General features: G+C 64.4%; 100 protein-coding genes and 2 pseudogenes (1 of these 102 cut by a window edge). 64 read left to right on the plus strand and 38 right to left on the minus strand.

The window, feature by feature from the left end; translation table 11 throughout:
* A partial coding sequence (locus N7650_RS13230; protein WP_279898575.1) for a PAS domain-containing protein occupies positions 1-598 on the minus strand: 598 nt, incomplete at its 3' end.
* Positions 599-746: 148 nt separating this feature from the next.
* Between N7650_RS13230 and N7650_RS13235 the strand changes: the two are divergent.
* Positions 747-1,250 (plus strand): annotated as a pseudogene (locus tag N7650_RS13235) (DUF4142 domain-containing protein); the annotation flags it as partial.
* Positions 1,251-1,401: 151 nt separating this feature from the next.
* A complete protein-coding gene (locus tag N7650_RS13240) occupies positions 1,402-1,569 on the plus strand; it encodes a hypothetical protein (RefSeq protein WP_158467808.1) in 168 nt (55 codons plus the stop codon).
* 4 nt (positions 1,570-1,573) lie between these two features.
* Here the strand turns inward: N7650_RS13240 and N7650_RS13245 are convergent, their stop codons facing one another.
* Both N7650_RS13245 and N7650_RS13250 read right to left on the minus strand, forming a co-directional pair.
* Entirely contained in the window at positions 1,574-5,695 is a 4,122-nt protein-coding gene (locus tag N7650_RS13245; RefSeq protein ID WP_009402188.1) for a CheR family methyltransferase, read from the minus strand.
* Between the two features lie 112 nt (positions 5,696-5,807).
* A complete protein-coding gene (locus tag N7650_RS13250) occupies positions 5,808-6,023 on the minus strand; it encodes a hypothetical protein (protein ID WP_009402186.1) in 216 nt (71 codons plus the stop codon).
* Positions 6,024-6,236: 213 nt separating this feature from the next.
* On the opposite strand from N7650_RS13250, the gene N7650_RS13255 reads away from it, so the two are divergent.
* Genes N7650_RS13255 through N7650_RS13270 form a run of 4 tightly spaced genes read left to right on the plus strand, consistent with a single transcriptional unit; the run spans position 6,237 to position 12,208 of the window.
* Positions 6,237-8,225: a protease modulator HflK gene (locus N7650_RS13255; RefSeq protein WP_279898576.1), complete on the plus strand. Its 1,989-nt coding sequence runs from the start codon at positions 6,237-6,239 to the stop codon at positions 8,223-8,225.
* Complete coding sequence (locus N7650_RS13260) at positions 8,222-9,220, plus strand: protease modulator HflC (protein ID WP_009402182.1); 999 nt, start codon at positions 8,222-8,224, stop codon at positions 9,218-9,220. The genes N7650_RS13255 and N7650_RS13260 overlap by 4 nt, the downstream gene beginning before the upstream one ends.
* A complete protein-coding gene (locus N7650_RS13265) occupies positions 9,217-10,245 on the plus strand; it encodes a protease modulator HflK (protein WP_279898578.1) in 1,029 nt (342 codons plus the stop codon). Before N7650_RS13260 ends, N7650_RS13265 begins: the two co-directional genes overlap by 4 nt.
* A gap of 13 nt (positions 10,246-10,258) precedes the next feature.
* Positions 10,259-12,208, plus strand: coding sequence for a heavy metal translocating P-type ATPase (locus N7650_RS13270; RefSeq protein WP_279898579.1), 1,950 nt, complete (start codon positions 10,259-10,261; stop codon positions 12,206-12,208).
* A gap of 62 nt (positions 12,209-12,270) precedes the next feature.
* Here N7650_RS13270 and N7650_RS13275 read toward each other — a convergent pair whose 3' ends face one another.
* The 6 genes from N7650_RS13275 to glnH form a co-directional block, all read right to left on the minus strand.
* A complete protein-coding gene (locus N7650_RS13275; RefSeq protein ID WP_279898580.1) occupies positions 12,271-12,885 on the minus strand; it encodes a class I SAM-dependent methyltransferase in 615 nt (204 codons plus the stop codon).
* A 165-nt stretch (positions 12,886-13,050) separates the two neighbouring features.
* Complete coding sequence (locus tag N7650_RS13280; RefSeq protein WP_279898582.1) at positions 13,051-13,956, minus strand: MurR/RpiR family transcriptional regulator; 906 nt, start codon at positions 13,954-13,956, stop codon at positions 13,051-13,053.
* 12 nt (positions 13,957-13,968) lie between these two features.
* Entirely contained in the window at positions 13,969-15,009 is a 1,041-nt protein-coding gene (locus tag N7650_RS13285) for a C45 family autoproteolytic acyltransferase/hydolase (RefSeq protein WP_279898583.1), read from the minus strand.
* 11 nt (positions 15,010-15,020) lie between these two features.
* Positions 15,021-15,743, minus strand: coding sequence for a glutamine ABC transporter ATP-binding protein GlnQ (gene glnQ / locus N7650_RS13290; RefSeq protein ID WP_009405393.1), 723 nt, complete (start codon positions 15,741-15,743; stop codon positions 15,021-15,023).
* Positions 15,740-16,396, minus strand: coding sequence for a glutamine ABC transporter permease GlnP (gene glnP, locus N7650_RS13295; RefSeq protein ID WP_279898585.1), 657 nt, complete (start codon positions 16,394-16,396; stop codon positions 15,740-15,742). The genes glnQ and glnP overlap by 4 nt, the downstream gene beginning before the upstream one ends.
* A 31-nt stretch (positions 16,397-16,427) precedes the next feature.
* Positions 16,428-17,171 (minus strand): glutamine ABC transporter substrate-binding protein GlnH, encoded by a 744-nt coding sequence (glnH, locus tag N7650_RS13300; protein ID WP_037061913.1) that lies wholly within the window; start codon positions 17,169-17,171, stop codon positions 16,428-16,430.
* 224 nt (positions 17,172-17,395) lie between these two features.
* Between glnH and N7650_RS13305 the strand changes: the two genes are divergently transcribed.
* The gene (locus N7650_RS13305) at positions 17,396-18,724 is read left to right on the plus strand and encodes an aspartate aminotransferase family protein (RefSeq protein WP_279898586.1); all 1,329 of its coding nucleotides are present in this window, start codon (positions 17,396-17,398) and stop codon (positions 18,722-18,724) included.
* 10 nt (positions 18,725-18,734) lie between these two features.
* Positions 18,735-19,298 (plus strand): carboxymuconolactone decarboxylase family protein, encoded by a 564-nt coding sequence (locus N7650_RS13310; RefSeq protein ID WP_279898588.1) that lies wholly within the window; start codon positions 18,735-18,737, stop codon positions 19,296-19,298.
* 93 nt (positions 19,299-19,391) lie between these two features.
* Here N7650_RS13310 and nfsA read toward each other — a convergent pair whose 3' ends face one another.
* Entirely contained in the window at positions 19,392-20,213 is an 822-nt protein-coding gene (gene nfsA / locus N7650_RS13315) for an oxygen-insensitive NADPH nitroreductase (protein ID WP_279898590.1), read from the minus strand.
* A gap of 750 nt (positions 20,214-20,963) precedes the next feature.
* Between nfsA and dapA the strand changes: the two genes are divergently transcribed.
* Positions 20,964-21,827: a 4-hydroxy-tetrahydrodipicolinate synthase gene (dapA, locus tag N7650_RS13320; RefSeq protein WP_279898592.1), complete on the plus strand. Its 864-nt coding sequence runs from the start codon at positions 20,964-20,966 to the stop codon at positions 21,825-21,827.
* On the opposite strand, the gene N7650_RS13325 is transcribed toward dapA, so the two are convergent.
* A complete protein-coding gene (locus N7650_RS13325; protein ID WP_279898593.1) occupies positions 21,824-22,468 on the minus strand; it encodes a dTMP kinase in 645 nt (214 codons plus the stop codon). The two genes, dapA and N7650_RS13325, sit on opposite strands and share 4 nt — an antisense overlap.
* Before the next feature lie 141 nt (positions 22,469-22,609).
* Between N7650_RS13325 and N7650_RS13330 the strand changes: the two genes are divergently transcribed.
* The gene (locus tag N7650_RS13330; RefSeq protein WP_009405383.1) at positions 22,610-23,812 is read left to right on the plus strand and encodes a zinc-dependent alcohol dehydrogenase; all 1,203 of its coding nucleotides are present in this window, start codon (positions 22,610-22,612) and stop codon (positions 23,810-23,812) included.
* Positions 23,813-23,826: 14 nt separating this feature from the next.
* Positions 23,827-24,108 (plus strand): annotated as a pseudogene (locus N7650_RS13335) (short chain dehydrogenase); the annotation flags it as partial.
* A 187-nt stretch (positions 24,109-24,295) separates the two neighbouring features.
* Here the strand turns inward: N7650_RS13335 and N7650_RS13340 are convergent.
* On the minus strand, positions 24,296-24,820 hold the full coding sequence (locus N7650_RS13340) for a hypothetical protein (RefSeq protein ID WP_279898594.1): 525 nt from the start codon (positions 24,818-24,820) through the stop codon (positions 24,296-24,298).
* A gap of 171 nt (positions 24,821-24,991) precedes the next feature.
* Between N7650_RS13340 and N7650_RS13345 the strand changes: the two genes are divergently transcribed.
* A complete protein-coding gene (locus N7650_RS13345) occupies positions 24,992-25,849 on the plus strand; it encodes an SDR family oxidoreductase (protein WP_279898595.1) in 858 nt (285 codons plus the stop codon).
* Here the strand turns inward: N7650_RS13345 and N7650_RS13350 are convergent, their stop codons facing one another.
* Entirely contained in the window at positions 25,850-26,905 is a 1,056-nt protein-coding gene (locus N7650_RS13350; protein WP_279898596.1) for a M28 family peptidase, read from the minus strand.
* A 197-nt stretch (positions 26,906-27,102) separates the two neighbouring features.
* Here N7650_RS13350 and N7650_RS13355 point away from each other — a divergent pair, with 197 nt between their 5' ends.
* Together N7650_RS13355 and N7650_RS13360 are read left to right on the plus strand one after the other, a co-directional pair.
* Positions 27,103-28,857, plus strand: coding sequence for a glycoside hydrolase family 15 protein (locus tag N7650_RS13355; protein WP_279898684.1), 1,755 nt, complete (start codon positions 27,103-27,105; stop codon positions 28,855-28,857).
* Positions 28,858-28,953: 96 nt separating this feature from the next.
* Positions 28,954-29,418 (plus strand): hemerythrin domain-containing protein, encoded by a 465-nt coding sequence (locus N7650_RS13360; RefSeq protein WP_009405377.1) that lies wholly within the window; start codon positions 28,954-28,956, stop codon positions 29,416-29,418.
* 42 nt (positions 29,419-29,460) lie between these two features.
* On the opposite strand, the gene N7650_RS13365 is transcribed toward N7650_RS13360, so the two are convergent.
* A complete protein-coding gene (locus N7650_RS13365; RefSeq protein ID WP_279898599.1) occupies positions 29,461-30,567 on the minus strand; it encodes a Gfo/Idh/MocA family oxidoreductase in 1,107 nt (368 codons plus the stop codon).
* A 134-nt stretch (positions 30,568-30,701) separates the two neighbouring features.
* On the opposite strand from N7650_RS13365, the gene N7650_RS13370 reads away from it, so the two are divergent.
* The 16 genes from N7650_RS13370 to N7650_RS13445 all read left to right on the plus strand — a co-directional run bounded on the left by N7650_RS13370 (position 30,702) and on the right by N7650_RS13445 (position 50,634).
* On the plus strand, positions 30,702-30,974 hold the full coding sequence (locus N7650_RS13370) for a hypothetical protein (RefSeq protein WP_009405375.1): 273 nt from the start codon (positions 30,702-30,704) through the stop codon (positions 30,972-30,974).
* Positions 30,975-31,160: 186 nt separating this feature from the next.
* Entirely contained in the window at positions 31,161-33,047 is a 1,887-nt protein-coding gene (locus N7650_RS13375; protein WP_279898600.1) for a 3-dehydroquinate synthase, read from the plus strand.
* Positions 33,044-33,931 carry a UbiA family prenyltransferase gene (locus N7650_RS13380; RefSeq protein WP_279898602.1) on the plus strand — a complete coding sequence of 296 codons (888 nt, stop codon included), beginning with the start codon at positions 33,044-33,046 and terminating at the stop codon, positions 33,929-33,931. Before N7650_RS13375 ends, N7650_RS13380 begins: the two co-directional genes overlap by 4 nt.
* Positions 33,928-34,668 carry an EboA domain-containing protein gene (locus tag N7650_RS13385; RefSeq protein WP_279898603.1) on the plus strand — a complete coding sequence of 247 codons (741 nt, stop codon included), beginning with the start codon at positions 33,928-33,930 and terminating at the stop codon, positions 34,666-34,668. Before N7650_RS13380 ends, N7650_RS13385 begins: the two co-directional genes overlap by 4 nt.
* Positions 34,669-34,724: 56 nt before the next feature.
* Positions 34,725-35,609 carry a TatD family hydrolase gene (locus N7650_RS13390; RefSeq protein WP_279898605.1) on the plus strand — a complete coding sequence of 295 codons (885 nt, stop codon included), beginning with the start codon at positions 34,725-34,727 and terminating at the stop codon, positions 35,607-35,609.
* Positions 35,606-36,841 (plus strand): metabolite traffic protein EboE, encoded by a 1,236-nt coding sequence (gene eboE, locus N7650_RS13395; RefSeq protein ID WP_279898607.1) that lies wholly within the window; start codon positions 35,606-35,608, stop codon positions 36,839-36,841. The genes N7650_RS13390 and eboE overlap by 4 nt, the downstream gene beginning before the upstream one ends.
* On the plus strand, positions 36,828-38,264 hold the full coding sequence (locus N7650_RS13400) for an alkaline phosphatase family protein (protein ID WP_279898608.1): 1,437 nt from the start codon (positions 36,828-36,830) through the stop codon (positions 38,262-38,264). Before eboE ends, N7650_RS13400 begins: the two co-directional genes overlap by 14 nt.
* On the plus strand, positions 38,243-39,397 hold the full coding sequence (locus N7650_RS13405; protein ID WP_279898610.1) for a hypothetical protein: 1,155 nt from the start codon (positions 38,243-38,245) through the stop codon (positions 39,395-39,397). The genes N7650_RS13400 and N7650_RS13405 overlap by 22 nt, the downstream gene beginning before the upstream one ends.
* Before the next feature lie 10 nt (positions 39,398-39,407).
* Positions 39,408-41,807 carry a hypothetical protein gene (locus N7650_RS13410; protein ID WP_279898611.1) on the plus strand — a complete coding sequence of 800 codons (2,400 nt, stop codon included), beginning with the start codon at positions 39,408-39,410 and terminating at the stop codon, positions 41,805-41,807.
* 72 nt (positions 41,808-41,879) lie between these two features.
* Positions 41,880-42,935: a hypothetical protein gene (locus tag N7650_RS13415; RefSeq protein WP_279898612.1), complete on the plus strand. Its 1,056-nt coding sequence runs from the start codon at positions 41,880-41,882 to the stop codon at positions 42,933-42,935.
* Positions 42,936-43,073: 138 nt separating this feature from the next.
* Positions 43,074-44,168 (plus strand): NAD(P)-dependent alcohol dehydrogenase, encoded by a 1,095-nt coding sequence (locus N7650_RS13420; RefSeq protein WP_279898614.1) that lies wholly within the window; start codon positions 43,074-43,076, stop codon positions 44,166-44,168.
* 284 nt (positions 44,169-44,452) lie between these two features.
* Positions 44,453-45,679 carry a capsule biosynthesis protein gene (locus tag N7650_RS13425; RefSeq protein WP_279898615.1) on the plus strand — a complete coding sequence of 409 codons (1,227 nt, stop codon included), beginning with the start codon at positions 44,453-44,455 and terminating at the stop codon, positions 45,677-45,679.
* A gap of 30 nt (positions 45,680-45,709) precedes the next feature.
* Complete coding sequence (locus N7650_RS13430) at positions 45,710-46,459, plus strand: glycosyltransferase (RefSeq protein ID WP_279898616.1); 750 nt, start codon at positions 45,710-45,712, stop codon at positions 46,457-46,459.
* The gene (locus N7650_RS13435) at positions 46,459-47,427 is read left to right on the plus strand and encodes a polysaccharide pyruvyl transferase family protein (RefSeq protein WP_279898618.1); all 969 of its coding nucleotides are present in this window, start codon (positions 46,459-46,461) and stop codon (positions 47,425-47,427) included. The genes N7650_RS13430 and N7650_RS13435 overlap by 1 nt, the downstream gene beginning before the upstream one ends.
* Positions 47,428-47,525: 98 nt before the next feature.
* Positions 47,526-49,277, plus strand: coding sequence for a phosphoethanolamine transferase CptA (locus N7650_RS13440; RefSeq protein ID WP_279898619.1), 1,752 nt, complete (start codon positions 47,526-47,528; stop codon positions 49,275-49,277).
* Positions 49,278-49,401: 124 nt separating this feature from the next.
* Entirely contained in the window at positions 49,402-50,634 is a 1,233-nt protein-coding gene (locus tag N7650_RS13445; RefSeq protein ID WP_279898621.1) for a hypothetical protein, read from the plus strand.
* Positions 50,635-50,671: 37 nt separating this feature from the next.
* Here N7650_RS13445 and N7650_RS13450 read toward each other — a convergent pair whose 3' ends face one another.
* The 3 genes from N7650_RS13450 to N7650_RS13460 all read right to left on the minus strand — a co-directional run bounded on the left by N7650_RS13450 (position 50,672) and on the right by N7650_RS13460 (position 52,960).
* Positions 50,672-50,896 (minus strand): hypothetical protein, encoded by a 225-nt coding sequence (locus N7650_RS13450; protein ID WP_279898623.1) that lies wholly within the window; start codon positions 50,894-50,896, stop codon positions 50,672-50,674.
* A 316-nt stretch (positions 50,897-51,212) separates the two neighbouring features.
* The gene (gene dksA, locus N7650_RS13455; RefSeq protein ID WP_279898625.1) at positions 51,213-51,620 is read right to left on the minus strand and encodes an RNA polymerase-binding protein DksA; all 408 of its coding nucleotides are present in this window, start codon (positions 51,618-51,620) and stop codon (positions 51,213-51,215) included.
* A 2-nt stretch (positions 51,621-51,622) separates the two neighbouring features.
* A complete protein-coding gene (locus N7650_RS13460; protein ID WP_279898626.1) occupies positions 51,623-52,960 on the minus strand; it encodes a dihydroorotase in 1,338 nt (445 codons plus the stop codon).
* A 173-nt stretch (positions 52,961-53,133) separates the two neighbouring features.
* Here N7650_RS13460 and N7650_RS13465 point away from each other — a divergent pair, with 173 nt between their 5' ends.
* Positions 53,134-54,927: an ABC transporter ATP-binding protein/permease gene (locus tag N7650_RS13465; protein ID WP_279898627.1), complete on the plus strand. Its 1,794-nt coding sequence runs from the start codon at positions 53,134-53,136 to the stop codon at positions 54,925-54,927.
* Between the two features lie 45 nt (positions 54,928-54,972).
* On the opposite strand, the gene N7650_RS13470 is transcribed toward N7650_RS13465, so the two are convergent.
* Entirely contained in the window at positions 54,973-55,953 is a 981-nt protein-coding gene (locus N7650_RS13470) for a hypothetical protein (protein ID WP_279898628.1), read from the minus strand.
* Between the two features lie 350 nt (positions 55,954-56,303).
* Between N7650_RS13470 and cprA the strand changes: the two genes are divergently transcribed.
* From cprA to N7650_RS13495, 5 genes are all read left to right on the plus strand, one after another.
* Positions 56,304-57,440, plus strand: a complete 1,137-nt coding sequence (gene cprA, locus N7650_RS13475; protein ID WP_279898629.1) for a cationic peptide resistance protein CprA — start codon at positions 56,304-56,306, stop codon at positions 57,438-57,440.
* Between the two features lie 93 nt (positions 57,441-57,533).
* Positions 57,534-57,848 carry a hypothetical protein gene (locus N7650_RS13480; RefSeq protein WP_279898630.1) on the plus strand — a complete coding sequence of 105 codons (315 nt, stop codon included), beginning with the start codon at positions 57,534-57,536 and terminating at the stop codon, positions 57,846-57,848.
* Between the two features lie 168 nt (positions 57,849-58,016).
* Positions 58,017-58,706: a histidine phosphatase family protein gene (locus N7650_RS13485; RefSeq protein WP_279898631.1), complete on the plus strand. Its 690-nt coding sequence runs from the start codon at positions 58,017-58,019 to the stop codon at positions 58,704-58,706.
* A gap of 2 nt (positions 58,707-58,708) precedes the next feature.
* Positions 58,709-59,635: a phosphatase PAP2 family protein gene (locus tag N7650_RS13490; protein ID WP_279898632.1), complete on the plus strand. Its 927-nt coding sequence runs from the start codon at positions 58,709-58,711 to the stop codon at positions 59,633-59,635.
* Complete coding sequence (locus N7650_RS13495) at positions 59,550-60,269, plus strand: TorF family putative porin (RefSeq protein ID WP_279898633.1); 720 nt, start codon at positions 59,550-59,552, stop codon at positions 60,267-60,269. The genes N7650_RS13490 and N7650_RS13495 overlap by 86 nt, the downstream gene beginning before the upstream one ends.
* A 1-nt stretch (position 60,270) precedes the next feature.
* Here the strand turns inward: N7650_RS13495 and N7650_RS13500 are convergent, their stop codons facing one another.
* Positions 60,271-61,611 (minus strand): diguanylate cyclase, encoded by a 1,341-nt coding sequence (locus N7650_RS13500; protein WP_279898634.1) that lies wholly within the window; start codon positions 61,609-61,611, stop codon positions 60,271-60,273.
* 177 nt (positions 61,612-61,788) lie between these two features.
* On the minus strand, positions 61,789-62,799 hold the full coding sequence (locus N7650_RS13505) for an MBL fold metallo-hydrolase (protein ID WP_279898685.1): 1,011 nt from the start codon (positions 62,797-62,799) through the stop codon (positions 61,789-61,791).
* Positions 62,800-63,149: 350 nt separating this feature from the next.
* Between N7650_RS13505 and N7650_RS13510 the strand changes: the two genes are divergently transcribed.
* On the plus strand, positions 63,150-64,799 hold the full coding sequence (locus tag N7650_RS13510) for an MFS transporter (RefSeq protein WP_279898635.1): 1,650 nt from the start codon (positions 63,150-63,152) through the stop codon (positions 64,797-64,799).
* On the plus strand, positions 64,796-65,923 hold the full coding sequence (locus N7650_RS13515; RefSeq protein WP_279898637.1) for an HlyD family secretion protein: 1,128 nt from the start codon (positions 64,796-64,798) through the stop codon (positions 65,921-65,923). The genes N7650_RS13510 and N7650_RS13515 overlap by 4 nt, the downstream gene beginning before the upstream one ends.
* 8 nt (positions 65,924-65,931) lie before the next feature.
* Here the strand turns inward: N7650_RS13515 and N7650_RS13520 are convergent, their stop codons facing one another.
* Positions 65,932-66,858, minus strand: coding sequence for a carbon-nitrogen hydrolase family protein (locus tag N7650_RS13520; protein ID WP_279898638.1), 927 nt, complete (start codon positions 66,856-66,858; stop codon positions 65,932-65,934).
* Between the two features lie 85 nt (positions 66,859-66,943).
* Between N7650_RS13520 and N7650_RS13525 the strand changes: the two genes are divergently transcribed.
* Positions 66,944-67,843, plus strand: coding sequence for a LysR family transcriptional regulator (locus N7650_RS13525; RefSeq protein WP_279898639.1), 900 nt, complete (start codon positions 66,944-66,946; stop codon positions 67,841-67,843).
* A gap of 180 nt (positions 67,844-68,023) precedes the next feature.
* Here N7650_RS13525 and N7650_RS13530 read toward each other — a convergent pair whose 3' ends face one another.
* Genes N7650_RS13530 through pedF form a run of 3 tightly spaced genes read right to left on the minus strand, consistent with a single transcriptional unit; the run spans position 68,024 to position 70,156 of the window.
* On the minus strand, positions 68,024-68,950 hold the full coding sequence (locus N7650_RS13530; RefSeq protein ID WP_279898640.1) for a quinoprotein relay system zinc metallohydrolase 1: 927 nt from the start codon (positions 68,948-68,950) through the stop codon (positions 68,024-68,026).
* Between the two features lie 8 nt (positions 68,951-68,958).
* Positions 68,959-69,714 (minus strand): quinoprotein dehydrogenase-associated SoxYZ-like carrier, encoded by a 756-nt coding sequence (locus N7650_RS13535; RefSeq protein ID WP_009398459.1) that lies wholly within the window; start codon positions 69,712-69,714, stop codon positions 68,959-68,961.
* A 4-nt stretch (positions 69,715-69,718) separates the two neighbouring features.
* On the minus strand, positions 69,719-70,156 hold the full coding sequence (gene pedF, locus N7650_RS13540) for a cytochrome c-550 PedF (protein WP_064301253.1): 438 nt from the start codon (positions 70,154-70,156) through the stop codon (positions 69,719-69,721).
* A 369-nt stretch (positions 70,157-70,525) separates the two neighbouring features.
* On the opposite strand from pedF, the gene exaA reads away from it, so the two are divergent.
* Both exaA and N7650_RS13550 read left to right on the plus strand, forming a co-directional pair.
* A complete protein-coding gene (gene exaA, locus N7650_RS13545) occupies positions 70,526-72,313 on the plus strand; it encodes a quinoprotein ethanol dehydrogenase (protein ID WP_279898686.1) in 1,788 nt (595 codons plus the stop codon).
* 104 nt (positions 72,314-72,417) lie between these two features.
* Positions 72,418-73,071, plus strand: a complete 654-nt coding sequence (locus N7650_RS13550; protein WP_279898641.1) for a pentapeptide repeat-containing protein — start codon at positions 72,418-72,420, stop codon at positions 73,069-73,071.
* A gap of 92 nt (positions 73,072-73,163) precedes the next feature.
* Here the strand turns inward: N7650_RS13550 and N7650_RS13555 are convergent, their stop codons facing one another.
* The gene (locus N7650_RS13555; RefSeq protein WP_009398448.1) at positions 73,164-73,796 is read right to left on the minus strand and encodes a response regulator transcription factor; all 633 of its coding nucleotides are present in this window, start codon (positions 73,794-73,796) and stop codon (positions 73,164-73,166) included.
* 170 nt (positions 73,797-73,966) lie between these two features.
* On the opposite strand from N7650_RS13555, the gene N7650_RS13560 reads away from it, so the two are divergent.
* The 3 genes from N7650_RS13560 (at position 73,967) to N7650_RS13570 (ending at position 76,831) form a co-directional block, all read left to right on the plus strand.
* Positions 73,967-74,515 carry a PQQ-dependent catabolism-associated CXXCW motif protein gene (locus N7650_RS13560; RefSeq protein WP_279898644.1) on the plus strand — a complete coding sequence of 183 codons (549 nt, stop codon included), beginning with the start codon at positions 73,967-73,969 and terminating at the stop codon, positions 74,513-74,515.
* A gap of 48 nt (positions 74,516-74,563) precedes the next feature.
* Positions 74,564-75,229, plus strand: a complete 666-nt coding sequence (locus N7650_RS13565) for a response regulator transcription factor (RefSeq protein ID WP_009398444.1) — start codon at positions 74,564-74,566, stop codon at positions 75,227-75,229.
* 537 nt (positions 75,230-75,766) lie between these two features.
* Positions 75,767-76,831, plus strand: a complete 1,065-nt coding sequence (locus tag N7650_RS13570) for a 3-deoxy-7-phosphoheptulonate synthase (protein WP_009398442.1) — start codon at positions 75,767-75,769, stop codon at positions 76,829-76,831.
* A gap of 60 nt (positions 76,832-76,891) precedes the next feature.
* Here the strand turns inward: N7650_RS13570 and N7650_RS13575 are convergent, their stop codons facing one another.
* Together N7650_RS13575 and N7650_RS13580 are read right to left on the minus strand one after the other, a co-directional pair.
* The gene (locus N7650_RS13575) at positions 76,892-77,485 is read right to left on the minus strand and encodes a 2-hydroxychromene-2-carboxylate isomerase (protein ID WP_009398436.1); all 594 of its coding nucleotides are present in this window, start codon (positions 77,483-77,485) and stop codon (positions 76,892-76,894) included.
* Between the two features lie 27 nt (positions 77,486-77,512).
* Positions 77,513-78,244, minus strand: coding sequence for an SDR family oxidoreductase (locus N7650_RS13580; RefSeq protein WP_009398418.1), 732 nt, complete (start codon positions 78,242-78,244; stop codon positions 77,513-77,515).
* 92 nt (positions 78,245-78,336) lie between these two features.
* Here N7650_RS13580 and N7650_RS13585 point away from each other — a divergent pair, with 92 nt between their 5' ends.
* The gene (locus N7650_RS13585) at positions 78,337-78,894 is read left to right on the plus strand and encodes a TetR/AcrR family transcriptional regulator (protein WP_009398416.1); all 558 of its coding nucleotides are present in this window, start codon (positions 78,337-78,339) and stop codon (positions 78,892-78,894) included.
* Between the two features lie 2 nt (positions 78,895-78,896).
* Here N7650_RS13585 and N7650_RS13590 read toward each other — a convergent pair whose 3' ends face one another.
* The gene (locus N7650_RS13590) at positions 78,897-79,526 is read right to left on the minus strand and encodes a LysE family translocator (protein ID WP_279898647.1); all 630 of its coding nucleotides are present in this window, start codon (positions 79,524-79,526) and stop codon (positions 78,897-78,899) included.
* A 197-nt stretch (positions 79,527-79,723) separates the two neighbouring features.
* Between N7650_RS13590 and N7650_RS13595 the strand changes: the two genes are divergently transcribed.
* The 3 genes from N7650_RS13595 (at position 79,724) to N7650_RS13605 (ending at position 84,390) form a co-directional block, all read left to right on the plus strand.
* On the plus strand, positions 79,724-80,242 hold the full coding sequence (locus N7650_RS13595; RefSeq protein WP_279898688.1) for a DUF4157 domain-containing protein: 519 nt from the start codon (positions 79,724-79,726) through the stop codon (positions 80,240-80,242).
* Positions 80,243-80,528: 286 nt separating this feature from the next.
* Complete coding sequence (locus N7650_RS13600; protein ID WP_279898648.1) at positions 80,529-81,143, plus strand: response regulator transcription factor; 615 nt, start codon at positions 80,529-80,531, stop codon at positions 81,141-81,143.
* Between the two features lie 7 nt (positions 81,144-81,150).
* Positions 81,151-84,390, plus strand: a complete 3,240-nt coding sequence (locus N7650_RS13605) for a transporter substrate-binding domain-containing protein (RefSeq protein ID WP_279898649.1) — start codon at positions 81,151-81,153, stop codon at positions 84,388-84,390.
* A 30-nt stretch (positions 84,391-84,420) separates the two neighbouring features.
* Here the strand turns inward: N7650_RS13605 and N7650_RS13610 are convergent, their stop codons facing one another.
* Both N7650_RS13610 and N7650_RS13615 read right to left on the minus strand, forming a co-directional pair.
* Entirely contained in the window at positions 84,421-85,161 is a 741-nt protein-coding gene (locus N7650_RS13610) for a cache domain-containing protein (protein ID WP_009398405.1), read from the minus strand.
* Between the two features lie 54 nt (positions 85,162-85,215).
* Positions 85,216-85,965 carry an FCD domain-containing protein gene (locus N7650_RS13615; RefSeq protein ID WP_009398404.1) on the minus strand — a complete coding sequence of 250 codons (750 nt, stop codon included), beginning with the start codon at positions 85,963-85,965 and terminating at the stop codon, positions 85,216-85,218.
* Positions 85,966-86,193: 228 nt separating this feature from the next.
* Between N7650_RS13615 and N7650_RS13620 the strand changes: the two genes are divergently transcribed.
* The 5 genes from N7650_RS13620 (at position 86,194) to N7650_RS13640 (ending at position 91,591) form a co-directional block, all read left to right on the plus strand.
* On the plus strand, positions 86,194-87,618 hold the full coding sequence (locus N7650_RS13620; protein WP_279898652.1) for a gamma-aminobutyraldehyde dehydrogenase: 1,425 nt from the start codon (positions 86,194-86,196) through the stop codon (positions 87,616-87,618).
* Between the two features lie 79 nt (positions 87,619-87,697).
* The gene (locus tag N7650_RS13625) at positions 87,698-88,303 is read left to right on the plus strand and encodes a dimethylamine monooxygenase subunit DmmA family protein (protein ID WP_009398401.1); all 606 of its coding nucleotides are present in this window, start codon (positions 87,698-87,700) and stop codon (positions 88,301-88,303) included.
* Positions 88,300-89,268: a PDR/VanB family oxidoreductase gene (locus tag N7650_RS13630; RefSeq protein ID WP_279898655.1), complete on the plus strand. Its 969-nt coding sequence runs from the start codon at positions 88,300-88,302 to the stop codon at positions 89,266-89,268. The genes N7650_RS13625 and N7650_RS13630 overlap by 4 nt, the downstream gene beginning before the upstream one ends.
* Positions 89,269-89,283: 15 nt before the next feature.
* Positions 89,284-90,333, plus strand: coding sequence for a DUF3445 domain-containing protein (locus tag N7650_RS13635; RefSeq protein WP_279898656.1), 1,050 nt, complete (start codon positions 89,284-89,286; stop codon positions 90,331-90,333).
* Between the two features lie 61 nt (positions 90,334-90,394).
* A complete protein-coding gene (locus N7650_RS13640; RefSeq protein ID WP_279898657.1) occupies positions 90,395-91,591 on the plus strand; it encodes an MFS transporter in 1,197 nt (398 codons plus the stop codon).
* 95 nt (positions 91,592-91,686) lie between these two features.
* Here N7650_RS13640 and N7650_RS13645 read toward each other — a convergent pair whose 3' ends face one another.
* The 4 genes from N7650_RS13645 to ilvA form a co-directional block, all read right to left on the minus strand.
* The gene (locus N7650_RS13645; RefSeq protein WP_064301270.1) at positions 91,687-93,006 is read right to left on the minus strand and encodes a PAS domain-containing methyl-accepting chemotaxis protein; all 1,320 of its coding nucleotides are present in this window, start codon (positions 93,004-93,006) and stop codon (positions 91,687-91,689) included.
* A gap of 92 nt (positions 93,007-93,098) precedes the next feature.
* The gene (locus tag N7650_RS13650) at positions 93,099-94,118 is read right to left on the minus strand and encodes a LacI family DNA-binding transcriptional regulator (RefSeq protein WP_279898658.1); all 1,020 of its coding nucleotides are present in this window, start codon (positions 94,116-94,118) and stop codon (positions 93,099-93,101) included.
* A gap of 180 nt (positions 94,119-94,298) precedes the next feature.
* Positions 94,299-95,447, minus strand: a complete 1,149-nt coding sequence (gene yiaY / locus N7650_RS13655; protein WP_279898659.1) for an L-threonine dehydrogenase — start codon at positions 95,445-95,447, stop codon at positions 94,299-94,301.
* 79 nt (positions 95,448-95,526) lie between these two features.
* Positions 95,527-97,086 (minus strand): threonine ammonia-lyase, biosynthetic, encoded by a 1,560-nt coding sequence (ilvA, locus tag N7650_RS13660; protein WP_279898660.1) that lies wholly within the window; start codon positions 97,084-97,086, stop codon positions 95,527-95,529.
* 319 nt (positions 97,087-97,405) lie between these two features.
* On the opposite strand from ilvA, the gene wecB reads away from it, so the two are divergent.
* The 5 genes from wecB to N7650_RS13685 all read left to right on the plus strand — a co-directional run bounded on the left by wecB (position 97,406) and on the right by N7650_RS13685 (position 105,927).
* The gene (wecB, locus tag N7650_RS13665) at positions 97,406-98,572 is read left to right on the plus strand and encodes a UDP-N-acetylglucosamine 2-epimerase (non-hydrolyzing) (protein ID WP_279898661.1); all 1,167 of its coding nucleotides are present in this window, start codon (positions 97,406-97,408) and stop codon (positions 98,570-98,572) included.
* Positions 98,569-100,743, plus strand: coding sequence for a cyclic di-3',5'-guanylate-activated glycosyltransferase NrfB (nrfB, locus tag N7650_RS13670; protein ID WP_279898662.1), 2,175 nt, complete (start codon positions 98,569-98,571; stop codon positions 100,741-100,743). Before wecB ends, nrfB begins: the two co-directional genes overlap by 4 nt.
* A complete protein-coding gene (locus tag N7650_RS13675) occupies positions 100,740-103,877 on the plus strand; it encodes a phage receptor (protein WP_279898663.1) in 3,138 nt (1,045 codons plus the stop codon). Before nrfB ends, N7650_RS13675 begins: the two co-directional genes overlap by 4 nt.
* A complete protein-coding gene (locus N7650_RS13680; RefSeq protein ID WP_279898664.1) occupies positions 103,877-104,710 on the plus strand; it encodes a DUF4434 domain-containing protein in 834 nt (277 codons plus the stop codon). Before N7650_RS13675 ends, N7650_RS13680 begins: the two co-directional genes overlap by 1 nt.
* A gap of 125 nt (positions 104,711-104,835) precedes the next feature.
* A complete protein-coding gene (locus N7650_RS13685) occupies positions 104,836-105,927 on the plus strand; it encodes a GGDEF domain-containing protein (RefSeq protein WP_279898665.1) in 1,092 nt (363 codons plus the stop codon).
* A 12-nt stretch (positions 105,928-105,939) separates the two neighbouring features.
* On the opposite strand, the gene paaX is transcribed toward N7650_RS13685, so the two are convergent.
* Positions 105,940-106,863, minus strand: coding sequence for a phenylacetic acid degradation operon negative regulatory protein PaaX (gene paaX, locus N7650_RS13690; RefSeq protein WP_009398383.1), 924 nt, complete (start codon positions 106,861-106,863; stop codon positions 105,940-105,942).
* Positions 106,864-106,939: 76 nt separating this feature from the next.
* The gene (gene paaY, locus N7650_RS13695) at positions 106,940-107,539 is read right to left on the minus strand and encodes a phenylacetic acid degradation protein PaaY (RefSeq protein WP_009398382.1); all 600 of its coding nucleotides are present in this window, start codon (positions 107,537-107,539) and stop codon (positions 106,940-106,942) included.
* A gap of 238 nt (positions 107,540-107,777) precedes the next feature.
* Here paaY and paaF point away from each other — a divergent pair, with 238 nt between their 5' ends.
* The 6 genes from paaF to paaK all read left to right on the plus strand — a co-directional run bounded on the left by paaF (position 107,778) and on the right by paaK (position 113,923).
* Entirely contained in the window at positions 107,778-108,548 is a 771-nt protein-coding gene (paaF, locus tag N7650_RS13700) for a 2,3-dehydroadipyl-CoA hydratase PaaF (protein ID WP_009398380.1), read from the plus strand.
* 27 nt (positions 108,549-108,575) lie between these two features.
* Entirely contained in the window at positions 108,576-109,367 is a 792-nt protein-coding gene (gene paaG, locus N7650_RS13705) for a 2-(1,2-epoxy-1,2-dihydrophenyl)acetyl-CoA isomerase PaaG (protein ID WP_009398378.1), read from the plus strand.
* Positions 109,368-109,371: 4 nt separating this feature from the next.
* On the plus strand, positions 109,372-110,889 hold the full coding sequence (gene paaH / locus N7650_RS13710) for a 3-hydroxyacyl-CoA dehydrogenase PaaH (RefSeq protein ID WP_279898667.1): 1,518 nt from the start codon (positions 109,372-109,374) through the stop codon (positions 110,887-110,889).
* On the plus strand, positions 110,882-111,322 hold the full coding sequence (gene paaI / locus N7650_RS13715; RefSeq protein WP_009398376.1) for a hydroxyphenylacetyl-CoA thioesterase PaaI: 441 nt from the start codon (positions 110,882-110,884) through the stop codon (positions 111,320-111,322). The genes paaH and paaI overlap by 8 nt, the downstream gene beginning before the upstream one ends.
* Positions 111,319-112,530: a 3-oxoadipyl-CoA thiolase gene (pcaF, locus tag N7650_RS13720; RefSeq protein ID WP_279898668.1), complete on the plus strand. Its 1,212-nt coding sequence runs from the start codon at positions 111,319-111,321 to the stop codon at positions 112,528-112,530. The genes paaI and pcaF overlap by 4 nt, the downstream gene beginning before the upstream one ends.
* 73 nt (positions 112,531-112,603) lie before the next feature.
* Positions 112,604-113,923 carry a phenylacetate--CoA ligase PaaK gene (gene paaK, locus N7650_RS13725; RefSeq protein ID WP_009398374.1) on the plus strand — a complete coding sequence of 440 codons (1,320 nt, stop codon included), beginning with the start codon at positions 112,604-112,606 and terminating at the stop codon, positions 113,921-113,923.
* A 101-nt stretch (positions 113,924-114,024) separates the two neighbouring features.
* Here paaK and N7650_RS13730 read toward each other — a convergent pair whose 3' ends face one another.
* Both N7650_RS13730 and N7650_RS13735 read right to left on the minus strand, forming a co-directional pair.
* Positions 114,025-114,600, minus strand: coding sequence for a TetR/AcrR family transcriptional regulator (locus tag N7650_RS13730; RefSeq protein ID WP_279898669.1), 576 nt, complete (start codon positions 114,598-114,600; stop codon positions 114,025-114,027).
* A 3-nt stretch (positions 114,601-114,603) separates the two neighbouring features.
* Positions 114,604-114,619: the 3' end of an NAD(P)H-dependent oxidoreductase gene (locus N7650_RS13735; RefSeq protein WP_279898670.1), read on the minus strand. The gene runs 560 nt beyond the window's last position; only the last 16 of its 576 coding nucleotides appear in the window; its start codon lies off the right edge, out of view — the gene reads right to left on this strand; it ends in the stop codon at positions 114,604-114,606.

Genomic DNA, 114,619 nt, shown 5'->3' on the forward strand with positions numbered 1-114,619 from the left:
GAAGCTTGACCCATTTGAACACCGTCGCCCGACCCAGGCCCAGAACGCTGGCCACGTAGTCGGCAGCGCTGCGCCCCTCGAAAGCCCCTTCGGCATATAGGGCTTCGACCAGCGCGCGCTTGTCCTTCATCCCCAGGAGGCTCAGCGATAGCTGGCGCTCGGCGAGCCAGGCGTGGAGAAAGGTGTTGATGCGCTCCTGCCAGTCGTCGCGGAACAGCGCTTCCGGCTGGGGCAGCAGGCGACTGACCTGGAAAAAGGCGTTCAGCGCCTCGCGGGCCTGGTCCAGCACCGAGAAATTCAGGTTGATGCACAACAAGGCCTCGGCCTTGCCTGCCTCATCGCGCAACACGCTGGTGATGGAGCGGATTTTCTGGCCGTTCCAGTTGAGCTTTTCATAGGGGCCGAGACTGGACGCCTGGTCGAAGTCACCGGGCAGTTCGTCCAGCGCCGAATCGTCGCCAAGCTGGCGCTTGGAGAAGTTGTTGGCGATATGCACGACCGTCTGGCTGGCCAGGTCGTGAACGATCACCTCTGCATGGGGGAAGAGCAGGGTGGCGATGCAGTCGGCGATGGTCTTGTAGTTGTCCAGTTTCTTCATGGTGGGACGGTGGCGTGTGCAAAAAGGGCAACCATCATAGCCCCCAGGCAAAAAAGATGAACCTCGGGCCAAGCCTTCGGCTCAGAACAGTTAGCGACACCTAAACAGGTTGCAACACCAGAACCGGAACTGAAGCGAGGATTCAACGATGAATACACTGTTGCGTAGCGCGGGCTTTGCCCTGGCCTTCACCCTGGCGGGCGCGGTGCATGCCGCCCAGGATGCCGATGACTTCGTCGAGGACGCCTCGGCCAAGGGCGTCGCCGAGGTGGAAGCGGCCAAACTGGCCCAGGAAAAAGGCACCGCAGCGGATGTGAAGTCCTTTGCGGCGATGATGCTCAAGGACCACGGCGCGGCCAACGAGAAGCTGAAATCCCTGGCAGCGAGCAAGAAGCTTGAAGTGTCGAGCGATGCCGACCTGATCGACAAGGCCAAGGCCATGATCCTGGAACTGCGCGGCGCCAAGTCGTTCGACCAGGCCTATGCCAACAACCAGGTCAACGCCCATGAAGCGACCATCAAGCTGTTCGATGACTACGCGAAGGATGGCAAGGACGCGGAATTGAAGGCATTCGCCGCCGAGACCTTGCCAACCCTGAAGGCCCACCTGGAAAAAGCCCGCCAGCTGGCCGCAGCCCATGGCGGCAGTTCGGTAGGTTCGGGGGCGACTACCCGCGATGCGACCGATCCGGTGGTACCTGGCCCAGGCGGCGTTCCGACCACGCCTAAAGACCATTCGGAAACGACCAAGCCTTAAGCTACCAAGGGCCGCTTTGCGGCCCTTTTTTTTCAGGAGAACCCGCATGCCCGATCACGACATGCCACCCGGCCAGTTGGAACCGTCAAGACCGCAGGTCGAGATTCCCGACGAGCACGACAAGGCACCAGACCCGGACGCCGATCCCTCGCTTGGCGACGAGCAGGAGGAACCCAGGGGCGTGCCGGCCAGTGACCCCGAGTCCGGAGCCTAGCGCCCTAGCGCCCCAGCACCGCCCGCACCGTCTCCTGCAACACCTCGAACGCCACCGGCTTGTCGACGTGGGCATTGAACCCTGCCGTCAGCGCCTCGGCCTTGTCTTGGCTGGCGCCGAAGCCGGTCAGCGCAACCACGGGCAGCGCGTTGAAGCGTGAGTCGGCGCGTATCCGGCCTATCAGCTCCAGCCCGTTCATCACCGGCATGCCGAGGTCGGACAACACCAGGTCGAAGACGCTATCGCCGTCCAGCCGCTCCAGCGCCTCGAGCCCGTTGCTTGCCAGGGTCACCTCGGCGCCTTCCAGCTCCATCAGCGCCTTCATGATTTCGAGGATGTCCTCGGAGTCATCGACGATCAGTACCTTGAGCCCGCTGAAATCGCCCGGTGTCAGGTCGAGCTCGCCGACCATTGGCTGTTCGTCGCGGCTGTAGTGCGGCAGCCAGACGCTGAAGGTCGCACCCAGTCCCAGCCCGGCAGACCTGGCCTCGACCCGGCCGTGATGAGCCTCCACCAGCTCGCGCACCAGCGCCAGGCCGATGCCCAGGCCGCCACGGTTCTGCCCGTGGCGGTGCTCCGGCACCTGGCCGAAGAGGTCGAAGATCAGCGGCAACGATTCGGCGGCGATACCCTGGCCGGTGTCCTGCACGTCGAATCGCACATGGCTGCCTTCATCTACCAGGCGCAGGCAGATGCGACCGCCGGCATCGGTGAATTTCAGGGCGTTGTTCAGCAGGTTCCAGATGATCTGTTCGATACGCACCGGGTCGGCGTCGATCACCAGGGGTTCCTGGGCATCTTCGGGCAATTGCAGTTCGATAAGGATACGTTCCTCGGCCGCGTCGTCCTTGGCCACCGCGGCGATATCGCTGAGCAATTGCTGGAGCAGCACCGGCCCGCGGTTGAGCTTGAGCTTGCCGGTATTGATCCGGGACAGGTCGAGCAGGTCATCGATGATCCGCGCCTGGCTGCGTACCGCGCCCAGGATGGTATCCAGTGCCCGCCCGGCCACGGCATTGCCGCGCACCAGGGGCAGGCGGGTCATCAGTTCGCCGTTGAGCTGGATCAGGTTGAGCGGGTGCTTGAGCTCATGGGACATGACCGCGAAAAACTCGTCCTTGAGCTTGCTGGTGTTACGGCTCTGCTGCAGTTGCCAGACCTGCTCGGACTCCTGGCGCTTCTTGTCGGTGACATCCCGACCGATCTTGGCGAAGCCGTGCTGGCCGTTGTGCAGGGCGGTGGTCACGCCGCTGCAGAAGAAGCGACTGCCGTCCTTGCGCTGCAACCAGCGCTCGTCGTCGGCACGGCCATCCCTGCGGGCCAGGCGCAGTTCTTCCTGGAGCACGCCGTTTTCCCGGTCTTCGGGCAGGAAGATCAACTCGGCGCTGCGGCCCAGTACGTCTTCCTCGCTGTAGCCGAAGGTGCGTTCGGCGCCGCGGTTCCAGGTGGTGATCAGGCCCTGGGCATCCATGGTCAGGATGATGAAGTCCTGGGTGCTTTCGGCCGCCAGGCGCAGGCGCTCCTCGCCTTCGCGCACGCGCTCCTCCGCCTGGCGCCGCTCGGTGATATCGATGAAGGTCAGTACGGCGCCGTCGATCAGGTCCTCGGTGGTGCGGTAGGGCAGCAGCCGGGCGATATACCAGCGACCATCGGTGCTTGGCACCTCGCATTCGATGATGCGCAGCGACTCGAAGGCGGCCACCGCGTCATCGGCCATGCCCGGGTAGTCGAGGCGATGGGTGATGTCGAGCAGCGAGCGGCCGGTGTCCGAGGGAATGATGCTGAAGATCTCGGTGGCCCGCGGCGTGTAGGACTTGATGCGCATGCGCCGATCGACGAACACCGTGGCGATATCGGTGGAGGCGATCAGGTTCTGCAGGTCGTCGTTGATCTTGCCGGTTTCCTCGACCTTGCTCTTGAGTTCCTGGTTGACCGTGATCAGCTCTTCGTTGATCGACTGCAGCTCTTCCTTGCTGGTTTCCAGCTCCTCGGTGGTGGAGCGCAGTTCCTCGTTGATGGCCTGGAGTTCTTCATTGGAAGCCTTCAGCTCTTCGGTGGAGGTCTCGGATTGCTCCACGGTGGCCTGCAATTGCTCCTTGGTCCGGTGCAGTTCGCCTTCAAGCTGGGAGAGCACGCTGTCCTTGCCGTCGTCGCGGATACTCTTGACTTCGGCACTCATGGTTTCCTCGACCTCGTCGAACAATACCAGGACGAAGTCGGCATCCAGGTCGCGGAATGGCCGGGCCACCATGTTCACGTAGTAACTGCGCCCCTCGCGCTCGAGCTGTACGCGCCGCGCCTCGATACTCTTGCCGGTCTGGAAGGCCTGGAACAGCGCAGTACGCAACTCCAGGCGCAGTTCAGGCAGCACCTGCACCAGAAGATTGTGCGACGGCTCGCCGCCGACATAGCGCAGGAAGCGCCCGGCGCGATCGGACATGTGCACGATGTCCGAGTCCTGGTTGACCACCACGCTGGGCGGGCCGTACTGCTCCAGCACCCGCTGGTGGACCTCGGCGAAGGACACCTTGCGCCGCTCCAGGTTGCGCTCGACATTGGGCAAGGAAAACCCGGTGAAGGCGTTGAGGGGCAGGGCAGGGGTCGGCCTCCCCAGGCTGGAACTGGCCTTGGCCCGGTAGATCCGGTTCTTCTTGTCCACGGGGGTGAACAGATCGAGGCAGACGTCTGCCGATTCCGAACTGCCGAGGAACAGGTAGCCACCCGGAGCCAGGGCGAAGTGGAACATCTGCAGTATGTCCGCCTGGACCTGCCGGTCGAGGTAGATGAGCAGGTTGCGGCAACTGATCAGGTGCAGCTTGGAGAAAGGTGGGTCGCGCAGCAGGTTGTGCAGGGCGAACAGCACGCGCTCGCGGATTTCCTTCTTGACCCTGAAGTGGGTCTGCTCCTTGGCGAAATGCTGGCGCAGGCGTGCCGGCGGTATATCGGTGACCACCGCCTCGGGATAGACCCCGGCCCGGCCGACGCCGATGGCATGTTCATCGATATCGGTGGCGAACACCTGGAACTTGTGGCTGGCATGGCTGAAGTCGAGATGATCGGCCAGCAGCATGGCGATCGAGTAGGCCTCCTCGCCGGAAGAACAGCCTGCCGACCAGGCCCGCACCGTGGGGTCGGTTTCGCCGGTGAGCTCGAACAGGCGCGGAATGATTTCACGCTCCAGCGCTTCGAAAGCCTCGCGGTCGCGGAAGAAGTTGGTCACGCCGATCAGCATGTCGTCGAGCAGGGCGCGGGCTTCCTCGGTATTGACGTTGAGGAAGTCGCGATAGGCCGGCAGGTCGCTCAGGCGGTTGACCTGCATGCGCCGCTCGATCCGGCGCAGTACGGTGGCCCGCTTGTAATGCTTGAAGTCATGGCCGGTGCGGGCGCGCAGGATGATGATGATGTCGCGCAGGGCGGCATCGGCGGCGCGCTCGTCCTCGGCGGTTTCGGGATTGTGCAGCGGCGCCTCGATCTCTTCGCCCAGCGGCAACTCGATGCTGCGCATGTTTTCCCACAGTTCCACCAGCTTTTGCGGCATGTCCACCACCGGCAGGACGAAGTCCACCTGGCCAGTGGCGATGGCGTTGTGCGGCATGCTTTCGTATTCGGCATCGTCCAGGGACTGGGCCAGGGTCACCCCACCCTGTTCCTTGACCCTCACCAGCCCGGCGCTGCCGTCGTTGCCGGCACCGGACAGGACGATGCCGATGCTGCGATGACGATGGGCGTCGGCCATGGTGCGGAAGAACACATCGATGGCGATATGTCGCGGCTGGCCACTGGGCCGCTCGGTAACGCGCAGGTAGCCGTCGAGCATTTCCAGCTGCATGGCAGGGGAGATCAGGTAGACGTGGTTGGGCTCGATCGGGGTGGGCTTGGTCACCTGCTGCACGGGCATGCGCGTGACCTTCTGCAGGATGCGGTCGGCGCTGCTCTCGTGTTCAGCCGAAAGGTGCATCACCACCACGAAGGCCATGCCGCTTTCATTGGGCATTTCTTCGAAGAAATGCAGCAGCGCGGCCAGCCCGCCTGCGGAAGCCCCCAGGCCAACGATGGGGAATGGCAGGAAACTGGGCAGGGAAGTGTAGGGCGTCTCGGCCTGTAGCGTCTCGTCGGGTTTGTTCATTCCTAATGCTCTGCTGACGCGTGATGACCTGCCATTGAAGGATTGGACAGCCACGGTGCTGCCGTCCTGGCGCAAGCGCCGAACTTTACCGCATAAAACCTGCGCGCAGGGCTCAAGTGCGGGGTGTTTCGCCAAGCTGCGCACGCACCTGTTCGAGATCGTTCTCGATCGTGCTCAGTTGCATGTCCACTTGTTCTGCTGCCCTGGCCATATAACTGACCTGGGCTTGCAGGCGCTTGAGGCCTTCAAGGTGGGCAGCGATTGCGTCGCCCAATCGTGCGCCTTGCAGTAATTGCCTTGTCCGTAGGGGTTCGTTGGGCAAACTCATCGGAGATTTCCTTGGCAGATTTAGGTTCGGTTTATTTTTTGACCCTTGGCATGGGCGGATGGTTGCTTGCCGTTTGCAATCTCTGAACTGAAGATGAAACTTGAATCATTTAGTTACATTAACACGACTTTTTCACAAGCTCCGCTATAACATAACCCGCACACCCAACCCCAAGAACCGGTCGATAAGCCTTCCCGGAGTTCCCGTATTCACATGAGCGCCAAACCAGCCAGCACGGACGGGCAGTTCGAGGAAACACCGCGCTTTCAACAAGCTTCCTTGCATACGCTTCGCCTGGCCCGCCTGGTCCAGGGCTCGACATTGACTGCGGCGCTGCTGTGGCTCGGCGCACTGTTTATAGGCGTGTTCGATCCGGCAAGCCAATGGGTAGTGGTACTGGCCATGAATGCGGCGGCCCTGGTGCTGTTGGCAGCAGCAGGACGTTCAGCCTGGGCCGTGGCCAGATGGCGCGCCGAAGCCATCGGTCACCAGGCCGTGCGCCTGGCCCTGTGGAGCGCTTCGGACAATCCCGACGATCCGCCCCTCAGTGCACTGGAACGTGGCCTGTTGCGCATTGGCCTTGCAGGTCGGCGCCAGTTGCAGCGTCTGGGCAGCGAAGCGCTGTGGCTTGCAGGCTTGGCGGTACTGGCGCTGGTAATGGTCGCCAGCGCCTGGCGCCTCGACCTGCCGGCACCGGCAGCGGCGGGGCAACTGCACTGGCTCGCGGGCGGTGTGCTGGCCCTGGCGGCGTTTGCCTTGGTGGTGGCGGAGCGTCATCTGGCCAGCGAGAACCCGGTCGTGTGGCCGGAAGCCGCGGACCTGGCGGCACAGATCCGCTGGTTGGTGGCCGTGCAGGTGCTATCGATCGCCTGCCTGCTGTTTACAGGCGGCGAGCGGCTGTGGCCGGTACGCCTGGCGGTGCTGACCGGCCTGTTGCCGGCCACCCTGGCCATGGAACTGATCCTGCGCGCGCTGTTTTCCGTGTTCAGCCCCAGGCGCGCCGGGCAGGAACCACGCCTGCTGGCCCGCAGCCTGGTCTGCGGCCTGTTGCAATGGCCGCCACGCCCGCTGGCGTTCCTGCGTCATGAGCTGCATCAGCGTTTCGGCATCGACCTGCGTCAGGTCTGGGCCTTCGACTTCATGCGCCGTGCCGCGTTGCCAGTGCTGGCCCTGGTCGCCATGGTGGGCTGGCTGTTGACCGGGGTGACGCAGATCGCGATGGACAATCGCGGCATCTACGAGCGCTTCGGCAACCCGGTCGAGGTTTGGCAACCCGGGCTGCATCTCGGTTTGCCCTGGCCGCTGGGCAGGGTCCTGGTGGTCGACAATGGCCAGGTCCACGAACTGGCGACCAGCGGCGACGCTGCACTGGCCGACCCGCTGGCCGATGCGGAAGGCCCGGCGCCAGCCGCGGCGAACCGCCTGTGGGATGCCAGCCATATCAGCGAGAATGCCCAGGTTATCGCGGGCGACGGGGGCGGCCGGCAGAACTTCCAGATCGTCAACATGGACGTGCGCTTCATCTATCGCATCGGCCTGGACGACCGCGCCGCACTGGCCGCGACCTATCACAGCACCGACGTCGCCATGCTCCTGCGCACACTCGCCAACCGTGTGCTGGTCCGCGATTTTGCCAGCCGTAGCCTCGATGGCGTGCTCGGCACCGAGCGGCAGGCGCTTGGCCAGGACATAGGCGCGGCCGTCCAGGCGGATCTGGATCGCCTGGACAGCGGCGTGCAGGTCCTCGTCACCTCGGTGGAGGCGATCCATCCGCCGGCAGGCGCGGCCAATGCCTACCACGGCGTCCAGGCCGCACAGATCACCGCGCAGGCCCTGATCGCCCGTGACCGTGGCAAAGCCGCCGAACAAAACAGCCAGGCATGGACCAAGGCTACCGGCCTTGACCACCAGGCCATCTCCAGCGCCCATGAAACCGAAGCCAGGGCGCGAATCGCCGAGCTGCGCTTCAGCGCCGAACGCAGCGCCTGGCAGCAGGCGGGACAGGCCTTTGTCCTCGAACAGTACCTGGACCATCTGGCCAAGGGCCTGGGCAAGGCCAGCAGCCTGATCATCGACCACCGCCTCGGAGCTGCGCAGGCCCCGACCCTGGACCTGCGCAGCTATGCATTCCCCCTGGACCCCGCTGCGGGCCCGGGCACAGGCAAACCCGCAACCCGACCTGACCAGGAGCGTGCCCATTGAGTCACGATCATGCCGATCACTCCCATGCTCATGGCTGCCGCCAGGATCATGCCCATGACCACGAGCATGAACAAGCCGCCACCGGGCCGACCTGGCGCCGCCTGCTGGTGGCAGCGGCGCTGGCCCTGGTCATGCTCGCCGCCGCTTGCCTGGTGCAGGTACGCACCGGCGAGGCCACGGTAGTGACTCGTTTCGGCAACCCCGCACGCGTTCTGCTCGAGCCCGGCCTGGCCTGGCGCTGGCCGCTGCCGTTGGAGAACACCGTGCCGGTGGACCTGCGCCTGCGTACCACCTCAAGCGGCTTGCAGGACGTCGGCACCCGGGACGGCCTGCGCATCATTGTCCAGGCCTATATCGCCTGGCAGGTGGAGGCCACGCCGCAAAGCATCAAGCGCTTCATGCGTGCGGTGCAGAACCAGCCCGACGAAGCCGCGCGGCAGATCCGCACCCTGGTCGGCTCGGCCCTGGAAACCAGCGCCAGCGGCTTCGAACTGGCCGACCTGGTCAACGTCGATGCGAGCAAGGTGCGCCTCGACGCCTTCGAGCATCGCCTGGGCGAACAGATCACTGGCCAGTTGCGCGAAACCTATGGGGTCAAGGTGGTGCAGGTGGGCATCGAGCGCCTGACCCTGCCCAAGGTCACGCTGGAAGCGACGGTTGACCGGATGCGTGCCGAGCGCGAAACCATCGCCACCGAACGCACCGCCGTAGGCAAGCGCAAGGCCGCCGAGATCCGCTCCGCCGCTGAACGCGATGCGCGCATCATCGAAGCTGACGCCAGCGTCAAGGCTGCGGACATCCAGGCCCGCGCCCAGGTCCAGGCCGCACAGGTCTATGGCAAGGCCTACGCCGGTGCGCCCGAGCTGTACAACCTGCTGCGCTCGCTGGATACCCTGGACAACCTGGTCAATCCGGGCACGCGCGTGGTCCTGCGCACCGACGCCGCGCCGTTCCGCGTGCTGGTGGACGGCCCGCCAACAGGGGCGAAGCCATGAGCAAGCGAGGGCAGGGCAGCGCCGCGCCCTGGCTGCAGGCTGGACGCATCGGTTTCGTCGCGGTGTACGGGGTCACCTTGCTGGCGGCGCTGGGCTGGCTGTTTGGCAATGTCCGCGAGATCGGCCCGGAAAGCCGTGCGGTGGTCCTGCGTCTGGGCGCCGAGCAACGCATCCAGAATGCCGGGCTGCTGCTAGCCTGGCCGCGGCCGTTCGAGCAGGTACTGATGTTGCCATCGGCTGGACGCGTCACCGAGCGCCGAGTCGAATTGCTGCTGCGCTCGGAAGCGGCGGTCAAGGCCGATCACGATGTGAAACTGGCCGGCGATGCCACGGCCGGCTCCGGCTATCTGCTGACCGGTGACGCCGGCATCGTGCAACTGGATGTGCGGGTGTTCTATCAGGTCAACGAACCCTATGCCTTTACCCGGCAGGGCACTCATGTCGAGATGGCCCTTGATCGCCTGGTGGAGCGCAACGCCGTGCAGATCTGCGCCTCGCGAGACATGGACACCATCCTGGTCGCCCGCCCCGAACTGGTCGGCACCGACAGCCAGCTTGCCGAACGCCGCGAGCGTTTGCGCGGCGACCTGCAGCACGGCATCAACCGCAGCCTGGCGGCGCTCAAGGCCGCCGGCACCGACCTGGGCATCGAGGTGGTCCGAGTCGATGTGCAATCGGCCTTGCCCCAGCCAGCCGTCAATGCCTTCAACTCGGTATTGACGGCCAGCCAGCTGGCCGAACAGGAAGTGGCCGCTGCCCGCACCGACGCTGCCCGGAGGCTGCAAGAGGCCACGCAGAACGCCGACCGCACCGTGCAGGTGGCCGAAGCCGAAGCACGGGAACGCCTGTCCCGCGCACAGGCCGCGACTGCGACCATCGTCGGTCTCGGTCAGCAGGACGACCCGGGCCTGATGCTGCGCCTCTATCGCGAGCGGGTTCCGGCGATTCTCTCCCGAGCGGGCTCGGTGACCCTGGTCGATCCGCACGATAGCGGTCGCCTGATCCTCGACGGTCCCAAACCTTGATCAAAGGACTCCAATGAGTGCCCATCACCACCATCACGGCCATGACCATCACCACCATGGCCATCTTCATCTGGGCACCGGCCTGCTGTCCGGGGACGAGCGCCGCCAGGCCGCGCGGCAACTGAGCCTGGCCATGATCGCCCTGGGCCTGCTTGGCCTGGGCCTGCTCTGGCGCTGGTTGGCCCCCGGGCAGAACAGCGTGGCCGAGGTACTGCTCGGCATAGCCTCGCTGCTGGTGGCAGTGCCGGTGTTGCGCTCGGCCTGGCATAGCCTGCTGCACCCGAGCCTGCACGGGATCACCGACCAATTGATCGCCTTGGCCATGCTTGGCGCCTGGGCCACCGGTGACCTGGCCACTGCGGCGCTGTTGCCGATCATCATGATCCTCGGCCACGTGCTCGAAGAGCGCAGCATGCTGGGCTCGCAGGAGGCCATCGAAGCCCTGGGGCGCCTGACACGCAGCCAGGCGCGCCTGCTCGATGCCAGTGGCCAGGTGCGCGAAGTCGACAACGCCAGCCTGGTACCGGGAGACCTGGTGGAAGTGCGCGCCGGTGACCGGGTGCCTGCCGACGGTCAGGTACTGGAAGGCCAGGCCAGCCTCGATAACTCGCCGATCACCGGTGAGGCATTACCTCTGGAAGTCGGGCCAGGAACGGACATCCACGGTGGCGCGATCAACCTCGACGGGTTCCTCAAAGTGCGCATCAGCCGGGTCGGCAGCGACTCGACCCTGGGCAAGGTGATCGCCCTGATGCAGCGCGCCGAGCAGGCCAAGCCGCCGATCACCCGGTTGCTTGAGCGATATGCCGGTCGCTACCTGCTGCTGGTGTTGCTGATCGCTGCGGCTACCTGGTTCATCACCAGCGACGCCCAGGCCATGCTGGCGGTGTTGATAGCGGCCTGTCCCTGCGCGCTGGTGCTGTCGGCTCCGGCCACGGCGATTGCCGGCATCGCCGTGGCGGCACGGCACGGCATCCTGATCCGCGGCTCGGCGTTCCTCGAAGAACTGGCGGACCTGTCGTCCCTGGTGATCGACAAGACCGGCACCCTGACCCATGGCTCGCTGCACCTGCAGCGCATCATCCCGGCGGGCAGCGAACACCCGGACAGTGAAATCATCGAGCTGGCCGCCGGCCTCGGGGCAGCGAGCAGTCATCCGGTGAGTCGCGCATTGGCGCGCCTGGTGCCTCACCAGCAATTGCCGACGCTGAGCGACGTGCATGAACGCCAGGGCTTCGGCGTGGTTGCCAGGACGAAGCGGGGAGAGGCCGCACTGGGTCGCCCGGAACTGTTCGCGCAACTGGGCATCGCCATTCCGCCGATTCCGGAACACGACGGCCCGATCGCCGGCCTCGCCCTGGAGCGCCGCTTCATCGCCTGGCTGCTGCTCGCCGACACGCTACGGCAGGAGGCCCCGCAAGCACTGGCGCAACTGCGTGAGCTGGGCCTGCACCGGCAACTGCTGCTGACCGGCGACCGGCAAAGCGTTGCCGAAGCGGTTGCGCAGCAGGCCGGTATTACCCAGGTAGTCGCCCAGGCGCTGCCCGAGGACAAGCTGCATCACGTCAACCGCGAATTGCAGGCCGGCTTCCGGCCCATGGTGGTGGGTGACGGCATCAACGACTCGCTGGCACTGAAGGCTGGTGCAGTGGGCGTGGCAATGGGGGCGGGCGGGGCGGATATTGCCCTGGCAGCGGCGGATATCGTACTGATCAACGGCGATCTGCGCCGGCTGGGCACCTGCGTGCGCTTGAGCAGGGAATGTCGGCGCACATTGCAGTGGAACGTGGTGATCGGCCTCGGCTGGACCCTGGCGATAGTGGTGGCAGCGGCCTTTGGCCTGCTCGGCGCAGCAGGCGCGATGATCGCGGCGTTGCTGCACAACCTGAGTACCTTGCTGGTGCTGGGGAATGCCGGGCGGTTGTTGCGGTTCGACGAGACAGGCGTGGAGAGTGGGTCTTGAGGGTCAGCCTTTATATAACTCAATTAAATATTCATTTAGTTTAGTTATAAATAGGATGAATATCAGTCCAGCAGGGCACGAACCAGCCAGACGGTCAGGCCGCCGCTTTCCGGATCCTCGGCAACATGATCCAGCACCACGAAACCATGGCTTTTCAACAATGCCCGGTACTCCTGCGGATCAAGGCTGGCGTGATACAGCGTCTCGCCCTCGAGTTCGCCAAGGGCCTCGCCATGGCTGGGGCCACTGGTGAACATCAGCAATGCACCGGGCGCCGCGTGGCGTTTGAACACCTGGAACATCCGGCGCTGATCCTCGTGCGCCAGATGAAAAAAGCTGTTCCAGGCCAGGATGCCGGCAAACTGGCGGTTCAAAGCCACGCTGCGCATATCCCCGTGGATCCATCGATGCCCGGCAAAACGCTCGCTGCACAAGGCGATCATTTGCCTCGAAGAATCCACGCCGGTCAACCCATGGCCGGCTTCGATCAGATAGCGCGCCACGGGCTGGCCGGAACCGCAGCCAAGGTCGAGGATGGCCGAGCACGGAGGCAGCAGTGAATGAAAACGTTCGATCCATTTGCGTTCGATCAATCGATCGCCACGCAGGCGACTCCAGGTTCGGGCATGGCGCTCGTAAAGATCGATGACGCGCTCGGCGGATGGGTGGTGCGGCATGGATGACGTTCTGCATCGATTTAGGGTTTTGGAATGTAGTGCAGGTGTGGGCTGATTGGAAGGCATATAGATTCGCATAATGTATATTATGTTAAACGACAGGTCATGTCATAAATGTTCATGAGCCTTGTAAGGTACTGATTCGACGAACTTACACCTGAAGCTCTACAGCGAAGCATTCAACTCGGATATCAGCTCTTCACGATACTTGAGCGCTGCGACCGCGGCCTCGCCCAGGGAGCCGGCGACCGCACTGAGCAGTCCCTGCGCCAGGAGCATGAACGCGCACATGCTGTTGCTGTAGAACAGGCTGTGGTTGGGGACGTAGAAGCTGTGCAGCGCGGTCTTGGCCAAGGGCGAACTGGCGGAGTCGGTCAAGGCCACCACCTTTATCCCGTGCCGTGTGGCCACCTCGGCGGTCGCCAGCACGCTCGGGGTGTACGGGAAGCAGCTGGCGACGACCAGCACGTCGCCGGCATCCAGCTGGGCAAGCGCATCGGCAACACCTTGTCGACTGGAGTCCAGTGCGCTGACATCAGGCCGAAGCATCCCAAGCCCGTAGGACATGAACAGCGCCAGCGAGTTGAATTGCCTCATGCCATGGATGCGCACGCGCCTGGCGCTGCAAAGCAGGCCCACGACCTCGTCGAACGCGGCCGGGTCGATCTGCTCCACCATACTGGCGATGTTGGCGCTTTCCTGGCGACCCAGTCGCGCCAGTTGGCTGATAGCCCCAGCGCCTTCGGTATTGACCACCAGGCGTGACGCCTGGTCGCTGTAGAAGCTCTTGCCCTCTGTCAGCTCCCGACGGAAGACGTCCTGCAGTTTGCTGAACCCCGAGTACCCAAGACGCCGGGCGAGCCTGGATAGCGTCGAGGCGTTGACGCCGAACTGCGCGGCCAGCTCCGTGATCGAAGACACCGCCGCGTGTTGCGGCGATTCGATCATCTGGGTCAGCACCCGCGTCGAGCTGCCGCCCAGAGCGATATCCACTTCCTGCCTATCGATGGCAGCCAGCAGCTGTTTCAGCTCAGCCACTGTTTCTGGGAGGGATTCATTGAACTGCGTCATCGGCGCTATCCGCTATTGGACTAACACAACGTCGCCTTGGGCGTCAGGGTGATCTGTCGCTCGGCGCGCATAAACCCGCCATTCTACAGCGCTGGACGTCAGCGTGAAGATCGCCGTGGCCAGGGTGTTTTCGTCATCGGGATCATCTTGCGCACAGCGGTAGACTGGCAACGTTGTTCCCTCCTCCTCGTCGCGCAGGATCCGCAGGGCGAGCGTCGGATCGAGCTTGGGCCTGGAGCCGGCCAGCAAGTGATCGATCCGGTGCTGGCGCGCTCCGGAACTACCGGTCACGATCTGCCTGAAATCGGCAAACGACGAATCAACCAGATGGTTCGAGTGCCCAGCCGCTGCTTCGACCTCACGAACGGCAACGCCATGCGAGGTTGCTTCGACGCTGACGACACGAGCGCTGCCCGCTTGCCCGAAGGCGTGGTGGAACGCCCCGGCGCGAGGCGTTTGGGACACCGCCGCGATTGCCTCATCCACCGTTCGGGCATCCAGCGATGCGCGGCCCAGAATCATCCGCGGCACGCCGGCCGGGATATCCCTGGGGCGGATGTTGTTGACCGTTGCAACGACGCCGAACTCGTTGACCGCAAAGGTATGGCCCGGAATCGAGCCGGGATAGACGAAGCTAATGAAGGCCGCACCCTCCTCCTGCCTGGCGTGGACAATCGCGCAATCGCCGCGCAATTGCGGCAAGCCGTCTTCGTTGTGGGCGATCAGCGTCCCCTGCTCTGCCTGACCGAACACCGTGGTGCAGCCATCCACACTGGCCAGCCCTGGAAAATCACCCCGGCAGTTCCACATGAAGACTTCGTCGACGGGCAACTCGAGCCCGGCGGCGAGGCCTTCGATCTCCTGCCAGTAACGTGGATACCGTTCACGCACCAGCGTTTTCATTTGCTGCGCCTTGGCCGTGTCGGCCAGTGATGCGAGGTGCTGCCAGAGCGGCAATGTGCGCAGTTTTTCGTGTACCGATCGACGACCGAATTCGCCCAGGCGCCGTCCTGTTTCGAACGCGTTTGCGGCGATGTGAAGTTGAGCGAGCATCGCGTTGCCCCTTATGAAACGTGCTGGAGAAATTCGCGCAAGCGCGGGCTGGGTGGATTGGCGATCAGCTCTTGTGGCTTGCCATCTTCGGCGATGCGCCCCTTGTCGATGAAGATCAGGCGGCTGGCGACCTTGCGTGCGAAGTCCACTTCGTGGGTGACGATGACCATGGTCATGCCCTCCTCCGCCAGCGCCTTCATCACGGTCAGCACTTCATGACGCAGTTCCGGATCCAGCGCAGAAGTAGGTTCGTCGAACAGCATCATCTTGGGCTTGACCGCCAGCGCCCGGGCGATGGCGACCCGTTGTTGCTGGCCACCGGACAGTTGCGACGGATAATGCTCGGCGCGTTCGGCCAGGCCGACCTTGGCCAGCAGTTCACGACCGAGTGCATGGGCTTCGGCCTTGCTTGCCCCGCGCACCCGGATCGGCCCGAAGGCCACGTTTTCCAGGGCCGTCATCTGCGGGAACAGATGAAACTGCTGGAACACCATGCCGGCTTCCTGGCGAATGAGGCGCTCGTCGACCTTGGGGTCATTGACCTTCAAGCCGTCGACGATCAGCTCGCCTTCGGTGACTTCTTCCAGCTTGTTGATGCAGCGCAGCAAGGTGGATTTGCCGGAGCCCGAGGGCCCGATGATGACCACGACCTCACCGGCGGCAATGCTCAGGTCGATGTTGTGCAGCACCTGGGTGCTGCCGAAGTGCTTGGAAACGTTCTTGAATTCGATCACAGGATTTTCAACCTCGCTTCCATACGGCGCAGGATGTAGCTGAGCACCAGGGTAATGATCAGGTAGATCACGGCCACGGCAGACCAGACCTCCATCGCACGGAAATTGCCGGCGATCACTTCCTGGCCCTGGCGGGTCAGTTCGGCCACGCCGATGACGATGAACAACGACGTATCCTTGATACTGACGATCCACTGGTTGCCCAGCGCCGGAATCATCCGGCGAAACGCCAGGGGCGTGATCACATAGCGCAGGGTGTCGCGGCGCGAGAGTCCCAGCGCCAGCCCGGCTTCACGGAAGCCGTTGTTGATCGACAGTACGGCTCCCCGGGTGATCTCGCCGATGTAGGCGCCCGAGTTGATCATGATGGTGAACACGGCGGCCCCGAACGGATCGATGCGCACCGGAATCATCAGGGGCAAGGCGAAGTAGATGAACATCACCTGCACCATGATGGGCGTGCCACGAATCAGCTCGATGAATACCAGCGCTACCCGGCTGCTGAAGAAACCGCCGTAAGCGCGGGCAAAGCCCGCGATCACGCCGATGATTGCGCCGCCGATCAGGCCCAGGATCGAGATCCAGAGCGTGAGTTTGGCGCCGTCCAGCAGAACCGGGAGCGCATCCCAGACAGCGCTCCATTGAAATTGCATAACGGTGAACTCTTAGAAAACTGGGGAGGGTTTACTGTGGCTGAGTGCCAAACCACTTCTCATAGATCTTGGCGTAGGTGCCATCCTCCCGAAGCTTCTTCAGGGCCGCGTTGACCGGCTCACGCAATTCGCTGCCTTTGGGGAAGCCGATACCGTATTGCTGGGCCATCATCTGTGCGCCCACGGCCTTGACCTGGCCTTCGCCGGCGGTCTTGATGTAATACAGCACGTTCGGCGTGTCGTGCATGGCGGCATCGACGCGCCCCGTGCGCAGCTCAAGGTAGGCGTTGTCGATGTTGGGGAACTGACGCAGATCCTTGGCCTTGAGGTTTGCCTTGGCATAGTCGGCTGCCGACGTGCCGCTTTTCACCGCCAGGCTTTTGCCGGCAATGTCTGCCTCACCCTTGATGCTGTCGTTGTCGCTCTTGACCATCAGCAGGAAGCCGCTGTCGTAGTAGCCGTCGGAGAAATCGATGGCCTGCTTGCGCTCTTCCTTGATCGTGATACCCGCTAGCGCCGCGTCCACGTTATGGGTTTGCAGCGCAGGAATGATGCCGTTGAAGTCCATCGGCTTGAGCTTGTAGGTCACCCCCAGCTCTTTGGCGATTGCCGCCCACAGATCGATATCGAAGCCCACATACTCATTGCCCTGCTTGAACTCGAAAGGCACGAACGCCGTGTCTGTTGCGATCAGCAGCTCTTTTCCGGCGGCCATGGAAGTGCCTGAAATGGCAAGAGCAACAGCTGCAAGCGATACCTTAAGAAATTTTTTCATCGTCTTTCCTCTTTAAGGGTGAGGCTCGGTTGCCGTTGTCGGCCCGAGGGAAAGCGGCAGTAGCAAGATTTGGGGCAGGCCCCTGATTGTTATTGGCGGCAGTTCCATGCCGGTTGTGCGCGCCAAACCGCGCGGTGCGAGCGGCGCTTCCGATGGCGTGATGCAAATATCCGTTGCTTATGATTTATATGCAAGTAATATTTGCGCAAACCCCGGAGGTGATCATGAGCCACGTGTTGCATCGAAGCTTCAACCATACCTACCCCACAGCCGTAGCAGGCGACGGGCCCTATCTGATCGACAGCACCGGGAAACGCTATCTGGATGCCAGTGGCGGCGCAGCGGTGTCCTGCCTTGGCCACAGCGACCCCGAGGTCATCGAGGCGGTACGTCGGCAGGTTGGCCAACTGGCCTACGCCCACAGCTCCTTCTTCACCACCGAGGTCATGGAAGAGCTGGCGGATTTTCTCGTCGCCCGCGCCCCGAAAGGCCTGGAGTCGGTCTATTTCGTGTCGGGCGGTTCGGAAGCGGTGGAAACTGCACTCAAACTGGCCAGGCAGTACTTCGTTGAAATTGGCCAGCCCGGTCGCAAGCATGTGATTGCGCGCCGCCAGAGCTATCACGGCAACACGCTGGGCGCCCTGGCGGCGGGTGGTAACGAATGGCGACGCCGGCAGTTCGAGCCACTGCTGATTGACGTCAGCCATGTCAGCCCGAGCTATGCCTACCGTGATCAGGCCCCCGGTGAGACCGTCGAGCAGTATGTCCAGCGGCTGAGCGAGGAACTGGAAGCGAAAATCCACCGCCTGGGCCCGGACAACGTCATGGCGTTCATCGCCGAGCCTGTGGTAGGCGCGACCTTGGGTGCCGTTCCGGCTGCAGCGGGCTATTTCAAACGGGTCCGTGACATCTGCGATCGCCACGGCGTGCTGCTGATTCTCGACGAAGTCATGTGTGGCATGGGCCGCACCGGCTCGCTGTTCGCCGCCGAACAGGAAGGCATCACGGCCGACCTGATCACCATCGCCAAAGGGTTGGGCGCCGGTTACCAGCCGATTGGTGCCACCCTGGTCAGCGCGAAGATCCGTGATGCTATCGCCAACGGTTCCGGCTTCTTCCAGCACGGCCACACCTATATAGGCCACGCCACCGCCTGTGCCGCTGCCCTGGCTGTGCAGAAAACCATCGAGAAACGCGGGCTTCTGAACCAGGTCGTCACGCTGGGGGACACCCTGCGAGCCCGCCTGGCCGAGCGCTTCAGCGAGCACCCTCATGTGGGTGACGTGCGAGGACGCGGGCTATTTCGCGGTATTGAACTGGTCAATGAGCGCGCCACGAAAACGCCTTTCGATCCCTCGATCAAACTGCATGCGCGGGTGAAGAAAGCCGCCATGGCACAGGGCCTGATGTGCTACCCCATGGGCGGAACCATAGATGGACAACGAGGGGACCACATTCTGCTGGCACCGCCCTACATCATCGATTCACGTCATATCGACGAAATCGTGGATAAGCTCGCACTGGCGATAGACAGCGCAATCGCAGGAGTTTGAGAAAGCGCTTATGAACATTCAATCCCGATTGACCTCACTCCATGAAGACGAGATGAGCCCGGATCAGCGCAAGGTGCTGAGTGACATCCTCCAGGGGCCACGGGGAAACCTGGATGGTCCCTTCCTCGCCTGGATCCATAGCCCGGCACTGGCTGATCATGCACAACGCCTCGGGGCCTTCTGCAGGTACCACACCCGGCTGGACCTGCGTTTGAGCGAGCTGGCGATTCTGCTCACCGCAGCGTGGTGGCAGTCCCAGGCCGAGTGGCAGATTCATGAGCCCATTGCGCGCGGCAGCGGGCTGAGTGACGAAGTCATCGATGCCCTGCGAGCACAGCGTACGCCGGCTTTCGTCCAGAAAGACGAGGCCATCGTCTACCACCTGGGCGAAGAGCTCTACCGTACGCGTCGCGTTAGTGATGAACGCTACCAGGAAGCGGTGAATGCGTTCGGCGAGCCCGCGGTAGTCGAGCTGGTGGCGATCTTCGGGTACTACGCCCTGGTGGCCATGACCCTTAACGTGTTCGCCGTGCGGCGCCCTACGACCGCACCTTTGCCGTTCCCCGAACCCTGAGGGTGATGACCGTTTTCAGATATGCCCCCGACGCGGTTGCCCGGCAAATACCATGAAAGCCGGGCAGCCGCCGATAATCCCAACACGTTCTCGCTAGCGCAGCCCGAACCCCATCCGCGCCAGCTCACCCAGAAGCGCTTCACGCCCGTGCAGGCTCGAAACATTGCGCAGCCTGCTGACCACCTGCTCCGACCAGCCCGACGCCTTCATGCCCTCGCGTTGATAGAAGGCCCCCAGGCGCGCATCGTATTCCGAGAGCACCTGTTCCTCGCCGGCGGTCGTATAGGTTTCGTGATGCAGCACCGCCTGCTGTGGCAAGCGCGGCTTTACCTTGGCCGGGCGCTCAGTGGAGGGATAGCCCACGCACAGGCCGAACACCGGATAAACCTGGGCAGGCAGCCCCAGCTCCCTGGCGACGCCTTCGATGTCATTGCGGATGCCGCCGATATAGACACTCCCGAGCCCAAGCGACTCCAGGGCAACCACGGCGTTCTGCGCAGCCAGCGCTGCGTCGATGGTGCCCAACAGCAGGCTTTCCAGGTACGGCAATGCCTCCAGTTCAACCCCTTGCTGCTCCGCGATACGCGAGACACGGGACAGGTCTGCAAGCCAGACCAGGAACAGCGGCGCCTGGTGAATATAGGCCTGGTTGCCGGCGAGTTCGGACAGACGCTTTTTGCGGCCGGCATCCTGCACCGCCACAACGCTCCAGACCTGGAGATTGGATGACGTGGAGGCGGACTGCGCCGCGGCGACCAACGTCTCGAGGGTGCCTTCAGGCAGAGGTTGATCGGTGAAAGAGCGGACGCTGCGATGATCAAGCAACTGGTCGAGGGTTTCGTTCCAGGCATCGAGCGGTGCGATGTCGTGCGCGCCGTAGCGTGCTGCGAGCTTTGACTGGGCGTTGGTTGTCATGGGAATCCTCCGAAATGATAGGAGGCTATCAAATATTTGCGCGCAGGACACGGGCTGGGCTGGAATGTTTCATCTGAGGACGTGATCAGGAGCGTGGCTTGCCTGCGATGGACCGCGTTATGGCCACTGAGCGCATGCCGGGAGATCTTCAGCGTTCTCCAGACCGAGCGCCGCCCGCGCGGCGCATCGCTGGCAAGCCAGCTCCCACATTTGTTGCAACGCACCATGGCCTGTGAGATCTCCGTTGCCAGCCTTTGGATGTTCGGCGATGTACCGCGTGGATGCAGTTGGGCTCGGCGCGGTATCGCGTCGTACGAACAAGGCGGTCAACCATGGCCTGACAGACATAGGCACGTTGCAACAAGTGTGGGAGCTGCGGTTCGGCGGTCCGACTTGCCAGCGATGCGCCGCGCGGGCGGCGCTCGATCTCAAGGGCGCTGAACATCTCCCGGCATGCGCCTGCGCTCGGGTGTTGACTAAGCGCCCGGACCTTGCGCATCATCCGGATACATTTCCTTAAGCACAGAACCACCATGATCTTGAGCAACGACGACATGCCAACTGCCCCGGGCCTTCACGCCCCGGCCAGCGCATGCCTGTCCGTTGCCAAGAAATCCAAGAAACAGCCGCTCATTTGACCGGGGCGCTGTCCCGTCAGATGAGCTGACAGGACAGATAGCGCAAGGTCTCCCCCGCTTGATTCCCCTTCTCTCCTCTGGCGCCCAGTTCGGTCTACCCGAGGAGTAATGCATGTCTGATTTGCGCGGTATCTGGGTTGCACTGGCCACACCCTTTCGTTCCGGCGAGGTCGATTTCGAGGCGCTTCAAGGCCTGGCGAAGAAGCTGCTCGCCGAAGGCACACGGGGCCTGGTGGTGTGCGGCACCACTGGCGAAGCCGCCGCCCTGGACAAGGGCGAACAGCTTGCGGTGCTGGATGCAGTGCTGCAGGTCGCCCAGCCGCATCAGGTGATCATGGGCCTGTCGGGCTACAACCTGCAGGAGGTCCTGGCCTTCCAGGAGAAAATCCAGCAGCGCCAGATCGCCGGGCTGCTGGTCCCGGCGCCGTGCTATATCCGGCCGTCGCAGCAGGGTATTGAGTCGTTCTTCCAGACCGTGGCCGATGCCGCGTCCGTTGCCCTGGTGGTCTATGACATTCCCTATCGCACCGGCGTGCGCATCGAGCGGGAGACACTGCGCCGGATCGTGCGTCACCCGAATATCGTGGCGGTGAAGGATTGTGGTGGCGACATCGAAACCACCCTGGCCCTGATCAGCGATGGCCATGCCCAGGTGCTGGCCGGCGAAGACCTGCAGATCTTCACCCATCTCGCCTTGGGCGGTGCCGGCGCCATCTCCGCTTCGGCGCATGTCCGGGCAGACCTCTACGTGCAGATGATGCGGCATATGGACGAAGGTGATATCAGCGCGGCCCGGGCAGTGTTCTATCGCCTGTTGCCGTGGATCCAGACCGCCTTCTGCGAAGCCAATCCCGCCGTGGTCAAGGCTGCGCTCAGCGTGCAGGGTCTGATCGCCAACGAGCTGCGCGAACCCATGCAGCCCAGCGGTGCCCAAACCCTCGGACGCCTGCAAACGGTGCTTGCGGCGCTGCTCTAATCAGGGTGGTCTTGCAGCCTTGGCGGTGCTGCTATCCGGCGTATCGCAGCCACCACCGCCAGGGTCGCTTCCTCCACCGTCCCTTCGTTGCGGCACAGGAACCACCCCTGCTGCAGCGCCGCCTGCTCGAAGGCCCGGGTAGCGGCGACATGCTCCTCCAACCTGAGGATGACGGTGCTCCCCAGCCCTCGTGTGCGTGACGCCGCCCTTGCCCAGGACACCTGCGGATCGGTCAGCACGCCCACCGCCAGGTCCGGCACCTGTACGCCGCGCTCCAGGTTGATCCGCAACACCTCGGCAAACGGCACCCTGCGCCGGAATGCCGCCTCGGACGGGTACCAGCGGTCCATCAGGATGATGCTGCCTGCGGGTTGCCCGGGCAGGACCTGCCGGGAAATCCAGGCACGGCTGTCTGCAAGGCGTTCGCATACCTCCAGCTCCAGGTCCGCGTCGGGGTGCCGGGCGAGCCGATTGACCAGCGCCATGGTTTCGGCCCGGTGGGGATCGTTGTTTCGCTCGCTAAGGCGGATCACCTTTCGGCCGTCGCACCTCAGCACCCGGGTGACGGCTTCCAGTAGCGTGGTCTTGCCAGTTCCCTTGGGGCCATCCAGGGACACCAGCATTGGACGAATAAAGGACATGCTGAATCTCGCAGCGTACAGACGCTGGATTCTACAGGCAGCGGCCCGCTGCGGCGCACCTCCGATCAATCCGTGTGAACTTTGCCCCGCCTGCCGGCTTCCCCTGAATAGACCGTACCACCACCAAGGGAGTGACAGCGCATGAGAGCATTGACCTATCACGGCGCCAACGACGTCAGAGTGGATACCGTGCCGGACCCGCAACTACACGAGCCCGACGACATTATCCTGCGGGTTACCGCCACCGCCATCTGCGGCTCGGACCTGCACCTTTACCACGGCAAAATCCCCGAAACCGAGCATGGCGACATCTTCGGCCATGAGTTCATGGGCATCGTCGAGGACACCGGCAGCGCGGTGACCAACCTGCAGGTCGGCGACCGGGTGGTGATCCCGTTCGTGATCGCCTGCGGCAGTTGCTTCTTCTGCAACCAGGACCTGTTCGCGGCCTGCGAGACCACGAACACCGGGCGTGGCGCCATCATCAACAAGAAAGCCATTCCACCAGGGGCAGCGCTGTTCGGCTACAGCCACCTGTATGGCGGGGTTCCAGGCGGGCAGGCCGATTACGTGCGGGTGCCCAAGGCCAACGTCGGGCCGTTCAAGGTGCCGACCAGCCTGGCCGACGACAAGGTCCTGTTCCTCTCCGATATCCTGCCCACCGCGTGGCAGGCCGTGATCAACGGCGGGGTCGGCCAGGGTTCGTCGGTGGCCATCTATGGTGCAGGCCCGGTTGGCCTGCTCAGCGCAGCCTGCGCACGCATGCTCGGCGCCCAGACCATTTTCATCGTCGACGACAACGACTATCGCCTGGCCTACGCCCGTGAAGCCTACGGGGCGATCCCGATCAACTTCGAGCAGGACGACGACCCGGCCGACAGCATCATTCGCCAGACCCCGGGCATGCGCGGGGTGGACGCGGTGATCGATGCGGTCGGTTTCGAAGCCAAGGGCAGCACCACCGAAACGGTGCTCACCGCGCTGAAGATCGAAACCAGCAGCGGCAAGGCGCTGCGCCAGTGCATCGCTGCGGTGCGCCGCGGCGGCGTGGTCAGCGTGCCCGGGGTCTACTCGGGCTTTATCCACGGCTTCATGTTCGGTGACGCGTTCGACAAGGGCCTGACCTTCAAGATGGGCCAGACCCACGTGCAAAAGTACCTGCCGGAGCTGCTCGAACATATCGAGGCCGGGCGGCTGCAACCGGAAATGATCGTCACCCACCGCCTGGCCCTGGAAGAAGCGGCGCTGGGCTACAAGATGTTCGACCAGAAGGAGGATGACTGCCGCAAGGTCATCCTGGTGCCGGGTGCGGCGGCCGGAACCCTGGGCACGGATTACGTATGAAGGAGAACGCAACCATGATCGATCCAGCAACAGGCATGAAGGCCGGCGAGCGCTACCAGGTGGAAAGCATCGAGCGCGCCCACCAGTTCCCGGGGTTTTTCCTCGATGGCAAGTACTACCTCGGCCCTGAACTGCTCACGGCAGTGGGCTGGCTGGAGGGCACCCGCTTCATCTACGACAGCCTCGATCCCGAGGGTGAGCCGGTGTTTCCGGACCGGGTCGCCGGGGAGATCCGCGACCTTGCCCTGACCCTGGTAGACGGTGCCGTGCTGCCGGTGACGCTGGTGGAGGCTTCGGCCTTCGTCGAACCGGAGGACGGCTGGGAGCCCGTCGAACAGGCTTCACCGAAGTTGCACAAGGCGCCGGGCCTGCTGCTGGCCGGGGCGATGGTGCTGCTGGGCGGCTTTGCCCTGGCAACGCTGAGGCGTCGCAGGTACTGAAGCCGCATCGATCGATACGGGGCCGGCAAGGCCCCGTATTCCTTCAGGCCATCTGGATATACACCGAGTAGCTGCCCAGCACGATCCAGAACAGCAGGAAGATCCACGGCGTGCGCAGGGAAAACAGCAGCGACTTGCGATGCCCGACCCGCGAGGTTTCCGCCTCGCTGAACAGCGGCGACTCGTCATAGGCCAGGCCCATCATCGGCTCGCTGCGCAGCAGATGACTTTGCTTGAGCTGCCAATGCTCGATGATCTTGAACGCCGCATGGATGCCCGGCCAGGCATTGAGCGAACTCAACACCCCGAGCAATGCCAGGAACGGCGCGACCATGAGCGTGAAGCTCGGGCCCCAGCCGGGATTCAGGTTGCCCATGCACGACACGAAGGCGATCACCAGGAACGACTGTGCGGTGAGGTAGGCGTCGGTGCGGTTGGCCAGGATGCTGGTTTCGTACTGAATCTCGCGGCGGTAGAAATCCAGGCGTTCCTTGGGCGAACCGAACATCCTGGCATTGCGTTCGTTGATCTCGTGTTCGGGGGTGGACGGGGTGATGATGCGCGGCACTCGATGCTCCCGGTTGCGTTTGAACGTCTGCGGTAGAACCAGGCACGGCATAAAGATTCAGTGGAATCGCGGCACAGGACCGCTCGTCGCACCGACCCGGGATCCACCTCAACCCTGCACGGCCCTGTCTTTCGAATTCATATCAGCCTCATCGAACGAAGGAGAATCGCCATGCACGACTACCCTACCCCGCCTTTCCCCACCCAACCCCAGGACGTCCCCGGCTCGCAGCGCAAGATGGAGCCATACCCCGACTGCGGCGAACAAAGCTATACCGGCAGCGGTCGCCTGCAGGACAAGATCGCCCTGATCACCGGCGGCGACAGCGGCATTGGCCGCGCCGTGGCGATCGCTTACGCACGCGAAGGTGCGGATGTGGCCATCGCCTATCTTGATGAGCATGAAGACGCCCAGGAAACCGCACGCTGGGTAGAGGCTGCCGGGCGCCAGTGCCTGTTGCTGCCTGGCGACCTGGCGAGCAAGGCGCACTGCCAGGATATCGTCGAGAAGACCGTGGGCCGGTTCGGCCGCATCGACATCCTGGTCAACAATGCCGCGTTCCAGATGACCCGGGAAAGCCTGGACGACATCGACGACGAGGAATGGGTGCGCACCTTCGATGTGAACATCACCGCTATGTTCCGCATTTGCAAGGCTGCGTTGCCGTCCATGCCTGCCGACAGCTCGATCATCAATACCAGCTCGGTCAATTCCGACGACCCGACCCCGACCCTGCTGGCCTACGCCACCACCAAGGGCGCCATCGCCAACTTCACCGCAGGCCTTGCGCAGTTGCTCGGCAGCAAGGGCATCCGCGTCAACAGCGTCGCGCCGGGCCCGATCTGGACGCCGCTGATCCCGGCGACCATGCCTGAAGACGCGGTGAAGAACTTCGGTTCGCAGACACCGCTTGGTCGTCCGGGCCAGCCCGTCGAGGTGGCGCCGATCTATGTGCTGCTCGGCTCGGACGAAGGCAGCTATATCTCGGGCTCGCGCTATGCGGTGACGGGCGGCAAGCCGATTCTCTGATCAACCGGCCTGCGGCCGGATCAGGTATTCCACCAGACTGGCCGCACAGGCTGTTATGCCGTCCAACACGACCATCTCGAAACCGTGGGTATTTTCCGTAGGAATGGCGATGCAGCCCGCGCGGGCATCAATGCCGCTGCTGAGCACCGCGCTGGCATCCGAGGCAAAATCCACCAGTAGCGCCGCCTGTGGGTCATACCCTGCCCGCGTGCAGGCCGCGAGCAAGCCCTGTACCACGCTGCGGCTGTAATAGCCTTTTTGGTCACCCGTATTGACGATCGGGTCGGCGCACAGGCGCGTGCCGTACTCGTCGAGTACAGGCCCGACCTCGACGGCGAGGGTAGTGTTGCCCGGCAGCCATGAAGCGGCGTACATGGCACCGGCATTGGATTCCTCCTCCATCGTGGTCAACACGAACCAGACATCCTGCTGCAGTTGCTCGCGCCGCTCGACCAGGCGCCTGGCGCATTCGATAACCGCGACCAACGGCGCGCGGTCATCGAGAAAGTGCGCTGCAATACAGTCCCCTACGCGGAAAGGCTTGCGCCAGTGCTGGCTGAAAACCACACGGGTGCCAGGGCGAACCCCGGCGCTTTCGAGCTGCGCCCTGGTCTGGCGGGTGACGACATGCACATCCTTCCACTGCACCGCCCCCTTGAGCACGTCACGCCCGTTGGCACTGTTTCCGCTGTTATGCATGGACCCGTAGGACAGCACTCCGGGACACACCAGGCGGTCGCCAAGGATATCCACCGGGCAGACCCCGAAGCTGATCGGTTGCGCGCCGCCCAGCGCCAGCACTTGCAGGGTGCCGTCGGGCATGACGTTCTTGACGATCATGGCGATCTCGTCCAGATGCGCCATGACCCTGATCGATGAGGCAGGGTCGGCGTCGCCCCCGGCACGGATCACTGCGACCAGGTTGCCGGCCTCGTCGATGCGGGTTTCATCGCAAAGCGGCTCCAGCATCCGCTGACAGATCACCCGCACCTCGTCCTCCTGGCCACCGGGCCCACGAGCGGCCAGCAGTTCTTCCAATAGCGTTGCGATATCCACCCTTGCAGCTCCCTTGTGCGTCGATGCTGCGGTTGACCGCCGCGCGCGGCAGCGCGTTCAGCCTGATTCCGGACGAACTCCCGCCTTCACCGGCCTGTCCCAGAAACAGACCCCACCGCTCAAGAGGCCGCACCGTGACCACAGACTCGACCCCTGACACCCAACACGGCGAACCTCGACGCGACCAGGGCGGCTGGCTGCTGCTGGAGGAATATGCGGCGCTGGGCGATGGCCGCTCGGTGGCGCTGATCGGACTGGATGGCTCCATCGACTGGTGGTGCGTGCCGCACATGGACTCGCCGCCCTTGTTCGACCGCCTGCTGTCGCCCAGGACTGGCGGCTATTTCGCGATCACCCCCTGCGAAGCCTTTCGCACCGAGCGGCGCTACCTGCCCGACAGCAACGTGCTGGAAACCCTGTTCATCACCGCCAGTGGCCGCGCGCGCCTGGTCGAATCCTTGAACAGTGGCCCCGCCGGGCGCCTGCCCTGGGCCGAACTGGCGCGGCGCATCGAAGGCCTGGAGGGCAGCCTCGAGTTCGATGTCGCCATCGATTTCGGCACCCAGGCCGACACCGTCAGCCCCTACCTGGCGTCGAACGATAATGGCTGCGTGTTCTATGCCGGCGACATTCTTGGGCTGTTCCTGCATGACGAGCGGCTGGCCATCCAGCGCAAGGACGATCTCGGCGTCAGGGCCCGCGCCCGGGTCTCGAAGGGCGAGAAAACCGTGCTCGCGCTGATCGCCGGGCACAACGAGCCGTTGGTGGTACCGCCATTGGAACTGATCGACCAGCGTATCGACGGCTCCGACCGCGAATGGCGGCAATGGGCAACGACCCTGCACTACGACGGACCGTACAGGTCCACGGTGGTACGCAATGCCCTGGCGTTGAAACTGCTGCTGTCCTCGCCCAGCGGTTCGATCATGGCGGCGGCGACCACCTCGTTGCCCGAGCGCATCGGTGGCCTGAAGAACTACGACTACCGCTTCGCCTGGATCAGGGACGCCAGCTACACCATCGAAGCCTTTATCGGCATCGGTGCGCAACCGGAGGCCAAGGCGGCCTTCACCTGGTTGTTGCGCCGCCTCGGCGAGCACGGGCCGCGGGTGTTCTACACACTCGATGGTGCCTTGGGCGAGTGCGTGCGGCCCGTTGACCTGCCGGGCTACAAGAATTCTCCGCCAGTGGTCGGCAACGACGCACGCGACCAGCTCCAGCACGGGGTGTACGGCGATATCTTCGAGACCGCGCGCTGCTTCATCGATAGCGGCAACATTCTCGACACCTCCAGCGCCATGATCCTCTCGCGCCTGGCCGACCAATGCGCGGACCGCTGGCGTCAGCCGGACGCCGGGATCTGGGAGCTGCAGCAAAGCCGCCACTACACCACCTCGAAGATCAGTTGCTGGCAGGCCCTCAGCCGGGCCATCGAACTGGCTGATGGCGGGCACCTGCCGACCACCTGCCGCGAACGCTGGCAGCGCGAACGCGAGCGGGTCCGGGAGTGGATCGAGAAGCACTGCTGGAGCGAGGCGCGCCAGGCGTATCTGTTCTACCCGGACAGTGATCGTCTGGATGCATCCGTGGCCCTGGCCGTGCGCTTCGGCTACCCGTCGGTGGAGCGCTTGCGCAGCACCCTGGACGCGGTCCATGAAGAGCTCGGCGCCGGGGCTTTCCACTATCGCTACAGCCAGGCCGCGCAGGAGGAAGGGTGCTTCCTGGCCTGCACCTTCTGGCTGATCGAGGCCTGGGCCCTGCTCGGCCAGGACGAGCGCGCCCGGGCTGCCTACGGCGACGCGCTGGCTGGCCTTGCCCACGGCGTGGGCATCTACTCGGAAATGATCGATCCCGTGCAAGGCCATTTCCTCGGCAACCTGCCCCAGGGCCTGACCCACCTGGCCGCCTTGCGCGCCGCCTTGGCCATCGGCGGCCAGGGGCCGCAACGTTGATCGTGCCGGCCATCATCGGCATTGAACCCTTTCGCTTGAACCCGGCTCCATCCCTGTGCAAGACCGTGTTTATCCAGCCCATGAAGAGGTGAATCCATGAACGCTATCGAGCTGCTGACCAAGGACCATGAACTGGTGAAAAAACTGCTGGAGGAGCTGTCCTCCACTACCGAGCGCGCCGTCAAGAAACGCGCCGAGCTGCTGCACCGCATCGAGCAGGAACTGCAGATCCACACCCAGCTGGAGGAAGAAATCCTCTATCCGGCCATCAAGCAGGCCGGCGGCAAGGAAGAGGCGAAGATGTACTACGAAGCCAAGGAAGAACACCGTACCGTCGATTCCCTGGTGATTCCCGACCTGCTGGAAACCGAGCCGGGAACGGTGGAGTTCGCCGGGCGGGTCAAGGTGATGAAGGAGTTGCTCGAGCACCATATCGAGGAAGAGGAAAGCGAGCTGTTCCCGACCGCGAAGAAGTTGCTGGGCAAGGCGAAGCTCGATGAACTGGGCCAGGCCATGGAGATGCAAAAGAAGCTGCTCAAGGGCGAACAGCGCGCGGCCTGATGCAACCGGCCTGCGCGCCCGCAAGGCGCGCAGGCTTAGTTCTTACTGCGTAGGCGATTCGGTATCGATGAAGGGCGGAACCTGCGCCAGCGGGAATTCCCGACGCTGCTCACGCTGCGCAGTGCGCCTCGACTCCAGCGGTTCCAGGCGCTGCGGCTGCCCGCTTTGCAATGCCCTCTCGATCGCCATCACCACCCGCACGTCCCGCCATCCTTCCTCGCCATCGGGCTCCGGCTGCCGGTCCTGCAGGATGCAATCGGAGAAATACGCGGTTTCGCCGGCGAATTGATCGACCACCGGGTGCACCTGCTCTCGGGGCTCGCCATCCACGGTGGCACGGTAACTGATCGCTACACCCTCCCCATAACCGAAGCAAGGCGACCCTTCGATCTCACCCTTGGTGCCGAGCAACTGGAAACGCTCGCTGTCGGGCAGACAGTAACTCAGGGTGAACTGCGCCAGGCGCTCCCCCGGAAACCGCAGGCTGACCGTGACCGTATCCCAGGTGTCCACGGCGCTGCCGGGTGAATGGACACCGATGGCCGACACCTCGATCGGCTCGGCGTTGAACAACTGGCGAACCATGTTCAACGGATAGGGGCCCATGTCCGGCACCGGGCCGGCGCCGAAGCCGCTGTGCGCCCGGTGATTGGTGGGCTTGACCGTCTGGGTGAAGGTCGAGGTGAACAGTCGCGGGTCGCCGAAATCACCGGCGCGGACCCGACCGATGATGTCCAGGGTGCCCGGCTCGCAATGCAAGCGATAGGCAATCATCAACTTCGCCCCGGAGCGTTTGGCGGCGGCGATCATCGCCTGGCAGTCCTCTTCGCTGGTAGCCATCGGCTTTTCCAGCAGTACGTGGATCCCCGCCTCCAGGGCCGGTACCACGAACTCGCGATGGCGGAAGTTCGGGGTGGCGATGTACAGCGCATCGACCTCGCCTGAGGCCAGCAACGCGGCGTAGTCTTCGTAGGCGTACGCCTTGAGGCCGTATCGGTCGGCCAGCTTCGTGGCCTTCTGTGGATCGCCGGTCACCAGCGCAGTCATTACCGAGTTGTCGGTCTGCCCGACGCCGGGCATGAACGCACCCTGGGAAATCGAGCCGCCCGCCACCACGCCATATCGAATCTTGCCTTCTGCATTGGGCATGTTGCCCTCCTTGTAGTCTTTGACACGCAGAAGTGTTGGCAAGGCGCCGCCCAGAGCGGTTCCATAAATTTGCTTGAACCGCGCTCCGGGCCATTCAGTCACACATCGAAAGGTACCGCAGAGGGGTTTATCGGATGGAACACTGGATCGGATTGCTGGACTGGCCGGCCATGGCACTGACCGTACTGGCTGCCTGGTGCATCGGCTCGCGCCGCCCGGGACGCCGCAAGATCGGCTTTTGCTGCTTTATCGCCAGCAACCTGCTGTGGGCCATATGGGGCTGGCAGGCACAGGCCTGGGCGTTGATCGCGCTGCAGGTGTGTCTGTGCGCCATGAACCTGCGCGGCTGGAAGAAAAACACCCTTATGGATGCCGAGGCAACCATTGGGAAAGCCACCGACACCTAAGTCGGCAATTCGTTCAGCCGGCGCCTTGCAAAAGCGCGGCGACCGTCTAAGTTTGTGACAACCGTCAAATTAGCCATCAAAACAATATCACCCGCCCCCGGAGACCTTTTTTCTTCCGAGCATTGACGCTCAGCCTCAAAACACTGAAACGGACATCAGTTACAACACTATCAAGAGGGATGCTTGATGAAGCGCGCTCCTTGGCGTCGTGCACCCGCAAAACGGGTGTATGCCGCCCCCTTCTGGGTCTCGGTGATTTGCTTTTCGGGGCTGGTGATCGCCAGCTTCCTCGCATTCGAACAGCAGATCCTGGATTTCCTCACCCACCTCGAGACGTACCTCCCCGAGACGCCCGCGCAAAAAGCCAACCTGGCCCTGCTGCTGGTCGCCCTGCTGGCGCTCGACGTGGTGCTGCCGGTGCCGTCGAGCGTGGTGGCGTTGCTGGCCGTGGCCGCACTGGGCGGAGCCGGCGGTTACCTGGTGATTTTCCTCGGCCTGTGTCTCGGCGCCTGGCTGGGGTATGCCCTCGGCGCCGGATATTTCCGCATGCTCGCGGGTCGCCTGGGGCTGCATCGTCGTCAGCCGGGGCAGCTTGGCCGCACACTCGGCACCCTGTCGTTGATCTGCCTGCGCGGCGTCCCCGTCCTGGCGGAAACCTCGGTAGTGGCTGCCGGCATGCAGCGCTACCCGATGCGCCGCTTCGTCCTGGTCACCACCCTGGCCAATGCCGGCCTGGCCCTGGCGTATGCCTTGGTATATAGCGCCGTGGGCAGCTTCCTGGCAGAGCAAAATGCGCTGCTGGTCACCCTGTGCGCGGGCATGGTCCTGCCCGGGCTGTTCATGGCCGGTCATGGCCTGGCGAAGAAACTGCGCGGGCAAGCCCAGGAGCACGCGCTGCGCGGGCGTTTCACCGTCAGCTACGACTACCCGGTGCTGTTCACCGATCACCTGTTCGCCCCGGGCAATGATTGCCTGCGCCAGCAACTGACCGCCGGGCAGCATGGCCGGGTGACCGTGCTGATCTTTGCCGACCAACGACTGCTGCAATGCAACCCGCAGCTTGCGGGGCAGATCTCGAGCTGGTTCAGCGCCCGCAGCGCCGACCTGCACCTGAAGGCCGCACCGATCAGCGTGGCCGCCGGCGAGCTGAGCAAGACCGACGAGGTATTGCAACAGCTGTACGCCGACATGCTGCACCACGGCCTGGACCGCCATTGCTATGTGCTCGCCATGGGCGGTGGCGCCCTGCTGGATTCGGTGGGTTATGCCTGTGCGACCTTCCACCGCGGCGTTCGCCTGATCCGCATCCCGACCACGGTACTGGCGCAGAACGACGCCGGTATCGGGGTAAAGAACGGCATCAATGCCTTCGGCCAGAAAAACCTGCTCGGCGCCTTCTACCCGGCCAATGCGGTGATCAACGACTTCCAGTTGCTCACCAGCCTCGGCCGCCGCGACCAGCTCGCCGGTCTGGCCGAAGCGGTAAAGGTGGCGTTGATCAAGGACGGGACGTTTTTCCAGTGGATGGAGCAACAGGTAGACGAGCTCGCCCGCTTCGAGCCTGCCGCCAGCCGCCATGCCATTCGCCGCTGCGCCGAACTGCACCTGGCGCATATCACCGGTGCCGGCGATCCCTTCGAACGTGGCAATGGCCGCCCGCTCGACTACGGCCACTGGGCCGCGCACAAACTGGAAAAACTCGGCCAGCACCGCCTGCGCCATGGCGAAGCGGTAGCCGTGGGCATGGCCCTCGATGCGCTGTACGCCAATGCCCTTGGCCTGCTCGGCGATGCCGATAGCGAACGGATCATCAACCTGTTGCAACGGCTGGGTTTCGACCTGTGCCCGCCGGAACTGGGTTTGAAGGATGCGCAGGGGCGCTCCCTGGTGCTGCTGGGGCTGGAAGAGTTCCGCCAGCATCTGGGGGGGCGCCTGTCGATCCCCATGCTCGACCGCATCGGTGGCTGCATCGACCTGCATGAAATCGACGATCGCATCATGGAGCAGGCCTTGCTTCGGCTATCCGCCCTTGGTGCATCGCCCTTCCACCTGCACGAGGGCTATGCGCAATGAGCCAGGCACCGAACCTCAAGGCCTGGATGACCCTCGGCAGGGTCTCCAACCTGCCCACGGTGTGGACCAATTGCCTGGCCGCTGCGCTCCTGGCCAGCAGCGCCGGCGCCCTGGCGCCACCGTCGGCGCTGGTGTGGATCCTGCTACTGGTGACCCTGTCGCTGTTGTACCTGGCCGGCATGCTATTGAACGACCTGCTGGATGCCGATTGGGATCGACAGCACAACAACCCGCGGCCGATCACCCTTGGCCTGGTCAGCCGCCAGCAGGTGCGTGTTGCCTCGTGGCTGCTGCTGGCCCTGGCCGGCACCTCGGCACTGGGCCTGAGCCGGTTGATCGAACAGCCTGGATGGTTGCTAGGCAGCGTCACCCTGCTGGTCGGCTGCATCCTCGGCTACAACCTATTGCACAAGAAATACGTGCACAGCGTCTGGCTGATGGGTGCCTGCCGCTCGGCACTGTACCTGTGCGCCGCAGCCAGCCTGGCGGTGCCGCCCGAGCCTATCTGGCTCTGCGCGATCCTGCTTGGCGTCTACATCAGCGGACTCACCTACCTGGCCAGCCAGGAGCACCGCAACCGATTGGTCAGCCGCCTGCCCCTGTTGCTGATGCTCAGCCCGCTGGCCCTGGCGGTGTATGCCGAAACCCTGTGGTTCTGGCCCGTGTTGCTGCTCTGGCTCGGCTGGCTGGGCCGGCATTACTGGCTGCACCTGGCCAACCCTCGGCACCTCAAGGTCCGCGCCTTCATCGGTGCAGGCCTGGCAGCACTGCCGCTGTTCGACGCGCTGGTGATGGCGGTGGCCAACCAGCCCGTGGGCAGCCTGCTGTGCGTGCTGGTGTTCTTCCTGCTTCCTCGCCTGCAACGCTGGATCAAACCGACATGAGTATGGACGTGACCCTGCGCGACACCGGCCTGGCCGAATGGAACCAGGCCCTGACAGCACTGCTCGACAGCAGTGAGCAGCAATGGTGGCTGCAAGCGCGCAACCGCCTCGGGCAAACTGCGGACGCCAACGGCGCGGCGATGCTGAGCAGCCAGTGCAAGCGGCATCTGCGCCGCCAGGCAGTGCCCGGCGTCGAGGACCGGGACTCGATCGAGCTGGCCCGTGCGCTGCTGCTGGCCCAGGTCAGCGAGGCCCATCCCGCGCACGCCCGGCCAGCCTTGCTGCAGCAGTTGTTCCTGTGGGGCGACGACGAGGAAAAGATCGCCCTGCTCAAGGCCTTGGACTGGCTTGATAGCCAGGGCGCCTGCGTGGACCTGGCCCTGCTGGCCGGACGCACCAGCAATTCGCGGGTATTCGCGGCTCTCGCCCTCGACAACCCCTACCCGTCCCGCCATTACCCCGAGCGCGCGTTCCAGCAGTTGCTGCTCAAGGCCCTGGGCATGGGACTCGACGCTGGCCGGGTGATCGGCATCGAGCAACGCCGCAACGCCGAACTCAACCAGCTCGCCCTCGACCTGATGGACGAGCAACTGGCCGCCAACCGTGCCGTGCCGGCCAGCCTGCCGCGGCTGATTGCCTTCGAATTGCTTGAACCGGCCCAGCGCCAGCGCCTGGCGGACCTGCACCGGGAAGGCTGCTTGCCGGCGGAGTGGCAGGCGCACTGCGCCGGGCCCTGAACAGCATTCACGCCATCGAACACCCGATCATTCCCCGCAGCAGATGAGGATTCAGCATGCCCAAGTATTTCGATCCACACATCCACATGGTCAGCCGTACCACCGACGACTACCAGAACATGGCGGCCGCCGGCATCACCGGAGTGATCGAACCGGCCTTCTGGCAGGGCCAGGCCCGGACCAGCGTCGGAAGCTTCGCCGACTACTTCGATACCCTGGTGGGCTGGGAGCGCTTCCGCGCCAGCATGTTCGGCATCCACCACTTCTGCACCATCGGCATCAACCCCAAGGAAGCCAACAACCTGCAGCTGGCCCAGGAGGTGGTGGACATCCTGCCGCGCTACCTGGTGAAGGACGGGGTGGTGGCGGTTGGCGAGATCGGCTACGACGACATCACCCCCGAGGAGGACCGTTTCCTCGCCCTTCAGCTGGACCTGGCCAGGCAGTTCAAGCTGCCGGTGCTGGTGCATACCCCGCACCGCGACAAGATCGGCGGCACCAAGCGTACCCTGGCGGTGATCCGCGAAGTGGGCATCCCGGAGCACCTGGTGGTGATCGACCACCTGAACGAACTGACCCTGCCCCTGGTGCTGGACAGCGACTGCTGGCGTGGCCATTCGGTCTATCCCAACACCAAGATGTCCGAACAGCGCATGGTCGCGCTGCTCCAGCAATACGGGACCGACAAGATGATCGTCAACAGCGCCGCCGACTGGGGCGTGAGCGATCCGCTGAAGGTGCCGAAAACCGGCCAGGCCATGCGCGAAGCGGGCTTCAGCGAGGCCCAGGTGGAACAGGTGCTGTTCCATAACCCGGTGGATTTCTTCGCCCAGAGCGGCCAGCTGGACAAGACGCTGGTCAGCACGCCGCTGCCCATCGACCAGCGCAAGACCTGGCAGGACAACTCCGCCCTGCGCGGCCAGGACCCGGTGGTCAAATGAGCGCCGCCACGGGCTGGACGCCCAGCCAGGTCGGCTATTGCAGCAACGTGCACGCGACCAGGGACCTGGCCGGGCTGCGCGCTTCCATCGACCGGCACTTCCAGGCGGTACGCCGCCTGCGCGGACTGGGCCATCAGGACAGCGGCCTGTGGATCTGCGCCCACGCCGCCGACCAGTTGCAGGAACTGGCGGCACGCCGCCAGTTCCTCGACCTGCTGGAGGAAACGGGCCTGCGCCTGACCTCGCTCAGTGGCTTTCCCTACGGTGAATTCCATGAGGGCGCGGTAAAGGCCGCCGTCTACCTTCCCGACTGGTCCATGCCCGAACGCCTTGCCTACAGCCTGAACCTGGCGCGCATCCTGGCGCACGCCCTGCCGGCCGGGTGTGCCGAGGGGGTGATTTCCACCGTCCCCCTCGGCTACGCCGCCGGCTGGAGCCCGTCGTTGCAGCAACGTGCCGAAAACCAGCTGCGCCAGCTCACCGCCGGCCTGGCCCGCTTGCATGAGGAGACGGGAAAAAAGGTGGTGTTCTGCCTGGAAATGGAACCCGACTGCGTGCTGGAGAACACCGACCAGGCCATCGCCTTCTTCCGCCACTGGCAGTCCAGCGATCCGCACCATGGCTATCTGGCGCTGTGCTTCGACGTCTGCCACCAGGCCGTGATGTTCGAAGATTGCTACCGCTCGTTGCAACGGCTGCAAGCGGCCGGCGTGCCGATCGGCAAGATCCAGCTGTCCAGCGCCATGATCTGCCGCCTGCCGGGCCAGGACGCCCCGCGCTTCAGGCAGGTGCTCGACGTCCTTGCCGGGTTTTCCGAGGCCACCTACCTGCATCAGGTCAAGGCCCGCGGCCACGACGGCCGGCTGGTGGCCTGGACGGACCTGCCCGCCGCGCTAGACGAGTGCGCCAGCCACCCAGGGCGCTATCGGGAATTGCGCATTCACTTTCACGTCCCGCTGTTCAGCGAGCAGTTGCTGCTGCCCGAGCTTCGCGGCAGCCAGCACGCTCTGGGGCAGACCTTCGACTACCTGGCGGCCCACCCCGGCCTGCGTCCGGTACTCGAAGTGGAAACCTACAGCTGGGGTGTCCTGCCCGCACAACTGCGGCCCACGGACGAACAGGCCCAACTGCGCGGTATCGGCGCCGAGCTGGACTGGGTTCAAGCCCAACTGCACCAGCGCCGCCTGCTGCAACAACCGCTGCATGAAGGACTTGCCGATGCCTGCCCGTAAACCCCTGCTGCTGATCAATGTGGTCGGTCTGACGCCCTCGTTGCTAGGGGCCAACACGCCATGTATCAACGCCCTGCTGAAAACCGCACGGATGGCCAGCCTGCAACCCTCGTTCCCGGCGGTGACCTCCACCGTGCAGGCCTCGATCCTGACCGGCGCGCCGCCGTCACAGCACGGCATCGTCGGTAACGGCTGGTATTTTCGCGAGCAGGCCGAGGTGCGCTTCTGGCTGCAGCCCAATGCGCTGATCCAGGGCGAGAAAGTCTGGGAAACCCTCAGGCGCGAGCTGCCCGGGTTCCGCTGCAGCCAGTTGTTCTGGTGGTACAACATGTACGCCGATGTCGATGCCTCGATCACTCCGCGTCCGCACTACCCGGCCGACGGGCGCAAGATCTTCGGCCTGTACTCGTCGCCGGCGGGGCTGCACGAACGCATCGAAGCGCAGATCGGCGAGTTCCCCTTCCCCGGTTTCTGGGGCCCGGCGGCGGGCATTGCATCGAGTCGCTGGATCGTCGATTGCGCCCTGCTGGAGTTCCAGCTCAACCGGCCCGACCTGCAACTGATCTACCTGCCGCACCTCGACTACAGCCTGCAGAGGCTCGGCCCCGAGCACCCGTCGATCGGCGCCGAAGTGCGGGCCATCGATCATGAAGTCGGGCGCTTGCTGGAATTCGCCCGCGACCAGGGCGCGGCGGTGATGCTGTTGTCCGAGTACGGCATCGAAGCGGTCGAGCGGTCGGTATCGATCAACCGCGTACTGCGCGAGGAAGGCCTGCTGCAGGTGCGCCAGTCGCTGACCTGGGAATTGCTTGATCCGGGCGCCAGCGCCGCCTTTGCCGTGGCCGATCACCAGATCGCCCATGTGTATGTCAGGCGGGCTGCGGACATTGCCCGGGTCAAGGCCCTGCTGGAGCGCCAACCCGGCATCGAGCAGGTGCTGGACAAACATGAGCAGCGCACCTGGCAACTGGATCACACGCGCAGCGGCGAGCTGGTGGCGATCGCCGCGCCGGGGTTCTGGTTCGATTACTACTACTGGTTCGACGACGCCCGGGCGCCGGACTTCGCCCGCACCGTGGATATCCACCGCAAGCCCGGCTACGACCCGGTGGAGCTGTTCGTCAATCCGGCCATTCGCTTCCCCAAATTGAAAGTGGCGCGCCGCCTGCTGCAGAAAAAGCTCGGCTTTCGCTACTACATGGACCTGATCCCGCTGGACACCGGACTGGTCCGCGGCAGTCATGGACGTCCGCCTGCCAGCGAGCAGGCCGGGCCGTTGCTCATCACCGATTGCGACGTGCCATTGCCGCGGAGTATGGCGGCAACGGCGGTCAAACCTCTGCTCCTTCGGCATTTCCTGGGGCAGAACCTTAACGACCTGGCCAATGCCAAGGAGCACATATGCGGCGAGCCATTTCAATAACCGTTCTCAGTACACTGGCCGGACTGGCCCAGGCTGATAACACCAACCCCTTCGAGTGCAGCAATTTCCTCACCTTCAACGGCAATCAGGCCCAGGCCCTGGCACAGCTCAATGCGAGCAAGGAAACCCTCAGCTGGAACTGGTTCAATTGCCTGAACCAGCCTGCCGCCAATGGCCTGGACCGGGTCTGGGAAACCCTCAAGCCGTCGGACCAGGTGTACCTGGCCAACGGCGCCAATCCTGGTGCCTACACGCTTGCGCCGCCGCCCCAGGCAGTGACGCAAGCGGCCGCCGGGATCCCGGGGATGAACACCCAGCGAGCCTTCCACAACCTCAATGCCATCCTGCAGGTCGATGGCCTGCCGCTGGAAATGGATGGCAAGACCGTGCCGGCGTCGCAACGCGGCAAACCGGTGCGCTTCCAGCTGCTGATGAGCGAATCCACCTTCGACTACATCGTGCAGAAAGGCGTCTACAACACCAACGGCCAGAGTGCCCTGACCGCCAACCTGGACTTCCCGGCCACGTCCTGGGAGGCAAAAGCGGGCTGGTTATGGATCGGCACCGATACCACCTACCAGAAGCAGCTGGAGAACGATGGCTACTACATCGCCCAGGCCTATTACCAGAACGACGACGGCAGCTACACGGTCGGCTATGCCGCGCTCAGCGCCCTGCACGTAATCAACAAGCTGGTTCCCCAGTGGGTCTGGACCACCTTCGAGAACGTCAACAACAGCAAATACACGGTCACCAACGCCATCCCGCCTAAGCCGATGACCAACAGCACCGGGCCGACCGCCGAGGCAGTGCCTGTCAACGCCCAATTCCAGCAGTGGTACGGCAACCTGTCGCGCTACGAACTGATCGGCACCCAGATCGATAGCAACCCGAAACTGCTAGCCAACTCGCAGCTGGAATCGGCGTTCCAGAGCCAGTCCTCGTGCTCCGCCTGCCACGGCACGGCGGCCTATTCCAAGGACGACGGCTACTTCAACTTCACCCTCAGCGGCCAGGATGGCAAGGACGGCATCGTCTACCCCACGGCGCCTTTGCCGGAGACGGCGTTCAAGGGCTACAACAAACTCGATTACGTCTGGTCGCTCAAGCGCGCCCAGTGGCAGCGTCCTTAAGGAGCACGACATGAGCGTATTGAACTTCCCCCGCATCTACTTCAAGGGCCACATGTTCTGGAGCCCACCCACGGGCAACAACAACGACGCGCTGCCGCTGTACGACGCCGTGAACATGAAGATGAACTGGGACTTCCTCAGCCAGTACCAGATCACCCCGGAAAACGCCGCAGAGAAGCTGATTCCCTGGATGATCCAGTACCAGCAGTTGTCCAGCGCACCGAAGGCGGTCATCCAGGCGCCGCCGAATGCCGGTGGGGACGGAATCGTGCCCGCCGAGTGGAACTTCTTCGGCGACAACGCCTGCGGCACGGTGTCGTACAAGGACACCGTCTCCACCATCATCGGTGGCGAAGGCCCCGGCGGCGGCTATATCGACAACGACCCGCTGATAAACCAGCCCTACAACCTGTACGGCAACCCATTTGGCAGCGACACCCCGACACCAGCCCGCTTCGTCGATGTCAGCCCCTGGCAGAACACCTTCACCGCGCTGTACTTCGACCGCCTGGAACTGGGCAACGCTGCCTGCGGCCTGACCGCCACCCGGCAGTACCGCATGCTCGATCGCTTCCTCAACTTCAACTGGGCCGCCTTCAAAGGTTTGCTCACGGTGACCGCCACCTGGCAAACCTGCTTCCCGAAAGCCAACCTGCAATGGCGGCTCGGCGACTCGGTACTGCTGAAGAACCTCCATGACCAGCTGGACCAGCCAGGCGTGCAAGGCCTTATGTTCCGCTTCTGCAGCTACCTGACCGCCTACGACTACAACGGCGTGTTCAACGACCAGCCACCGGTAAGCGCGTCAAAAGACCCGGCGAAGCTGCAACGGATGTACCAGGCGGCGCTCGACAACCCCATCGATATTTTCTTCAACCCGGCCTATGGCTGCACTTCGGGGGTACTGGGGCTGTGGCACGACGGCGAGTACCCCACGGCTCCCGACGGCCAGCGCCTGGTGGCGAAGACCGCGGTGGCGGTTCCGCTCTCCTACAACCAGAAGCCCAAGGCGGTAGAGCTGGGCGTGATCTCGGCGCTGGTCCATGACAACCGGCTGTCGCTGGACCTGATGAACAGCTTCCCGTTCATCCAGGGCCCCGCCAAGCCGGGCATCGACCCGCTGATTCCACAACCGCTGAAACTGGACCTGGGCGCGTTCGATATCGGTACCACCCAGGGCGACACCTTCGTTCCGCTCGTGCCGCCGCTTTCGTTCGACTACACGAAGTATCAACAGGACGCGTTCGATCACCAGTCCGGCCTGCTCGACCTGCCCCTTACGCCAGCCCAGGTGACCCAGCTGACCGGGGACAATCCGCTGGCGCTGCGCAAACAGGGCGACCAGGTGCCGACGTCGGTCCAGCAACCCTGGACCGCCGAAGTGATCGAAAGCGGCAGTTTCCTTGACGTCGGCCAGACCAAGGAGCTGAAGATCATGGTGCAGAAGAACGGCAAGCCCGCAGCGAACCTCGACCTGCTGGTGGCGCAATACAACAACCTCTACCTGCTGGGGACCTCCAGCTACTACCTGGGTACCCGCAACAATCCGAATTTCGTCCTGTTCTACGACCATACGGACGACGGCTCGCAAGAGCAGAACAAGGAGAACCTTCCGCAGTTCACCGACTCGGCCGAGGTCACCACCCAGGCAACCGAAGGCGCGGGGCGCAGGCTGGTGGCATTCGTCACCGAAGAGCCGGACACGCCTGGGACGCCCGTCTTCTATCAGGACTATCGCAAGACCTGTGTCGGGGTAAACGTGGGCGCCTGCCTGCGCTTCGAGAACCGCGAGCCATCGGCGATCCGCTATCTCAAGCCCGAAGCCGGGCTCAAGCCCGACAGCCAACTGGTGGAGTACGACTACAAGCGCATCACCACCGATGCCAACGGCATCGCCACCGTGACCGTCACCGGGGTGAACCCGGGGTTCCCCACCTTGCGTTTCTACCCCGACGAGGACGGCACGGCCGACATCCTCTTCAGCTTCGACTACCTGAGCGCCTATGTGGACTTCCTCGCGCCGATACGGGTCCTGCCCAGCGAGGACGACCTCAAGCAGCGCTTCGTCGACAAGTGGAACGAGGTCTACCAGCAACAGGATGCGGCCCAGGTGATCTGGGACAGCTTTATCTACCCGGAGATCTTCCAGATCTACTACTACCTGTACCCGATCATGAACAAATACATGCCGCTCAATAACCTGAAGCGGATCGAGGGCGCGATTGGCCAGCTGATACGCCTGATCAGCAAGCCATACCAGGAAGAAAGCACCCTGGCCATGCCCATCACCCGCGACATGCCGCAAGGCCGCCGCTCGGTGCTGGAGCTCTGGGCGCAGAAGCTGGTGCAGCGCAACTACCCGCCGGTCAAGCTGAGCATGGCCGACTACAACACACTCAACGTCAACTGACAGGCTGCGCCGGGTGACACTGATGTCGCCCGGCGTTTTCCTCGATGAGGCTCCGCATTGCAGGGATGACCCATGCCATTGCCCATTCATACAGCGCAACACCTGCGCGAAACCCTTCGCCCGTCCACCCTTGTCGCCAACGGCCTGCTTAACCCCCGCGGCGTCCATCTCGCCGAGGACGGCAGCCTGCTGCTGATCGAAGCCGGCAGCGGCCAGCCGGGCGACCCCTTCACCGGGCGGATCAGCCGCCTGCCAGCCGAGGCCGGCAAACCAGGCGCCTGGCTGCCGCCCCGCCCCCTGGCCGAGGGCTTCCGCGCCATGAACATGCAGGCGCGCATGCTGCGCGACGAAATCATGGGGCTGTCCGATATCGCCTGCGGCGAGGGCCGCTGCCTGGTCAGCCAGACCGACTACCTGGCCGGTTCCAGATTGCTCGACCTGCAGTACAGCCCCCCGGAGCCGGTGTGTCACAGCCAGGGCAACCTCAATGCCCTGTGCTACCACCCGACCCTGCGCAGCTGGCTGGCGGTCAAGCCCGATACCAACGAACTGGTGGCGTTCCGGCCGGGAGAGCAAGAGCAGGTGCTGGTACATCTGCCGGACCTTGCCCAGGGCCAGGAAGCCGTCCCGGTCACCCTGGTCCACGAGCCGGCGACCGATGCCGTGCTGATCAGCCTGTTCTCCGGTGAGCTGCATTCCACCGCCGAACGCAAGGGCGTGGACTTCGCTGACAAGGCCGGCCAGGTGATCCGGGTATGGCCGGACAGCGGCAGGATCGAGGTGCTGATCGATGGCCTGCAACTGCCCACCGGGCTGGCCCTGGACACGCAAGGCAACCTGCTGGTGCTGGAACTCTGCGAGAGCCTGCAGCAACCGCTGACCGCCGCCTGGAACGGCGAGGCGCTGCATGGCGGCTTTACCCGCTTCAGCGGGCGGCTGCTGCACTGCGACCTGGGCAGCGGTGAGGTCAGCGTGCTGGCCCGCGGCCTGGATACGCCGTCCAACCTGTGCCTGGTGCCGGGCGGGGTGGTCGTCAGCGAAGGCATGGGCCTGCAGGGCCGGCCATTGCCTACGCCGGACGGCGCCGTGGTAGCGCTGGAAGGCCGCTTGCGCCTGGTACAGCTCTGAACCAGGCGGATCCTGTGGCAGCCGCCAAGGAACGCCGATTCCTTGACCTGCCACAACCCTTCGGCAGATAGGCCGCGGCCGGCCTTGCCATCTGCGCTGTCCTGGACTTTTCTCAATCCCTCAACCAGGAGGTGACCCATGGCAACCATGAAAGCAGCCGTTTTCGTAGAGCCCGGCCGGATCGAGCTGACGGACAAACCCATACCGCAGGTCGGCCCCACCGATGCGCTGATCCGCATCACCACCACGACCATCTGCGGCACCGACGTGCATATCCTCAAGGGCGAATACCCCATTGCCCGCGGCCTGACCGTGGGCCATGAACCGGTCGGGGTGATCGAGAAACTGGGCAGCGCGGTCAAGGGTTACAAGGAGGGCCAGCGGGTGATCGCCGGCGCGATCTGTCCGAACTTCAACTCCTACGCCGCCCAGGATGGCGTGGCCTCCCAGGACGGCAGCTACCTGCAGGAGTCAGGGCGCTGCGAATGCCATGGCTACAAGGCCACCGCCGGCTGGCGCTTCGGCAACCTCATCGACGGCACTCAGGCCGAGTACGTGCTGGTGCCGGACGCCGAGGGCAACCTGGCGCCCATCCCCGACGGGCTGAGCGACGAACAGGTGCTGATGTGCCCGGACATCATGTCCACCGGCTTCAAGGGCGCGGAGAATGCCAACATCCGCATCGGCGATACCGTGGTGATCTTCGCCCAGGGCCCCATCGGCCTGTGTGCCACCGCCGGCGCACGCCTGCTCGGGGCCTCGACCATCATCGCGGTGGACGGCAACGACCACCGCCTGGGCATTTCCCGCAACATGGGCGCCGATATCACCCTGAACTTCAACCAATGCGATGTGATCGACGAGGTGATGAAGCTGACCCGCGGCCGCGGCGCCGACTCGTCCATCGAGTGCCTGGGCCTGCCGAGCACCTTCGAACAGGCCATGAAGGTGCTCAAGCCCGGCGGTACGCTGTCCAGCCTGGGAGTGTATTCCAGCGACGTGAAGATTCCCCTGGGCGCGTTCGCCGCAGGCCTGGGTGATCATCGCATCAACACCGCGCTCTGCCCGGGCGGCAAGGAGCGCATGCGTCGGCTGATGAGCGTGATCGCCTCCAATCGCGCGGATTTCGGGGCACTGGTCACCCATCACTACGCACTGGGCGATATCGTCGAAGCCTACGACCTGTTCGCCCACCAGCGCGATGGCGTACTGAAGATCGCCATCAAGCCCTGAGAGACATGCTCGGGACCTCTACCCGAGCATTCCCTTGCCCATCAGCAGCCTAGGCGCCGGAGCCCCCGCCATCTGGCGCTCGACCACAGCCACAGCCCCCTTGTGCCCGGATGCCGCCCAGCCCCGGCCTTCGCCTCCCTGCTCGCGCGTCTTTACCTAATCCTTACCCAAGCCTGACAAAGCCAGCGCCCGGGTACTGATAATCTTTCCCAACTAATTGCTTAGCCAAGCATCTAATTTCCATCACACGCTTCCTGCCGATGACCACCGAAGACCAAGACTTCTTGAACTCCCGAACCCGCCAACTCGATGCCTATCGCTGGGCCTTGCTGCGGGAAAAGCACGGCCTGCTCGGCTCACTGCTGCGTACCCTGCGCGACACCGCGGCGGACCTGGCCCTGGGCATTGGCGCCCGGGCCCTGGCCGGCGAGGCGAGTACCGAGGGCGCCAAACGCATTCTGGTCTTGCACGGGTCACCCAAGCTGCTGGCGCAACGGCGCAAGAATGGTTTGATCAAGGCCTTGCGCCAGCGCGGCCACGAGGTCGTCGAGGATGCCATCGAGCCGCTGGGCACTGCCGTGCGGCACAAACGCCTGTACCGCCCGGCCTTGCGCGTGCCCCTGCGCTACTACGCCCATGCTGCCTACGCCGAATGGCTGGCACGCCATCACAACCCGGGGCTGGTCCTCAACGAACGCCACGGCAGCCTGGTGATTCCGTTCCTGCGCCTGTCGCTGAACCATCAGGGCCGCCACCTGGCCCAGTTGTCCCATGCCACTTCGGTCGATCATTCCCGACGGCTGAGCATGACCGACTACGACTACTACCTGCTGTTCGGCCAGAGCTCGCTGCAAGCCCTGCAACGCCGCAACCTGCGCTTTGGCAGCACCCGGGCGATCCTCACCGGGTCGTACCTGATCGATCAGCGATACGACATGCCGGCGCCCCACAGCGAGCTGCGAGTACTGGTCCTGGGCGTCGGTCCGGACAAGGAAGCACGCCCCGGCTACGAGCGCACCTACGAACTGATTTGCCAGTGGGCAGCCCGTCATCCTCAAGTCCCGGTGACGTTCAAGGCGCACCCGCGCAGCCGCATGACGTTCTGGAAAGCCGCCGCCGCCCGTGTTGGCAATATCCACCTGGCTGCGCCCCATACCTCCCTGGCCGAGGCGCTGGAACAGAGTTCGGTGGTACTCAACATCATGTCCAACGCCGCCCTGGAGGCTTGCCTGGCCAATCGTGCGGTGGTCTATGTCAATGCCAGCGGAGATGCCGATGTGCTTGAACAGGCGCGCTTTTTCGGCAACTGCGTGAATGATCTGGAAAGCCTGGAGGAACGCCTGGACTGGCTGTCCGCTCACTACCAGCAGGCCCTGAGCGGCGCCCGGGCCTTCGCCGAGTATCACCTGGCCCATGGTCTCCAGGGGCAGAACAAGACAGCCGAAGTGATCGACTGCCTGATCCAGCAGCAAACGCTGCCCGGCACTGAATTGAACGAAACCTTCGGCTGAACCGTCATCTCGCCACCTTTGCGGAACCCCATGATCGCCAAGAAAATTCACTACTGCTGGTTCGGCGGCAAGCCGCTGCCATTGCTGGCCCGCCGCTGCCTGGCGTCCTGGGCCCGGCATCTGCCGGACTACGAAATCATTCGCTGGGACGAGTCGAATGTCGATGTGCATGCCCACAGGTTCACAGCGGCGGCCCATAACGCCGGACGCTATGCCTTCGTCGCCGACTACGTACGCATGCAGGTGCTGGCCCGGGAAGGCGGTATCTACCTGGACACCGATGTCGAGGTGCTGGCGCCCTTCGCACCGATGCTCGACAACCAGTTCTTCATTGGCCTGGAATGGGACGCACGCTTCGGCACCGCGGTGATCGGCGCCGTACCTGGGCACTGGCTGCCCAAGGCCATGCTGGCCTGGTATGACCGGGTGCGCTTCGACACGGCACGCTTGGCAGAGCTGGTAAATGTCAATGAAGTCAGCCGCCTGCTGGTGCTCAAGGGCTTTTCAGCCAGCTATCAGGAACAGGTGATCGGCTGGGATCGGGTGTACCCGGTCGGCGTGTTCGCCGATCCCCATCGACAGGCAGCCGACGGTGTCAGGCCGACGACACGGCACCTGTATGCCGGCAGTTGGCGCAATCGCCAGCACAAAGGCCTGCTGAGCCGCACCTGGCGCAACCTGCGCAAAATGCCGCACAACCTCGGCCACGCTACGCAACTCTGTCGTTACCTGACTGCAACCTGGGTCCGGCAGGCACTGAAGGACAAGGGGAACAACTGATGAAGACGGTGTTTGCAAGCGGCAGCGATAACGTCGGCGATGAGCTCAACGAATGGATCTGGCCAGCGCTGCTCGGCGATATCCAGCGCGAAGGGGTGGCCCTGCTGGGTATCGGCACCCTGCTGAACGAGGCGTTCTGCCGTCGTCTCGACTCGGCCGAACGCATCCTGGTGCTTGGCAGCGGCGCAGGCTATGGCAAGCCGCCGACGCTCGACCGACGCTGGCGCTTCCATGCCGTCCGTGGCTTGCGCACGGCCCGCGCCCTGGGCCTGGACGACGATCGCGCGGTAGCCGACCCGGCCTACCTGCTGGCCAGCCTCGACTGGCGCAGCGCTCGCGCTCACGGCGACGTGGTAGTGGTCCCGCACCATCGCTCCCTGCGCTACCTGGACTGGCAACGGGTGTGTGCCGCTGCCGGAGTGCGCTTCGTCTCCCCCTTGCTGCCCGCTGCGCAATTCATGCAGGCCATCGCCGGCGCCCGGCTGGTCCTGAGCGAAGCCATGCACGGCGCGATCCTCGCCGATGTGGCGCGTGTCCCCTGGCAAGGCTTCGGCTTCGGCGGCCAGTTCAACCAGGACAAGTGGCTGGACTGGGCGCAGATGTTGGACCTGGACCTGTGCATCCGCCATTTGCCCGGTTTCTATGATCCGGCCCGCTTCAGCCAAGACCGCCCGCTGCGCTATCACCTCGGCAAAGTGTTCAAGTCCAGCTTGAGCCGGGCCGGCCTTGGTCGAGAGAAATGGCAGCGCATGACCCTGCCCTCGTTCCAGCCCGCCCGGGCCGAGGCCGCACTGGCCCGGCAACTGGGCGAACTTGCCGGACTGCCGGGCACACTCAGCAGCACCGCCCGTCTGCATGGCCGCGTGGAACAGTTGTACCAGCGCGTCGACGAACTGCGCGCAGAGTTGCAGGCCCCCCCGGCCAAGCGCCTGCAAGGCGATGGCCTGGCATTTCTCGCCACGGCCTGAATGAAAAATCCACCTTGTTGACGGAATTTTCACTGTCGTCCGCATAGCGTGAGCCACCCGCTCATTCCGGCGACAGCCAAAGGTTCAACGAGGTACCCGTGTCCGCTACTCCTGCCCCTGCTTCCAAAGCGCCACTGAAATGGTCCGGCCTGCTCTGGCCCTTGCTGTTTTTCTGGTATTTCTCGGGAGTCACCCAGGCCCTGCTGTTTGCCAGCGGCACCACCGGGTTCGCCGGTTTGCGCGATGCCTTCTTCCTCAGCAGCCTGTGGCTGGTACCGCTGCTGCTGGCTCCGCACCTGGCCCGCGGCACCAGCGCGGTGATCGGCGTGGTGCTGTGGGCCGCGTCGCTGGTCGGCCTCACCTACTACGGGATCTACCGCCAGGAATTCTCGCAGAGCGTGATCTTCGTCATGTTCGAATCGAACACGGCGGAGGCCGGCGAATACTTCAGCCAGTACTTCACTATCTGGCTGGCCTTCGCCCTGCTGCTCTACACCCTGGTCGCAGTATGGCTGTGGAAACGCATCCGTCCGTTCAGCCTGCCGCTCGGCAGCCGGCTGCCGCTGGTCGTGCTGTTGCTGGCGGGCAACCTGGTGTACCCGTTCTACAAGCAGATGGTCACCCAGCAGCGCAACTTCGCCGATGCCCTGGAGAAGGTCGAGCAGCGCATGGAGCCGGCCGTGCCCTGGCAATTGCTGGTCGGCTACCGGCAGTACCGCCAGCAGCTGGACAACATGCAGGCGCTGCTGGAACAGAACGCCGCCTTGCCGCCGGTACAGGGGCTGCAGGACAGCAGTGGCGACAAACCCCGCACCCTGGTGCTGGTGCTCGGCGAGTCCACCACTCGCCAGCATATGCACCTGTATGGCTACAACCGCGACACCACGCCCAACCTGGATGCCCTGGCGGCCAGCGACAAGGGCCTGACGGTATTCCGCAACGTGGTGTCGCCGCGGCCCTACACCATCGAGGTGATGCAGCAGATCCTGACCTTCGGCGACGAGCAGAACCCGGATCGCTTCCTTACCGACCCCTCGCTGATCAAACTGATGAAACAGGCGGGCTACAAGACCTTCTGGATCACCAACCAGCAGACCATGAGCAAGCGCAACACCATGCTCACCACCTTCTCCCAGCAGACCGACGAGCCGGTGTACCTGAACAACCAGCGCAACCAGAACGCCGCGCAGTACGACGATGTGGTCTTCGCTCCGTTCGAAAAGGCCCTGCAGGATCCGGCGCCGAACAAGTTCATCATCGTCCACCTGCTGGGCACCCATATGGACTACGAGTACCGCTATCCGCCCGAGTACCGCAGGTTCAACGACCGCCAGGGCGTGCCGGCCCAGTTGTCCAGCAGCCAGGTGGACACCTACAACGAGTATGACAATGCGGTGCTGTACAACGACTTCGTGGTGTCCGACCTGATCAAGCGCTACTCGGCCAGCACGCCCAACGGTTTCCTGCTGTACCTCTCCGACCATGGCGAGGATGTCTACAGCTCGGGCGACCATGACCGGCTCGGGCGCAATGAAGCGGCCCCGACCCGGCCGATGTATACCATTCCGTTCATCCTCTGGACTTCGCCAAGCTGGCAGGCAGCCCATCCCCGCGATCTCCAGGCGATGGCCAACAACGCCTACAGCAGCTCGCACCTGATCCACACCCTGTCGGACCTGGCCGGCCTGAGCTACGACCGCTTCGAACCAGCCAAGAGCGTGGCCAGCACGCAGTTCATCAGGGCGCCGCGCTGGATCGGCGACCCCTATCACAAGGGTGCGCTGCACGAGTTCGATCTGTTGCCAACGGACGGGATGGGCGAGGTACAGGAAACTGCGGGCAATCCCTGAGGCGATAAAGCTTCGCGCACAAGCCAGTTTTGCCTACCACCCACTACACAGGCTTCACGTATTCGCGTAATAGTATCTGGCCATATCCCGGCCCCTGCTGCTCAACCACGGAAGATCAGAGCCCATGCCTATCGATTCGGACTACGCCCATCGGGTGATCGCCGCCTATGCCGCCAGCCCGGCAAGGATGGGCGCGTTTCCACTGCCGGACCTCGACACCGTGTATGCCGCAGAGACGCTCAAGGATCACCTGGTCGGCAGCCCTTACAGCCATGCCGTGGAAGTCGCCCGGATCAATAACGGGATCCGCGACCTGTATGTGTTCGCCAACTCCGGTGCGCCCGGGGTGCTGAACGTCGATGTGGAAGGCGCCACCAGCCAGTTGCGCCGGGTACTCGGGCCCTTGGCATCCTTTGCCCAGATCCGCCGTGACTACTCCTTCTACGAACCCCAGCATCGCGATGTGGCGGCCCTGCTGGGCACGGTCCGCGCCGGCTTCAATACCCAGGTACACCCCGCCTTGCTCGTGCGCCTGGCCGATGTACAAGGGGCTATCGCCAATTTCACGACACTGGTCAACGAACTGGGCCATGGCCCCGCAGCGCTGCCCCCGCGGCCGGACCCGACTGCCCCGGGACTGAATCCGCGGGCCCAGGCCTCGATCCAGGCGTCCCAGGACCGCATCGTCAACCGCGGGCAGGCATCCACGGGAAACAATGGCGATATCCAGCGTGCGCAATTTCTCGACCACGCACAGATCGCCAGCCTCGCGGCACGGGCCGCCACTGCACGAAGCAGCGGCCAGGCCACAGGAGCGCAAAAAGACCGCCTGAAGGTGATGCTGGCCGCGGCCTTGGCCCTGCGCCTGCGCTTGATCGAACCGGGTGACGTCGCCGCCGTGTCCCAGGCCTTCGATAACTTCATCCCGACCCTGAGAAGGCTGCCGATGTACCCCTTCCTGGGGCGGATCGCCGACCTGGTCGCGGCCCTGATCGTGCCTGCCACGCCCTTGCCGGCCGCCGCACTGGACCATGCGGCGTTCCAGGCCACTGCCGCCGAGGTCCTGCGGGTTGCAGGTCAATCGCGCTTCTGTGCCGAGCCACGGGTGTTCAGCGCGGTCGGCAGCCAGGCGGAGTTCAACGGCTCGCTGGTCAGCCAGATCTGCTTCTGGTATGGCGGCGCGGGCAATGTGGCGAATCCGGTGGAATATCAGGTCATCGGCCCGCAAGCCACGCCCGCCAACGCCGCCGCATCCGGCAGCTACATGTGGGCCTGCTCGTCCTGCTGCAACCGTTCGGCGCAGATGGTCGGGCCGCTGCAACGGCTGGCGATGCCGCGACGAGCGCGGGAGGTCTGAAGCCGACGCTCTGGAGTACAACTACTCCAGGGCGATTTCACGACCGTCCGCGCTTCTCGACTTCGGCCAGTCGCTCCTCGATTTCCCGTGCCTCGTCCTGCTTTTCCTTGATCGAAACCGGGGTGATGAGTTTGTCCACCGCTTCGGTACGCGGGTCCGGCTGCTGCAGTACCGGGCCAGGCGACGTTGCGCCTTTTTGTGCGTTTTCCGAAGACAGCGGTTGCGGCGTTTTGTCGGACTGCCTGGAATCGTCGTGGGTCATGACCATCTCCTGATCAATGGGGTGTGTTTCAGAAGAGTCGCGCGCGAGTGAAAAAGTTTGATTGCATGACCGCTGGGGCGTTTTAGGTGGCGACCCCGTGTCGCCTGTCGAGAGAGCGCATGATGACCACCAGGCGCATGCCGATAGATCTTCAGCGTCCTCAAGATCGAGCGCCGCGCGGGCGGCGCTCGATCTCAAGGGCGCTGGAAAGGTCATGACAAGCACCTGTCAGCCCTGATGCGATCTACTGACAGGCCTTCTGACCTCAAAAGGTGTAGATACCCATGCAGGGATGAGGCCCGCACTGGCACTTCGATCACCGCACCTTTTGCCGATGCCGCTCCTTCATCTCCTGCCGTTCCTTGGCCTCCACCGACAACGACGCCGTAGGACGCAGCAGCAGGCGTTTCAAGCCGATCGGCTCACCCGTTTCCGCGCACCAGCCATACTCGCCACGAGCCAGGCGCTCCAGCGCTTCGTCGATCTTGTCCAGCAGCTTCTTCTCCCGCTCCAGCACCCGCAACTGCCAGTGCCGGGCTTCCTCGGTGCTGCCGATGTCGGCCGGGTCGGAGTTGATTTCGTGGTTCTTGAGGGATTCGAACTGCTCGGAGATCCGCTCCTGCAAGCCCTGCCGTTCGTTGAGCAGCAGAGTGTGGAAGTACGCCAACTGGCTGGCGTTCATATAGGCCTCTTCAGGCTGTTGCAGCAGTTCTTCTTCGGTCATGTTCATTTCCTGAAACTCAGCGGTAGTCCTTGGCAGCCATCGACCAGCCGCCCCTGGTGCCAGGCCAGTTGCCCGGAAACCAGGGTGGTGCTGATGCGGTGGCGGAATGCGTGGTTCTGGAACGGTGTCCATTGGCAGTGGGACAGCAGCGGATCGAGCGATACCGGCCTGGCGTGCGCCAGCGTCTCTACCAGCACCAGGTCGGCCCAGTAGCCCTCGCGGACATAGCCGCGGTCCTGGATGCCGAACAACCCGGCCACCGCATGGCTGGTTTTCTGCACCAGCCGGGTCAGCGGCAATACACCGTCGGCGACCAGCTCCAGCAGCGCCGGCAAGGCGTGCTGGACCAGAGGCAGGCCGGAAGGCGCCTGGGCATAGGGGCGGGATTTTTCTTCGAGGGTGTGCGGCGCATGGTCGGTGCCGATAACGTCGAGGCGATCGCACAACAGCGCCTGGCGCAGGGCATCACGATCGGTGCGGGCCTTGATCGCCGGATTGCATTTGATCAGGTTGCCAAGGCTTGCATAGTCGCTCTCATCGAACAGCAGATGGTGCGCGCAGACCTCGGCGGTGATGCGCTTGCCCGCCAGCGGACCGGGCTCGAACAGCGCCAGCTCGCGCGCGGAGGTAAGGTGGAGGACGTGCAGACGGGTGTCGAAACGCCTGGCCAGTTCCACCGCCAGCGACGAGGAGCGGTAGCAGGCTTCGGCGTCACGGATCACCGGGTGCAGTTGTGGGCCGATGGCGTCACCGTACAACTCGCGCAAAACGGCCTCGTTGGCGAGAATCGACGGGGTATGTTCGCAGTGGGCCAGGAGGATAGTGGGAACGCAGGCGAACAGACGCTCGAGCACGTTCGGGTCATCCACCAGCATGTCGCCGGTAGACGCCCCCATGAACACCTTGACCCCGGCCACCTCGCGCGGATCGAGGGCGGCGACCACATCGAGGTTGTCCTTGCTGACGCCGAAGTGGAAGGCGAAATTGGCCACCGAACTGCGCGCCGCACGCCGTTTCTTGTCCGCAAGGGCCTCCAGGGACAACGTCGCCGGATGGGTATTGGGCATATCCATGAAGCTGGTGATACCCCCGGCCACCGCCGCCCGCGACTCGCTGTGAATGCTGCCCTTGTGCGGCGCGCCGGGTTCGCGGAAATGCACCTGGTCATCGATCATCCCGGGCAGCAGCCATTGGCCCCGGGCATCGATTTCCACTGTGGCGCACTGCTGGTCGATGATCCCGGCGATCTTTTCGATGCGGCCGTGGGCGACCAGGATGTCGGCGCAGAATGTGCTGCCTTCGTTCACGACGTTGGCATTGCGGATCAGGATTCGGCTCATGATGCAGGTCGGGGTCTCGGCGTAAACGTTACGTTATAACACTCGAAATAATGCAACGTCGAGGCGCGTTGGCAAGCCACAAAGCCGCCGGAAAAAACCATTAAAGATTCCTTCACCCAGACGACGGCATTCCTCATCTACGCTCACCTCATTTCTCGCCCGGAAATCCGCCCATGGATATGGACTGGCATCAAGCCCTGCAAGAGAGCCTGCGCTGGCTCGCCCTCACCTCCCTGATCACCCTGCTCAGCCTGGCCATCTGCGCGCGGCTGGCCGTACGCTTTACCCGCTGGGGCCAGCAGTTCTGGCAGATCGCCGGCCCCTGGCTGAACCCGAAACACAGTTGGCGGCCGTTGCTTGTGTTTGCCCTGCTGCTGTTGCTGACCCTGTTCGCGGTTCGCCTGAACGTGCTGTTTTCCTTCTGGTACAACGGTTTCTACAGTGCCCTCCAGGGCCTGGACCAGGCGGCGTTCTGGTACCTGCTCGGGGTGTTTGCGGTGCTGGCGACCATCCATGTACTGCGCGCCCTGTTCACCTACTACGTGACCCAGGCCTTCAGCATCCGCTGGCGCACCTGGCTGACCGAACGCTTGACCAGCGATTGGATGGCCGACGATGCCTATTACCGCGGACAGTTCCTGGAAAACCCGGTCGACAACCCGGACCAGCGTATCGAACTGGACGTGAATGCCTTCGTCACCGGCTCCGTGACCCTGTGCCTTGGCGCAGTCAGTGCGCTGGTGTCGCTGGTGGCCTTCACCGCGATTCTCTGGGGGCTGTCGGCCCCACTGACGGTGGCCGGGGTGGAGATTCCCAGGGCCATGGTCTTCGCCGTATACATCTACGTGCTGATCGCCACCTGGATCGCCTTCCGGCTGGGCAAGCCGCTGATCCGCCTGAACTTCCTCAACGAAAAACTCACCGCGAACTTCCGCTATGCGCTGATGCGCCTGCGTGAGTACGCGGAGAACGTGGCCTTTTACCAGGGCTGGCGAATCGAACGGGACACCTTGCTCGGGCGTTTCTCGGCCTTGATCCTCAACGTCTGGGCGCTGGTGTACCGGAGCCTGAAATTCGACGGTTTCAACCTGGCAGTGAGCCAGGTCGCGGTGGTATTTCCCTTCATTCTCCAGGCGCCACGCTTCTTCAGCGGTGCGATCAAGCTGGGGGATGTGATGCAGACCTCCCAGGCCTTCGGCCAGGTGCAGGATTCGCTGTCGTTCTTCCGTTCTTCCTACGACACCTTCGCCCAGTACCGCGCGACCCTCGATCGCCTGACCGGCTTCATGGATGCCAACCAGCAGGCCCGGGAATTGCCGCGGGTCGAGCGCATCGCGGATGCGCAGGTGCTGGATATCCGTGGCATGCAAGTGTCACGACCGGATGGACAGACGTTGCTGGGCGATTTCAACCTGAGCCTGACGCCCGGACAATCGCTGCTGATCAAGGGGCCGTCGGGTTGCGGCAAGACCACCCTGCTGCGCGCCATTGCCGGACTGTGGCCCTATGCCGAGGGCGAGGTACGTTGCCCGGGTGGCGAGTCGGCGCTGTTCCTGTCGCAGCGGCCATACCTGCCGCTGGGGATGCTGCGCACGGCGGTGGCCTATCCGGCGCCGGGCCTGCCGGGCGATGACGAGCGTCTGGTCCAGGCCCTGCGCGAGGTCAATCTCGGGCACCTGACGGACAAGCTGGACGTCAGCAGTGACTGGGGGCGGATCCTGTCGATCGGCGAGCAACAGCGCCTGGCCTTTGCCCGGGTACTGGTGAACCAACCGAAGATCGTGTTCCTCGACGAGTCCACCTCGGCGATGGACGAAGGACTGGAACATGGGCTGTACGAACTGATGCGCGAGCGGATGAAGGACAGCATCCTGGTCAGCGTGGGGCACCGGGCGACCTTGGCGGTGTTCCATAGCCATCATCTGCTGCTGGACGGGAAAGGTGGGTGGAACCTGGTTGAACGCTGAGGAGTACATTCGTACTCCACGGCGCGCGCCCGAGCATTCGCCAGGTCAATCGAACAACAGGGAGCGCCCCTCGGCCGACGGCAGGACACACTCGACCCGGTGCCCACAACCCGGCACTACCAGCATCCGGCGCTGGACCTTCAGCACTGCCTGCTCATAGGCCAGGAAACCCAGGCCCCGCTGCAACCTGAAAGGCCCCTGGAGCATCGCAGCACAGGATTTGTCGAGCACCGGATAGAACGCGCCCTGCCCTGCGCTGTTGTCCAGGCCGCCTTCCAGGTAATCCACCCGCGCCGCGGCATAGCGCGCCCTGGCCTGCCCGGCATCGGCAGGCAGCCAGGCGGGCAAGGCATCGGTGCCATATTTCCAGGCGTTGTAGCCGTCACACGCCTGTACCGGCAGTTCCATGACAAACCCGCTGCCCTGCGCCACTGGCCGCACCGGATCGAAGTACAGCCAGCTCCCCGGGTCGGCGATCACGTAGCGCAATCCGACCCCGACCGGGGGCTCGGCAGCAAAGGCCACGCTGTGCTGCAGCATCTGTGCCCCGGCGGAGAACCCGGCCAGGGTGACGTTGCGCAAGCCGGGATATTGCCGGACCAACTCGATGACCAGGGCATCCAGCGCAGCGAAGGCGCTGATCGGATGCGCTCCCAGCGATGGCTCTCCGGCCAGCCAGCTGCCACAGGTCCAGCGTGCGTCTCCGGGCTGCGCCGCAGGCTCGCCCGGCGAACTGCAATGGCGCGCATCCTCCACCTGGTACAAGGGCGCCACCACCAGGGTATCCGCCAGCCGCCCGGCCATCCGTGCCGCCTGCAGACCGGCGGCGAAACTGCGGCTGGCGTCCCGCGGATGCCCATGGAGCACCACCAGCGCCGCCTGGACACTGCGCTCACCGACGGGTCGCGAAGCATAGTAATGCAGCGCCCCTGCCTCATCGGGCAGGTCGAATCTACGCAGGTCAGCGGCGCCCGCCACATGGGCAACTGTCAACAGGACAGCGAACAGGTAAACACAACGCTTCATGCGGAATCTCTTATTGTCATTCAGTGACGATCTGCAACATGAGATTAATTTAATAATTCCCGTCGCGTACAACTTTGCCCTGGCCTGATTAACTTTATTTCACCCGCTTTGCCCTTCTGTTTAATTGCCAACTTCGATGTCCCCGGAGATCATGGCACAGCCTTGCCATCGAGCTGCAAGGCCTATACCGCAAGGCTTACAGCCCGAGTCCGCGCGCATGAACATCCGCGCGGACAGCGACCGCGTGCCGCCTGAAAACGTGTAGACACCAAAAACCCAGGTTAATCCAGAAGTTCCGGCATGAGGCCTTGAAACATGGGTAACCCACTCTTTGCAGGACACCTGAGACCATGCAAGCCGCTCCTATTGCTATCGAAGAACGCATTCTCCTGACCGGCGCCACCGGTTTTCTCGGCGGTGCGGTGACCGCGCAATTGCTCGCCGAGGGCCATGGTGCCAACCTGTCGTTCCTGGTGCGTGCCGACACCCGCGACCAAGGCCTTGAACGCCTGCGCGACACTCTGCGCCAGCATGGTGCCGGCGAATGTGCCCTGCAGTTCCTGCACGCCGAGCAGATCATCTGCGGCGACTTTCTCGACACTGCCTGGCTGCCCCGGGAAACCCCGCGCCTGATGCAGATCGAGCGGGTCATCAATTGCGCTGCGGTAGCCTCCTTCTCGAAGAACCCGAGCATCTGGCCGGTCAATGTCGAAGGCACCTTCGCCTTTGCCGAAGTGATGAGCCGCTCCAAGCGCCTCAAGCGCTTCCTGCATGTCGGTACGGCCATGTGCTGCGGCCCGCAACAGGCTTCGCCCATCAGCGAATCGTGGAGTTTTCCCGACGGCGCCGAGCAATTGGTGGACTACACCGCCTCCAAGGCCGAGATCGAAAGGCGCATGAGCGTGGATCTGCCAGGCCTGCCATTGGTAGTGGCACGCCCGTCCATCGTCGTTGGCCATCGCACCCTCGGTTGCCAGGCATCGGGCAGTATCTTCTGGGTGTTCCGCATGGGCTTCGCCCTTGAGAGCTTTACCTGCGGGCTGGATGAGCAGATCGATGTGATTCCGGTGGACTACTGTGCCGAAGCCCTGATCGGCCTGGCCCTGAAGCCGCAACTGCGGCATAACCTCTACCACGTTTCCGCCGGTCATCATGCTGCCTGCAGCTTCGCCGAGATCGACGAAGCCTTTGCCTCGGCCAATGGCGCCAGCCCCGTGGGCGCGCGCTATCGCAAGATCGGCGTGGACGACCTCAAGGAACTGGCCGGCGACTTCGCAGCCCGCATCGGTCCGGCCAACCCGCGCCTGGTCCTGCGCGCGCTGCGCCTGTACAGCGGCTTCGCCGACCTCAACTACCTGTTCGACAACAGCCGCCTGCTCGAAGAAGGAATTGCCCTGCCCCCGCGGTTCACCGACTACCTGGATGTCTGCGTGCGCTCCTCCAGCGGGGTCAGCATTGCCACGCAGATGCAGTGGGATTTCAAATAGTTAGCCTTTCGGCTGATTCGTGCGGCTGGCGGATGAATTCCGTCGGCCGCTGCTGTACCCTCACCCGCGAATTCCGCCAGATACCCGCCAATCTTGAATACCCCAGCACTGACACCCCGTGAGGCCTACCAGATTCTCCGCGACATCGCCCAGGGCATCCGCCCCATGCGGCGAATCGGCGAACACGGCTGGAGCGAAGTCCGCAATGGACTGCTGACGGTCGAAGTGGATGGCTGGGTCTTCACCCTTTACAACGATGGCGATGCCCTGGGGCATTGCGAGCGCTGCTACAACCCTGAAGGCTCCGCCTATATCTTCGATGCCGGACATCCCTACGGGACCAATCCCGTGGAGTTCATGAGCCAGTGGGAACGGCAGCGGGTCGAGGGGATGCTGCAGGTTCTGTAGGGCGCTGCGGGGCCTCATCGCGGGCAATATCCCCACCGCTATCGAGTGCACCACGGACAACCGAAAACCTTGGTTACAACTCTTTTTTGACATCTCCTTCACCCGCCCCGAACACGCCGTTGCCTAAATTGCCGTCATTCCCGTAGTGCTTGTCCCGGAGTGACAGTCATGCTGCAAGGCGTTTTCGATAATCCCGCTCTTCCTTCCCGTCCCAAGCGACGTCTTCCGATTTCGAAAAAACTGCTGGTCCCGGGCCTGTGCGCCCTTCTGCTTCTGGCCGCGTCAGCCGCGTGGCTTTCCACGAGGACACATGTCATGAGCCTGGGTAGTGAGCAGCAGATGCTCGATAGCGGGATTTATGCAGAATGGGCCAAGGGCAAGGTGATCGTGCTGATCCGTCATGCCGAACGCTGCGACCGTTCCGACAACCCCTGCCTGAGCGACCCCACCGGCATCACCGTAGAAGGCAGCCAGGCGGCGATCGAAGTGGGCAACGGCTTGCAGCGCCTTGGCCTGGGCGACGCCGAAGTGCTGAGCAGCCCCGAGTACCGCACCCGGCAGACGGCTCACTTCATCTTCGGCAAGGAGGTCGCCAGCCGTGACTGGATCGGTGAATGCGATCGCGATTTCACCCATGCGGCCCTGCAAGGCAAACGGCCCGGCGTGAATCTGGTACTGGTCACCCACAGTGGCTGCATCGACCACGTCGAGCGCCAGCTCAAGGTGCCCGGTGGCGAGCGCTCCAGCGAATATGCCAGCGCCCTGTTCGTGTCGATGAACAATGACGGCAAGGCGCGGATCCTCGGCCAGATGAATGCCAACGAATGGCGCAAAGTCGTCGCCAGCGCGGGGAAATAAGCATGCGGACTGCTTCGCGAAAGGATTTCTATCTGGTCAACCTGGGCGTGCCGCTGCTGCTGGCGGCCGCGACCTTCCTGCTGTTCGACCTGACCCGCCTGGATCGCCTGATCAACGACCTGTTCTATGACCCGGCCACCCAGCAGTACATCCTGCAGCACAGCCAACTGTTCGAAAAACTCACGCACAAGTGGCCGCGGATCCTTCCGGACTGGACCGGCGAGGCGGCTGTCGTGGGCACCTTGCTGTCTTTCTCATGGCCCCTGCTGGCCAGGCATCAACGCGCAGTCAGCCTGCTGGACAAGGCGCGGATCGCTCCACTGCTGCGGTTTACCGCGCAGTATCGGCGCGACCTGCTGTACGTGGTTACGGCCTTCGCCCTGAGCACCACGCTCATCCATTACCTGAAAAGCCATACGGGCGTGTATTGCCCGGTGGAAACCACCCTGTATGGCGGCGATCAACCGCACCTGGAGTGGTTCAGCAACTTCTCGATATTCGACAAGGCCGGCCCCGGCCGCTGCTGGCCGGGCGGCCATGCCTCCAGCGGTTTCACGCTGCTGGCGCTGTACTTCGTCGTCCTGCGCCATCGCTGGCCCCATGCGCGCAAGCTGTTGGTGGCGATCCTGCTGATCGGCACGCTCTACGGCACCACCCGGGTACTGCAGGGCTGGCACTATATGTCGCATACCTTCTGGGCGGGGATCGTGGTCTGGCTGGCGAGCTGGGCGAGCGCACTGCTGTTCTACGGGAGGCTGGCATTGCAAGGCCAGCAGGGTTTAAACCCGCGCCCGCTGGCGGTAAGCTCTGGGGCTCTAGTACAAGCTTTCCAGGGCAGTGACCATGACCAGGCCGCTTTTACTCCTGCTGGCCGCCACGGCCTTCAGCCAGATCGCACAGGCCCAGCAGATCCAGCGCCAGCTGGGTGATTTCGACTTTCGCCTGGGAACCACCAGTTCCCGCAGCATGGCCCAGGGGCTGATATCGCCCGGTCCCCTGGGCGCCTTCCATGGCGGACTGGACGTCAGCCACGCCAGCGGCTGGTACTTCGGCCAGTACGCGCCGAGCATGGGCCTGTCGGAAAACACCACCTTGCGCCTGGACAGCTACCTGGGCACCCGGCAACGCTTCAACGACAGCCTTGGCTACGAGGTCGGCCTGATCCACTACAGCCTGCCCAACGTCTCCGGCAACGACAGCTACGCGCTGTATGGCGGCCTGGCGATCTTCGGCAGTCGCCTCGGTGGCGCGCTGCGCAACAACCCCGACAACCGCACCGGCACCCTGTTCGCCGATCTCGGCCGGGTGCCGCTGCTGGATGCCGGAATCACCCTCAAGCTCGCCCATCATCAGTTGGGCACACCCTTCACCATCGGCGATGGCAGCCAGGTGCAGAGTTTCAGCGACTGGTCGCTGCAGCTTTCAAGGCCCTGGTTGGGCATGGACCTTGACCTGATCTACAGCAGTTCGGACCTCAGCGGTGGTGGCTGCGAGGCCTACTCGGGCATCAACACCTATTGCGACAGCACCATCACCTTCAAGGCACAGCGCAGTTTCTTCTGAATCAGCCGTCCAGGGTGTCGTAGGACACCACCCGGTCCCGCCCGCCCTGCTTGGCCTGGTACATGGCCTGGTCGGCCTGGCGCAACAGATGCTGATAATCCGGGTGCCCACTGTAGGTCGCTACGCCAATACTCACGGTGAGCCGGTGCTTGCGGCCCTCGGTCAGGTTGAAGGTTTCCGCGCCGATCTTGTGCCGCAGCTTTTCCGCGACCTTCAGCGCGTTGGCGTTGTTGATGTCGACCAGGATCATCAGGAATTCCTCGCCGCCCATGCGGAACACGTAGTCCCCGGCGCGGCTGTGGCTGCTGAGGATCTCCGCGGCCTGCTGCAGGACCAGGTCGCCGGCGTCGTGGCCGAAGCGGTCGTTGATCGCCTTGAAGTGATCGATATCCACCGACAGCACCGAAAAACGCTGGCCGGTCTTTTGCGCGATGGCGATTTCGTTGCCGATCACCACCGGGAGGAACTTGCGGTTAAGCATGCGGGTGAGCACGTCGCGGCCACTTTCCAGCTCGTTGGCACTGTTGAACAGGCTATCGAGGTTGAACATCAGGCTCTTGGTCCGGTCACGGATTTCCCGCAGCAGGCTCATGCGCGCCGCTTCGTCGCCCGCGGCAGCCAGGAAACGCGGAAGCAGTTCGTCGTCCACATGACGGATGATCGCCAGGATCTGCTCGCTTTCCCGGGTGTTCTGGAACGCATAGGCGCCCTTGTGGCGGAACCACAGACCGAAATCCGCAGCGGCCAGGCGCGGCAGGTTGGCCCCGCTGGCCCCCATCGCCAGGTCGAACATCAGGCTGTTTTCCCAGTCGAGCAAGGCGCCGCGCTGGCGCTCGCGCTCGGTGGTGATGTTCTGCAATACCGAGAACAGCCGGTAGCCTTCCTCGTTGCGCGAATTGCGGTCATGGGAGCGGCTGTAGGCGTGGCTCATGATTTCCATGGCCAGGTCCATCGTCTCGCTGGCCAGGCGCAGGATTTGCGCATGCTCCTGCGCGGCCCAGCCTTGCTCGGCAATCAGTTGGTACAGCTGCTTTTTCAGATAGCGCGCACCGCCGAGCACCAGGTGCAGCGGCACGTCGATTCGTGCATGCACCTCGCCCACCTGCTTCTGCAACGCCACCAGCGGCAGGAAGTCATCACCGGCGCGGGCCGAATAGACCTTCACCAACCAGGCCTGCATCGAGCTGCCCAGGCGGCTCTTGACGTCTTCATGGGAGAGGATCAGCGAGGCGTTGGGGTCGGCCAGCATCTGTTCGTAGAAACGTGCGGCGAGGGTGACCTTGTGAGTCTCGACCAGCCCTTTCAAGGCGTGTGTCAGCGCGTCGGGGAACTGCGCGACCATGGAATGCCATTCCCTGGCTTGTACTTCTGGAGAAACGCTTGGCATGTCTGGCCTATTTTCAGTTCAGCAGAAAGCGTGACGCCCCTTCGGACCTGAAGAGGCGTTCAATCGCTGGCGGGCGTCATGTGCTCGCCAGGCGCGCATTCTATTGCACGTTGAACGTGAAAGTCTTGGCAGTCAGCGCTCCCCGTGCAGGCAGCAACGCCGCGGGCCCGCCCCGGCTTCGGCGCGTTTTTCCTCGGCCACCGCTTCGCGCCACCAGCGCTTGCCGGCCTGCGGTGCGCACAGGTCGAAGCGCTCGCCCATGCCCGGCGTCGCAACGCTGACGCCCTGCTGCGCCGCGTGCTCCAGCACGGTTTCGAAAGGTTCGTACCAGGCGTGCATGGCCAGGTCGAAGGTGCCGTTATGGATCGGCAGCAGCCAGCGACCGCCCAGGTCGACATGGGCCTGTACCGTCTGCCGAGGGTGCATGTGCACGTAGGGCCAGTGTTCGTTCCAGGCGCCGGTTTCCATCAGGGTCAGGTCGAACGGGCCGAAACGTCGGCCGATCTCGCCGAAGCCGTCGAAGTAGCCAGTGTCGCCGCTGAAAAACAGCTTGAACCCGGGCGCTTCGATCACCCAGGAACACCACAGGGTGCGGTTGCCATCACGCAGGCCGCGACCGGAAAAATGCTGCGCCGGCGTGGCGGTCAGGCGCAGGCCGCCGGCGTCGATGCCTTGCCACCAGTCGAACTGGTGCACCTTGTGCGCCGGCACACCCCAGGCCAGCAGGCGGTCGCCGACGCCCAACGGCGTGACGAACACCTCCACCTTGGGTGCAAGGACCTTGATGGTGGCGCGGTCGAGATGGTCGTAATGATCATGGGAGAGGATCACCCCACGGATCGGCGGCAGCTCGGCGAGGCTGATCGGCGGTTCGTGAAAGCGCTTGGGTCCGGCGAAGGCGAACGGCGAAGCCCGCCGGGAAAACACCGGATCGGTCAGCCACCAGTTGCCTTCGAGCCTGAACAGCAGGGTCGAATGCCCCAGGCGGTACAGGCTGCCGTCGGCGGCCTGTTCCAGGTCCTGCCGGGTCAGGCGCTGCACGGGCAATGCCACCCGCGGCACGGTGAAGCGCGGTTTGTTGAACAGCAGGTTCCACAGCACCCTGGCGTCCGGCGCCGGCGCGTCGGCCGGTCGTGGCGTCAGGTTGTGAAAGCGTCCCTGCCGGGCCTGGGGCGAATGGGCATGCTCGGGTTTCAAGGGCGGAATCCTCCGGGGGCGAGGTTTCCAATCTACTCGGGATGCCCGGGGATTCAAGTGAAGGAAGATTAACCGGCGGGGATCGGGCAATGAGCCTGGAGGAATATGCAAGCAGGAAGCTCCGTGGGGACTCGCAGGCCCTCATCGCCGGCAACGCCGGCTCCCACAGGGATGGCGAACACCGCAGAACCTTGTGGGAGCCGGCGTTGCCGGCGATGAGGCCAGTAGGGTCCCTGATGATTCTCTTCCCATTGCACCTCGCGTAAAGTTTTCCTAAATGCTCATGGCCCTGCTTAATGGACAAATACGCCCCCCGCCAGTGGCTCCCCCACGAAAAACCCGCATTGCCCGGCTCGCCGTCGACGCCGTTGCATGCCCCGGCCAAGCGCATGGCCTTTGCTGCGGTGGGCCTGCTGGTGGCGATCACCGGCGGCCTGGGCAACGCACTGGTCACCGCCAACCTGCCGTTTCTCCAGGGCGCATTGGGCGCGACCAGTGCCGAGATGGCCTGGCTGCCCGCTGCGTTCGTGATGACCAACGTGTCGATGAACCTGCTGCTGGTCAAGTTCCGCCAGGAATTCGGCTTGCGCGCCTTTACCGAAGTGTTCCTGGTGCTCTATGCCCTGGTGACCTTCGCCCATCTGTTCGTCAACGACCTCAACTCGGCCATCGCCGTGCGCGCCGCCCATGGCATGGTCGGCGCGGCCCTCAGCTCGCTGGGCCTGTACTACATGATCCAGGCGTTCCCGGCGCAGTGGCGCCTGAAGGCCATGGTGCTCGGGCTTGGCGCCTCGCAACTGGCCGTACCGCTGGCCCGGGTGTTTTCCGAAGACCTGCTGCAGATCGCCGAATGGCGCGGCCTGTACCTGTTCGAACTGGGGCTGGCCCTGGCCGCACTGGGTTGCGTGCTGATGCTCAAGCTCCCTCCCGGCGACCGCTTCAAGACCTTCGAGCCCCTGGACTTCCTGACCTTTTCGCTGATGGCCAGCGGCACCGCGCTGCTTTGCGCAGTACTCTCCCTCGGCCGCATCGACTGGTGGCTGGACGCGCCCTGGATCGGCGTGGCCCTGGCCTCGTCCATCGCCTTGGTGTGCAGCGGCCTCGCCATCGAGCACAACCGCAGCAACCCGCTGCTGATGACCCGCTGGCTGGGCAGCGGCGCCATCGTGCGCCTGGCCCTGTGCGTGGTGCTGATCCGCATGGTGACCTCGGAGCAGTCCACCGGGGCGGTGGGTTTCCTGCAAGCACTGAACATGGGCAGCGAGCAGATGCGCCAGTTGTACTGGATCATGTTGCTCGGCGCGGCGACGGGGCTGGCTACCAGTGCCTTGACCATCACCCCGCAGCACCTGGTGCTGCCGCTGTTCGTCTCCCTGGCGGCGATGGCAACCGGTGCCTTCATGGACAGCTCGTCGAGCAACCTGACCCGCCCGGCACAGATGTACTTCAGCCAGTTCCTGCTGGCCTTCGGCAGCACCTTCTTCCTCGGCCCGAGCATGGCTCTGGGCATCGGCCATGTACGCGCCAACCCGCGCAACCTGGTGAGCTTTTCGGTGATGTTCGGTATCTGCAACAACCTCGGCGGCCTGCTCGGCTCGGCGCTGCTCGGTACCTTCCAGACGGTGCGGGAGAAATTCCACTCCAGTCACCTGGTGGAAAACCTCGGTTACCTGGAACCCCTGGTCAACGCCAGGATCCAGAGTGGTGGCGCCGGCTATGCGGGAGTGATTGCCGATCCGGCCCTGCGCAACGAGGCCGGCGTGCGCCTGCTGGCCAGCGCCGCAACCCGCGAGGCCAATATCCTGGCCTATAACGATGTATTCATGCTGATCGGCACGATCGCCGTGCTGACCATGATCTGGATCTTCATCCGCAGCCTGCGCTTGCGCTATCTCGCGCGCCAGGCAGCGGTCCCCACCCCCTCAAGCGACGCACCGAGCCGATGACCCAGGAAACCCCCTCGACCACCACCACCGCCATCGCCGAAACCCCGGAAGGCCTCGCTCCGCCCAGCGAACCGGGCAGCCCGCAGCGCTCGCGCAGGGTACGCCTGCTCTCGACCTTGAGTTTCGCCGCCGTGGCCATCGTCGGGATTCTCGTCGTGCTGTATGCCTGGCGCCTGCCACCCTTCGGCAGCACCATCGAGAGCACGGAAAACGCCTTGGTGCGAGGCCAGGTGACCATCATCGGTCCACAACTGGCGGGGTACGTCGTCGAAGTGCCGGTGCACGACTTCCAGTTCGTCAAGGCTGGCGAGCTGCTGGTACGTCTCGACGACCGCATCTACACCCAGCGCCTGGCCCAGGCCAAGGCCCAGTTGCAACAGCAGCAGGCGGCGCTGGCCAACAACCTGCAGCAACGCAACAGCGCCGAAGCGGTGATCGCCCAGCGCCAGGCGGCCATCGACGACGCTGCGGCCCAGGCCGCGCGCAACCAGGCCGACCTGCGCCGCAACGAAGAACTGGCCCGCGACGGCTCGGTGTCGCGCCGCGAGCTGGACCTCAGCCGCGCCAGCCATGCCGCCGCCGTCGCCAGCCTGGCCCAGGCCCGGGCCGCCCTGGAAATCGCCCGCCAGGACCGCGAGACGGTGATCGTCAACCGCGCAGCCCTGGAAGCAGCCGTGGCAAACGCCAAGGCTGCGCTGGAACTGGCGCGCATCGACCTGGACAACACCCGGGTCACCGCGCCCCGCGATGGGCAGCTCGGGCAGATCGGCACGCGCCTCGGCGCCTACGTCAATTCCGGCGCACAGTTGATGGCGCTGGTGCCGGAGGTCAAATGGGTCATCGCCAACCTCAAGGAAACCCAGATGGCCAACATGCGCATCGGCCAGCCGGCAAGCTTCACCGTCGATGCCCTGAACCACCTCAAGCTGCACGGCCATGTGCAGCAGATCGCCCCGGCCACCGGCTCGGAATTCGCCCTGCTGCAGGCCGACAATGCGACCGGCAACTTCGTCAAGATCGCCCAGCGCATTCCGGTGCGGATCACCGTGGATGAGGATCAGCCGGAAGCACAACATCTGCGTCCGGGGATGTCGGTGGTGGTCAGTATCGATACGCGGCAATGAGCCAGGCGTCACTGGCGCCGGAACTCCACCGTGGTCTTGACCCGCTCATCCACCACCAGCGAAAACACATCCGGCCGCGAGTAATGCCCGACCACATCGAAGTCATAACGTGCCCGCACCAGCTCCTCCAGGTCGATCCGTGCGGTCAACAGTCCTTCCTCGCCACGTAGCGGCCCTGCCAGCACGTCGCCCAGCGGCCCGACGATCACGCTGTTGCCCTGGATCAACGGGCGATCACCGTCCCAATGCGGCACCTCGATACCCAAGGTATTCGGCGACGGCTGGACCTGGCAGGCACTGACCACGAACAGGCGACCCTCGTGGGCAATGTGACGCATCGACGCCTGCCAGACATCGCGCTCGTCCACGGTCGGTGCGCACCAGACCTGCACGCCCTTGGCGTACATCGCCGTGCGCAGCAGCGGCATATGGTTTTCCCAGCAGATCGCCGCGCCAACCTTGCCCACCGGCGTATCCAGCACCGGCAGGGTCGAACCGTCGCCCTGGCCCCAGATCAGGCGTTCGGTACCGGTCGGCATCAGTTTGCGATGCTTGCTGACCAGTCCGCCCTCCGGAGAGAAGAACAGCGCAGTGCAGAACAGCGTGTTGCCGGATCGCTCGATCACACCGATCACCAAGTGTGCACCGGTGCGCTGGGCCAGGCCGGCCAGCTCGTCGGTTTCGGCGCCGGGGACGTCGATGGCGTTTTCGTAGTAGCGCTGGAAAGCCTCGCGACCTTCGGGCAGGCGATAGCCCAGGTAGGTGCCGAAGATCTCGCCTTTCGGATAGCCGCCCAGCAGCGCCTCCGGCATGACCACGAGGCCGACACCGGACGCCTTGATGCGCTCCTCGTAGGCCAGGATCGCCTCCAGGGTGGCGGTCTTGCCCTCGGGGCGCGAGCCGATCTGCAAAGCGGCAACGATGGAAGTTGGCATGGGTCTGTCTCGCTTGTGGTGGGTAGATTGAGGCATAGTCGCCAGTACCGCGTTATCAATCAATTCAGCACACACGCCATCTGATATGAATCAAATCAATATCTGTTCGCTGGACCTCAACCTGCTGAAAGTCTTCGAAGCCCTGTACGAGGAAGGCGGCGCAGGCCGTGCATCTATTCGCCTGGGCATCACCCAGTCGGCCGTGAGTGCCGCCCTCGCCCGCCTGCGCCTGGTGTATGGCGATCATCTGTTCGAGCGTACCGGACGCGGTTTGCGGCCCACTGCGAAAAGCGAGGAACTGCGTCCGATCATCGGCGCAGCGTTGGAGAAATGCCGGCAGAGCCTGTTGCTGGTCAGTGGTGCCGGGGCCGCCTTCCATGGCCGGACCGTGTCCCTGGGGCTATCGGACGACCACGAGCTGGCCATCGGCCGGGCGCTGATCGACCTGGCGAAGCAGCGGGCGCCTGGCCTGCGCCTGCTGTTCAAGCAGACCCACAGCATGCTCGCCGCGGATGCGTTGATGGGGCGGCAGATCGACCTGGCGCTGACCGCCGGGGCCATCGCTTCACGGGTGCTGGGACGGCAGGTGCTGGGGAGCGGTGGCTACAGCTGCCTCAGTGCGCTGCCGGGAGAACTGGGGCTGGAGGACTTTCTTCGGCGCGGGCATGTGCTGGTGTCGTCCGGGGGCTATGTCGGGGTGGTGGACGAGGCGCTGGCGGCACTTGGGCAGAACCGGCGGGTCGAGGCGTCGACCACGCATTTCGCGGCATTGCCGGCCTTGTTGTACGGCAGCGATTGCATTGCCACGCTGCCGACCCACGCGGCGCAGGCCCTTGCGCGGTTGTCCGGGTTGGTCTGCCTGCCCTGCCCGATCGATTTGCCGCGTTACTCCGTGGAACTGGGCTGGCGGGCGGACAGTGCTCGGGATCCGGCGATCCAGGTGGTGCTGGAGATGGTGCGTGAGGTAGTCGAGCAGGTGAAATGATCCAGATTTGCCTTTGCCCTCCCGGGCCTCATCGCTGGCAAGCCAGCTCCCACAGGTATCGCATGCACCGCTGAACCTGTGATTTGCCTGTTTCATTTCCCACAGGTATGGAGCAAATCCCGGGAGCGCCGCGGACACTGTGGGAGCTGGCTTGCCAGCGATGAGGCCAGCAAGAACAGCCTACTGCTCGACCCTGGCCATGGCCGCCTGCTCATAGCGCGGATACAGATGGCTCACGCTTCGGATCAACTCATACTTGCTCAATTTCACCGCCGCGAACCGTTCGGGAATCGGCGTGGCGATCACTTCGTTCATCTCCAGGCCGTTGGCCGCACTGTCGCGCAGCAGATCGTCCAGCCAACCAAGGTAATCCATCATCTGCTCGAACGGCCGGCGATCCTGGCTGACCGGGCCATGTCCCGGTACCAGCAGCGTCCAGGGCAGCCCCTGCAACTGCTGGAGATCCTCCATCCACTGCAGCAACCCCGGGCTGTGCGGTGTGGTCAGCGCACGCTGGTAGAACACAAGATCGCCGGTAAACAGCACCCCGGTCTTCTCATCCAGCACTGCCAGATCGGCACCGCTATGGCCGGTAAATGCCAGCAAGCGCAGTGGGTGGGAACCAAAGCGTTTCACCCCCGGCTCCAGCGCCTGTTCCGGCACCCGCACCTGGGTCCCGCGCATCCAGTCGCCGACCATGCGGTACATGTTTTCCGCCAGGCCGTCGCCCTCCTTCGCCAACTGCGCGTTGGTGCCCGGCAGGGCGGCGATGGGCACATCGGCGAAGGCCTGGTTGCCCAGGGCGTGGTCAGGGTGGTGATGGGTGATCAGCACCTGCACCACCGGCTTGTCGGTGACCTTGCCGATGGCCGAGCGCAGGGCCTGGCCGTAGCGCAGCGAAGGGCCGCTGTCGATCACCACCACCCCGGCCTCGCTGACGATGAACCCGGTATTGACGATATTGCCGCCATTGTCGCGGGAAAAATTCTCGGTGCTGCCCTCCAGCACCCAGGTGTCGTCGGCGATCCGGCGCGGTTCGAGACGGTAATCCAGGTCGGCCAGGCTCGGCAGGCTGACAAGGCTCAACAGGCACAGCAAGGCTCGCATCCAGGACCTCATTCGATGGCGGCGTCGAAGGCATTGCCGTTGTTGTCGCGCAGGCTCAGGCGTACCGGGCCCGGGCGGCGCAGGTCGAACGACAGGCTGGGGTTTTCGCTCACGGCCGGCCACAGTTCGAGGGTCGCCAGGGACCGGCCAGCGGCATCGAACAGTTCGGCGTGCTCGATGAAGAATTCCGGGATCCCGGCCATCAGGCCGTTATCCATGGGGTGCGCAACCGACAGGCGCAGGCGGCTGAAGTCTTCGCGCGGATAGCGCCCACCGAGCACCTGGCCGAGCCGTTCTTCCCAGCCCGGCTGGCTGCGTACGACGCTGGGCGCGGTGCAGCCGCCACCGGCAGCGTCGATCAGGGTCGAGCCGACGTGCCAGACGCCATCCTCGGTCTGCACGGCGGCACGCAGCGGCGTGGCCTGCTCGATGCGGATCCGCACCGCCAGCCAGGGCAGCACGTCCGGGCCCGGAGCAAAATCAACGATTCTGGGCAGCGGGTTAAGCTCGGCCCAGACCAGCATGCGCCTGACCCGGCCTGGCACGTCCCGGGCATCCACTTGCAGCGGTACCTGCCGGGCGTCCTCGGCGAACGGCGGTGCGACGACCTTGACCCGCTGATCGAAGCGGTACGGCTCGTCGCCAATCCATTGCTTGCGGTAGAACTCCCACATCACCGAGGGCACCGGGTCAGGCCCCGGATCCAGGGCATGGGCCGGGGCACCCAGGCATAACGCCAGCAGCAGCAACGGCACCCGGGTCATGGCATCACTCCGTGACGTGCACGCTGTCCAGGTAGGTGCGCACGGCCCAGAGCGCTTCCTGGCTCAGGTAGTCGGCCATCTTCGGCATGTAGACGCGGCCGTCGCGTACCGAACCGTTGCGCACCCGCTCGACGAACCACTCGTCCCCGGCGGCGCCTTCGTCGAGCATGCGCAGGTCGGGGGCGATGCCGCCGGACTTGGCTTCCAGGCCGTGGCAGGCCGCACAGTTCTGGTTGTAGGCCGAGGCACCGATGGCGACCGCCTCGTCATGCTGCGGGCTGTTACGGTAAGGGTTCTCGGTACGCCACTCTTCGCCGAGCTTTTCCAGGTTGCCGGTATTGACCGCCGTCGGCACTACGTTGCCGTGGGCCATGACCGCCCCTGCACTCACCAGGCCGGCCAGGAAAACGGCACTCAGGCAGGCGTTCTTAACTGTTGTCATTGTTTTGCCCTCGACTACTTCAGGTTGCACGATTTGCACGCGAAAACCTCTCTGGCGAAAGGTTCTGCCAGCCATCTTAGGAAGCGTCCGCAGGCGTCCCCATGCTGCTTTGGTGGTCGCGTCCTAGTCCGTTGGTAGTAGGGCTTGTGGGGCAATGCCAAGTCATGTCCGGACCGGGAAGTTTTCCCGGCAAGGGCGGGAGTTTTTCCGTATCCGGGGTGGCCCTGGCGTTCCAGTCTATGCAGGCCAAAACCTCCATTGGGAAACACCAAGATGACAATAAGATCGTTACCCGCCGCACACTCTCGCCTCTCGCTGGCCCCCTTGTCCCTCGCCGTGCAGGCCGTGCTGCTGGTCGGCACCCTGGCCATGGCGCCTGCCCATGCCAAGCCGGTGACCTGGGAAGACATCGCCGACGACCACAAGACCACCAACAACGTGCTGCAATACGGCATGGGCACCAACGCCCAGCGCTGGAGCCCGCTGGCAGCGGTCAACGACAAGAACGTGTTCAAGCTGACCCCGGCCTGGTCGTTCTCGTTCGGCGACGAGAAGCAGCGTGGACAGGAGTCGCAAGCGATCGTCAACGACGGCGTGGTCTACGTCACCGGTTCCTATTCGCGGGTGTTCGCCCTCGACGCCAAGACCGGCAAGCGCCTGTGGACCTACAACCACCGCCTGCCGGACAACATTCGCCCGTGCTGCGACGTGGTCAACCGCGGTGCGGCGATCTTCGGCGACAAGATCTTCTTCGGCACCCTCGACGCCCGGGTCATCGCCCTGAACAAGGACACCGGCAAGGTGGTGTGGAACAAGAAGTTCGGCGATCACTCCGCCGGCTACACCATGACCGGCGCCCCGACCCTGATCAAGGACCAGAAGACCGGTAAGGTGCTGCTGATCCACGGCAGCTCCGGCGACGAATTCGGCGTGGTCGGCCAGCTCTATGCCCGCGACCCGGAAACCGGCGAAGAGGTGTGGATGCGTCCGTTCGTGGAAGGCCACATGGGCCGTCTGAACGGCAAGGACAGCACGCCGACCGGCGACGTCAAGGCGCCGTCCTGGCCGGATGATCCAACCACCGAGACCGGCAAGGTCGAAGCCTGGAGCCACGGCGGCGGCGCCCCATGGCAAAGCGCTAGCTTCGATGCCGAAACCAACACCATCATCGTCGGTGCCGGTAACCCGGGCCCATGGAACACCTGGGCGCGCACCTCGAAAGACGGCAACCCGCACGACTACGACAGCCTCTATACCTCCGGCCAGGTCGGCGTCGATCCGAGCACCGGCGAGGTCAAGTGGTTCTACCAGCACACCCCGAACGATGCCTGGGACTTCTCCGGCAACAACGAACTGGTGCTGTTCGACTACAAGGACAAGGACGGCAAGCAGTACAAGGCCACCGCCCACGCCGACCGCAACGGCTTCTTCTATGTGGTGGACCGCACCAACGGCAAGCTGAAGAACGCCTTCCCGTTCGCCGACAACATCACCTGGGCCAGCCATATCGACCTCAAGACCGGGCGTCCGGTGGAGAACGAAGGCCAGCGTCCGCCCAAGCCTGCTCCGGGCGAAACCAAGGGCAAGCCGGTGGAAGTCTCGCCGCCGTTCCTGGGTGGCAAGAACTGGAACCCGATGGCCTACAGCCAGGACACCGGCCTGTTCTACGTGCCTTCCAACCAGTGGAAAGAGGAATACTGGACCGAGGAAGTCAACTACAAGAAAGGCTCCGCCTACCTGGGCATGGGCTTCCGCATCAAACGCATGTACGAGGATCACGTAGGCTCGCTGCGGGCCATGGACCCGACCACCGGCAAGATGGTCTGGGAACACAAGGAACGCCTGCCGCTGTGGGCCGGTGTGCTGGCGACCAAGGGCAACCTGGTCTTCACCGGTACCGGCGACGGCTACTTCAAGGCCTTCAACGCCAGGACCGGCGAGGAACTGTGGAAATTCCAGACCGGCAGCGGCATCGTCTCCCCGCCCATCACCTGGGAACAGGATGGCGAGCAGTACATCGGCGTGACCGTCGGCTACGGCGGCGCGGTGCCCCTGTGGGGCGGCGACATGGCCGAGCTGACCAAGCCAGTGGCACAGGGCGGTTCGTTCTGGGTATTCAAGATCCCAAGCTGGGATACCAAGACTGCGCAGCGTTGATCTGAACGTGGCCAAAGGGGCATCACAGCCCCCTTGGCCCCTGTGGGAGCTGGCTTGCCAGCTCCCACAGGGTTTTGTGCCCAAGCTTAATGACGGAGCTATCCATGAAATACCTCCCGCTACTCCTGACCCTCGCCATTACCCCCGCCTTTGCCGTGATCGCCGATGATGGCGACGACCAGCCGCTGGTGATCAATGGCTGCGTGATCCAGCCGGAAAGCCAGTGCCCGAATGCCAATCTCGCCGGTGCCGACCTGAACAACCAGGACATGAGCAAGATGAACCTGGCCGGCGCCAACCTGAAGGGCGCCGACCTGCGCCATGCCAGGCTCGACCTGGCCAATCTGGAAAAGGCCCAGTTGCAGGGCGCCAACCTCAACCGTGCCAGCCTGCAGCAGGCCAACCTGCGTATCGCCGACCTCACCGGCGCCAGCCTGATCGCCACCCAGGCCTGGGGCCTGTTCGCCCAAGGGGCCAAATTCAATGACGCCAACCTGAGCGGCGCCTACCTGGAGTTCGCTCGTCTTTCCGGGGCGAAGCTGCACAACAGCAATCTGCAGGCCGCCGACCTGGAAATGACCTGGCTGAGCCGCGCCGACCTGCTCGGGGCGAACCTGTCCGACGCCAACCTGCAGGAGGCCAAGTTCGGTGAAAGCAATCTGGAAAAGGCCGACCTGCGGGGCACCCGCAAGCATTATGCGAACTTCCAGGATGCCAACATGGAAGGTTGCGAAGGCTGTCCCAAGACCTGGGATTGATGGTGTTTTCACTGGCCTGATCGCTGGCAAGCCAGCTCCCACAGGGATCAGTAACCTGTGGGAGCTGGCTTGCCAGCGATCAGGCCCTCAAGTCAGGCCGCGATCCTGAGCAACCCCGTCTCGATCGCCAGGTGCACCAGCTCCGCATGCGAACTCACCTGCAACTTGCTCTTCAACAGCGTCAGGTAGTTCGACACGGTCTTTGCGCTCAGGCACAGGTGCTCGGCAATCATCCGCATCGACGTGCCCTTGGCCAGCATCAGGAATATCTCGGTTTCGCGCTGGGTCAGGCCGCTCAGGCGGGCGTCCTTTTGCTCGACCCGGTGCGGCTGGGTCGCCAGCTGGGTCGCCAGGGCCTGCTCGATATAGGCATGCCCGGCCAGCACCCGGCGTACGGCTTCGAGCAGGGTTGCCGCCGGCACCGACTTGGACAGGAAGCCACAGGCCCCGGCATCCAGCGCCTGGCGCACCAGACCAAGCTCGGTATGTTCGCTGAAAAACAGCACGCGCAGTTGCGGCAGCCTTTGGCGCAAGCGCCGGGTGGTCTCCAGCCCGCTGATACCGGGTAGATCGAAATCCATCAGGACCAGGCCCGGCACCTGCTCCTGCACACGCAACAAGGCTTCTTCACCGGAGGCGGCCTCGCGCACCGGCAGTTCTTCGGCAAGCACGGCACTCAGGCCCAAGCGCAGCATCGGATGGTCGTCGACCAGCAGGATGTCCATCGGCGTGTTCTCTGGTTGTTATCGCTACGTTATCGCCACGGTCCCATGCTAGAGCCCTGCCCGAGCCCTTCGCCTACTACTTTGGTAGCGCTTTTGCTGTCGATGGTCGCATTCACAAAGCCTCGGCACTGACCTGTAATACCGGCATAACAAAAACGAGACTGACGACCATGCCGCCCCGTGTCCTGTCCGCCCTGTCCTGCCTGGCCCTGTCCTGCCTTTTCGCCAGCACTGCCCTGGCCGATGCCGCGCTGTTCTCCGCCGACGGCTACCGCAGCGGTCTTTATCGCAGCCCGACACCCACCACCGCCGAATCCGCCACCACCGTCGACACCGCCCGGGTCCAGGCACTGCTGGAGCAACAACCGCCAGCCCTGCTGATCGACGTATACAAGCGCCCGTTCCTCAACGGCCAGTTCATCGCCAGCGAAGCCCATGCCAACCTGCCCGGCAGCCACTGGCTGGCCAATACCGGCGACGGCGAGCTGGATGCCCAATGGAGCCGGTACTTCAGCCGCCACCTCGAGCGCTTGAGCAATGGTGATCGCCAGCGCGCCATCGTCTTCTACTGCCGCTCGGACTGCTGGCTGAGCTGGAATGCGGTCAAGCGCGCCGCCGCGCTGGGCTACTCGCGGTTGTACTGGTACCGTGATGGCCTCGATGCCTGGGAAAACGCCGGCCTGCCCGTGGTCAACGCCACGCCCGAAGCGTTTCCCTGAATCACGTTTTCCTTGCGGTCGAAACCAAAACAATAAGGTGCAAACGCCATGTACAAGATTCTGATCGCCGACGACCATCCGCTGTTTCGCGAGGCCATTCATAACGTCATCAGCGATGGCTTCCCCGGCAGCGAGGTAATGGAAACCGCCGACCTGGACAGCGCCCTGGCGCTGACCGGCGAGCACGACGATCTCGACCTCATCCTGCTCGACCTGAACATGCCCGGCATGCACGGTCTGGGCGGGCTGATCAACCTGCGCAACGAGGCGCCGACCATTCCGGTGGTGATCGTCTCTGCCGAACAGGACAAGCAGATCGTCCTGCAGGCCATTACCTATGGTGCAGTGGGCTTTATCACCAAGTCCTCGCCACGCTCGCAGATGACCGAGGCCATCGAGCAGATACTCAACGGCAACGTGTACCTGCCGCCGGACATCATCCGCACCCAGAAAAGCGGCAGCCGCCGCAGCCAGAGCGAATCCCAGGGTTTCGCCCCGGAGCTGCTCCAGGCCCTGACCCGCAAGCAACTGCTGGTGCTGGAACGCATGACCAAGGGCGAATCGAACAAGCAGATCGCCTACAACCTGGATATCGCCGAAACCACGGTCAAGGCCCACGTTTCCGCGATCCTGCGCAAGCTCAACGTACACAACCGGGTGCAAGCGATCCTCAGCGCGGGCGATATCGACTTCACGGCTTACCTGCGTCGCTGAACGAATTAATCGTTACGATCGGAATTAATCATTGATACATGCGGTTGCGCTGAAGTAAGCTCGGTCGCATTCAACTGGAGCAGCACATGAACCACGCCACCCACATCCACGCACTACACACCGGTCGCCCAGCGCGTTCCGTTGCGTCCGTGGCTGCCTGTGGCTCCATTGCTCCAACCGCGTTTTATTTCGGGTATTGGTTTAGCCACAGGCGCCGCTGATACCCACACCGGCGCCCACGAACAGGGCCGCCGAACACGAGAACTCTCGAACCCCCGGACGGCCCAGCCCTCCGGGGGTTTTGTTTTTCGGCCCGTCAACACCAGACACCACTGAGGAATCGACACATGAACTACACCACCTGCTACCGCTACCAAAGCTCTGCCTGGCGATTTAGCCACTGCCGTTCGGGCCAGCCAGCCGCCTCCGACCGGTCCGTTTCGGGTGGCATCAACACACATACACGTATCTGTCGAACACAACGATAGGGCCGAAGGCGCGGGACCGAACCCGCCTTCCGCCCAGGGAATACCGAACATGCAAGCGACTACCCAGGCACTGCCACTGAACACCCCCGCCGCAGCCAACACCTCCGTGAGCCTGCGTCTGCCCAGCCCCGTGCAACTCAAGCAACAGCTGCCGCTGTCCGCCGCCCTTGCGGCCCAGGTCCAGCAGCACCGCCACGCAGTCAAACAGATACTCGACGGCCATGACCCGCGCCTGCTCGTGGTGCTCGGCCCCTGTTCCCTGCACGATCCCCGCTCCGCCCTCGAATACGCCGACCGCCTGGCTGCGCTGGCCCGCCAGCTGGATGACAAACTGCTCCTGGTGATGCGTGCCTACGTGGAAAAACCCCGCACCACCGTGGGCTGGAAAGGCCTGGCCTACGACCCGCAGCTGGACGGCAGCGACGATATGCACGGCGGCCTGCGCCTGTCCCGCGAATTGATGCTGGGCATGCTCGAGCGCGGGCTGCCAGTGGCCACCGAACTGTTGCAACCGATGGCCGCCGGCTACTTCGACGATGTGCTGAGCTGGGCCGCGATCGGCGCCCGCACCACCGAATCGCAGATCCACCGCGAGATGGTCAGCGGCCTTGGCCTGCCGGTGGGCTTCAAGAACGGCACCGACGGCGGTGTCGGCATCGCCTGCGACGCCATCCGCAGCGCGGCCCACCCGCACCGTCATTTCGGCCTGGACGCCCAGGGCCACCCGGCCATCGTCGAAACCCTAGGCAACCCGGATACCCACCTGGTCCTGCGCGGCGGGCACAAGGGGCCCAACCATGATGCTGCGAGTGTCGCCATGGCGCGCCAGGGGCTGGCCAAGGCCGGAGTCGAAGCCCGGATCATGGTCGATTGCAGCCATGCCAACAGCGGCAAGGATCCCCTCAGGCAACCGGCGGTGCTGCGCGATGTGATCGACCAGCGTGTCGCGGGTGATCGCTCGCTGGTCGGGGTGATGATCGAAAGCCATCTGTTCGAGGGCTGCCAGGCACTAGGCAAGGCGCCGCTGAAGTACGGCGTGTCGATTACCGATGGCTGCCTGGGTTGGGACGCCACCGAGGCAATGTTGCGCGAGGCGGCTGCCCGTTTGTCGTAGGTTCCTGAAGATTGGCTTGCCAGCGATACCCACGCCATCGCTGGCAAGCGCGCGGACAACTTACGCTTTCAACGCCTCCACCACGAACTCCAGCCGATCCTGGCCAAAGAACAGCTCCTCCCCTACAAAGCAGCTCGGCGCGCCGAACACCCCGCGACCCACGGCCTCTTCAGTAACGGCCTTCAACGCCGCCTTGACCTCGGGATCGCTTGTCAGCGCCTCGAACCCGGACGACTCGAAACCCGCTTCTTCCAGCACCTGCGTGATCACGGCCGGATCCCCAAGGTTGCGCCCGTCGGCCCACATTGCCCGATACATCGCGGCCAGCCATTGCTCGAAACGCTGCGGCTGACGCAACTGTATGCCAACCGCCGCACGCATCAGGCCCAGGGTGTTGATCGGGAAGTGCTCGTTGAACTTCAACGGCACACCGTAGCGCCGGGCATACCGATGCAGGTCCTTGAAAAAATAACGCCCCTTGGCCGGGATCGTCGCCGGCGAACTGTTGCCGGTGGCCTGGAACACGCCACCCAGCAACATCGGCCGCAACACCAGTTGCGCCCCGTGCTCGGCGCAGATCCCTGGCAGTTGGGTCCAGGCCAGGTAACTGGCCGGGCTGCCCAGATCGAAAAAGAATTCGACGGTCTTGTTCATGCTTCGGATCCTTGTCAAAGGTGGCGATTACCAGCGTTCCATCCACGGACGCAGGTCGAGTTCGAAGGTCCAGGCATCCCGTGGCTGGGCATGCAGGTGCCAGTAGTTGTCGGCGATATGCCCGGGGTCCAGGATGCCGTCCTGGTCCTTCAGCGCGTAGCGCTCGGGGAAGCTGTCGCGGATGAAGGCAGTGTCGATGGCGCCGTCTACCACCACATGAGCGACATGGATGTTCCGCGGCCCCAGTTCCCGCGCCATGCTCTGGGCCAGGGCGCGAATGCCGTGCTTGGCTCCGGCGAAAGCGGCGAAGCCGGCAGCGCCGCGCAATCCCGCCGTGGCACCGGTGAACAGGATGGTGCCACGCTCGCGCACCACCATGCGGCGCGCCACCGCCTGGGCCGTCAGGAAGCCGGCGAAGCAGGCCATTTCCCAGATCTTGAAGTACTTGCGCGGCGTCTCTTCAAGAATGCTGCAAGGCACGTTGGCGCCGATGTTGAAGACGAAGGCCTCGATCGGGCCGATGCTGCTTTCGATCTGCTCGACCAGCGCGGCCACCTCTTCTTCCTTGCGGGCATCGGAGCCGAACCCGTGGGCCTGGCCACCCTCGGCACGGATTTCGTCCAGCAAGGGTTGCAGCTTGTCAGCGCTGCGCCGAGTCACACAGGCGATATAGCCTTCCCGGGCAAAGCGCCTGGCAATCGCGCCACCGGTGGCGTCGCCGGCACCGATCACCAGTACGACCTTGTTGTTGTCCTTCATGAGCTTTGTCTCATTGATGAATGATCGTTTAGTAAACGAACGCTATGCTATGATCCGGACTTTCGTCAAGCCACCAATTCGAGGATGCCCAGGTGCGCTATTCCACCGAACACAAGGAACAGACCCGGCAGAAGCTGGTGCAGAGCAGCGGCGCCATCGCCAAGCAAGGCGGCTTCGCCACTACTGGCGTGGCCGGGCTGATGAAGGCCATCGGCCTGACCGGCGGAGCGTTCTACAATCACTTTCCTTCGAAGGACGACCTGTTCAGCGAAATCGTGCGCCAGGAGCTATCCGGCAGCAGGATCAACCTGCGTGCACAAGGCGGCGAGTTGACGCCGGACCTGCTCAAGCGCTGCCTCGACCAATACCTGAGCATGGCCCATGTGCACAATCCGCAAAGCGGCTGCCCGATCCCGACCCTGGGCGCAGAGATCGCCCGCGCCGATAGCGCGGTGCGTGAAGAGGCGGAACACTGGCTGGTCACACTGCACCAGGCCTGGGCCGTGACCTTGAACGACGAAGCGCTGGCCTGGGCCATGCTCAGTCAATGCGTAGGAGCGCTGGTGATAGCGCGGATGCTGGCGGGGGAACAGACCCAGCGGGCCGTGTTGACGGCCAGCCGGGACTTCCTGCAGGCGGCGATGGAATAGATTTAATGCAGATCGTTGCGCCGGTACAGGCTCAAACCCACGGCCAGCACCGCCAGCATGCCGGCACAACCCCGGTTGATCCATTGCATGACCCGCGCCGAGAAAGCCCGTACCGCGTGCCGGCCGCCAAGGGCGTAGACCACCATCATCAGGCAATCGAGGGATGCGGTGATCACCGCGAGGACCAGGTACTGCTGCAGCACCGGCTGCTCCGGACGGATGAATTGCGGCAGGAACGCGGAAAAGAACAGCAGGCCCTTGGGATTGGACAGGCCGACGATCAGCGCACGGACGAAGGTCGACCGGCCACTGACCGCCGCCGCTGCGCCACTAACCCCGAGTGCCCGCACCGGCGCCCGCCAGAGCACCACCGCCAGGTACAGCAGGTACGCAGCGCCTATCCACTTGACCAGGCTGAACAACTGTTCCGAAGCCTGCAACAAGGCGCCAAGGCCACACCCCACGGCGGCGATCAGGATCAGGTCGGAAAGCATCGCCCCGGCCATGCCGAATCCGGCCACGCGCATGCCATGGCTGGCGCCGTTGTTCAAGGCCAGGAGCATGGCCGGGCCGGGTGTGATCATCACCGCACTGGCGGCGATGATGTAAAGCAGAAGGGTCGAGGCGTCCATGATGGCTCCTGGCAGGTCGAAGGGCGCAGGATGCCTGCCTCGCCGCGCGCCCTCAAGCCCTCGACGATTTTTTCCGAGCGGCTCAACCAACGTGGCGAATCCCGGTCAAACTGCTCACCCCCGAGCGTAACGGCAGGAGTCCTGTCTTGAAGTTTCCGCTGTACCGTCCACTGCTGTTGTGTCTTGCCCTCTGCGCAATCGCCCCGGCCCCCGCCGCCACGGCCCCGCAGGGCACGACCGACGACCTGTTCACCCTGCTCGACAATGTCGCGCGCATGGCCTCCTCGGGCCTGGCCAACTGGCTCAGGTTGTCGCGCGAGACGGCGGTGGCGGCCGGGGTCGAACCCATTCCGCTGGACATCCGCGCGCAACTCGAACCCTGGTATGACTTCCAGGTGCTCGACGCGGTGCGCTATCAGGTCGGCAATCCCGAACAACTGGACGCCGCCAGCGCCTTCCTGCAGAACCCGGATGTCGCCGCCGTCACCCTGGTGGACGTGATCGTCTTTCGCAACGCCGCGGACGCCCGCGACAACGTTGCACTCTGGGCCCACGAGCTCAAGCACGTGCAGCAATACCAGCAATGGGGCGTGGATGATTTCGCCGCGCGTTACACCCGTGACTACGAAGCCGTGGAAGCACCTGCCTACAAGATCCAGGCCGAAGTGAGCAACACCCTGCGCCTGATGCCCGGTAGCCGGCTGGCCGGGCATTGACGGGGCGTTTTCCTACTCTGGATGTGCCACGTCCTTCAGCCTGATTGCCCTGCACAGTCAGGCAAAATCCTATGCCTCGCCCTACGTGGGCCGTTTCCTACTGAAGGACCCTTCGCGCTTTTTGTAGGAATTTTCATCTAGGCAGGCTGAATTCTTCCACGCTTCTATACTCCTCGTACTCATCGAACCTGATTCGACGTATCGTGAGCGGCCCGTCTGAACCGGCGGTTTTCCCTCCTGAGTGACTCGGGAAAAATCCATTCCTGATGCAGGAGTTTCCTACACGATGCACAAGATCCTGATCGTCGACGATCATCCCACCATCCGTTTTGCCGCCCGCCTGCTGCTGGAGCGCGAAGGCTACGACGTGATCGGCGAAGCCCACGACGGGGTCAGTGCGGTGAGCCTGAGCCAGGAACTCACCCCCGACGTCGTCGTGCTCGACCTCGGCCTGCCCCGCCTGGACGGCCTCAGCGTACTGGAACGCCTGCGCGCCCTCGATCCGGCGCCGCGGATCATGGTCTTCACCGGTCGGCCGCCGCGGTTGTTCGCCAAACGCTGCATCGAAGCCGGCGCCTCGGCCTTCGTGCGTAAGGATGAAGACCTGTCCATCCTCCTCGGCGCGCTCAAGGCCGTGCTCAGCGGTTATTCCTATCTGCCGGATGCGCTGAGCCTGGGCCCACGCTCGCAAACCGAGGACGACCGCCTGGACCGCCTCTCCAACCGCGAATTCGAAGTGATGCGGCAACTGGCCAAGGGCGCGACCAACAACGAGATCGCCCAGGCCATGATCCTGAGCTCGAAGACCATCAGCACCTACAAGACCCGCATCATGGACAAGCTCCAGGTGCGTTCCCTGGCCGAGCTGCTCGACCTGGCGAACCGCCGCGGGATGATCTGAACGACCGATGAACATCCTGCCACTGCTGGTCCTGACCCTGGGCCTGGTGCTGTCGCCGCCGCTGCCGGCGCAGGAGGCAGTGCCGCGGGAACTGCTCGGACGCTCCCTGAGCAGCAGTGCCCCGCCAACGCTCGGCGTTGCCGACCGGCAATGGCTGGAGCAGAGGAAGCAGCTACGCCTCGGTACCTCGGCACCGGACTATCCGCCCTTCGATATCAATGTCAGCCAGCACGACTACGAAGGCCTGACCGCCGACTACGCCGGCCTGCTCGGCGAGCAGTTGAAGGTTGACGTGGAGGTCCTGCACTACCCCAGCCGCAGTGCCGCGATCCGCGCCCTGGAGCGCGGCGAGATCGACCTGCTCGGCAGCGCCAACGGCTTCGAGGAAGCCAACAGCGAACTGCTGCTCAGCCAGCCCTACGCCGACGACCAGGCCATCGTCGCCACGCCGCTGGGCAAGCCGCGCAACCCCGCCGACAAGCTGGCCGGCGCGCGCCTGGCAATGGTCGATCATTACCTGCCGGTGGAGCGCATCCGCCAGGTCTATCCCGACGCCAGGCTGCAACTCTACGCCTCGAGCATGGCGGCATTGGCTGCCCTGACCCAGGGCGATGCCGACGCCTTCATCGGCGACGCCATCAGTTCCGACTACCTGATCGGCAACCATTATCGCGACAGCGTGCAGATCGCCTGGTACGTCAAGCCCCTGCGCTCGTCGTTCAGGTTTGCCCTGGAACACGACAACGTTACCCTGCTGCGGCTCATCGACCAGGCCCTGGCCAGTCTGTCGGAGAGCGACCGGATCAACGTCGCGCGGCGCTGGAGCAGCGGCCTCAACAGCCCGCTGCTCAACCGCGGGGTGCTGCAACTGCAGCCTGGGGAACAGGACTGGATCCGCCGGCATTCGGACCTCAAGGTTGTGATCAACAAGTACTTCGCGCCCTTGACCTTCCTCGACGACAAGCAGCAGTTCCGCGGGATCACCGCCGATCTCCTGGAGCAGATCAGCCTGCGCACCGGGCTGCGCTTCCACACCATCGAGGCCGCCAGCGTGGCGCAGATGATCCAGTTGGTGGAGAGCGGCCAGGCCGACCTGATCGGCGCCCTGCCCTATGGCGGCGAGCGTGCCCGCGGCCTGCAGTTCACCCGGCCGTACCTGACCACGCCGCGAGTCCTGGTGACCTCCATCCGCGCCGATGCCCCGGACACCGCCGAGGCCTTGCAGGGCAAGCGCCTGGCGCTGATCCGCGGCACGCCGTTCGCCGAAACACTGCGCCGCGAGCATCCCGCCATCGAACTGGTCGAAGTCGACGATCCGCTGGCCCTGATGGAATACGTGGCCCAGGGTCGCGCCGACGCGGCCATCAGTTCGCAGATCAACGCCGCCTATTTCATCAGCCGCCTGTTCAAGGATCGCCTGCGCATTGCAGCACTGCTGGACGACAGCCCGGCCACCGCGGCCTTCGCCACCGCCCGGGGCGACAATGAACTGCACGCCATCCTGGAAAAGACCCTGCTGAGCATCGAGCCGGACGAAATGACCCTGCTCGCCAACCGCTGGCGCACCAATGCGCTGGTCAGCGACAACCCTTGGCGCAATTATCGCGGGCTGGTCCTGCAGATTCTCCTGGCGGCCAGCCTGGCGATCGCCGCCGTGGTCCTGTGGAACCGCTACCTGCGGCGCCTGGTCGCCCAGCGCACTGCTGCCGAAGAAGCCTTGCAGCGCCAGTTGAAGATCAGCGAGGGCTTGCTTGTCGAACTGCGCCAGGCCAAGGAGCAGGCCGACAGCGCCAACCATGCCAAGAGCACCTTCCTCGCCACCATGAGCCATGAAATCCGCACGCCGATGAATGCGGTGATCGGCCTGCTCGAGCTGGCCCTGAAGGACGCCGGGCAAGGGCGCATCGACCAGCCGTCGCTGCAGGTGGCCTTCGATTCGGCCAGTGCCCTGCTGGAGCTTATCGGCGACGTGCTGGATATCGCCCGCATCGAATCCGGGCACATGACCCTCGCCCCGGAGCCGACCGACCTGTGCGCACTGGTTCGTGCAACTGCGCGGGTATTCGAGAGCAGTGCCCGGCTCAAGGGCCTGGAGCTGCGCCTTGACCTGCCCCCGGCGACGCGGCCGCTGGCGGTGGATCCGCTGCGCCTGCGCCAGGTCCTGGCGAACCTGCTGAGCAATGCGCTGAAGTTCACCGAACGCGGCGAAGTGCGCGTCGGCCTGGAGCTGGAGCCGCAGGCAAATGAAGCACGGGTACGCCTGGTCGTGGAAGACAGCGGCATCGGCATCAGCGCGGCGGACCAGGCCCGCCTGTTCAGCCCTTTCGTCCAGGCGGGCGGGCAGGCTGCGGGCCAGGGCAGCGGCCTGGGCCTGGTGATCAGCCGTACCCTGTGCGAATTGATGGGCGGCGCCCTGCGCCTGTCCAGCGAGCCGGGGCACGGGACCCGGGCCGAGATCTCGCTGGTGCTGCCGTGGGCCAGTGAGCGGGCAGTCGCGGCGCCGAAGACCCCGCCGAGCCCGGCCAGCACCCTGTCGCTGAATATCCTGGTCGTGGATGACTACCCGGCCAACCTGATGCTGCTGGGCAAGCAACTGGACGTGCTCGGCCACCGGGTCAGCCAGGCGGACAGCGGCGCCCAGGCCTTGCAGATGTGGCGGGAAGGCAACTTCGACGTGCTGATTACCGACTGCAACATGCCGGGGATGGATGGACACCAACTGGCCCGCGCGGTGCGGACAGAAGAAAGCCCGGGACAGCGCTGCCTGATCCTGGGCCTGACGGCAAATGCCCAAGCCGAAGAGCGGGACCGCTGCCTGGCTTCGGGGATGGATGATTGCCTGTTCAAGCCGATCGGGCTGGGCGCGTTGCGCAGCCATCTGAGTGGCCTGGAGTCGGCGACGGCCGAGGATGACAGCGGCTTCGACCTGGACGAGCTGCGACATCTGACCCAGAACGACCCACAGATGATCCGCCGGCTGGTGGAACAGCTGGCGAAAAGCACCGAGCAGGATCTGGCTTCGCTGCGGGCCTTGGGGCCGCAGGCTCCGCTTGCCCAGGTGAAGGCCCTGGCGCACCGGATTCGCGGCGGCATGAAAATGCTCAAGGCACGGGGATTGGTGGAGCGCTGCGATGCACTGGAGCGCGGATGTGCCGAGGAAGTCGACGACGCGCGCCTGCAGGACTTGAAGCAAGCCCTGGAAGGGAGCCTGGAGCGCTTGCTGACACGGCTCGAACGAAACACCTGACGCTGCGCCCCATCGCTGCGCTGGAAGAACTCAGCGCAACCCCGGCAAGCGCACCAGCGACCAGCCAGTCTCCGATTCCGACAAGGTCAAGCGGATCTGCCCCAGTTGCATGTCGTTGAGCAGGGTCGATACCAGGTCCCCGACCATCCAGTTCGCTGTATTCGAGGCGATCACCCGCCCCTCGGCGGATATCAGTACCGCCTCGTGATCCAGGCGCATAAGGCTTTTCACCAGGAGCCGCTCGACGTTATGCAGCGAAAGGTCGAGCCCCGCCACGCCAATGAAGCGACCCTCGACATAAATCGGCATGGTGAAGGTCAGTACGTACATGTTGGTGCCGTAGAGGTCCACGTATGGCCCTTCCACCACGCTGCGCCCGGTGTCGCGCGGCTTGCTGTACCACGGCATGGCGTTGTAGTCGTAGTAATTCTCGCGGCGGCGATCGAAGTTGGGACGCAATGGCAGGGTCTTGCCACCATCGGCCAGGTACCACCACTCCAGGTGCATCTCGCGGTCGGCCAGGCCATTGGGGGCCACGATCACGCCACCGCCACAGCCAAAGGCCCCGGTGGCGAACAATTGCTTGTCGATGGCCGGGCGCAGTGACGCCAGGTCCCGCGCCACGGGCTGGCGACCTTCGGCCAGGACCCGCTGCCACAGGGTACGGGTTTCTTCCGCCAGTTCGCGCACCTGGCCGAAAATGGTGCCCAGGGTACTGTCCAGCTGCTGGGCGCAGGCCGAGAAGGACGCGTTATCGCTCGGGGCAAACATGGCATTACCTCACACAGGGTCCGGCAGTTCTGGTCATGGGGTGGGAAGAAGGAGTCAGTCCGGATCAGCCGCCAACAGTTCCAGGCGCAGGCTTATCAAACGCTTGATGCCCCGGGTGACGTGGGCTTCGGCCAGGGCACCGGCCAGCACCGGGTCACCCGCGACCAAGGCCTGGAGAATCGCCTGGTGCTCCTGTTCCACCAGGGTGATATCGCCGCCGCCAGCCGCCTCCATCCACAACAGTTCGCCGATTTCCGACTGCAGGCGCATTTCCGCGTGGGTCAAGCGCAGGGATTGGGCAGCCGCCGCTACCTCGATATGAAAGCGTGCGTCGGCACGGTGCCGAGCCAGACGCGAGCCGGCCTGGCGCAGGGTTTCTATATGCTGGCCGATGCGCGCCTGCTGCTCTGGCGAACTGCGCCTGGCCGCCAGGCGCGCGGCAGTGCCGGAGATCGCCGTCTGCTCGTCGCCGAGGTCGCGCAGGTCGGGCCCGCTCATTTCACGCAGCCTTTGCAGAAGCAGCGCCTCGGGCAGTTCCACCGGGGCGCAGACGAAGCTGCCGCCATTGCGACCACGACGGGTTTCGATCAGGCCACGCTGGCGCAGCACCACCAGAGCCTCGCGCAGGGTCACCGTGGCCACGCCCAGCTGCAGGGCCAGTTCCGACTCGCTGGGCAATTGCTGGCCCTCGGCGAACAGGCCAAGTTCGATGGCCTCGACCAGACGCCGCGCCACTTCATCGGTGCGCCCCTCCTGGCGCAGACGGATGAACGCGGTGTTGCGGGCACTATTCAGGGCAGTCATTGCCTCTCCCTTTTCGAGCACCACGAAGGCACCCGGTTAAAAATTCGGTTTCGCATCTTATAGCGAAGCACAGCTCAAGTGTTAGCGCCTTATTTCCTTGTGGCAAAGCAAAAAAGCACGGCGAGGCTAGGCAGCAAATTTAAGATATGGTTTTATATGTTTAAGCCTTGCACAGGCCACTGTCCCTGTGCGCCTGTATTCACCAATAACTCCAAACAGGAATACGCAATGCAGACCCGACTCCTGATCAACGGCCAACTGGTCGATGGCCAAGGTGATCCCTACGCCGTGTACAACCCGTCCGAAGGTGCCGTGCTGGCGAACATTCCAGAGGCCAGCAGCACCCAGGTGGACGCCGCCGTGCAAGCCGCCGATCAGGCGTTCGACGGTTGGGCGCAGACCCCGCCGAAAGACCGCGCCCACCTCCTCCTCAAGCTGGCGGACCTGATCGAGGCCAATGCCGAACACCTGGCCCGGCTGGAGTCGCTGAACTGTGGCAAACCCTACCAGGCTGCGCTGAACGACGAGATCCCGGCCATCGCCGACGTGTTCCGCTATTTCGCCGGCGCCAGCCGTTGCCTGTCGGGCTCGGCCGGTGGCGAGTACCTGCCGGGTCATACCTCGATGATCCGCCGCGACCCGCTGGGCGTTATCGCCTCCATCGCGCCGTGGAACTACCCGCTGATGATGGTCGCCTGGAAGCTGGCACCCGCCCTGGCCGCCGGCAATACCGTGGTGCTCAAGCCTTCCGAGCAGACCCCGCTGACCGCCCTGGCCCTGGCCGAGCTGATCGCCGGGCTGTTCCCGGCCGGCGTGGTCAATATTCTTTTCGGTCGCGGCCCTAGCGTAGGCGAACCGCTGGTCAATCATTCCAAGGTGCGCATGGTGTCCCTCACCGGCTCGGTCGCCACCGGAGCGCGGATCATCGCCAGCACCGCCGGCAGCGTCAAACGTACCCATATGGAACTGGGCGGCAAGGCCCCGGTGCTGATCTTCGACGACGCCGATATCGATGCGGCGGTAGAGGGCATCCGCGCCTTCGCGTTCTACAACGCCGGCCAGGACTGCACCGCAGCCTGCCGCCTGTATGTACAGCGCGGTGTCTACGAGCGCTTCGTCAATCAGCTGGGCGAGGCCGTCGCCAGCCTGCGCATGGGCCTGCAGGACGATCCGGAAACCGAACTCGGCCCACTGATCACCCGCGATCACCTGCAGCGCGTAGAGGGCTTCGTCACGCGGGCCAAGGCCCAGCCGCATATCCGCGTAGTCACCGGTGGCAACCGGGTCGATGGCCCAGGCTTCTTCTTCGAACCGACCGTGCTGGCAGATGCCCGGCAGGACGACGAGATCGTCCAGCGCGAGGTGTTCGGCCCGGTCGTCAGCATTACCCCGTTCGACGACGAAGCACAGGCCCTGACCTGGGCCAACGACTCCGACTACGGCCTGGCCTCGTCGGTGTGGACCCGGGACATCGGTCGCGCTACCCGCCTTTCGGCGCGCCTGCAATATGGCTGCACCTGGGTCAACACCCATTTCATGCTGGTCAGCGAAATGCCCCATGGCGGCATGAAGCAGTCCGGCTATGGCAAGGACATGTCCATGTATGGCCTGGAGGACTACACCTGCGTGCGCCACGTGATGTTCAAGCACTGATTACCGATGAAAACGCCGATTGTGGCGGCCGAAACAAAACATATAAAACCATAGGCAATATGGCATACGAGGACTCTCCATGCTAATCACCGGCATCAAAAGCCGCCCGGTCTACGACCGGCTGCACCCCATGGCAGGAGGCCTGCGTCATCTGATTGCGGGCCAGGGCAGCGGCGGCGCGGCCATGCTGCGCCTGATCGGCGACATGTCCAACGAACAGCGCGGCAACAGCACCCTGCTCTACTCCGTCGAATCCTTCTCCGGCCATAACCATCTGCAGGCCTTGCAGCAGGCCGAGGTCGCCGGGCTGGAGGTGTTCGCCAGCAACCAGGAACTGATCGATGCCCTGCGCGAGCGGCTCGGCGATGCACGCATGGGCACGCGCCTGTACCTCAGCGGCTCGGAAAGCTTCATCGGCACGGCCATGCAGGCGGCCAACGCCGTGGACCTCAATCGCGACGAAGTGCTGCGCGAACACAGCGGCACCCTGGTCCGCCGGGTCTGGTGCGCGCATTGCGACACCTACACCGAGAACGTCACCCAGCGCGTTTTCGTCTGTCCGGGCTGCCAGTTGCACCTGGTGGTGCGCGATCACTATTCCCGTCGTCTGGCCGCCTTCCAGGGCATCAAGGCCGACGGCGAAGTCCCGGGCGAATTGCCCGCCGCCGAGGAGCTCGATACATGAACACCCATAACGGCACCCTGAGCGTGCGCGTCGCCCGCATCGAGGCGATGACCCCGGAAATCACCCGCTTCACCCTGGTCGACCCGGATGGCAAGCACCTGCCGGCCTTCTCCGGCGGCAGCCATGTGGTGGTGATCCTCGAGGACGGCGACAAGACCCACCGCAACGCCTACTCATTGATGAGCTCACCCTACGACTCCAGCGCCTACCAGATTGCCGTACGCCGCGTCGCCGATGGCCGTGGTGGCTCGCGCTACCTGCATGACCGGGTCGCTGAAGGCGATCTGTTGCAGATCCTGCAGCCGGCCAACCTGTTCCCACTGGCCAAGCACGGCCGCCAGCACCTGTTCATCGCCGGCGGCGTAGGCATCACCCCGGTCTACTCGCAACTGGAAGAGCTGGAATTGAAAAAGGCCAGCTTCGAATTGCACCTGGCCGTGCGCGGCCCCGGGCACATCGCCCTTGGGCGCGAGTTGCAGGAGCGCTACGGCGCCCGCGTGCACCTCTATGTACAGGGCGAGGATGAACGCATGGACATCTCGCGCATTCTCTTTGGCCGTCCCCTTGGCAGCCATGTGTACGTGTGCGGCCCGGACAGCATGATCGACGACACCATCGAAGGTGCCCGCGCCCTTGGCTGGACCGACAGCCATATCCACTACGAGCGCTTCGTCGAGCAAGGCTCCAGTGGCCAGCCGTTCAGCGTCACCCTGGCGCGCCAGGGCGTGACCCTCGAGGTGCCGACCGAGCAATCGCTGCTCGAAGCGGCCGAGCAGGCCGGCTACAAGGTGCCCTACCTGTGCCGCGGCGGCGCCTGTGGCTACTGCGAAACCGAAGTGCTGGAAGTGGACGGTGAACTGGACCACCGCGATGACTGGCTCAGCGAGGAAGACAAGCTGGGCAAGCGCAAATTCATGCCATGCGTATCCCGCGCCAATTGCACACGCCTGGTCGTGGACCTCTGAGACAGGACAACAACAATGACCGTATTCAAGCCGATCGAAAGCTACGCCGACCTCGACGCCAAGGGCTTCACCTACCGCAATAGCCGCGAAGCGGTGCTGCGCCTGCCCTTCCCCTATCCGGAAGACCAGTACATGTACTCGATGAACGTCGAGCCCCATGTACCCTTCGGCGAAGGCGCGCTGCGCGCCCAATTCGATATCGACGAACACTACATCTCCGAGTGCCATCACCGCGCGCAGATCCTTGAAAGCCAGCCGGGTGTGCACTACGCCGCCCTGCCGCACATGATGGAAGCCCAGTGGGACCTGCTCGAACTGCTGATGGAATCGTATTCCCGCGATTATCCAGAGCATTTCAGCCTGGAAAAGAAAGGCAACCAGTGGCGCTGGATCAACCGCCCGCTGGGCCTGGACGACAGCTTCACCTTCGGCGATGCCAGCACCCTGCCAATGGAGCCGATGGAATACATCACCCGCCAGGCACAGGGCGAGTTCATTCTTCTCGAAGAGCGCGACGACACCCTGGTGATGGGCGCCGGCATGGCCACCCAGCGCGCCGACTACTCGCTGCGCTTCAACCTCGGCATGAGCTTCATGGAGTTCCATGGCCCGGTGCCGAAGCTGCATGAAATGGGCATCCTCCAGCGTGCGCTGAAATTCCTCCTGCGCCTGCGTCCGGGGCACCCGGTGCGGCGCACCAACTGGTCCATCACGGTCAACCCGCGCCTGGAAACCTCTGCCGAAACCCTGCCCGACTGGGCACCGGACCGCACCACGGTGACTGCGCAAAACGCCGGCGAATTGGTCAACCTGCGCATCGAACTGCAACCGCTGCACCGTTTGCCGCGCAGCAACGCCGTGCTGTTCCCGGTACGCACCTACCTGGTCAGCCTGCAACAGCTGGCCGACTTTGCCCCGCAATGGGCCAAGCGCATGCACCGGGTAATCCGCGACCTGGACCAGGAACTGGTGGACTACAAGGGCTTTACCCGCTACCGGGATGCCATGGTGACCTGGCTGTCGCAATACGACGACGGCACGCCAGTCGACGAAAGTCAGCAATGAAAAAAAACCAAGCGCGCCGATAATGGCGCGCTTTTTTGCGTGCAAATCCGGGAAAACCACAATGAAAACAATACGCAACTTCCTGCCCGAGAGCTGGAGCCTGGTGTTCTCCGCCGCCGCGTCGGCCTACGGTGTCGGCCTGCTCGGCCTGTGGGCCCTGCCGTTCCTGATCAGCGCGATCATCCACGACCTGCAACTCAACGAGGCCCAGGCGGGGCTGCTGATGTCGGCGGAGTTCGGCTTCACCATGCTGGCCTCCTTGCTGGTGGCGCCGTTCATGGGCCGCGCCCCCCGGCGTACCCTGGCGATCACCGGCACGCTGCTGGCAATCGTGGCCAACCTGGTCAGCGCCCATATTGTCGACCTCTTCACCCTGGCAGCGGTGCGCTGCGTTGCCGGAGTCGGCGCCGGCCTGGCCCTGGCTTGCGGCAACGCGGCGGTATCCAGCGCGAAACAGCCGGATCGCATCGCCGGGCACATGAACGTGTTGTCGGTGCTGCTGATGATCGTGGTGATGCTCGGCTACGCCAAGGTCATGGCGGCATTCGGCTTGCCCGGGCTGTACTACGCGATGGCCGCGACCATGGCGGTGATGCTGCTGGCGATCCCGTTCATGACCCAGCGTGCAACCCTGGTCGAAACCGTGGTGGTCAGCCGCGCAGGCAAGGGCAACGTCCTGCTCAGCCTGCCGGCGGTGTGCATGATGCTGGCGATGTTCGTGTTCCAGGCACGGGACACCATGGGCTGGGCGTTCGTCGAGCGCATCGGCACCATGGTCGGCTACAGCGGTGACGAACTGGGCGTGCTGCTCTCGGTGCAATCGGTGGTCGGCCTGGTCGGCCCCTTGCTGGCCGCGATGATCGGCAAGCGCTTCGGCATGAGCACGCCGGTGATCCTCGCCGTGTTGCTGACGGGGGCTACCAGCCTCAGCTACGTCCTGGGCGAGCATTCGAAAACGATGTATACCGCCGGGGTCATGACCATTTGCATCACCTACTTCTATGCCCTGAGCTACCTCACCGGGCTGGCGGCGGAGCTGGATCGCGAAGGCCGGGTAGTGGCGGCGGCGGGAAGCTTCCTGAGCCTGGGCCTGGCGGTAGGGCCGGCGATTTCCGGCGGGTTGATTTCACTGGGGGGCTTTACCCTGGCGGCCTGGGGGATCGCCGTGACGGTGGTGCTGACCCTGGCACTGGTCAGCGTACCCCTGGCGCGGATTCGCAAGGAGCATGTGGTGGCGCAGCTGGCGGCTGCGGTCTGAAAAACCTGTTGTGGGGCTGAGGGCCTCATCGCTGGCAAGCCAGCTCCCACAGAACCCCTGTGGGAGCTGGCTTGCCAGCGATGAGGCCCTGGAGCCTAGTGCAGTTGCAGCGTCGAATTGATCTGGCTGATGGCATCCACCACATGCCGCGACCCTTGCTGGATCTCCAGGATCACCTCGCCCGCTTCATTCGCAAGATCCACCCCCTGCCCCGTTCGACTCAGGCTGGACTGCATGCTGGCCACCGCCTTGAGCGACAGGTCGTGGTTCTGCCGCACCACCTCGACGATCTCTACCGTGGCCTTGCTGGTGCGTGCCGCAAGGTTGCGCACTTCCTCGGCCACCACGGCAAACCCGCGTCCGTGTTCGCCGGCCCGCGCCGCTTCGATGGCCGCGTTCAGCGCCAGCAGGTTGGTCTGGTCGGCGATCCCGCGGATGGTCAGGACGATCTGCCCGATCAGTTCCGACTGGCGGTTCACCGCATCGATGCTGCGCGCTGCTTCATTGAGGTCATGGGAAATCTCCTCGATCACATGCACGGTCTGCTGCACAACCTCCGATCCCTTGCGCGCGCAGGCGTCGTTCTGCACCGAGGTTGCGTGGGCCGCCTCCGCAGCCGATTGCTGGGTGCAGACCTGGTGGGTGATATCGCTGGCGAACTTGACCACCTTGTACAACCGCCCCTTGGTATCGAAGATCGGGTTGTAGGAAGCTTCCAGGTAGACCATCTGCCCCAGTTTGTTGATCCGCTCGAAGCGATGCGAGTGGTACTCGCCACGATTGAGCGAGGCCCAGAAGGCCTTGTACTGGGCCGACTCGCTTTCGCTTTTGTGGCAGAACAGGCTGTGGTGCTGGCCAACGATCTCGTCGAGACGGTAGTGCATGGTGCGCAGGAAGTTGTCGTTGGCCGTGATCACCCGGCCTTCCGGGGTGAACTCGATCACCGCCATCGAGCGGCCAATGGCCTCGAGCAGGCAGTCCGCCTCGTGCTCGTGCACCACACGCTCGGTAATATCACTGGCCACCTTGATGATGCTGGTGACCACGCCGTTGCTGCCGAACACCGGCATATAGCTTGCCTCCAGCCACAGCTCCTGGCGCTTGCGATCGAGCCGCAGGAAAGTACCGCTACGTGCCTGGCCCTGGGCCAGGTCGCGCCACAGCTGGCGGTACTCTTCGGTCTTGGTGTAGGCCTCCTCGCAGAAGATCCGGTGATGCTGGCCGCGGATTTCCTCGAGGCTGTAACCCATGGCGTTGCAAAAATGCTCGTTTGCGTCGAGTACTACTCCATCGGGGCTGAACTCGATCATGGCCATGGAACGGCTGATCGCTGCCAGTTTTGCGTTGGCTTCGGCCAACGCCCGATTACACCGCTCGATTTCTGCCAGATCCGATTTGCGATGGGAGTCGAACATGTCACGCACACTCCATTGGCGGAATTGTGCTCAGCATAGATGGGCGAGAGCGCCCTGCAAGCGCTTGGCCATCACCATCTATCGGCTGTTTTTCAGCTGCTTTCGCGGATCATCAAGGCAAAACCCAGGTCCTGAACCGGATTTTTCCCGATCTTGCCGTCGAGCAGATCGAGCAAGGCCTGGGCCGCGTGCCGGCCGACAGCGGCCAGCGGCGTGCGGATCGACGTCAGGCGCGGGACCATATGGGCCGAGGCCGGCAGGTCGTTGAACCCGACCATCGCCACCTGTTCCGGGACGCGGATGCCCTGGCGCTGGGCCTGGAAGATCGCACCGTGGGCGAGGTCGTCGTTGCAGAAGAAGATCCCGTCGATATCGCCATGGCGGGCCAGCAACTGGCCGAACAGCTCGCCGCCCAGGCCGATGGACGATGGCTGCGGGACCAGCAGTTCCAGTGCCGGGTCGTACAGCCCGGCTTCGCCCAGGGCCTGGCGGAAGCCTTCGGCGCGTTGCAGGACCCGGGCATCCAGTTGCGCAGCGATAAAGCCGAGACGGCGGCGCCCGCGTTCGAGCAGGTGACGCGCGACGGCGCGCCCGGCCTCATGCTGGGAAAAGCCCACCGAGACCACACCCTCCTCGCCTCCCAGTTCCATCATGTGCACGCAGGGTACGCAGCTGGCGGCGAGCATGCGCCGCGCCGCCTCGCTACGCTCGAAGCCGGTCAACAGCAGGCCGCGGGGTTGGTGGGCAAGGTAGTTGCGCAGCAGGTTCTCCTCCACGGCGGCGTCGTAGTGGAAGTTGCCGATCATCACTTCCAGCCCGCGTGGGCGCAGGACATCGTGGATAGCGTCGAGGGTCTCGACGAACAACTGGTTGGACAACGACGGGATCAGCACCGCCACCGACTGGCTCTGCGCCGAGGCCAGGGCGCGGGCGGCAGGGTTGGCGACATAGCCGAGCTGGGCAGCGGCGGCGCGGACCTTCTCCACCAGCTCCGGCGCTACCGTGGCCACCCCGCGCAGGGCCCGGGACACGGTGATCGGCGACACCCCGCAAAGCCGGGCGACTTCGGCCAGGGTGGGACGACCTGTGGTGCGGGAGGTGCTGCGGGACATGACGGCTCGGCGAAATAGCGGGGAAAGCCGGCAAGGTTAGTGGTGCAGCCTGTGGCTGGCAAGGCAATGTACCTGGGGTGTTGCTGAGGGCCTCATCGCTGGCAAGCCAGCTCCCACGCTGAACCCTGTGGGAGCTGGCTTGCCAGCGATGAGGCCCTGAAGGTCAGAGCCGGTCCAGGATCAGAACGCCGCCTTGAATACCGCCTCGATCTCCGCCTGGCTCGCCGGCCGCGGATTGGTCAGGCCGCAGGCATCCTTCAAGGCATTGCCGGCCAGGATCGGCACATCCTCGATCTTGGCCCCGAGCACCGCCAGTCCCGGCGGAATATCGATGTCCCGGCTCAGTTGCTCGATCGCCGCGATGGCTGCCGCCGCGCCCTGCTCCGCATTCAGTTCAGCGACCTCCACGCCCAGCGCCGCGGCCACATCCCGCAGACGCGCCGCCGAAACCTTGGCATTGAAGCGCTGCACATGGGGCAGTAACACCGCGTTGCACACGCCATGGGGCAAGTCGTAGAAGCCACCCAACTGGTGCGCCATGGCGTGCACATAGCCGAGCGAGGCATTATTGAAGGCCATGCCCGCAAGAAACTGGGCGTAGGCCATGGCTTCCCGTGCCGGCAGGTCCTGGCCGTTGGCCACCGCCTGGCGCAGGTTGCCGCTGATCAGCTCGATGGCTTTCAACGCGCAGGCATCGGTGATGGGCGTGGCGGCGGTCGAGACATAGGCTTCCACTGCGTGGGTCAGGGCGTCCATGCCCGTCGCGGCCGTCAGGGCCTTGGGCATGGCGACCATCAACGCCGGGTCATTGACCGAGAGGATCGGCGTGACATTGCGGTCGACGATGGCCATTTTCACGTGCCGCGCTTCGTCCGTGATGATGCAGAAGCGGGTCATCTCGCTGGCCGTCCCGGCCGTGGTGTTGATCGCCACCAACGGCAGTTGCGGTTTGGTCGAGCGATCGACGCCCTCGTAGTCGGCGATCCTGCCGCCATTGGTGGCGCACAGGGCGATGCCCTTGGCGCAATCATGGGGCGAACCACCGCCCAGGGAGATGACGAAATCGCATTTTTCCCGTTGCAGCAGTGCCAGGCCCTGCTCCACGTTGGCGATGCTCGGGTTGGGCTTGGCGCCGTCGAACACCCGCGAATCGATATCGCGCACCGCCAGTTGCTCGGCGATCCGCTGCGCGACACCGGCCTTGGCCAGGCCGGCGTCAGTCACGATCAGCGCCTTGCGAAAGCCGTAGCCGACGATTGCCGTCATGGCCTCGTCAAGGCAGCCGATGCCCATGATATTCACGGCCGGAATGAAAAACGTGCTGCTCATGGCTAATCCCTCAGTGGCTCTATCTCGATGCTTTCAGCATCCTCCTGGAATAAGCGGCAGGTGTTGATCCAGGACAACCTCAGCCAAGGAACAGGCGATAGGCCGGATTATCGGTCTCGTCCCAGTAGCGATAACCCATGGCATCGAGCAGGCCCGGCAGGTCGGCACGCTCGTCAGCCGGCACTTCGAGGGCGGCGAACACCCGGGCATCGGCGGCGCCATGGTTGCGGTAGTGGAACAGGCTGATGTTCCAGCGCTTGCCAAGGCTCTCCAGGAAGCCCAGCAGCGCCCCCGGCCGTTCGGGGAACTCGAAGCGCAGCACGCGCTCTTCGGCGCCCGGCCCGGCATGGCCGCCGACGGTATGGCGAATATGCAGCTTGGCCAGTTCGTTGTCGGTCAGGTCGAGCACCTCGTAACCCTGCTCGCGCAGGCTGGCGACCAAGGCCTCGCGCGGGTCGGTCAGCGGGTGGGTCTGGACCCCGACAAACAGCCGCGCCTCCTTGCCCGGGTGATAGCGGTAGTTGAACTCGGTGATCTGGCGCCGCTCCAGGGCCTGGCAGAAGGCGCGGAAGCTGCCCGGGCGCTCGGGGATGGTCACCGCGATCACCGCCTCGCGCTGCTCGCCCAGTTCGGCGCGCTCAGCGACATGGCGCAGGCGGTCGAAATTGACATTGGCACCGGAATCGATCGCCACCAGGGTCTGGCCCTGCACACCCCGGGCGGCCACGTACTTCTTGATCCCGGCCACGGCGAGCGCTCCCGACGGCTCGGTGATGGAGCGGGTGTCGTCGTAGATATCCTTGATCGCTGCACAGAGTTCGTCACTGCTGACGGTGATCACCTCGTCCACATAATGCCGGCAGATATCGAAACAGTAGGCGCCGATCTGCGCCACCGCCACGCCATCGGCGAAGGTCCCGACCTGGGCCAGCACCACTCGCTCGCCGGCCGCTAGGGCGGCTTGCAGACAATTGGAATCCTGCGGTTCGACACCGATCACCTTGACCTCGGGGCGCAGGTATTTGACGTAGGCGGCGATCCCCGAGATCAGCCCGCCGCCGCCCACCGGTACGAAGATGGCATCCAGCGCGCCGGGTTGCTGGCGAAGGATCTCCATGGCGACGGTGCCCTGCCCGGCGATCACATCCTGATCGTCGAAGGGCGGGACGAAGGTCGCGCCATCGCGCTGGGCCAGGTGCAAGGCATGGGCCAGCGCGCGCGGAAAGGCATCGCCATGCAGCACCACATGGCCGCCACGGGAACGCACGCCTTCGACCTTCAGCGCTGGGGTGGTCTCGGGCATGACGATGGTCGCCACGATACCCAACTCGCGGGCGGCCAGGGCCACGCCCTGGGCATGGTTGCCGGCGGACGCGGTGATCACGCCGCGGGCTCGCTGCTCGGGGGTCAGGCGGCTGAGACGGGTGTAGGCACCGCGGATCTTGAAGGAAAAGGTCGGCTGCAGGTCCTCGCGCTTGAGCAGGACCTGGTTGTCCAGGTGCGCGGACAGGGCCCGGGCCGGCTGCAACGGGGTTTCGATGGCCAGGTCGTACACCGGGGCGGACAGGATGCGACGCACATAGTCCGACAGCAGGTTCGGTGCGCCGAGGCTAGGGGGGCTTACGGTGAGACTGGTCATCGATGACTCCTGGTCTTTTGCAAGGGCCCGGGAGTCGAGAAAGAAAAAACCCGCCTCCAGGGCGGGTTAGGTGCAGCTGCCAGCTAGCCCGCCAATCGGATAATGGCGGTAATAATGCTGTGGGCTGGCAGGTGCTGGAATGTGTTCATGCCAGCGAAGCTAGCGAAAGCGTCCTGCCAAGTCAACGACTGATTCGAAAGATTGCCAACGGCCCGCAATATCCCTCTTGCCGAATTGGACAACCCACAAGTCCCCTGCTTGTATCAAATCATGCACCCATGCACGCCCGTATGACTCGAAACCTCAGAGGGACCGGACCATGAGCGAAGGAAAGCCGTACAAAGTCATGATGGTGTTCGGCACCCGCCCGGAAGCGATCAAGATGGCGCCGCTGGCCGGGGTCCTGCGTGAGTGGCCGGATATCGACCTGAGCATCTGCTCCACCGGCCAGCACCGCGAAATGCTCCAGCAGGTGCTCAACGACTTCGGCCTGCAAGTCGACGAAGACCTGCAGGTGATGACCCAGAACCAGACCCTGAACAGCCTGTCCCAGCAGCTGCTGGCGCATATCGATGCCGCCTACGAGCGGATCCGGCCGCGCATCGTGCTGGTCCACGGCGACACCACCACCAGCTTCATTGCCGCCCTGGCCGCCTTCAACCGGCAGATCCCCATTGCCCATGTCGAGGCCGGCCTGCGCACCGGCAACCTGCGCCAGCCCTGGCCGGAGGAGGCCAACCGGCGCCTTACCGGGGTGATCGCCGACCTGCACTTCCCGCCCACCAAGGACGCGCGTGACAACCTGCTGCGCGAGGGCGTGCCCCTTGAACATCTTGAAGTTACCGGCAACACCGTGATCGACGCCCTGCTGTGGATGCGCGATCACCTCAAGCACAGCCAATGGCACCCGGCCCCGGACTCGCCGCTGAGCAAGCTGCGCGACGACCAGCGCCTGGTCCTGATCACCGGCCACCGCCGGGAAAACTTCGGCCCCGGCTTCGAGCGCATCTGCCTGGCCCTGGCCGAGCTTGCCCTGCGTTATCCGGACGTGCAGTTCGTCTACCCGGTGCACCTCAACCCGCAGGTCCAGAAGGCGGTGTACTCGGTGCTGTCGAACCAGCCGAATATCCACCTCGTCGCCCCACAGGACTACCAGCACTTCGTCTGGCTGATGGACCGCGCCTACCTGATCCTCACCGACTCCGGCGGCGTCCAGGAGGAGGCCCCGGCGCTGGGCAAGCCGGTGCTGGTGCTGCGCAAGGTCACCGAGCGCCCGGCCGTGCTCGAAGCGGGCACGGTGATCCTGGTCGGCACCCAGACCGAACGCATCGTCAAGGAAACCCGGCAATTGCTCGATGACCCGGACACCTACCAACGCATGAGCAAAGTGTTCTTCCCCGTTGGCGACGGCCGTGCCAGCGAGCGCATCGCCGAACGACTGAGCCGCTGGCTCGAGGAAAACGCCAACGGGCGCGACGACTCGTGAGCCTGTTCTGGGTCGATGTCCTCACCTATGTCCTCTACGGCCTGAAATGGCTGGCGATCATCCTCGCCACGCTGATGTTCATCCTCGGCCTGGATGACCTGTTCATCGATATCGTCTATTGGGTACGCAAGCTGGTGCGCAGCTTCAGGGTCTACGGCAAGCACGAGCATGCCGACGAGAAACGCCTGTTCGAGGTACAGGAAAAGCCCCTGGCGATCATGGTTCCGGCCTGGAACGAGGTTGGCGTGGTCGGCGAAATGGCCCGCCTGGCGGCCTCGACCCTGGACTACGAGAACTACCAGATCTTCGTCGGCACCTACCCCAACGACCCGCAGACCCAGGCCGACGTCGATGCCGTGTGCCTGCACTACCCCAACGTGCACAAAGTGGTCTGCGCCCGCCCCGGCCCGACCAGCAAGGCCGACTGCCTGAACAACGTGATCGACGCCATCCTGCGCTTCGAACGGGATGCGCGCATCGAATTCGCCGGTTTCATCCTGCATGACGCCGAAGACGTGATCTCGCCCATGGAACTGCGCCTGTTCAACTACCTGTTGCCGGCCAAGGACATGATCCAGATCCCGGTCTATCCCTTCGCCCCGGAGTGGCGCGGCTTCACCGCCGGGCACTATGTCGACGAGTTCGCCGAGAACCACGGCAAGGATGTGATCGTGCGCGAGGCCCTGACCGGCCAGGTGCCCAGCGCCGGAGTCGGCACCTGCTTCAGCCGCCGCGCCATCGGCGCACTGCTCGAAGACGGCGATGGCATCGCCTTTGACGTGCAGAGCCTCACCGAGGACTACGACATCGGCTTCCGCCTCAAGCAGAAAGGCATGAAGTGCATTTTCGCCCGCTATTCCATCAGCGATCCGGAACTGGCCCTGGAGCGGGTCTGGGCGCCCGGCATGAGCAAGGCGTTCGCCCAGGTGATCTGCGTGCGCGAGCACTTCCCGCGGGACTGGCAACATGCGATCCGGCAAAAATCGCGCTGGATCGTCGGCATCGTCTTCCAGGGCACCAGCAACCTCGGCTGGAGCCGCAAGGGCGCGCTCAACTACTTCCTCTGGCGCGACCGCCGTGGCCTGTTCGCCTACCTGCTGAGTTTCCTGGTCAACCTGCTGCTCCTGGTGCTGCTGAGCATGTGGCTGACCACCTGGTTCTTCCCCGAAGCCTGGCGCTTTCCGTCGATCCTCGAAGGCAGCGAGTTGCTGACCACCCTGCTCTGGCTCAACGGTTTCCTCCTGCTCAACCGCCTGTTCCAGCGCGGCTGGTTCGTCACCCGCTATTACGGCATCTTCGAGGGCCTGCTGTCGGCCCCACGGATGATGTGGAGCAACTTCGTGAACTTCTTCGCCAATATCCGCGCCCTGCGCCAGGTCCTGGAGATGGGCGACTCGCGACGGGTGGCCTGGGACAAGACCACCCATGAGTTCCCTGCCCTCGCGGCGCCCGCTCGTACTCCACTGGGCCGGCGCCTGATCGACAAAGGGCTGATCACCGAGGAACAACTGCAAGCCGCGATCACCACCCCGGAGCGTCGCCGCCTTGGCCGCGAACTGCTGGTGCGTGGGCTGATCAGCAGCGAACAGCTGGTGGAAACCCTGGCCGAACAGCTGGACCTGCCCTGGGCCCCGCTGGACCCGTTCAATATCGATCCGCACCTGATCGCCCAACTGCCGCGCAAGATCGCCATGCACTACGGCGTGCTGCCCGTCGAGGAAGACGGCCAGACCCTGGTCCTGGCCAGTGAAAGCCCGGTCAGCCAGGTATCCCTGGGCGCCATCGCCCGCCACCTGAAGCGCCCGGTGAGCTGCCGCCTGGCGCCTCAGGGTCGGGTCACCCTGGGCCTGCGCTATCACTACCCCAGCCCCTGGCAGAAGGAGGAAACCCGACAGATGCTCCAGGTTCTGGAACGGCACAAGGACGATGCCGCGCTGATCGAACGGGTCAGCCGCCACCAGGTGCTGCTTGGCACGCTCCTGCAAACCCGCGGCATGGTGCCGACCACCCTGTTCAACCAGGTGATGATCGACTTCGACCCGGAGCAAGTGAGCCTGGGCGACTACCTGATCGAACGGGGCATCATCACCGAACAGGTCCTCAAGGAAGCCCTGGCCGAACAGGCGGCGGAGCAGCAAGCGGCCTACAGCATCGTCCGGGAGGTGGCATGAAGCAGCCCGTGCCCTGGCTCCTGACCTGCCTGCTGGCTTGCAGCGCCAGCGTCGCCGCACCGATGAGCGATTTCGAGCGTTTTCGCAGCTTCCCCTACATGGACCGCAGCTACCGCGAAGCGAAGAACCAGAACTGGGCGGAGGTGGAGCGCCTTACCCGCTACCTGCTGGACAAGGTGCCGAACAACGACGAGGCACGCAGCCTGCTGATCCAGGCCCTGGCCCACCAGAAACGCTATGACGAGGCCGAGCGGATGGCCGCCGCCCAAGGCAAGGACAGCCAGCAGTTGCTGGAGCTGCGCCTGATCCGGATCGAGGAAAACCCGCCCGAAGCCTCGGTGGTCGAAGGCTGGATGAACGACAGCCAGATCAGCCCGCGCATCCGCCTGCGCCAGGCCTACAGCCTGAGCCTGGGCAGGCACTACGGCCCGCAGAAGGCCCTCGACTGGCTGAACCAGCTGCGCCCGGCCGGCGACGACAATATCCTGCGCCAGTCCCGGGCCAACTGGGCCGAGCAGGTCGGCGACTGGAACGAGACCGTAGAGCAACTGGCGCCGTTGGCAGCGAAGGGGCAACTGGAGGCCGATGACTGGCAGCGCCTGGCCAACGCCTACGTGCAGCGTCTCGACGAAGCGCCCTTGCAGCAGTTGCTGGACAAGGCGCCCTCGGCGGAGGCCGCGCACAGGACCCGCCTGGCCATGGTCGATCGCGCCTTCGCCGAGGGCCATGAACAACAGGCCCGGCGCTGGTTGCAAACGCTGCCGCAGGCCGACCGCGAGCGGCCGCAATACCGCCAGCAACTGCTGGAGTTGGCCCGACAAAGCGAAGATGGCGCGCTGGTCCGGGAGCTTAGCAACGACCTCGACAAGCCCTGCCTGGAAACTGCCGAATGGCTGTCGCGCAACGATCCGCCGCACGCCCTCGATCAGTTGCGCCAATGCCGCGCCGAGGATGACCCGAAGACCTGGCTGATCCTAGCCCAGCGCCTGCATGCCGATGATCTGTTGCAAAGCCGGCGCCTGCCCCAGCCGTGGGACAGCCAGCGCCAGCAACGCCTGCTGGAAGTCTGGCGCGAGCAAGGCAAGACCCGGCAGATCATGGAGTGGCTGGCCGCCCAGCCACAGACCCCGGCGATTCTCCAGCAACGCGCGCAACTGCTGGAAGGCAGCGGCAAGGGCCGTGATGCCAGCGCCGCATGGGAAAGCCTCTATCGCCAGACCGGCAGTCTCGACGCGCTGAACCAGGCCACCTTTCTGATGCTGAATGCCGGGCGCAAGCATGAAGCCCTGTCGCTGCTGGAACAGGCGTGGGACCGCCACCAGGGACGCCTGTCCGCCCCGCTGCTGCAACGTCTGGCCGGGCTCTACAGCCAGGCCGATGTACCGCTGGACAGCCGTCGTGCCGTCGCCCTGATCCCACGGGTCGATGCCGCCAGCCGTGGCCTGGTGCTGGCTCGCCTTGCCGAGAGCGGCCAGTGCGGCGCGGTGCGCGCGGCCATTCCTGCCGCCCCCAAGGAACCGGGCCAACTGCGGGCGCTGGGGCGTTGCGCCATGCCTGACCATCCTGGCGAAGCGGTGGTCTACTACCAGGCCGCCGAGCGCCTGGGCGATCGCAGCAGCCGCCTGCCCCTGGCCTATGCCCTCGAAGCAGGCGGTGATGCAGCCGGCGCCCAGCGCATCTTCGACAGCCTGGTGCCTGCCGAATGGACCGACAACGCTCGCCTGACCGCCGCGCAAAGCGCCCTGAACGCCGGCAATCCCGAACGGGCCGAACAGCACTGGCGCCGTGCCGCGCACCCCGCCGCCGATGACTGGGCCCTGGGGGCGACCATTGCTGAACGCCGCGGCGACCTGCCCCTGTCCCTGGAGCGGCGCCGCCAGGCCCTGCAGCACCAGCCCCGTGCCGAGCACTACTACGACGCCTCGATCACCGCGCAGAAAGTCGGCGATATGGCCCAGAGCAGCGCCTGGCTGGCCGAAGCCGTGCGCTTGGCCCCTGACCAGCCGCGCTACCGCGCCGACTACGGCATGCGCCTGGCCGGCAGCGACGACAAGGCCGTGCGCCGTCAGTCCATTCCCTACCTGGAACAGGCCACCCGCAGCTTCCCCGAGGACTACCGTATCGGCGAAACCCTGGCCTGGCGCTACGACGAGGTGGAAAACAGCGCCGCCGCACGCCAGGAACTGCGCCGGGTGCTGGATGTGGAACAGGACCTGGTCGACGGCGACGACGAATATGGCAGCCTGGAAGCACGCAAATTCCGTCAGCGCCGCGCCCACGAAACCCTGTCGCGGCGCGACACCGTGACCTTGGCCAGCACCTGGTCGCCGGCCGGCGCCTCGACCAACGACAACTTCCGTGCAAGCGACAATCCCCAGCGCCGCGCGCAATCGCAGAACGTACAAGTAGCCATGTGGGATCACGCCCTGGGCGACGAACCGAGCCGCAACGGCAGCACCCTTTCGGTCTATGGCCGGGTCCTGTTCGGCGGCAGCGGGCGCAGTGACTACGCTCAGAGCATGGGTACCGGCGTCGGCCTGCGCTGGAAGCCGCTGGGCGATGCCAACCTCAACCTGTACAGCGAGCTGTACCACCAGCGCGAGATCGACGACAGCCACTACGACGGCCTCAGCCTCGGCCAACTGTTCAGCCCGGCGAAGGTCGGGCGCAACTGGCGCGACCTGCGCAGCCATGCCTCGAGCAGCAACGACCTGCTGCTGCGCGCCACCGCCTCGTTCTTCGACCAAGGCGACTACCGTGCCGACTGGCGGGTCGACGAGGATGACTGGAACGAACGCTTCCTGTACCTCGATGCCGCCTGGTGGACCCGGGCCGGCGATCACCAGTGGCTATCGCGCTACCAACAGGGCCACACCTGGAAACTCGACACCCGTTCGCCGCAAACCCTCATGCCCTACGGCTTCCTCGAATTCGGCAGCCAGGACCCGGACAACGACTGGCGCCAGGACCTGCGCGCCGGTATCGGTCTGCGCTGGCAATGGTGGTTCGATGACGACAGATACAACGCCTACCGCGGCTCGCTGAAGGTACGCACCGAGTACCAGCAGGGCCTGGGCGGCAATCTGTACGAACGCGCCAATGGCGTGCTGCTTGGCGTGGAGCTGACCTTCTGATGCGCCGGATCCTGTTCTTCCTGCTGCTGGTCTGCCTGCCGGTCGCTGCCGACCAGCGGGTGATCTATCAACCCCAGAGCCGCGACGCCGTGCTCAGTGCCGGGCAATGGCGCCAGCTATGGCACGACACCGTGGGCAATGGCGGCAAGACCCTGATCGTGCAATGGACCCGCTATGGCGACGAACGCTTCGGGGGTGCCGAGGGCTGGCTTGCGGCGAGCTTGAAGGAGGCGCACGCCCAGGGGCTGGAACTGGTGGTCGGGTTGTATCTGGACAGCGCTTATTACACCCGGATCAACGAACTGGATGCCGGCGGCCTGGCGGCCTACTGGAAGTCGCAACTGGGTGACTCCCTCGCCCAGCAGCGTGAGGTGCGCCGGTGGGGCCTGTCGGTGGCCGGCTGGTACCTGCCGATGGAACTGGATGACCTGCATTTCCAGGCCGCCGATCGGCGGGAGGCGCTCTTCGTTCAGTTGCAGGCCTTCAACCGCAAGCTCGATGCCCCGCTGCACCTCAGCGCATTCACTACCGGCAAGCTGGCGCCCGGGGTGCAGGCCGAATGGTTCGCACGCTTGACGGGGCTGAACCTGAAGCTTTGGTGGCAGGACGGCAACGGCACCCGACGCCTGCCGCCGCTGGTACGGGACAGCTATGCCAGGGCGCTGCCCTGCACGGTAGGGATCATTCGCGAAGCGTTTCGCCAGGTCAGTGCCGAGGGGCAGCCGTTTCGTGCAGTGCCGCAGCAGCCGGCGCTGCAGGACGGCTGTCATGAGCAGGCGGTGTTTGCCTTGAATTACCGGCCGTGGGCGAAGGTATTGCCGAGTGCACGTTGATTTCCTTGTTGTTTTTCAGGGCCCTATCGCTGGCAAGCCAGCTCCCACAGGTATCCAACCGCAGAACCTGTGGGAGCTGGCTTGCCAGCGATGAGGCCCTCAAGACCGCCACAAAAAGCCAAACCATGTACAAAACCATAGAAAACCAGGTCCGCCATCGCTCCGCATCACCCTCGGTACGCGCCGAATTCCGCCAGCACGACTTCGAGCGCCTGCGGCATTTCTGCATCCTGGTGTTCTGCCTGAGCATCGGCATCTGGATCCTCTTCGACCTGCTGGTGAGCTTTATCGGCCACCAGGGTTTTTCGTGGCGCTCGATGGTGCTGATCTGCGCCATGGCCGTCCTCGCGGTGATCCTGCTGTTCGTGCGCCAGGCCGAGCATTTCAACTGGCTCAACCTGTTCTTCGTCAGCCTCATGGCCTTCGCCGTACGCATGGTGGTCGACGGCACGCCCGAAGCCCACCAGCCCGCCTGGCTGATCATGGCGGCTTCGAGCATCCTCTACTCGACGTCCGTGCTGCCGGTACGGCGTTGGTCGTTCTTTTGCTCGGCATTGATCACCTGGCTGCTGCTCAATCCGTTCCAGGCCGAAGGCAACGAGGTTTTCGACCTGCATGGCCTGATGATCATCAGCTACGCCGCCTTCATCACCGGCCTGACCTTCTACAGCTACATCGTCCAGCGCCAGACCAAATTGCAGAACTTCCACATGTCGCGCCTGCTGCTGGACCAGGCCTATATCGATGTACTCACCGAAATCCCCAACCGCCGCTCGTTCGTGGCCCAGGCCGAGCGGCATATGCACGACGACAATCCGGGTGCGGGGCGCTATCTGGCGATGATCGACGTGGACAACTTCAAGAAGGTCAACGACCAGTTCGGCCACGACAGCGGCGATGTGGTACTCAAGCGCATCGCCGGCATCATCAGGGCGAGCATGGGCGAGTTCGTTTATGCGCGCCTGGGCGGAGAGGAGTTCGTGGTCTACCTGTGGGGTCTGGACCAGACCGCCACCGAGGCGCGGTTGGCGGCGCTGTGCTCATTGGTCCGGGAAACGCCAGGGGAACATCCGGTGACAGTGAGCATCGGCCTGACCCGCATGGACGCCGGGGACAGCCTGGGCCAAGCCTTGGGGCGGGCGGACGCAGCGCTGTATGAAGCCAAGCGGACAGGGAAGGATCGGTATGTGCTTTGGAGGCCGGCACAATCCCTGTAGCGTCGTGGCAACTTAGCCAAGACCACCAAAGCGCTTGTAGAACCCCTCGCTGACCGCAGGCAACGGCCCGTCCGCCGTCTCCATCGCCGCCTCCAGCCACTGTTCCGCCGGACCCTGGATCAACCGATAGAGGTTGCGGCACAGCTGGCGTGCCGCGCGGCCCTCCCAGTCACCCGGCAACAACTCGTCCGGCAATTGCGGGTCGCGCAGGAGCAGCTTGCGGTATTCGTGGATCAGCAGCACCCGGGCCAGGAAACAGGCCTTGGGATCAAGGCTGTCCTGGTCCTTCAGCACCTGCCACAACGGCCGGAACAGCTGGATGAACTCGCTGTAGTGACTGGCCAGTTCGTCGATCTTCCAGCTTTCCCGTACCTGTGCACGCAAGGCCTTGGACGCCAGCACATCCTGGGCGGTGGTTTCGAAGAGAATGGTTTCTTCCTGGGCGCCGAGGTCCTGCAGGGTGGCGTTGATATCGGCACGGTCGCAGCGCGGGCAGCCGAGCACGCCCGGGGAGATGGCACCGAAACCCTGCCATTCGAGTTCCTCGCGAACCTGCTTGCGCTTGTCCTGGGGCAACTGGGTCAGTACCGCCAGGCACCAGGAGCCGTCCCAGGCCGGGGGATTGGCGGCATAGACGCGCTTGAAGGCTTTCTCGAAACGCCGCCGGCCGGTGCCGGTGAGGCTGTAGTAGCTACGCCGGCCGACCTTTTCCGCGGTCAGCCAGTTTTCCTTGGTCAGGCGGAAGATCGAGGTGCGGATCAGGCGCTCGTTGATGCCCATGGGCTCCAGCAACTGGATCAGGCTGCCGAGCCACACCGTACCGCCCCGCGGCTCGATGGCGTCGCCATAAAGGGTGATGATCAGGGAGCTGGCGCGAATCGGGGTTTGTTGCTGGAAACGCTCGATCAGGTGGTCCAGGGGTGTGAGCGACGACATAGGCGATCCGCTTGAAAAAGAAAGGAATATACCCCCGCGCCCTCGGCATGACCATGCTCCGGGCGCGCGGATACGCTCAAGCACCGCCGGGCAGTTTCGGCCGCACCGCGTCGTCACGATAGCGTCCGCGCCCGGCCTCGACCTCGGTCAGCGGCGCGCATTCGTGCAGGGTTTCCAGGCAGCGCCGGGTCAGTTGCTGGTAGGCACGGGTACCGGTCTGCTTCCAGGCCACCTCCTCATCACTGAGACGACGAGTGACCTTGGCCGGCGAGCCGAGCACCAGGGATTGCTCTTCGCACTGGAAGCCCGCCTTGACCAGGGCACCGGCCGATACGATACAGCGCGGCGCGATCCGCGCATTGTCGAGAATTACCGCGTTCATGCCGATCAACGCATCTTCTCCGACCACGCAGCCATGCAGCACCGCGCCGTGGCCGACATGGCCGTTGCGCTCGACCACCGTGTCGCTGGCGGGGAAGCCGTGCATCACACAGGTGTCCTGCAGGTTGGCGCCCTCCTCCAGGACGATCCGTCCAAAGTCACCGCGCAAGGCCGCCAAGGGCCCGACATAGCACTGCGGGCCAATGATCACATCGCCAATCAGCACTGCCGAGGGATGCACATAAGCCGTGGGGTGAACCACCGGGGTCAGGCCATCGATACTGTAACAAGCCATGAGAAATCTCCTCGAAAACGATACGCATCAGGCACGCTTGGAGAAACCCTTGTTAGCAGTTTCACCCAGCAATAACGGTGCACCATCAAAAAAGCAGCCAATTATTAGACACGTGTTTTATTATTGATGTTGTTTTTCTGTATCGCATTATGCCTATACTCTGGCGAAAGGGCCAAGCAGCCCGTCCAATAAAAAACGCCGGCCCCGAGGCCAGGCGAGCCTTGCGAGGAACGACGTCATGCCGCACACCCTTGAGGTGCAGGCGCATCAGGCGGTAACCCTGATCACCCTGCATCGTCCGCAAGCACTGAACGCCCTGACCACCGAACTGCTGGGTGAGCTGGCGGCAGAACTGCAGCGTTGCGCCGAGGACCCAGCCGTGCGCGCCGTGGTCATCACCGGCAGCCGCAAGGCCTTCGCCGCAGGCGCCGACCTCAACGAAATGGCCGAGCGCGACCTGGTCGGCATGCTCGACGACCCGCGCCAGCAGCACTGGCAGCAGATCACCCGCTTCGCCAAACCACTGATCGCCGCCGTCAACGGCTACGCCCTCGGCGGCGGCTGCGAGCTGGCCATGCACGCCGACATCCTTATCGCCGGCAGCGACGCCCGCTTCGGCCAGCCGGAGATCAACCTGGGGATCATGCCCGGCGCCGGCGGCACCCAGCGCCTGCTGCACGCGGTGGGCAAGTCGCTGGCGATGCAGATGGTCCTCACCGGTGAGGCCATCAGCGCCCGGCGCGCCCTCGAGGCCGGCCTCGTCAGCGAAATCACCCAACCGGAACTGACCGTCGAACGCGCCCTGCAGATTGCCCGGCACATCGCCGACAAGGCACCCCTGGCGGTACGCCTGGCCAAGGAAGCCGTGCTCAAGGCCCAGGACCTCGACCTGGCCAGCGGCCTGCGCTTCGAACGTCACGCTTTCACCCTGCTGGCCGGCACCGCCGACCGCAACGAAGGCATCCGTGCCTTCCAGGAAAAACGCCGCGCCGACTTCCACGGCCGCTAAGCCCCTTTCGCCACCGAGGACAGCCTCATGAGCTTCCAGCACATCCTGTTTTCCATCGAGGCCGGGGTCGCCACCCTGTGCCTCAACCGTCCGGAGCAACTGAACAGCTTCAACACCCTGATGCACCAGGAAGTGCGCGAGGCGCTGAAGGTCGTGCAGAGCGATGCCGGGGTTCGGGTACTCCTGCTGACCGGTGAAGGCCGTGGCTTCTGTGCCGGCCAGGACCTGAGCGAGCGCAATGTTGCCCCCGGCGCCGAGGCGCCCGACCTGGGCCTGTCCATCGAGCGTTTCTACAATCCGCTGATCCGCACCCTGCGCGAGCTGCCGATCCCGGTGATCTGCGCGGTCAACGGCGTGGCGGCCGGAGCCGGGGCGAATATCCCGCTGGCCTGCGACCTGGTCATCGCCGCGCGTTCGGCCAGCTTTATCCAGGCCTTTTGCAAGATCGGCCTGATCCCGGATTCCGCCGGCACCTGGGCCTTGCCGCGGCTGGTCGGCATGGCCCGGGCCAAGGCCCTGACCTTGCTGGGCGAACGCTTGTCGGCCGAGCAGGCGCTGGAATGGGGCCTTATCTACAAGGTGGTGGACGACACCGACCTTCGCGATCAGGCCATCGCCCTCGCCCGCCAGCTGGCGACCCAGCCCACCTATGGCCTGGGCCTGATCAAGCGCAGCCTGCACGCCAGCCTGGACAACAGCTTCGAGGAGCAACTGATGCTGGAGCGCGACCTGCAGCGCCTGGCCGGGCGCAGCGAGGACTATCGCGAAGGCGTGGCCGCCTTCGTGGAAAAACGCACGCCGGCGTTCAAGGGGTATTGAGGCGATGAGTGCACTGAACAAGAACAGCGTCGTGGCGGTGATCGGCGCCGGGGCCATGGGCGCGGGGATCGCTCAGGTTGCCGCGAGTGCCGGGCACCGGGTCTGGCTGCATGACAATCGCCAGGGTGCTGCCGCCCAAGCCATCGAAGGCATCGGCAAACAACTGGACAAACGCGTCGCCAACGGCAAGCTGAGCGTGGAGGCCCGGGATGCCTGCCTGGCCGCCCTTTATCCGGCCGACAGCCTGGAGCAACTGGCGGACGCCGGACTGGTGATCGAGGCCATCGTCGAGAACCTGGAGATCAAGCAAGCGCTGCTGGCCCGGCTGGAAGCGCTGTGCACTGCGGACTGCATCCTCGCCAGCAACACCTCGTCGATTTCCATCACCCGGCTCGGCGCCGGCATGCAGCGACCACAGCGGCTGGTGGGCATGCACTTCTTCAACCCGGCGCCGGTCATGCAACTGGTGGAAGTGATCCAGGGGCTCGCCAGCGATGCCGATGTCGTCGCCACGGTCCTCGCCACCGCCCGGGCCTGGGGCAAGAAGCCGGTATTGGCGCGCTCGACCCCTGGTTTTATCGTCAATCGCGTGGCCCGGCCTTTCTATGCCGAGAGCCTGCGCCTGCTGCAGGAGGGCGTTGCCGACTGCGCCAGCCTCGACGCCGTGCTGCGCGAGGCGGGTGGCTTCGCCATGGGCGCCTTCGAACTGACCGACCTGATCGGGCACGACGTCAACTATGCGGTGACCAACTCGGTGTTCGATGCCTATTACCAGGACATGCGCTTCCAGCCTTCGCTCATTCAGAAGGAACTGGTGGACGCCGGGCATTTCGGGCGCAAGAGCGGACGTGGTTTCTACGATTACCGCGAAGGTGCGCTGCGACCGCAGCCGGCCAGCCTGAGCAGTACGGCCGCCTTGCCGGAGGTGATCGTCGAAGGTGATGCGGGTCTATTGCAGCCATTGCTGGAGCGCCTGGCCGAACACCAGGTGAAGATCCTCCGGCGCGCCGGGCGTGGCCTGCTGCGCGTTGGTGACGCCATGGTCGCCTTGAGCGACGGTCGCCTCGCCAGCCAGCGCAGTATCGACGAAGGCCTGGAGCAACTGGTGCTGCTGGACCTGGCGCTGGATTACCGCAGTTGTACCCGTCTTGCGCTCGGTTGCTCGGCAGATACCTCGCGCGAAGCGCTGGACCAGGTGGTGGCGCTTCTGCAAAAAGCCGGCATCGCCGCCACCCCGCTGCGAGACAGCCCGGCCCTGTGCGTACTGCGCACCGTCGCCATGCTCGCCAACGAAGCCGCCGACGCCCTGCTGCAAGGCGTGGCCTCGGCGGCGGATATCGACCTGGCGATGCGCGCCGGGGTCAATTACCCGCAGGGGCCGCTGGCCTGGGCCGACCAGCTGGGGGCCGCCACCCTGGTCCGGGTCCTTGACCATCTGCAGGCCGCCTATGGCGAAGAACGCTACCGTCCTTCCCTGCAACTGCGTCGGCAACTGGCCGAAGGAGTGCCCTTTCATGAATGACCGTCTGGATCTGGCCAGCCGCTGCGCCCAGGCCCTGTATGACCGCGATGCCGCCAGCCAGGGCCTGGGCATGCGCCTGCTGGCCAGCGGGCCGGGCAGCGCCACCCTGGGCATGAGCGTGCGCGCCGACATGCTCCAGGGCCATGGCACCTGTCATGGCGGCTTCCTGTTCGCCCTGGCCGACTCGGCCTTCGCCTTTGCCTGCAACAGCCACAACGACGCCACCGTGGCCCAGGGTTGCAGCATCGACTACGTCGCCCCGGCCGTTGCCGGCGACACCCTGACCGCCACCTGCACCGAACTGAGCCGGGGCAAGCGCACCGGGGTCTACGACGTGCGCATCGAAAACCAGCACGGCAAGCTGATCGCCGTGTTTCGTGGCAAGTCCTACCAGATACGCGGCACCGTGCTGCCAGAGGAAACCCTGAAATGAACGACGCCCTGATCATCGATGCCGTACGCACGCCTATCGGCCGTTATGCCGGCGCCCTGAGCACCGTGCGTGCCGACGACCTCGGCGCCATTCCCCTGCGCGCCCTGATGGAACGCCATCCCCAGGTGGATTGGAGCCAGGTCGATGACGTGTTCTATGGCTGCGCCAACCAGGCGGGCGAGGACAACCGCAATGTGGCGCGCATGGCCTCGCTGCTGGCCGGGCTGCCGGTCAGCGTGCCCGGTGTCACGCTCAACCGCCTTTGCGCGTCCGGGCTGGAAGCGGTCGGCGCGGCAGCGCGGGCGATCCGTTGCGGCGAAGCCGGGCTGGTGCTGGCCGGCGGCATCGAATCGATGTCCCGCGCGCCGCTGGTGATGGGCAAGGCCGAGACCGCCTTTTCCCGCCAGGCCGAGCTGTTCGACACCACCATCGGCTGGCGCTTCGTCAACCCGCTGATGCAACGCCAGTACGGCATCGACAGCATGCCGGAGACCGCCGAGAACGTTGCCGAGCAGTTCGCTATCAGTCGCGCCGACCAGGACGCCTTCGCCCTGCGCAGCCAGCAGCGCGCCGCGGCGGCCCAGGCCAGCGGGCGCCTGGCCGAGGAAATCGTTGCGGTGCGGATTGCCCAGCGCAAGGGGCCGGACAAGCTGGTCGAGCACGACGAGCATCCGCGCGGCGACACCACGCTGGAGCAACTGCAGCGCTTGGCCGCGCCGTTCCGCGAAGGCGGCAGCATCACCGCCGGGAATGCCTCGGGGGTCAACGACGGTGCCTGCGCCCTGCTCCTCGCCAGTCCTGAAATCGCCAGGCGTTATGGCCTTACGGCCCGCGGCCGGGTGATCGGCATGGCCAGTGCCGGGGTCGAGCCGCGGATCATGGGCATCGGCCCGGTGCCGGCGACGCGCAAGGTACTGGAACTCACCGGCCTGGCCCTGGCCGACATGGACGTGATCGAACTCAACGAAGCCTTCGCCGCCCAGGGCCTGGCCGTGCTGCGGGAGCTGGGGGTGGCCGACGATGATCCGCGGGTCAACCCCAATGGCGGCGCCATCGCCCTCGGTCACCCGCTGGGCATGAGCGGCGCGCGCCTGGTCACCACGGCGCTGCACGAGCTGGAGCGGCGCCAGGGGCGTTATGCCCTGTGCACCCTGTGCATCGGCGTTGGCCAGGGCCTGGCGCTGATCATCGAACGACTCGACCACTGAATACAGAACGCTCACCGGCGCCGGGTTATGCTGGGCGCCATGCACTCACAAGAACAACATGCAGAGTGAACCCATGAACATGCAGCTTGCCCCCGCCTCCGTGCTCGACCCGATGGAAACCGCCAGCATCGACCAACTCCGTGCCCACCAGCTGGAGCGTTTGCGCTGGAGCCTGGACCACGCCTACCAGAACGTGCCGATGTACCGCCAGCGCTTCGACGAGCTGGGCGTGCATCCGTCCGACCTGAAGGATTTCGCCGACCTGGCCAGGTTCCCCTTCACGGTGAAGAACGACCTGCGCGACAACTACCCCTTCGGCATGTTCGCCGTGCCCCAGCACGACATCGTCCGCCTGCATGCCTCCAGCGGCACCACCGGCAAGCCGACGGTGGTCGGCTACACACAGAAGGACATCGACACCTGGGCCGACCTGGTAGCGCGCTCGATCCGCGCCGCCGGCGGGCGCAAGGGTGACAAGGTGCATGTGTCCTATGGCTACGGTCTGTTCACCGGCGGCCTGGGCGCGCACTACGGCGCCGAGCGCCTGGGCTGCACGGTGATTCCGATGTCCGGCGGCCAGACCGAGAAGCAGGTGCAACTGATCCGCGACTTCCAGCCGGACATCATCATGGTCACGCCGTCGTACATGCTCAACCTGGCCGACGAGATCGAACGCCAGGGCATCGACCCGCACACGTTGGCCCTGCGCCTGGGCATCTTCGGCGCCGAACCGTGGACCCCGGAGCTGCGCGCCTCGATCGAAGCGCGCCTGGGCATCAGCGCCCTGGATATCTACGGGCTTTCGGAAATCATGGGGCCGGGCGTGGCCATGGAATGCGCGGAAAGCCGCGACGGGCCGACAGTCTGGGAGGATCATTTCTACCCGGAAATCATCGACCCGGTGACCGGCGAGGTGCTGCCCGACGGGCAACTGGGCGAACTGGTATTCACCACCCTGAGCAAGGAAGCGCTGCCGATGGTGCGCTACCGCACCCGCGACCTCACCCGCCTGCTGCCGGGCACCGCACGGCCGATGCGGCGTATCGACAAGATCACCGGGCGCAGCGACGACATGCTGATCATTCGCGGGGTCAACGTGTTCCCGACCCAGGTCGAGGAGCAGGTGCTCAAGGTCAAGCAACTGGCCGAATGCTACGAGATCCACCTGTACCGTACCGGCAACCTGGACAGCATCGACATCCATGTCGAACTGCGTGGCGAGCACCAGCAACTGGGCGAGGCGCAGCAGAAGGCGGTGTGTTCGGAGCTGAGCCGGCATATCAAGACCCACATCGGCATCAGCTCGCGGATCGTGTTGCAGCCGGCTTACTCGATCAAAAGGTCGGAGGGCAAGGCTTGTCATGTGTATGACAAGCGCAAGCAGGCTGTTTGAAGACTGGGCCCGATCTTTCGGGCCTCATCGCTGGCAAGCCAGCTCCCACAACCTGTGGGAGCTGGCTTGCCAGCGATTGGCCCTCACTGGCGATGAAATTTTCAGCTCCTGTTGACCAGGCTGACAATCACCTCGAACAACTCCCCGCGCGCCTGCTCATGCCCGATTTCCCCGGCCACCGCCGCCCCGGACAGGGCGTCGGCAGCCCCGAGCATGCCCCATAACCCTGCGCTCGACAGCGCCCCGGCAAAGGGCCCGAGCACCGTGCGGCATTTGCCCAGGAAGTCTTGCTGGCATTCGCGCTTCAAGCGCGCCAATTCCGGCGAGCCCTCCAGCGCCGCCAGCACCCCGGGGATTTCCCGGCCTTCGGCCAGCACGCAATCGACATAACTGTCGGCAATCGCTCGCGCCTTGCCTTCCAGCGTGGCCTCGCCCGCGGCCATGGCCGCGTCGATCAGCAGGTTCTGGCGTTTCTCGAAATCCCGGTACAGCGCCGTCAGCAGCCCTTCCCGGGTGCCGAAATGGTCATACACCGTCGGCTTGGTGATCCCCGCCGCTTCCGCCAGGCGCCCCAGGCTCAGGGCGTCGCTGCCCTCTTCGGCAATCACCTGCCGGGCCACCTCCAGCAACTGTTCCAGACGCTGCTCGCGGGTCAGCCGCTTGCGGGTATCGCTCATGCCTCAGGTCCTCTTGTCG

The organism is Pseudomonas sp. GD04058 (assembly GCF_029836855.1).
Classification (GTDB): Bacteria; Pseudomonadota; Gammaproteobacteria; order Pseudomonadales; family Pseudomonadaceae; genus Aquipseudomonas; species Aquipseudomonas bharatica.

What these genes read in the sequence shown, in the direction of transcription:
- N7650_RS13590 (WP_279898647.1), bottom strand. Translation starts at nt 79,526, where the DNA reads ATGGACGCCTCGACCCTTCTGCTTTACATCATCGCCGCCAGTGCGGTG.
- paaK (WP_009398374.1), top strand. Translation starts at nt 112,604, where the DNA reads ATGAACATGCAGCTTGCCCCCGCCTCCGTGCTCGACCCGATGGAAACC.
- N7650_RS13680 (WP_279898664.1), top strand. Translation starts at nt 103,877, where the DNA reads ATGCGCCGGATCCTGTTCTTCCTGCTGCTGGTCTGCCTGCCGGTCGCT.
- N7650_RS13605 (WP_279898649.1), top strand. Translation starts at nt 81,151, where the DNA reads ATGAACATCCTGCCACTGCTGGTCCTGACCCTGGGCCTGGTGCTGTCG.
- N7650_RS13640 (WP_279898657.1), top strand. Translation starts at nt 90,395, where the DNA reads ATGAAAACAATACGCAACTTCCTGCCCGAGAGCTGGAGCCTGGTGTTC.
- N7650_RS13555 (WP_009398448.1), bottom strand. Translation starts at nt 73,796, where the DNA reads ATGGACATCCTGCTGGTCGACGACCATCCGATGCTGCGCTTGGGCCTG.
- wecB (WP_279898661.1), top strand. Translation starts at nt 97,406, where the DNA reads ATGAGCGAAGGAAAGCCGTACAAAGTCATGATGGTGTTCGGCACCCGC.
- N7650_RS13305 (WP_279898586.1), top strand. Translation starts at nt 17,396, where the DNA reads ATGAGCCACGTGTTGCATCGAAGCTTCAACCATACCTACCCCACAGCC.
- N7650_RS13490 (WP_279898632.1), top strand. Translation starts at nt 58,709, where the DNA reads ATGCGGACTGCTTCGCGAAAGGATTTCTATCTGGTCAACCTGGGCGTG.
- N7650_RS13575 (WP_009398436.1), bottom strand. Translation starts at nt 77,485, where the DNA reads ATGAACAAGACCGTCGAATTCTTTTTCGATCTGGGCAGCCCGGCCAGT.
- N7650_RS13730 (WP_279898669.1), bottom strand. Translation starts at nt 114,600, where the DNA reads ATGAGCGATACCCGCAAGCGGCTGACCCGCGAGCAGCGTCTGGAACAG.
- N7650_RS13485 (WP_279898631.1), top strand. Translation starts at nt 58,017, where the DNA reads ATGCTGCAAGGCGTTTTCGATAATCCCGCTCTTCCTTCCCGTCCCAAG.
- N7650_RS13250 (WP_009402186.1), bottom strand. Translation starts at nt 6,023, where the DNA reads ATGAGTTTGCCCAACGAACCCCTACGGACAAGGCAATTACTGCAAGGC.
- N7650_RS13460 (WP_279898626.1), bottom strand. Translation starts at nt 52,960, where the DNA reads ATGAGCCGAATCCTGATCCGCAATGCCAACGTCGTGAACGAAGGCAGC.
- N7650_RS13465 (WP_279898627.1), top strand. Translation starts at nt 53,134, where the DNA reads ATGGATATGGACTGGCATCAAGCCCTGCAAGAGAGCCTGCGCTGGCTC.
- N7650_RS13415 (WP_279898612.1), top strand. Translation starts at nt 41,880, where the DNA reads ATGCCATTGCCCATTCATACAGCGCAACACCTGCGCGAAACCCTTCGC.
- N7650_RS13675 (WP_279898663.1), top strand. Translation starts at nt 100,740, where the DNA reads ATGAAGCAGCCCGTGCCCTGGCTCCTGACCTGCCTGCTGGCTTGCAGC.
- N7650_RS13285 (WP_279898583.1), bottom strand. Translation starts at nt 15,009, where the DNA reads ATGCTCGCTCAACTTCACATCGCCGCAAACGCGTTCGAAACAGGACGG.
- N7650_RS13240 (WP_158467808.1), top strand. Translation starts at nt 1,402, where the DNA reads ATGCCCGATCACGACATGCCACCCGGCCAGTTGGAACCGTCAAGACCG.
- N7650_RS13685 (WP_279898665.1), top strand. Translation starts at nt 104,836, where the DNA reads ATGTACAAAACCATAGAAAACCAGGTCCGCCATCGCTCCGCATCACCC.
- N7650_RS13270 (WP_279898579.1), top strand. Translation starts at nt 10,259, where the DNA reads ATGAGTGCCCATCACCACCATCACGGCCATGACCATCACCACCATGGC.
- N7650_RS13410 (WP_279898611.1), top strand. Translation starts at nt 39,408, where the DNA reads ATGAGCGTATTGAACTTCCCCCGCATCTACTTCAAGGGCCACATGTTC.
- N7650_RS13325 (WP_279898593.1), bottom strand. Translation starts at nt 22,468, where the DNA reads ATGTCCTTTATTCGTCCAATGCTGGTGTCCCTGGATGGCCCCAAGGGA.
- N7650_RS13650 (WP_279898658.1), bottom strand. Translation starts at nt 94,118, where the DNA reads ATGTCCCGCAGCACCTCCCGCACCACAGGTCGTCCCACCCTGGCCGAA.
- nfsA (WP_279898590.1), bottom strand. Translation starts at nt 20,213, where the DNA reads ATGACAACCAACGCCCAGTCAAAGCTCGCAGCACGCTACGGCGCGCAC.
- N7650_RS13430 (WP_279898616.1), top strand. Translation starts at nt 45,710, where the DNA reads ATGATCGCCAAGAAAATTCACTACTGCTGGTTCGGCGGCAAGCCGCTG.
- glnH (WP_037061913.1), bottom strand. Translation starts at nt 17,171, where the DNA reads ATGAAAAAATTTCTTAAGGTATCGCTTGCAGCTGTTGCTCTTGCCATT.
- N7650_RS13275 (WP_279898580.1), bottom strand. Translation starts at nt 12,885, where the DNA reads ATGCCGCACCACCCATCCGCCGAGCGCGTCATCGATCTTTACGAGCGC.
- paaG (WP_009398378.1), top strand. Translation starts at nt 108,576, where the DNA reads ATGAGCTTCCAGCACATCCTGTTTTCCATCGAGGCCGGGGTCGCCACC.
- N7650_RS13310 (WP_279898588.1), top strand. Translation starts at nt 18,735, where the DNA reads ATGAACATTCAATCCCGATTGACCTCACTCCATGAAGACGAGATGAGC.
- yiaY (WP_279898659.1), bottom strand. Translation starts at nt 95,447, where the DNA reads ATGAGCAGCACGTTTTTCATTCCGGCCGTGAATATCATGGGCATCGGC.
- N7650_RS13470 (WP_279898628.1), bottom strand. Translation starts at nt 55,953, where the DNA reads ATGAAGCGTTGTGTTTACCTGTTCGCTGTCCTGTTGACAGTTGCCCAT.
- cprA (WP_279898629.1), top strand. Translation starts at nt 56,304, where the DNA reads ATGCAAGCCGCTCCTATTGCTATCGAAGAACGCATTCTCCTGACCGGC.
- N7650_RS13420 (WP_279898614.1), top strand. Translation starts at nt 43,074, where the DNA reads ATGGCAACCATGAAAGCAGCCGTTTTCGTAGAGCCCGGCCGGATCGAG.
- N7650_RS13495 (WP_279898633.1), top strand. Translation starts at nt 59,550, where the DNA reads ATGACCAGGCCGCTTTTACTCCTGCTGGCCGCCACGGCCTTCAGCCAG.
- N7650_RS13560 (WP_279898644.1), top strand. Translation starts at nt 73,967, where the DNA reads ATGCCGCCCCGTGTCCTGTCCGCCCTGTCCTGCCTGGCCCTGTCCTGC.
- N7650_RS13535 (WP_009398459.1), bottom strand. Translation starts at nt 69,714, where the DNA reads ATGACCCGGGTGCCGTTGCTGCTGCTGGCGTTATGCCTGGGTGCCCCG.
- N7650_RS13385 (WP_279898603.1), top strand. Translation starts at nt 33,928, where the DNA reads ATGAGTATGGACGTGACCCTGCGCGACACCGGCCTGGCCGAATGGAAC.
- N7650_RS13565 (WP_009398444.1), top strand. Translation starts at nt 74,564, where the DNA reads ATGTACAAGATTCTGATCGCCGACGACCATCCGCTGTTTCGCGAGGCC.
- N7650_RS13515 (WP_279898637.1), top strand. Translation starts at nt 64,796, where the DNA reads ATGACCCAGGAAACCCCCTCGACCACCACCACCGCCATCGCCGAAACC.
- paaX (WP_009398383.1), bottom strand. Translation starts at nt 106,863, where the DNA reads ATGTCGTCGCTCACACCCCTGGACCACCTGATCGAGCGTTTCCAGCAA.
- N7650_RS13600 (WP_279898648.1), top strand. Translation starts at nt 80,529, where the DNA reads ATGCACAAGATCCTGATCGTCGACGATCATCCCACCATCCGTTTTGCC.
- N7650_RS13255 (WP_279898576.1), top strand. Translation starts at nt 6,237, where the DNA reads ATGAGCGCCAAACCAGCCAGCACGGACGGGCAGTTCGAGGAAACACCG.
- pcaF (WP_279898668.1), top strand. Translation starts at nt 111,319, where the DNA reads ATGAACGACGCCCTGATCATCGATGCCGTACGCACGCCTATCGGCCGT.
- N7650_RS13370 (WP_009405375.1), top strand. Translation starts at nt 30,702, where the DNA reads ATGGAACACTGGATCGGATTGCTGGACTGGCCGGCCATGGCACTGACC.
- paaI (WP_009398376.1), top strand. Translation starts at nt 110,882, where the DNA reads ATGAATGACCGTCTGGATCTGGCCAGCCGCTGCGCCCAGGCCCTGTAT.
- N7650_RS13630 (WP_279898655.1), top strand. Translation starts at nt 88,300, where the DNA reads ATGAACACCCATAACGGCACCCTGAGCGTGCGCGTCGCCCGCATCGAG.
- N7650_RS13265 (WP_279898578.1), top strand. Translation starts at nt 9,217, where the DNA reads ATGAGCAAGCGAGGGCAGGGCAGCGCCGCGCCCTGGCTGCAGGCTGGA.
- N7650_RS13500 (WP_279898634.1), bottom strand. Translation starts at nt 61,611, where the DNA reads ATGGTCGCGCAGTTCCCCGACGCGCTGACACACGCCTTGAAAGGGCTG.
- N7650_RS13450 (WP_279898623.1), bottom strand. Translation starts at nt 50,896, where the DNA reads ATGACCCACGACGATTCCAGGCAGTCCGACAAAACGCCGCAACCGCTG.
- N7650_RS13380 (WP_279898602.1), top strand. Translation starts at nt 33,044, where the DNA reads ATGAGCCAGGCACCGAACCTCAAGGCCTGGATGACCCTCGGCAGGGTC.
- N7650_RS13530 (WP_279898640.1), bottom strand. Translation starts at nt 68,950, where the DNA reads ATGCGAGCCTTGCTGTGCCTGTTGAGCCTTGTCAGCCTGCCGAGCCTG.
- N7650_RS13525 (WP_279898639.1), top strand. Translation starts at nt 66,944, where the DNA reads ATGAATCAAATCAATATCTGTTCGCTGGACCTCAACCTGCTGAAAGTC.
- paaY (WP_009398382.1), bottom strand. Translation starts at nt 107,539, where the DNA reads ATGGCTTGTTACAGTATCGATGGCCTGACCCCGGTGGTTCACCCCACG.
- N7650_RS13245 (WP_009402188.1), bottom strand. Translation starts at nt 5,695, where the DNA reads ATGAACAAACCCGACGAGACGCTACAGGCCGAGACGCCCTACACTTCC.
- N7650_RS13625 (WP_009398401.1), top strand. Translation starts at nt 87,698, where the DNA reads ATGCTAATCACCGGCATCAAAAGCCGCCCGGTCTACGACCGGCTGCAC.
- paaF (WP_009398380.1), top strand. Translation starts at nt 107,778, where the DNA reads ATGCCGCACACCCTTGAGGTGCAGGCGCATCAGGCGGTAACCCTGATC.
- dapA (WP_279898592.1), top strand. Translation starts at nt 20,964, where the DNA reads ATGTCTGATTTGCGCGGTATCTGGGTTGCACTGGCCACACCCTTTCGT.
- N7650_RS13330 (WP_009405383.1), top strand. Translation starts at nt 22,610, where the DNA reads ATGAGAGCATTGACCTATCACGGCGCCAACGACGTCAGAGTGGATACC.
- N7650_RS13365 (WP_279898599.1), bottom strand. Translation starts at nt 30,567, where the DNA reads ATGCCCAATGCAGAAGGCAAGATTCGATATGGCGTGGTGGCGGGCGGC.
- N7650_RS13375 (WP_279898600.1), top strand. Translation starts at nt 31,161, where the DNA reads ATGAAGCGCGCTCCTTGGCGTCGTGCACCCGCAAAACGGGTGTATGCC.
- N7650_RS13280 (WP_279898582.1), bottom strand. Translation starts at nt 13,956, where the DNA reads ATGACGCAGTTCAATGAATCCCTCCCAGAAACAGTGGCTGAGCTGAAA.
- N7650_RS13635 (WP_279898656.1), top strand. Translation starts at nt 89,284, where the DNA reads ATGACCGTATTCAAGCCGATCGAAAGCTACGCCGACCTCGACGCCAAG.
- N7650_RS13615 (WP_009398404.1), bottom strand. Translation starts at nt 85,965, where the DNA reads ATGACTGCCCTGAATAGTGCCCGCAACACCGCGTTCATCCGTCTGCGC.
- N7650_RS13360 (WP_009405377.1), top strand. Translation starts at nt 28,954, where the DNA reads ATGAACGCTATCGAGCTGCTGACCAAGGACCATGAACTGGTGAAAAAA.
- N7650_RS13510 (WP_279898635.1), top strand. Translation starts at nt 63,150, where the DNA reads ATGGACAAATACGCCCCCCGCCAGTGGCTCCCCCACGAAAAACCCGCA.
- glnP (WP_279898585.1), bottom strand. Translation starts at nt 16,396, where the DNA reads ATGCAATTTCAATGGAGCGCTGTCTGGGATGCGCTCCCGGTTCTGCTG.
- paaH (WP_279898667.1), top strand. Translation starts at nt 109,372, where the DNA reads ATGAGTGCACTGAACAAGAACAGCGTCGTGGCGGTGATCGGCGCCGGG.
- N7650_RS13400 (WP_279898608.1), top strand. Translation starts at nt 36,828, where the DNA reads ATGCCTGCCCGTAAACCCCTGCTGCTGATCAATGTGGTCGGTCTGACG.
- exaA (WP_279898686.1), top strand. Translation starts at nt 70,526, where the DNA reads ATGGCGCCTGCCCATGCCAAGCCGGTGACCTGGGAAGACATCGCCGAC.
- N7650_RS13580 (WP_009398418.1), bottom strand. Translation starts at nt 78,244, where the DNA reads ATGAAGGACAACAACAAGGTCGTACTGGTGATCGGTGCCGGCGACGCC.
- N7650_RS13390 (WP_279898605.1), top strand. Translation starts at nt 34,725, where the DNA reads ATGCCCAAGTATTTCGATCCACACATCCACATGGTCAGCCGTACCACC.
- pedF (WP_064301253.1), bottom strand. Translation starts at nt 70,156, where the DNA reads ATGACAACAGTTAAGAACGCCTGCCTGAGTGCCGTTTTCCTGGCCGGC.
- N7650_RS13345 (WP_279898595.1), top strand. Translation starts at nt 24,992, where the DNA reads ATGCACGACTACCCTACCCCGCCTTTCCCCACCCAACCCCAGGACGTC.
- N7650_RS13620 (WP_279898652.1), top strand. Translation starts at nt 86,194, where the DNA reads ATGCAGACCCGACTCCTGATCAACGGCCAACTGGTCGATGGCCAAGGT.
- eboE (WP_279898607.1), top strand. Translation starts at nt 35,606, where the DNA reads ATGAGCGCCGCCACGGGCTGGACGCCCAGCCAGGTCGGCTATTGCAGC.
- N7650_RS13445 (WP_279898621.1), top strand. Translation starts at nt 49,402, where the DNA reads ATGCCTATCGATTCGGACTACGCCCATCGGGTGATCGCCGCCTATGCC.
- N7650_RS13570 (WP_009398442.1), top strand. Translation starts at nt 75,767, where the DNA reads ATGCAAGCGACTACCCAGGCACTGCCACTGAACACCCCCGCCGCAGCC.
- ilvA (WP_279898660.1), bottom strand. Translation starts at nt 97,086, where the DNA reads ATGACCAGTCTCACCGTAAGCCCCCCTAGCCTCGGCGCACCGAACCTG.
- dksA (WP_279898625.1), bottom strand. Translation starts at nt 51,620, where the DNA reads ATGACCGAAGAAGAACTGCTGCAACAGCCTGAAGAGGCCTATATGAAC.
- N7650_RS13610 (WP_009398405.1), bottom strand. Translation starts at nt 85,161, where the DNA reads ATGTTTGCCCCGAGCGATAACGCGTCCTTCTCGGCCTGCGCCCAGCAG.
- N7650_RS13520 (WP_279898638.1), bottom strand. Translation starts at nt 66,858, where the DNA reads ATGCCAACTTCCATCGTTGCCGCTTTGCAGATCGGCTCGCGCCCCGAG.
- N7650_RS13645 (WP_064301270.1), bottom strand. Translation starts at nt 93,006, where the DNA reads ATGTTCGACTCCCATCGCAAATCGGATCTGGCAGAAATCGAGCGGTGT.
- N7650_RS13550 (WP_279898641.1), top strand. Translation starts at nt 72,418, where the DNA reads ATGAAATACCTCCCGCTACTCCTGACCCTCGCCATTACCCCCGCCTTT.
- N7650_RS13405 (WP_279898610.1), top strand. Translation starts at nt 38,243, where the DNA reads ATGCGGCGAGCCATTTCAATAACCGTTCTCAGTACACTGGCCGGACTG.
- N7650_RS13435 (WP_279898618.1), top strand. Translation starts at nt 46,459, where the DNA reads ATGAAGACGGTGTTTGCAAGCGGCAGCGATAACGTCGGCGATGAGCTC.